Raw genomic sequence first — 115,343 nt, 5'->3', positions numbered from 1 at the left:
CTTCACTTGGCTTGCGATGGTAGCGTCGGTGACGCTCGTGGGCGCGTACATTCTGTCGAGTTGGAAAAGACGCGCTCCTACGCAACCGGGGTTGCGCTTCGAGATGGCGATCCTCTTTTTTTTGGTGCTGGCGTATTGGCTGTACGAAGGCCCGGTCTCGCTGATGTTCAATCGATCGAATTTGGGGTTCGCGGCGAAGGAACTTCTCACCACGATCGCCATTCTCGTGCCGTATGGGATCTTCCTACTTAGCACCCGCACCAATCAGATCTTTTTCCGGCAATTTTGTACCGTCGTTTCGCTGCTCGGGTTCTCGACCCTCGTGACGACTCTCTTGACCCTATTGCTGGGTAGTCGAGATCCGTTGTTTCTCTTCACGTTGAACGTGAAGGGCTATTCGGCGGACACGATCGATCAGACCGCGGCGGTAGGGGCCGTGTACTTCCCGCTTTCCATGCTGTACACCGATTTTGTCGCCGGAGCGGTGACGCTCGACCGCTATTGCGGATTCTTTCGAGAGGCGGGGATCTACCAGGCCATCGCCTGTTTTTGCCTGATATACGAATTCTTCACGAGACGTTCCAAGCTCGTGATGCTCGGCCTTATCGCCGGTTCTATCTTGACGTTTTCCTCCCTGGGGATCGTACTTCTTGCCTCGGCACTAGGGCTGATCTTTATACTCGCATCGCGGCGCTTTCTCGCATTGAGGGTGATGGCGACGGTGATCGCTTTGGGCTCCGTGTACCCCATGGCGATGTACACGCCGTATATCGGCTTGAAGGACAAATCCGCCACGCACGGAAGCTCGCTTTCCGATCGGTCGCAGGCGATTTCGACAGGGCTCGAACGGGCCGGAGAGAACCCGTTCGGATACGGGGTGTACAGCAGTCAATCGTCCAATATCGGTATTTGCCTGCTTTCCAGTATTGGAGGGATCGGGATTTTCGGCTTTGCCTGCCAGGCCATGGCCTTATCGGGTTGGCGGCCGGGGACTCGCTCGAATTGGCGGAAGGTGGTGGCCTGTGCGCCCATTTTAGTGACCGCGCTCGTGTCGGAGCCGATCGCAGGCGAACCGGCCGCTTATATCTTCGTCATGGCGTATTTGCCGATCGTTCGCCGCGAGGCGCGTGCACTCACGCGGTATGACAAGCTCGCTTCCAGCGGCGGCATGAACGACCTCGGCATGGCTGTGCCGGCCGGTCGCGCCCTGGCTCGAACGCATGCCGCAGCCCGCAATTCCTAACGAGAAGATTCGATGACATCCGCCAACACCTTGAAAACCGGCGGCCAGATCGCGTCGTTGACCAGCGCTCGCTTCTTCGCGGCGTTGGCCGTGGCGTTGAGCCACTTCACGGCCTTGGGCTTTCTTCATCTGCCGGCCTTCTTCCTTAAATTCGTCGACGGTGGAAGATCGGCGGTCACGTTCTTCTTCGTACTCTCCGGCTTCGTCCTAGCTTATAACTACTACGAACCGGCGACTCGATTGAATACCTCGCGGTTCTATTTGGCCAGGTTCGCCAGAGTCTACCCCGTCCTGTTGCTATCGCTGTTGCTATCGGCGACCGTTACCGCGTACGTGGTCGCCGGACATCACGATAATTTGATGGCCCAGTGGTATGCGATAAAGGATCACAAGTGGCTGTCGTTGGGGGCAAGTCTCTTGGCGCAGCTCCTGCTGTTGACAGGGTGGTTCCCGCTTGCAGCGATCAATCAACCGTGGAATGGTCCTGCGTGGAGTATTTCTTGCGAGGCGTTCTTCTACGCCGTGTTCCCATCGCTGCTGATGCGCTTCGGTGCGACGTCCAATCGGCGGATGCTCATGACTTGCTTGGCCGCGTGGTGTTTACAGGGAGCGTGGATTTTGGCGGTCATTCGCTTTTTACCGGCCAACAGAGCGGGATTCGTCGTTTATCAGTTTCCCCTGACGCACTTTCCCGAATTCATGATGGGAGTCGGGGCGGCGCTCTACTACCTGAGAGCGAAAGCCATCGGCGAATCGTTGCACCGCCGTGGCATCGCGCTGATCGCCGGCGCGCTCATCGTGCTCGCATGTATCGCCGTGAGCGGCCTACCGATGCCCGCGTTCTTTTTCGAGGCCCCCGTCTTTACCGCGCTGATTCTGGGATTGGCTCAGCTCGAGCGCCCGGTGCTCGGGGTGCTCAATCGAAGGCCGCTCGTGCTCTTGGGTGAAGCGAGCTTTTCGCTTTATCTGATCCACGTTCCGCTCGCGCATTGGGCGCAAATCGCTGGGCTGCCGGGACGAAACGGATGGATCGCCCTGGTGTTTGCCATCGTGATGAGCATCGTCGTCTTCACGCGGTTCGAGCAGCCCATGCGCCGGCGAATCTTGCGAGGGATTCGCACGGTTCGACTCGAGCCGGCTGGCCGGGCCCGAGTCGCGACGGACGCCTAAGCACGCGCCGCCTCCCGGGCATCGATGTGGGAGGCGCGGCGCTTATCGCACTTATCGCGCCTATTACGCTTATTGGCCGGCGTATCCGACCGGGGCGGTGACCTGAGCCGACATGACCGAAGCGTTTTTCGACACGACGTAGATGGGCGATTCGGTCAGCGTGAGTTTCACGGTGCCGTTGACGTAGCCGACGGTGTAGGGGTTGCCCATCATGTCGAGCACGGTCACGGTACCGTTCGTTCCCGCGTTATCCACCTTGAGCGAGTAAGTCATGCTCGAGGTCGGACTATACGAGCCCGCGGGTGTCGGCCAGTTGGCGTTGTTGTGCGTCCACAAGGCGGTGATCACGGCGCCGCCGCCCAACTGCTGGAAGGCGTAGCCGTAGGCCGTTTGGGGCAGTCCGTTCAGGCGTCCGAGCGTTTGCGTGCCGTCGATGATGCGGGTCATCGCGGCGAATGCCATTGCTTCGGGCTTGGGGCTGACGGCCTTCGGGGTGTAGGAGCCTTGCGCATCGACGATATCGAAGAACGTGCCAAAACCGATTTCCTTCGGGAAATCCGCCCCGAAGAAGAAGTAGGTGACTTGAGCACCTTCGCCGAGGACGATCAGGTGAGCGCGGGTCGCCACCGCGGCCTGCGCGTACAGTTGATTGTCCGACGGGTAGTTCGGGCCGTATGCCGCGCCGGGGTCGTAGCCGATACTCAGTTCGGTCGACCATAGCGGCATATTAGGCTTGATCGCCTGCATCTGAGCGCGCAGTGCGCGCATCTGCCGGTCGAGCGCCTTGGCGGCTTTGGCGGGATCGCGATCGGTATCGTACTGCTCCGGCGGTTCGGACGACGATGGGTGGGGGCCGTAATAAGCGTGCGTTGCGACGCCGTCGATGTAATTTCCCAATCCGAGCGACGCGTGCCGTCGCAAGAATCCGCTCGTGCACCACGAACATTCGCCCGGGTCGGGGCTCGTGGTGCCCATCACCACCGCATTGGGGTCCGTCGAGTGCAAGCCCGTGTACACCGCCTTATATAACGCGACGAAGTTGGCCGACGAGTCCTTCCAATTCGGCTCCCACGTCACTTGATAGTAGTTGTTCCGCTGCGTGGGGAAGTAGGCCTGGCGAATCGCCTCTGTCTCGGCTCCCACTCGGGCCATGTACTGCCGGTAGTAGTCCAGATCCTTAGGGGCATAGGCATCGTCTTGGAAGGCGCCGGTCGGGCTGGCCCAGGCGGGAATGCCGTCGAGCCGAACGAGTCGCATGATGGCACCGCTTTTGAAAGACGCGCTGAGCTGAGCGCGCGACGATGTCCAGGTGTTCGGCCCCTTGGGCTCCGTGACCGACAACTGCCGATCGTCGATCACGCGTGACACGCCCAGCTTCGTTAGCATCGCTGTCCAGCCGTTGAATCCCTGCAAGCCGAAGCGATGTTGATCTTGGTGTTTATAGGTAACGGCGGGAATGACTCCGGATAGGTCCGGCAAGATGCCGAAGGTGGCAATGCCCTGCGGGCGCGTACCGGCCGACGGCAGCGCTGCGCCGTCGTGTGTCAGCGAGGCCGAAATGGCGAAATAACCGCTCGCCGTCGAGGTGCATGAAAGCGTGGTCGTTTGTGCGCCCGCGGGGACAGCGAAATCGCCGTGCACGTAAACGTGGCCGAGCTGATCTCGAATCGACCAGGCAACGCGATCGGCGTGAGGGGCGGCCGTCATCAGCACGACGTCGAACGCGCTGTGTCGAGCGAACATGTGCGTACGGTCGGCGCTCGGTGTATCCGCGCTGATCGGGCCGCCCGGTGTGCCACCCGAGGTCGTAGTGGGGGGCGCGCAGGTGACGGCGCCTGTCGGCATGGGCTTCCAAAAGACCGCGTTCTGCGCATAGGCCATCGATGAGACGGAACTCGCGGCGACGCAGAGCACAACGAACCCGTAACCGCGCGGTGGGATGGCGCGAGTTGGCAGGGCGCGATCTAGCGTGACTGCGCCGGACGATTCGGTCGTAGTGAGCATGTTCAGGCAAGAGTCATCGTGCGTTGATCGAACGAGCCGAGCGAGACGTTCGCCCGACCCGCGGTGCGATGCTTACTGTCCGGTGTATCCGACCGGCGCAGTAATCTGTGCTGCCATGACCGAAGCGTTTTGCGATACGACGTAGATGGGCGATTCGGTCAACGTGAGGTTCATGATGCCGTTGACGTAGCCGACTGTGTGGGGGTTGCCCATCATGTCGAGCACGGTGACGGTACCGTTCGTTCCCACGTTATCCACTTTCAGCGAATAGGTCGTGCCCGCGGTGGGGCTGTACGAACCGGCGGGTGTCGGCCAGTTGGCGTTGTTATGTGTCCACAAGGCGGTGATCACCGTGCCGCCGCCCATCTGCTGGAAGGCGTAGCCATAGACCATCTTAGGCAATCCGTTCAGGTGTCCGAGCGTTCGGGTGCCGTCGATGATGCGCGTCATGGCGGCGAATGCCATCGCCTCGGGCTTCGGACTGACGTTGCGCGCGGTGTGCGAGCCTTGCGGATTGACGACGTCGAAGAACGAGCCGTAACCGGCTTCCTCGGGGAAATCGGCACCGTAAAAGAAGTAGGTGACCTGAGCGCCTTCTCCGAGCACGATGAGGTGAGTGCGCGCAGCGACCGCGGCTTGTGCGTACAGTTGATTCGCCGAGGGATAGTTCGGGCCGTATGCGGAGCCCGGATCGTAGCTGATGCCCACCTCGGATGACCACAGTCGCATGTTGGGCCTGATGGCTTGCATCTGAGCGCGTAAAGCACGCATTTGCAAATCGAGCGCCCTCGAAGCTTTGGACGGATCCGGATCGGTGTCGCGCTGCTCCGGCGGTTGAGAGGGGGAAGGTTTGTCGCTGTAATAGCTATGCGTGACTACGCCATCGAGATACTGTCCCAGTCCGAGCGATGCGTACGTGGCCAAAACACCGCCCATGCACCATGCGCACGCCCCGGGATCGGGACTCGTCGTGCCCATGACGACCGCATTCGGATCCGTCGAGTGCAAGCCGGTATAGGCAGCCTTGTAAAGCGCGACGAAGTCGGGCGCGCTGTCCTTCCAGTCGGGTTCCCACGTCACCTGATAGTAGTTGTGACGCTGGTTCGGATAGTACGCCTGGCGAATGGCGGCCGTATCGGCTCCCACGCGCGCCATGAAAGTCCGGTAGTAATTCAGATCGGTGGGGAGCCGGGTGTTGTCCTGGAAGGCGCCCGTCGGACTGGCCCACGCCGGGATGCCATCGACTCGCACGAGCCGCATGATGTCGCCGCTCTTGAAGAACGGATCGACGTTATCGAGCGACGGTGTCCATGTGTTCGGCCCGTTCGGCTCCATGGACGACATTTGGCGGCTGTCGATAATTTGCGAGACGCCCAGGTCCTTGAGTGTCTTCGCCCAGCCGTAGAACCCTTGCATGCCGAAGCGATGCTGATCTTGGCGGGCATAGGTGACGGCGGGAATGATCGAGGAAAGATCAGGTAGGACGCCGAACGTCGCGATGCCTTTGGGACGGGTGCCGGCTTCCGGCAGCGTGCCGCCCGCGCGCAACAGCGTCGCGGTGACGGCGAAATAGCCGCTCGCGGTGGACGTGCAAGAAAGCGTACTCGTCTGCCTACCGCTGGGGACGGGGAAGGTCCCGCTGCCCCTGAGGTTGCCTCGATCATCCTGGATCGACCACGCGACGTGATCGGCCGACGGGGCGGCCGTGACGAAAACGAGCGGGAAAGCGCTGCCTTCGGCGAACAAACGGGCGTGATATTTGGTACTCGCGGGATCGGTACTCGGTGTGTCCGCGCTGATCGGGCCGGTTGGCGTTCCCCCGGGATTCGTCGTCGGTGAGGAGCACGTGATTGCGCCCGTCGGCGTCGCTTTCCAGTACGCGGTGGAACTGTCGTACCAACAGTGCTTCATGTATCCGTACGCAGGATCGGTTGGCGACGCGATGCCGTTGACGCATGCCACACCGTTCTTGAACGGTCCGTGGATGCTCAGCTTTTGGCTAGGCGAAGTGGTCCCGAAGACGACCTTCGCCGAGCCGTCGAACGAGCAGGTTCCATGTTCGGATGCACACGACGTATAGGGTATGCCCCCGATATTGACCGTGGACTGCGCGTCGGCATTGCGAGCCGCCAGACTCGCAACGGCAAATAGGATTCCACATAAACATTTCAAGAATTGGCCGAGGCCGGCAGCAATGGAGGGGCGTGAATAGATCATGTCCGGGCATGACTGCAGTAGAAGGTTCGATCGCGGCATGCATCGAACTGGCGAATTTCGTTGTGCCAGCACGGCATTCGAGGCAGCCCACGCAAACATTCAATGCAATGAAGAGAAACTCTGCGCGGACAAGAGGCGAGCCCTGGCGGCTCAGCGCAAGACTATGCCGATCAATAAAGACCGAGGCAAGGATCAGACGAGAAATGGCGGGAATGTATGAGTCGTTGGCCAAAAAATATGCCGTACGGGAGCGACTCGGCGCCATCCGTACGGCTATTGATCGACTTCGATTCCTATGCGCGGCCGGCTGATTCGCGGTTCGCGATAATCGTCGTGGTGGCCGATGACCGGCGAGTCCGGCGAGCGATACGTTCGCCGAACTCGGGGTCCGATGCTTATTGTCCCGTGTATCCGATCGGGGCGGTGACCTGAGCCGACATGACCGAAGCGTTGTTCGACACGACGTAGATCGGCGATTCGGTCAACGTGAGGTTCACGACGCCGTTGGCGTAGCCGACGGTGTAGGGGTTGCCCATCATGTCGAGCACGGTCACGGTACCGTTCGTTCCCGCGTTATCCACCTTGAGCGAGTAAGTCATGCTCGCGGTGGGGCTGTACGAGCCGGCGGTCGTCGGCCAGTTGGCGTTGTTATGCGTCCACAAGGCGGTGATCACCGAGCCGCCGCCCAACTGTTGGAAAGCGTAGCCATAAGCCATGGTGGGCAATCCGTTCAGGCGTCCGAGCGTTTGGGTGCCGTCGATGATGTTCGTCAAGGCGGCGAATGCCATCGCCTCGGGCTTCGGGCTGACCGTTTGCGCCGACCACGATCCTTGCGGGTTCACCATGTCGAAGAAAGAGCCGAAACCGACTTCGGTCGGATAGTCCGCACCGTAAAAGAAGTAGGTGACCTGAGCGCCTTCTCCGAGCACGATGAGGTGAGTGCGGGCAGCGACCGCGGCCTGCGCGTACAGTTGGTTACCCGACGGAAAGTTCGGACCGTAAGCCGAGCCCGGATCGTAGCTGATGCCCACCTCCGACGACCAGAGCCGCATGTTGGGCTTGAGGGCCTGCATTTGGGAGCGCAACGCGCGCATGCGCTGATCCAGTGCCCTGGCAACGTTGGCCGGGTTGCTATCGGTATCGTATTGCTCGGGCGGCTGAGACGGCGACGGGTCCGAGCTGTAATAGGAGTGCGTGCTGACACCGTCGATGTACTGCCCCAATCCGAGCGCGCCGTAGGTCTGCAGTTGGCCGCCTTCGCACCATGCGCACGCGCCGGGGTTGGGACTCGTCGTGCCCATGACGACTGCATTCGGATCCGTCGCGTGCAAGCCGGTATATACCGCTTTATAGAGTGCGATGAAATTGGCGGACGAATCCTTCCAATTCGGTTCCCACGTCACTTGATAGTAATTGCTCTGTTGATTCGGGAAATACGTTTTACGCATCGCTTCCGTGTCGGTTCCCACTCGGCCCATGTAGCTCTGGTAGTAGGACAGGTCGGTCGGGGCGTTCGTATCGTCCTCGTAAGCGCCGGTCGGGCTGGCCCAGGCGGGGATACCGTCGAGTCGAACGAGTCGCATGATCGAGCCGCCCTTGTACATCGTGCTGACGTAAGAGGTTCCCGGGGTCCACGTGTTCGGCCCATTCGGCTCCATCGACGACATTTGACGATCGTCGATGACGCGGGACACACCGAGCTTCGTGAGCATGGCGGTGAATCCGTTGAGCCCTTGCATACCGAAGCGGTGCTGATCTTGGTGGGCGTAGCTGACCGCGGGGAGGACACCGGACAGATTCGGCAAGACGCCGAACGTGGCAATACCGGTCGGACGCGTGCCGAGGTGCGGCAGCGTGCCTCCCGCGTTGGTCAACGTGGCCGTAATGGCGAAATAGCCGCTCGTGGTGGACGTGCACGAAATCGTGCTCGTTTGCGTGCCGCCCGGGACGGGGAAATGGCCGCTGCCTTTGATGTTGCCCAGATCGTCTTGAACGGTCCAGCTCACTTGGTCGGCTGCGGGTGCGGCCGAGACGAAAGAGATCGCGAACGCGCTGCTTTGAGGGAATAGACGGGTGCGGTCGGCGCTCACCACGTCGGCGGTGATCAGGCCGTTGGGCGTGCCGCCCGTGCTCGTCGTCGGTGCGGAACACGTCACGGCGCCCGTCGGCGCCGGTTTCCAGTATCCCGTCGAACTGTCGTACCAGCAGCTCTTGGCTTTGCCGTACGCCGGATCGGTCGGCGACACGACGCCGTTTTGGCATTGCACGCCGTTCGCGAACGGTCCGTTGACGCTATCGCTCAATGTCGGCGACGTGGAACCGTAGGCAACTTTAGCGTTGCCGCTGAACGAGCAGCCCTGGCCCTCGGAGGCGCACAGCGTATAGGGCACGCCGCCGACGTTCAACGTCGCGGGCGCTTGCGCTTGGGCGTTGAGCGGATTCAGGCTGGCGACGCCGAACAGGGCGGCAGCGAGGGGGGCCGTCAACGATCCGTGCGACGAAACTTTTTGAAGGTGTTTGGGCAGATATTGAACAGCGGTTCTCATGGCAGTCATACTTTTCAAAAGAAAAAATGGTCCCCAGGCGCAATTGAGATCAATCCGCCCAACGTTTCAAAGCGAAAAATAAATTAATGAGATTGAGCTTTTATTTAGTAGTCCTGACTGTGTCTCTCGGACCTGCTCTCTTCTTGTGGTGATATTATTGGTCAGCGCATTTTGTTTAGATATCAGGGTGCGCTGAAGCTAGCGTAGTCTGGGCAGGTTCTTCCGTCGGAAATTTCCTACCCCTTCGGTAGGTAGACGCGACGAGCCGGGGATGAGACGAAGACCCCTCGAGCGAAGGCGCTCAGGAGGCAGTTCAGCGACGGCTTAACCTCAAGATAGTTCGGACTTCTAAGCATTTGTAATGTTAGACAGCCGAAACGATGCAGTGACGCGAAGCGAACGCCAATTGCCCCGCTATTTGCGAGGTCGCGTCGTTTCTAATTGTCGGGGATGGCAAAGCGAGGGGATGGATCTATCGCTAATTCGTGAAAATGGACCACACGCAACGAATGATGAGACGATCCTTCGTCTCATTTATTGATCCAAGTCATGCAGCGCGGGAGGACGGGTTGCAATCACGATAGCGATTCACCTGGCCCCGGCGCCGATGAATGCAAGCGCAAGCGAGGGGGAAGCGTACGTTGCATGATTGCGTTCGGAAGATGCCGTGAAGGTAGTGATGAGGAGTATCGCACGAGCGGGCGCGCCGCGAAATCGGCGCGGGAGGAGATCGATGTAGGGACGATCACGTACGGCGTCGGAATCGTCCGACAAAAAATAGGGGGTCGAACGCGGGTGGCTCGATGCTAACTTTCGGGCGGCGTGTACGTCGCTTCTTTGAGGATGCGCCCCCATTCGTAGTCGCAGCGATCCGGGGTATATGGCATCGTGCCGCCGCCCGGCGTGAACGTCAGCTCGCCGAAATACACTTGGTCGTCCGGCGCATAGAGGTCCACCCGAACGTAACCGAGCCCGTCGGCCAATCGCATGGCGATGTTCGTCAGTTCTTCCCAGTTCGACGGACGCGGCGAAGCGCACTTGCTTCGCGCGTAGCTGCCCCAGGCCAGGTCGAGCCTGTTCCAATGCGCGTCGTATATGTCGGCGCGGGCATCGCCGAAACGATCCGCGATAACGCCGGTGTAGATGACGGGTCCGTCGGGGCCGCGGCCGAAGACGTGCATTTTGAGGTCCGCCGGGACCTTCCCCGCGCTGTCGAGCAACAGCTTCTCGAAGAAAATTCGGGGACGGATACCGCGATAGTGCCGCTCGCGTCCGATGCGGTAATAGTCGATGCCGAGCCATTCGTTGGCACGGCGCTGCAACGCGTCGAACGACGTTCTCGATTTGTCCCAGACCACCTCCACGAATCCGGACCCGTGACTCGCCTTCATGACGAACGAGGACGGGAGAAGGTCGAAGATTGCTCTCGTGAATACGTCGGGCGCCGCGATCAGCGGGATCAGATACTTTTCTCCGATGCGATTGCGGACGTAGGCCCGGACGTTCAGCTTATCGGACAGATCCTTCCATCGCGGGTCCGGACGCAAGCATCGCGCGAGCATCAACTCGTTGAACGTGGCCGGATTTTTGATCCGGGGGAAACGGCCGATCCTCCTGCGATGAGAGAGCGCCAAATAGAACTCGTCCGGAAAGAGCGACATGCCCCAACGGACCATTCGCTTCGCGATGGCCGACGCGGAAGTCCCCTCCATTGCGCGCCCCGGCCCATCGGCGGTCGCGATTCGATTGGTTTTGAGCAGATGCGACACAGTCCTCCTTATCCTCACGTCACCCGTGCGACTTGCCGGGCGATCTGAATGTACCGATCCGCGGTGTCGGCGAGCGTCAGGCCATCGAGGTTGCGCTGTACCCTGCGCTGTCTCAGCGCCGCCGCGAGCGCACTTGCATATGATTGCGTGTCGTTCGTATCGATAAGCTGCACGCCGGGCAGCGTGCGCGCGAATGCGAATGCGGGGATGGTGCTCGCGACGACAGGGATGCCGGAAGCGAGCGCTTCGAGAAACGCGATGCTGTGCGCCTCCGAGCGTGACGGCATCGCGAAGACTTGCGATGCCGCAAGAATCGCCGGTATATCGGAGCGCGGACCTTGCACGTCCACGTGATCCGCGATGCCGAGCTCGCCCGCAAGCGCGGCAACGGCGGCGTGGTATGCAGGATCCTCGATCACCCCGTACAGGACGAGACGGGCATCCGGCGCGTGCTCGAGCACTTCCTTGAACGCCCGGACAGTTTGCATTTGATCCTTGACGGCCGTATAGCGTCCGATCTGCACGATTTGCCGTACCGGGCGCGGGGCAGCCTCGCGTGCGTTGCCGGCAAACCGGGCCATGTCGACGCCGTTCGGAATGACGGTCATCAACGGATGCGAACCGACCGCTGTCCGATAGTCCTCGACGTTCGTCCGCGACACGCCGATCACCGCGCTGGCGCGGCGAGACAACGAGCGTTCGATCCACCGGAACAGCGCGCGGCCGAAATCGTTCGTAGCGGAATGCATGACGTAGACGACCGGGACGCGAATCGGTAGGGCGCGCGCATAGAACGCCGGAATCGTCGCATGTGCGAAAACGACGTCCGGTTTGAAGTCGCGGATCGTACGATGCAGACCCCACAGCTTGCCGACCACGCCGGAACGCCGGACGGGGAAGCTGCAAGACACTCCGTTGCGTTCGAGCTCGCCCCGAAACGCAGCGAAGTCGGCCTGTTCGGGATACAGCGCTGCCACACACACAGCGTGGCCCTGCGCCTTCTGAAGCATGGCCAAATCCTTGACGAGCACCTCTGCTCCGGACAGGCGCGGTACCCAAATGAGGTGAAGCGCGCGCATTACTTACTCCTGGTCAACCGATAGAACATGAACGCCGCCGATACGGACAGGCCGGCGGTCAATGACCACGCGACGCCGGTTGCGCCCCAGTGCCGCGTCGCGAGCGGAACGGTGGCAACCAGCACCAGGACCTGGAGGATCGACGCATGCGTGGTCGTCTTCGGGCTGCCGATCGCGCGAAGGTAGGCGACGAGAAGGGCGATCAGGGCACCGACTGCCATGTTGATGACGAAGATGTCGAACAGCGGAACGGCTCCGAGCCACGATTTACCAAGGACGAGGGAAAATAGCTGTGTCGCCGATGCGCGAAGCACGAGCACGACCATGGCAAGCGCGCAAAGCAGCAGTGCGAGGTAACGCTTGAACAGACGCGCGGCCTTTTTCGGTTCCTGGCGATGTTGAGCGGCGAACGTCGGAAACAGGAACTGCGACATCGCGATGGCAGCGTCCGCGAGCAGCATCTGCGCGAGCCGCGACGACATCTGATACGCGCCGAACTGCGCCGGTCCGAGCAGCGTGGCGACCACGACCTTGTCGAACTGGTTCAGCACCAGCGTGACGACGCTCGAGGCCCAGATCCAGCGGCTGAAGCGAACGTAGTGGCCGATCCCGGACCAGGCGAGCCGCAGGGGAGGGCGCGGCCGCATCGTTATCCAGGTGAGCGAGGTCTTGATCGATTCCCCCGTCATCGTGCCGATCAGCGCCGCATACACGCCGGCCCCGGTCAGCGCGGTGCCGATGGCGACGGAGCAATCGGCGATGGAGGCCGAGATTTCGATCGCCGAGATATGCTGAAAGCGCCGTTCGCGTTGAACGACGAAGTAGGCCGGGGACATCGCGCCGCGAATCAGCGGCACGATAGCGGCGAGCTGCAGCAGGCCCAGTTCGCCGGCGCGCAGATGAAACATGTGGAACATGGCCGGGGCCAGCGACGCAAGCAGCAACGAAATGAAAACTCCGCGAGTCGCCAGCGTCGTGAGGACGGAACCCAACTGGGAACGAGTGGGCGCTTCGCGGCCTTGAATGATCGCCTGCGCGAGACCCGTGTCGGAAAGCGATTCCGCAATCGCCACGGCCAGCAATGCAACGCTAACGCTGCCGATCGCCGCCGGACCAAGAATGCGCCCGAGCGCAAGGAACTTCACGGCGACCAGTCCGCGTACGACCAGTTGCTGCAGCAACACCCACGTTGCGGCGCTCGGGTGAAGGCCCGCGCGCCAAGAAAAGGCCGGGAAACGGATCGACCTCGATCCCCTGATTTGCTCCATCGAGATATCCCCGCTTACGTTCGTTTATCGCAAGGCTCGTGAAGACGTATAGCCGCCGTACTGCGTGCCGTACCCATAGCCGTAGCCGCTTTTGTCGGGCTGGAATGCGTTCAGCAGCGCACCTTTGACCGGCACGCCGGCGCGGCCTAGACGCTTGATCGACTCTTGAATTTCCTCGACGTTGTTCAATTCGTAGCGCGCGACGAGAAAAACCGCACCGGCGTAGGCGCCCATAACTTGCGCATCCGAGACCGCCAGCACGGGAGGCGTATCGATCAGCACGATGTCGTAGCGCTTCGAGAGAGCCTCGAGTTGCGCCTGCATCGCCGCGGAAAGAAGCACTTCGGACGGATCCCCCGGCAACGAGCCGGTCGAAATGAAGTCGAAGCCGGTACCGACGTTGCGCTGCGTCACTTCGTCGAGGGTCTTCGTCCCCGCGATCAGCTCGGTCAGCCCCCCGCTAGCCGCTTGGTTGAAGTACTCGTTCAAGCGCCCTTGATGGAGGTCTCCGTCGATGAGCACGACACGCTTGCCGCCCGCCGCGAGCACGGCCGCGAAATTCGTGGCCACGAACGATTTGCCCACGCCGGGGGTGGGGCCGGTCAGTACGACGATATTGTTCGGCGCGTTGAGCAAGCTGAACTGAAGCACTGTTCGCAAACTACGCAAGCTCTCGATCGCAGGGTCGCGTGGCTGCCGGCTAGCGAGCAGCGCTGCCGACGTGCGCTGCTTTTTGGCCGAATGCGTGAGCATTTGCTGCGACTCGCTATAGGGAATCGCCGCGACCACGTCCAATCCCGTGTATCGCTCGATGTCTTGCGGATGGGATACCCGGTTTCGCAACATCTTGCGCACGAGCGCACCGGCGATCCCCAGTGAGATCCCAAGAACGAACGATAGCGCGATGACCAGCAGCCGCCGCGGCCTGACCGGCTTTTCCGGGAGATTTGCATCGTCCACGAGACGAACGGTGCCCAGATTGCCCGCTTGAACGACCTTCAATTGCTGTGCGGTATTGAGTAGACCGGTATAAAGATCGGTGTCGACCTGCACGTCCCGCTTCAGTTCCAGCGCGCGGCGCTCGAGATCCGGAAAGCGTGTCATCTGCTCGGAGAGCTCGCCCATCGCGCCGTTCAACTCGCGAATCTGGTTGTCGATCGCGACGAGGCTCGGATGCGAGGGCGCGAATCGGGTCAGCAAATCCTCCCTCTGAATCTTCAGCTCCAGGAGCTTGGATTTGGCCGACGTCGATTGCTGCAAAAGCGACGCGCCTTCGCCGCTGAGATCGACGGTGCCGTGCTCATCGCGAAAGCTCGTGTATTTCCGTTCCGCGTCTTCTAGTTGGGCCTTCAACTGCGGCAACTGCGCATTGAGAAACTCGAGCGAGCGCCGGGCCTCCGCCGTCTTGCGATCGACGTTCTGCGAGAGATACTGCTGGCCGATCGTATGCAGCAAGTCCGCGCACAGGACGCGATCGGTGCACTCGAGCGATGCTTGAATGACACCGGATTCCTTGGCGACTTCGACGATCTGGAGCCTGTCTTGCAACTGTTCGATCGTCTTCAACCTGGAATTGCGCGTGAGCGTGAAGCGGATGCCGGGCTTGGCGTCGATCGACGAGATATCGAGCGTGACGGGACCCTCGGGTAGTTGGAACGTCTGCGAAACGCCGACATGGCCGTCGAACGAACGATCGCCGTCGGGCGAAACGAGACGGTAGGCGCCACCGCCGAGAACCTGGAGATCGAAGTCTTTTCCGTACAGGGCTTCCGGTACGTCGAAGGTCGTCGTCTCGATGCGCTCGTTGCCCCAGGCGTATCCGCCGAAACCGAGCAGCCCCGGTTGGGAGAGGTTGTGATTCGTTCTCGAGATGAGCTGACCGATCAACGGAAAATAGCGTGGACGAATGTTGAGGTCCAGATGCAGTGCGTCGACCGCCTTGGAAACGACGAGCCGCGACCGCAGAATCTCCATTTCGGTGGCGGCGCCCGTCTTGATGTCGAACAAGGACGATACTTCCCCGAGCAGACTTTTCGACTGCTCTGCTTCTTCCTCCACCTGAAACAGCATGTCCGAGCGGTAAACCGGCGTGGCCGTCAACGCGTAGACGGTCGCGAGCAATACGACGCCGAACGTGCATTTGAAAATGAACGAGCGCATCTCATACAGAGAAGCGATCTGCTTTCTCAGGTCGATTTCATCTTGCACTGGCAGACTCATCGAGATCGGTTCTAGCGGTTTCATTGCATGTCCTCGGAAATGCTAGGTCCTCTCGGACCGTTGACCGTTCACGCCGCCTTTGCCCGGTGTCACATCCGCAAAGCAAACCGGGCGTGCCGGAGGCAGGCACATCTTTCACTCACTACACAACAGCGTCAGCGAATCGACGAAATTCGCCATGACGCGTTTGCGATCGAAATTCATCAGCGCATACTGCCGCCCTCGCACGCCACACTGGCTCGCCCAAGCAGGCTGGTCGATCAGCGACTCGATCGCCGCGGCGAACGCATGGGTATCGCCGGGCTCGACTGCAATGCCGCACTGGGAGACCACGGCGCTCAGTTCGCTTCCTTGCTGCGCCGTCGTCACGACCGGCCTTGCGCTCGCCAGCATGCCGGCCAGTTTCGACGGCATGACGAGGTCCGTTACGTCGGCTCGCTGCGGCAACAAATGCACATCGGCACAGGCAAGCAGTTCGGCAACTCGCTGCGCCGGTTGCAGCGGCAAAAAAGTGACGTTGCTCAAGCCCGCGCATAGCGCCTCGAACGCGCTGCGCCCGGATCCCTCCCCGCAAAAGACGAAGCGGATGTCGCTGCGTCGCTCGAGTATTCGTGCCGCTTCGGCCAGGATTTCGAGCCCTTGCTTTTGCCCCATGTTTCCCGAGTACAGACAAACCTTGCAGCCCGGCGCCAGCGCCAATTCTTGGCGATACCGGTTCTCGGAAGCGCCGCCGCTCTCTTCGCCGACCGTGACCCAATTCGGAAGGAACACGAGCTTGCCGCTATCCACTCCTTTGGTCCTCGCGAGGTCCAGCATTCGTTTCGAAATCGACGAAACGATGTCGAAGCGACGGATGAGCGCTTGCTCGATTCCGAGCGCGAGACGCCTGAGCCAGGGGGCTCTCACGAGCCCGAGCACGAAAGCGGCATCGACCTCGTAGTCCTGCACATGCAGCCAGCATTTCGCCCCGGTCAGCTTGGCTACCGTGAGCGCGGGCATCGCGCACATGAGACTCGGCTCGACCACCCAGACCACAGCGGGACGCCAAGCGGTGAGCCTTGCCATCACGGGCAATGCCGAAAGCATGAAGCTCGCGTAATGCACCAGGCGCTTCACGCCGCCCGGCTTCGCCGGAACATAGAGCGGACACCGGAAGACACTCACCCCGGGGCGGGGACGTTCGACAGAATATCGATTCGAAAAGCCTTCAAAAATGCGCCAGCCCGGGTAATGAGGTTGAGCCGTGACGACCGCCACCTCGAAGCCGTGGTCGGCAAGCGATTCGACGAGTTCTCCCGAGTACTTGCCGATGCCTGTCAGCTCGGGTGCGTAATTCAAGGTACAGACGACGATGCGCGGTGCTTTCGATGCGCGTCGAGGGGCCGCGCCGTGCGAATGGACGCGCTCGCTCGACCCGCCCTCGGCGCCGGTCGCCATGTTTTCCCGATCGTACATATCGCGCACTTTCTGCTCTCCGATTCAAGCTATCCGCGAGGTCGCTCGACCAATACCCGCAACGGGCGATGAAGGGTCCTCCGCGTTTATGGGGACCCGGAAGTTTTCGAATGGCCCGCAGTCGAAACCGACCCGTCACAACGGCTCGGACGACTGGCGGTACTTTCATTCGAAGCGCAAATCGGCTAGCGAGCGTCGGCCATCGGAGCGGAGCGGCACGGATCGAAGGCACTTGGCTGGTTGCCGGGAAAGGGCTGCGCCGGAAAACGCGAATGCGGCCGTACGTCGTCGCATGCGAGACTCGATTAGCCGGCGGACGGGACCCCCTGTTCGTGCTCACTTTCCGACAGAAAACTCTCATACGCGCGCCGAATCCCATCCTCGAGCGAGGTCGTGGACTGCCAGCCCAGTTCCCGCATCCGATCCACGCACAACAGCTTCTGCGGTGTGCCGTCCGGCTTGCTCGCATCGAAGACGATGTCTCCCTCGAATTCGACGATGCGCATGATCGTTTCCGCCAATCGGCGAATCGTCACGTCCGTCCCTGAACCGATATTGAAAAGACCATCGGCGACGCCGGACTCCATGAGAAAGACGCACGCGTCGGCCATATCGTCGACATATAAAAATTCGCGCCGCGGTGTGCCGGAGCCCCATACTTCAACCTGCGAATCGCCGCGCACCTTGGCGTCGTGCGTTTTGCGCAAGAGCGCCGGCAGCACATGGCTCATTTGAAGGTCGTAGTTGTCGCGAGGCCCGTAAAGATTGGTCGGCATGACGCTGACGTACCGCGTTCCGTACTGCCGGTTGTAGGACTCGCACAGTTTGATGCCGGCTATCTTGGCAATCGCGTACGGTTCGTTCGTCTGTTCGAGCGGTCCCGTCAACAGATACGATTCGCGGATCGGCTGGGGACAGTCGCGCGGGTAAATGCACGACGAGCCGAGAAACAGCAAACGGTCGATGCCCGCCGCGAAGGCTGCGTGAATGACGTTCGCCTCGATCATCAGGTTTTCGTAGATGAATTGGGCGGGATACGTGTTGTTGGCGTGGATGCCCCCCACCTTTGCCGCGGCCAAAAAGACGTAGGCAGGCCGTCGCTCGTCGAAGAAGCGCTGCACGGCGTGCGGATCGCGCAGGTCGAGCGACGCTCGGTCGGCTGTCACGATATTGCGGTAGCCGCGCCGTTGCAGGCATCGCACGATCGCCGAGCCGACCATGCCGCGATGGCCCGCGACATAGATCGGTTCGCTCTTGTCGATGGATGGGAGCATCGATTTCCTCGCTCTCGCTTATTCGTTGAACTCGAAGGCTGTGTAGCCATGCTCTTTGACGAGCTCGTCACGCTCTGCGCTGCGCAGGTCTTCGCGCACCATCTCGGCCACGAGATCGGCAAATGGCGTGCGCGGCGTCCACCCCAGCTTCGTGCGAGCCTTGGTGGCGTCGCCTAGCAGGGTCTCGACCTCCGTCGGCCGGAAATAGCGCGGATCCACTGCCACCACCACGTTGCCGGACGCGTCGCATCCTTTCTCGTCGATGCCTTTGCCGGTCCACCGGATCGTCAGGTTCAGTTCTTCGGCGGCGGCATTGACGAAGTCGCGCACGCTGTATTGCCGGCCCGTCGCGATGACGAAGTCTTCGGGCTGCGCCTGCTGCAGCATCATCCATTGCATTTCGACGTAGTCTCGCGCGTGCCCCCAATCTCGCTTCGCATCGAGATTGCCGAGGAACAAGCAGTCCTGCACACCGAGCTTGATACGCGCGAGAGCCCGAGTGATCTTGCGCGTGACGAACGTCTCGCCGCGAATCGGCGACTCGTGATTGAACAAAATTCCGTTGCACGCATACATGCCGTAGGCTTCGCGGTAGTTCACCGTGATCCAGTAGGCGTATAGCTTGGCGACCGCATACGGCGATCTGGGATAAAACGGCGTCGTTTCGTTTTGAGGAATCTGCTGGACGAGCCCATAGAGTTCCGACGTCGACGCCTGGTAAAAGCGCGTCTTCTTTTCCAACCCTAGGATGCGGATCGCTTCGAGAATACGAAGCGTGCCGATCGCGTCGGAGTTGGCCGTGTACTCGGGCTCCTCGAACGAGACGGCTACATGGCTTTGGGCGGCCAGGTTGTAGATCTCGTCCGGCTGCACATGCTGAATGATCCGCGTGAGGCTCGATGAGTCGGTGAGGTCGCCGTGATGCAACACGAATCGCCGCCAACGTTCGTGGGGACCTTGATAAAGATGGTCGATGCGGCCGGTATTGAAGAGGGACGTGCGGCGCTTGATGCCGTGCACCTCATAGCCCTTGTCGAGCAGTAATTCGGCGAGGTAGGCGCCGTCTTGGCCGGTTACGCCCGTAATCAATGCGACTTTCAATCGTGCCTCCGGATTGGGGAATTCGAGACTCGAGGCAAGGCCGGCCTCACTATGTCGGAGCGGCGGCTTTGCCGGGAATTTTGCTTGCGCAAAATATGCCGCGTTGCTTAATGCGACGCAACAATGCTGGCGAGAATGGCGGAAAACAGCTATCCGGCCATACGAATGACGCCATTGCACCATGACTGAACTGCCACTCATGCCGTTTTTTTAGGGGCTACTTATTTTCACTAGCCACATCGGACAATAAAGATAAAGGTAAAGATAAATGCGCCATGCATGACATGGATGCCGCTTGCGTAACGCGCAGGCGGCGAGGGCGGCAAATCGACGGGAAATCTATGCGGCGATGGAGGCGGCGATAGGGTCGATATCCGCTATTCAGCGCGCGTCGCCCGAGTACGTTTGAAACCGCTAAGCTTGAGTGGTCGCGACGGGCTCGGGACGGGGTTGAGCCGTGAACCTTCTCAAAATGATTTTTCGTCCAGGGTTCTCTACGATTCGGAACGTTGCTTGGGAGGCGATGAACAGAACGATCAAGAAAAGCGCCAGCTCCGCCCCAAACGCCAATCCGGTTGCATCGCTCAACCTGCGCTCGAAGACGAGCAACAGCGGCATGTGCATTAAATACAGCGAGTAGGATAGGCGCCCCAGCGCTTGAGGCGCCGGAGCTCGCAGTAGCGTCGAGAGGGTCCCCCTATCCGTGCTGAGCGAGACGATCAACGAGGCGCTGAGGACGGGTACGCCGAAAGCGACGATTCCATGAGTCGTCGAAAGAGATATCGCGTAGCAGAGCGAAGCCGCGAGCGCGAGCGACACGGCCGGACGGGAAAGGAGCGCGACGATCGAGGGTCGCTTCGACAACTCGAAGGCGAAGCAGCCGGCAAAAAAACCGAAGGTGCACCTCAGCATCGCACCGGGCGATGCGACATTGTCCATGCATGCTTTGCCGTGACCGCAGTGATGAATGAGGTCGATGGCGAGCACACAGCCCCCGGCGACCAAGCTCAATGCCAGGAACGCGTATGCGCGGCGGCGGCGTCCCCCGAGCATCAAGCACAAGAACGCAAAGACGAGATAGTTACAGAACTCGGTGCTGATGCTCCAACTGGCGAAGTTATACACCGTGACATGCGGCAGTCCGAGCCCGAACGTCATGGAGAGCGTAGCGATGACATCCGCTACGGAAGGCAGTAGCCATCGCTCTCCCTCGGTCAACGCGACGGCATTGGCAATCAGAAAATAGATGACGTAAGAGACGACGAGCAGCGGCATCAAGCGCGCCATGCGGGCGATCGAAAAATCGCGTACATCCGCCGTCGATTGCAACCGCCCGAGGTAGTTCATCGACATGACGAAGCCGCTCAGCACGAAAAATAGGTCGACGGCTAGGTACCCGGCCTTGAATAGGCTGAAGGCATGCAGATGAGGGACATGATAGAGGACGACAAGTAGCGCCGCGACACCGCGTAACCCCTCGAACGACTTATTCATGACCTTCGCTTTCATGTCTCTCCCAAGGATTTTGGTTCTTGCGGAGCATGCCAATTCGGACGAAGGGCGGCAACGATCCCTGAAAAATTGACCGATAAATGCTATCGCGGCGTTAGCCCGTTATTGATCGCCTAGGGGCTATAAATGGAATGCCACGCTTGATGCCTCGATTACTTTCGATTTTTGACCGCGCAAGCGAATTTTTTCAGTAGCGCCGTGCTTAGCGAAATGTTAATGACGGTGAATTTCGAGGCGATTGGCAATTGAGTCATGCTTGCGTGCCCGAGGATATGTAGTCCGGTAGGTGTTATCGGCCAGATTTTCAGCAGTCGTTGCATAGCAATATGCGGCACGGCATATTCGCTGCGATAGCGTCTTCGTCCTCGAAACGAGCAAACCCGACGGCTTGCCGCGCAATCTGCCGTGGGCCGCACGGACGCGAAAATTGAGGAAAAGAACAAGATCATCCCCTCTAGCCAGCCCGTGCCGCGTGTCGAGACGCCATTTCCGAAAGATGTTTCAAACGGCCGGCAAACTGGCGATCAAGGTGCCTATGAAATGACGCATTCGAACAGAACGATCGATCTGACGCTCGCCGGAAAGGGAAACTACGTGCATGCGCGCGGGCTACCGGTCCGGGCGGCTTGGTTCATCGTCGAAACGTTTGTGATCAACAATCGGCTCGTGCCGATTTCCGCGGTGAGGGTGGGACTGCTTCGGCTGTTCGGCGCGAAGATCGGCCGCAACTGCCGGTTTGTGCATGCGATTCGCGTGAAGTGGCCTTGGAACCTCGAGGTCGGCGACAACTCGTGGTTCGGTGAAAGCGTTTGGATCTACAACCAGGACCGGATCCGTATCGGATCGAACGTGTGCATCTCGCAAGACACGTTTCTGACCTGCGGCTCGCACGATGCCGCGACCAACATGGACCTGCGCGTCGCTCCGATCACGATCGAAGACGGTGTATGGATCACGTCGAAATGCGTCGTGCAGAAGGGCGTGACGATCGGTCGCTCCGCGTTGGTGACGCCACTGTCGGTCGTTCACCGATCGCTGGAGCCGGAGGGCGTCTACGGCGGCAATCCGTGCCAGTTCATTCGGTGGCGGTTCCGCTGACCCGATAGCACGGCGTGCGCTGCGCGCGTACGAATCGCTCCATCTTATTCAACTGCATGGCATCGGCGCCGCGACGTTGTTCGAGACCGCACGCCGACGTCCCGACACGGATACGAAACCATGGGTGTTTTCCGCCATTTCTCTGAGTATCGACGCTGCGTTGTGCCAGCACTTTGCGCGTTTGCCAGCGCCGTTTCGACGAGTGCCATCGCTCAAACCGTTCCAAGCAACTCGATTACGTGTTCGGCGCCCAAGACCGTCGCTGGCGGCACGCCCAACGGACTGATCGCGGCCGATACGATCATGCCGGACGCGGCAGGTTTGGTTCCTTTGAGCCAATCGTTCACGATTCGATTCGTCACCAACGCTCCCAGCGCCGACAGCGTCGATTGGTCGTTGCAGGACTACGTGGGCAACATTCGAGGAAGTGGATCGTTCTCAGTGCCGGCCGGCGCGCAAACATCGACGATTTCTTGCACTGCCACCGCAGCGGGTTATTTCGCGCTCACGGGAACGTTGAGTGCCAATGGCGGAACGCTGCCGCGTGCCGGCACGCGGCCGGCCGGCATTGCGACGTTCGGCGTGCTGCCGGACGTCTCATCGGTGCTGCCGCCCGCCGTATTCACGAGTCAGGACCAGCATCGCTTCGGCATGCAGGGAGAGAGCGACAAGCCGCAGCTCCTGTCGGATTTGGGCGTGACGCAAGCGATCGACGGGCGGCAATTGTCGTGGATGGAGCCCAAAGCGCCCAACACCTGGACGCCGTCGCTTCAGAGCGTGTTGCCGGTATTCAAGACCGGCAACGTCGCCCGCCTCGTCCGGCTGGACGGCATTCCCGATTGGGATAGTCCTACCGGGAGCACGCAGGACGATACGTACGCACCGAACGACCTGACGTACTACCAGAGTTACATGGCGCGCGTGGGCACCGAAGCGGAGCAGATTCGCCAGGCGTATTTCCCAAACATGAAGAACAACTACTACCAGGTGACCTGGGAGCCGAAGTGGGCGGACTCGACGTCCAACTTCGTGGCGATGTATGAAGCGGTCTACAAGGGCTTGCACTCGGCCGATCCCCATGCGGTCGTGATGGGGGTGACGAATCCCGATCCCGGGATGAATGGCTCATGGTGCACGGGCACGATGTTGCAGACCTATGCCTCGCTCGGCTTGATGAACTACCTCGATGGAATCACGACGCATAGTTATTACGCGAACTTGGTATCGCCGAAGACTCCTCCGGAAGCGAACGACACGGCCACCGACTACCATCAGCATTTGGCGCTCGACCATCAAATTCGCGATCTTCGGGCCGAGATGCAGTCGCTGAGGCCGAATATGCGGCTTTGGTCCACCGAAGTCGGCGTTGCGTACGATCCGGAGATCACCTATGACACCGGTCCATCCACTAACCAGTTATATGCGCAGGCCGCGGTTGCCGCGCGCGCGCACTTGATCGTGCTGGGGGAGGGGGCGCAGGTCAGTTATTTCTTCTATGGCTCCGACTACAAGGATGAAATCGGCTACGGCTCGTTCTTCGACATCGCGGACCAATATGGCGATTACCATGCGACGACCCTGAGCCCGAAACCCGAGGCACTGGCGTTCGCCGCGATGACACGGATCATCGACGGTACCGAAACGCTCGGACGCCTCAATTCGCTGCCGTCACTCGTGTACGGCTATGCATTCCAGCGGCTTGGCGGTGGGCGTGTGGTTACGGCGCTATGGACACACAACAACGCGAATTGGCCTACGCCGACGGGCATCTACAACCCGACCGCCGGCAAGAGCTACGCCCTGACCGTCGATTCGCCGGGGACGAGCGGCAAAGTGACCATCTTCGATCTAATGGGGAACGCGACATCGGTTAGCTACACGAATGGTGTGGTCAATCTGACGCTGTCGGAAGCGCCGATCTATGTCGTTTCGTCGAACGCCAGTGTCATGAAAGCGAACGTGACCGCGCCGGTCGGTTATACGGGGCAGTAACCGCCGGCGGGCAACGGTGTGCGGCGCGAGGCGCATGCGTACTCAATTCTGGGGCGAGCTATAATTGATTGTTTTTCCTCAGAAAGTTGGTGGCAGTATGGCGTTGATGATTACCGACGAGTGCATCAATTGCGACGTTTGCGAGCCCGAGTGCCCGAACGACGCAATTTCAATGGGCGCCGAGATCTATGTAATAGATCCTTCCAAGTGTACGGAATGCGTTGGCCACTTCGACGAACCGCAGTGCCGTCAGGTCTGCCCCGTCGAGTGCATCCCCAATGATCCCGGCCACGCCGAGACGCCCGAGGCGTTGCTCGCCAAATACCACGCGCTCCAGGCGGAGAAGGCCTCGAAAGGCTAGAGGCGGCCGCCTGCAAGCGGCGCCCGGCGCACGCGTGAATTGCTGCGTGCGGCTACCTCAACCGGCGCTGTGGAGTTGCATCATCGCGCGCTCGGGCGCGCCTTTCACGACATGCGGCATGACGGCCAGCGAGCGTTCGATCGCGGCGTCGATGACGTCCTGCTCTTCCTTGCGGGGCGGCTTCAGCACGAAGTTGGCGACATCGGGCTTCGCCCCGGCGCGCGCACTTTCGGGAATCAGATCGCGCGGATGGCCGATGCCGATGCGCAGCCGCCAGTACTGCTGCGACGAGAGATGGGCGGAGATATCCTTCAGCCCGTTATGCCCACCGCTGCCGCCGCCGAGCTTGAGCTTGACGGCACCGGGCGGCAGGTCGAGCTCGTCGTGCGCGACGAGGATCTCGTCGGGCAGGATCTTGAAGAAATGCGCGACGGCGACGACCGATTGCCCGGAGCGGTTCATATAGGTCTGCGGCTCGAGCAAATGGACTTCCTCGCCATGCAAGCGGGCCTTCGCGTAAAACCCATGGAAGCGCCGCTCGTCGCGCAGCGTGGCGCCCGCTTCGCGTGCGAGCTGATCGACGAGCCAAAAGCCGGCGTTGTGCCGAGTGGCTGTGTATTCCGCGCCCGGATTACCGAGCCCGACGATGAGCTTGATCATGCTTGGATACCGGCAAGGCGGCCCGTGAACGAGTGGTGAATGCTTGCGAAAAAAAACCCGCCGGGCAAGCCGCGGCGGGTCACGTCGTCCGTTCCAATGAAACGGATCGAGAGGATAGGCGCGAAAAACGCCTTAAGCGGCGGGCGTTTCGCCTTCCGCAGCCGCTTCAGCCGCGGCGCCGGCCGGCACGGCTGCTGCCGCCACGACCGGGTTTTCGCTTTCGATGTGCGCGACGAGCGAGACGCCCTTCGGCAGCGTGATGTCCTTCGCGTGCAGCGATTGACCGGCTTCGATCTTCGCGAGGTCGAGCTCGACGAATTCCGGCAGATCGCCCGGCAGGCACTCGATTTCGACTTCCGTCACGACGTGCGAGATGATCGCGCCGCCGGTCTTCACGGCCGGGTTCGTTTCTTGGTTCATGAAGTGCACGGGCACCTTCGTGTGCAGCTTCTTGTTCGGGTCGACACGTTGGAAATCGACGTGCAGCACGAGCTGACGGAACGGGTGGTATTGCACGTCACGCAGCAGAACGCGTTGCGACTGACCAGCCACTTCGAGGTCGAGGATCGACGAGTGGAATGCTTCCTTCTTCAGTGCATGCCACAGGGCGTTGTGATCGAGTTCGATCAGTTGCGGTTCTGCCGTTGCGCCATACACGATCCCCGGCGTCTTGCCGGAGTTGCGCAGGCGGCGGCTCGCACCCGTACCTTGCTTGCTACGCTCGAAAGCGACGACTTTCATGTTCTATCTCCATAACTGCCCGCGACCAGGCAGCGAAACGGAGCCTTCGTGCTCGCGGATGACTACCGCGGGACGGGTGGGGCTCCAGACGAAAACGGCGCGCTTCGGTAACCGAATCGCGCCCAAGTGCCGAAGCCGCTCAACGAGCAGCGCCTTCGGCGTGTACTTAAAACGTTGCTTTAGCTCTCGGCGAACAGCGACATCACCGAATCGCCGCGACGGATACGCGAGAACGTTTCGGCCAGCAGACCCGCGCACGAGAGCGAGCGGATCTTCGCGCAAGCGCGCGCTTCGTCGCTCAGCGGGATCGTATCGGTGACGACGAGTTCGTCCAGCGACGAATTCGTGATGCGTTCGCTCGCGCCGCCCGACAGCACCGGGTGCGTCGCGTAGGCGACGACTTGTTTCGCGCCGCGTTCTTTGAGCACTTGCGCGGCCTTGCACAGCGTACCGGCGGTATCGACCATGTCGTCCATGATGACGCAGGTGCGGCCTTCCACTTCGCCGATGATGTTCATCACTTCGGCGACGTTCGCCTTGGGCCGGCGTTTGTCGATGATGGCCAGATCGCAGTTCAGTTGCTTCGCGAGCGCACGGGCGCGGACCACACCGCCGACATCGGGCGACACGACGAGCAGATTCTCGTAGCTCTGCTTGCGCAGATCGCCGAGCAGCACGGGCGTGGCGTAGATGTTGTCGACCGGGATGTCGAAGAAGCCTTGAATCTGATCGGCGTGCAGATCCATCGTGATGATCCGCTCGACGCCGGCGATTTCCAGCATGTTGGCGACGATCTTGGCCGAGATCGCGACGCGCGCCGAACGCGGGCGGCGATCTTGCCGGGCATAGCCGAAGTAGGGGATGGCTGCCGTGATTCGACCTGCCGACGCGCGCTTGAGCGCATCGACCATGATCATCAGCTCCATCAGGTTGTCGTTCGCGGGTGCGCAGGTCGATTGCAGGACGAAGACGTCCTTACCGCGCACGTTTTCCTGGATCTCGACTTGGATTTCGCCGTCGGAGAAACGGCTGACCATTGCTTTGCCGAGGGGAATGCCGAGAATTTTGACGACTTCCTGTGCAAGCGCGGGATTTGCGTTGCCAGTAAAAACCATCAGGCCGTCATGGCTGCTCATCATGCACCTGCTGCTGGAGGCGGGAACTGCGGGAATGTTTGGCAGGGGAGGAAGGACTCGAACCCTCGCATGCCGGAATCAAAATCCGGTGCCTTGACCAACTTGGCGACTCCCCTACACTGACTCTGAGCTTCATCGGGCCTGCGAGACAGCCCCGACGATGCGAAACCTATGACGCGAAAGCGAAGAGTGGATGGGTATCCAAACTCGATGCCACGGCGCTGATCCAATCTGCTGGCAGCTTGGCTTGCGCCGCTTCCGCTTCGGCGATGCTCCGGAACGCGGCAAACACACTCGAGCCCGATCCGGTCATCCGTGCTGGCGCAATGGTTTCAAACCATTCAAGCACCTGCGCGACTTCCGCGTATTTTCCCACGACAACTGGCTGCATGTCATTCCGGCCGTAACTTTCGGGCCATCTTGCGCTGCAGCTTTGCTGTGCAAGAAAGTCCGTAATTGTGACGGCTTCCGAATCTCTTGTCAACGACTTATCGGAAAAAATCGCTGCGGTCGGAACATGCGCTTTCGGGGTCACCACCAGAAAGTAGCGCGGCGGCAATTGTACAGCCTCGAGCGCCTCTCCGACACCCTGCGCGAACGCATTTTTCCCGAAAACGAAGAACGGGACGTCGGCGCCGAGTCGCAGCGCCAGAGATTGCAGCACGTCGCGGGCCAGGTCGAGCTTCCAGAGCCGGTTCAGCGCCAAGAGCGTGGTGGCGGCGTCCGAGCTGCCGCCGCCGAGGCCCGCGCCCATCGGCAAGCGCTTCTCGATCTCGATGTCCACGCCGAGCGCCGAGCCCGTATGCGCCTTGAGCAGCATCGCCGCGCGCACGACCAAATCGCTTTCTTCCGGCACGCCCGGCACGTCGGTCTTGCGATGCACGCGCCCATCCTCGCGCAGCGTGAAATGGAGCACATCGCCCCAGTCGATCAACTGGAACACGGTCTGCAACGCGTGATACCCGTCGGGCCGGCGGCCCGTGATGTGCAGAAACAGATTGAGCTTGGCGGGCGCCGCGCAGTCGCGCAGCGAGTGGGACGTTTCGATCATTTTGGGTGCGGCGTGAGGCAAAGGCGAAGCATGAGCGGGGCGAGCGGCGGCGGACGCGGCCGCCTGCTCAGCGGTCCAGTACGAGCTTGATGTCGAGCGGCGGATCGCGGCGCGTCAGATCGAGGCGCTTGACGCCCGTCGCGGGGGCGTCGGCGTAGGCGACGTAGTCGATCGTCCAGCCTTCCTGGTCGATCTCCTTCATGCGCGAGCTCTGATCGGGATCGACGATGGTTTTCGCGTGCGAAGTGGGCGCGGGCGACGACTCGAGCCAATAGCGCAGCCCCTCGATCGGCAAGGAGAATCCGAGCGTGCGCTGCATGAGCTCGCCGACGTTGTCGGCCGTGACCGGCTGACGATTCGGTACCTCGAGCGTCGCCGACGCCGACGACGAGGTCACGATCGCCAGCGTCTGCCCGAACGGATTGAGCAGTTGCAGCGTGACGGTATCGCCTTGCTGCTCCCAGTCGAAATTGCCGTAGGCGTTGCGCGACCGACCGTTCTGGTCGAGATAGCGCACCGAGAACCGGCCGCGATACGCGTGCATCGTCTGCGTGGAGAGCGCGGGCGTCGCGTTCGAGGTCGAGGGGCCGTGCGTCGGGGTCACCGCGCAGCCGGCGAGGGCGACGGCGCAAGCGGCGGCCGCCGATAGCGTGGCGCGGCGCACGGCCGCGCTCGTGAGTTCGAGAAAAGACAAAACCGGCATCACAGATCGTTGGCGTTCACTTGAAAGCGTTCGAGCGTCTTCACGAGCGTTTGGTTGTCCGGCTCGAGCTTGCGCGCACGGCGCCATGCATCGAGCGCTTGTTTCTGATCGCCGCTCTTCCAAAGCACTTCGCCGAGATGCGCGCCGATTTCGGCATTCGGCTGAATCTCGAAAGCGCGTTTGAGCAACTTGGCGGCATCCGCCGTATCGCCCTTGCGGTATTTGACCCAACCGAGGCTGTCCATGATGAACGCATCGTTCGGCGCGAGCGCCGATGCCTTCTCGATCAGTTTGTCCGCCTCGTCCAAACGCTGATTGCGATCGGCCAGCGAATAGCCGAGCGCGTTGTACGCCTGAGGACTATCGGGCTGCTCTTGCATCACCTTGCGCAACACGCTTTCCATCAACTCGTAATGGCCGTTCTTCTCCGCGGCCATCGCATAGTCGTACTGAATTTCCGGGTCGTTCGGGGAGGCGTCGTTCGCCTCTTTCAAGCGCGCCTCGGCTTCGCGATAGCGTTTCGCATCGAAGAGGATCGCCGCGTCCGTGCGCGCGACGACCCCTAGCTCGCGCGGATCGTCCGTTTGTATGTCGGCGAGCATCTTGCGCGCATCGTCGATCTTGCCTTTTTGCGCCAGCATCTGCGCACGCGTGACGCGGGCCGTGACGTATTGCTGGCTCGACGGCGACACCTTGTCGAGCCACTTCGCGGCATCGTCGTCGTGCTTCTGTTCGAGCGCCAGTTGCGCCAAGTACAGGTACGCCTGGCCCGGATCGGCCCCGGGCGATTTTTCGGCCAGATCGGCGTATTGCGTCAGGTATTTCTGGGCCGCGTCGTATTGCTTTTGCTGAACCTTGATGAGCCCGAGCGCAAGCAGCGGCATCGGGTCCTTCGCGTCCATCGCGCGCAGGGCCTCGAATTGCTTTTGCGCGTCGTCGAGCCGGTCGCCCGACAGATACAGCTGCGCCAGGGCCACGTGCGCCGCGCGCTCCTTCGGATGCTGCTTCAAATACGATTCCAACGATGCGATCGCTTCGTTGCGCTCCTCGGTGCCCATCTGACCGAGCGCGAGCGCGGCCGGCAAGAAATCTGGCTTGAGCTTCAGGGCCTGCTCGAACGAGGCGCGCGCAGCGGGCCGATCGTCGGCCAGCAGTTGCTGCTTGCCGATGGCGAGCTGCGCCTCGGGGCGGTCCATGTCCTTTTTCAGCAAGTCCTTCAGCACTTGCAAGCCGCCGACGCGGTTCGGGCCGCGCGCGATCAAGGTTTGCAGGGCCTGCAGCGCGCCGCCTCGGTTTTCGTCGGACACTTTCGCGAGTTCTCCCGCGAGGATCGGCTCGGCCTGATCCGGCTTGCCCGACAAAACGAGCAGCGAGGCGTCGATCTGCATGGCGCGCTCGGACGTGGGCGCGTACTCGTGCCACAACTGCGCGGCGGCCAGCGCGTCGGACGGGCTTTGCGCCCCTAGTGCGATTTCGGTCGCGCGTTCCGCCATGCGCGGATCGTGCGTATCGCGCGCAAGGGCGAGATAGGTTTGGTAAGCGGGCGCGGGCTGCTCGCGCTGCAGCGCGATTTCCGCCGCCAGCACCTGGAACACGATTTGGCTCGTGAGCGGGACGTCCGGCAAGTCCTTCGTTTCTTCCGGCAGCGAGGGTGTGGCCGCGCCCGCCGAGGCCCCGCCGCCTTCCGATGCGGACGGGTCCTGAGCGTGCGCGGGCAACGCGGCAAAAGTCCAAGCGCAGAGCGCGGCAAGGACGATACGGCCCGCCGGCGCTCTGCGCCATGCGGGGCGTGCGCCGACCGGGCGCGAGAAGAGCTGCTTGAGGGACAAAATCATGGAGTTCCGTTCGAGGTTTCGGTCGATTGTAACGCGCTCGCTACAATACACGCAGAATTGGACCATGCAAGTTACACACCTGTTTCAGCCCTTAAGACATGCCCGAGTTACCAGAAGTCGAAGTTACCCGGCGCGGCATCGAGCCGTACGTCACCGGACGCCGCGTCGAGCGGGTCGACGTACGCACGCCCGCGCTGCGTTGGCCGGTGCCCGCCGGCCTTGCGAGCACGCTCGAGCGTCAAGCGGTCCGAAAGGTCGAGCGGCGCGGCAAATATCTGCTGTTCGAAGTCGACGCCGGCTGGTTCATCGTGCATTTGGGCATGACCGGCACACTGCGCGTGCTGCGCCACGAGCAGGCGGGCGAACCGGCCAAGCACGATCATATCGATTGGATCTTCGACGAGTTCGTGCTGCGCTATCGCGATCCGCGCCGTTTCGGCGCCGTGTTGTGGCATGCGCGCGCGGACGGCGACGTCAATACGCATCCTTTGCTCGCCAGCCTCGGCGTGGAGCCGTTCAGCGACGAGTTTAGCGGCGCGCTGATTTTCCGTCGCACGCGCGGGCGCACGGCCTCGATCAAGCAACTGCTGCTCGGCGGGGAGATCGTCGTCGGCGTCGGCAACATCTATGCGTCCGAAAGTCTGTTCCGGGCCGGGATTCGGCCGACGACCGCCGCGGGCCGCGTTTCCCTCGCGCGTTGCGAGCGGCTGGCCGACGCCGTGCGCGTGACGCTGGCTGCGGCGATCGAGCGCGGCGGCAGCACCTTGCGAGACTTCGTGGGCAGCGACGGCTCGAGCGGCTACTTTCAGCTCGAATGCAACGTCTACGACCGCGCGGGCGAGCCGTGCCGCGTGTGCGCGACGCCGATTCGGCAGATCGTGCAAGGGCAACGTTCCACCTATTACTGCGCGCACTGTCAGCGCTGAGCTATCCCCGCACATGTCCGCCTCCCCGATCCTCGCGACCGAACGCGAATCCGAATCCGAATCCGCTATGCCGCTGCAAGCGACTTTCGCCACAAGGCTGATCGCGTGGCAGCGCCGCCACGGCCGTCATGACCTGCCGTGGCAAAACACACGCGATCCGTATCGGATCTGGCTGTCCGAAATCATGCTCCAGCAAACGCAGGTTTCGACCGTCATCCCTTATTACGAAAAATTTCTCGCCCGATTTCCCGACGTCGCATCGCTTGCCGCCGCGCCGCTCGACGAGGTGATGGCGCTGTGGGCCGGGCTCGGCTATTACTCGCGCGCCCGCAACTTGCATCGATGCGCGCAGGCGGTCCTCGAGCGGCACGGGGGTGCCTTCCCGAGCATTCCCGAGCACTTGGCCGAGTTGCCGGGCATCGGGCGCTCGACCGCGGCCGCGATTGCCTCTTTCGCGTTCGGCGCGCGGGCCACGATCTTGGACGGCAACGTCAAGCGCGTGCTCGCTCGTGTGTTCGGTGTCGAGGGGTTTCCGGGGGAAAAGCGCGTCGAAAACGCGATGTGGTCGCTCGCGGAGCGCTTGATGCCCGATTCCCGCGCGTCGGACGACGAGCTCAGCGCCTACACGCAGGGGCTGATGGATCTCGGCGCGACGTTGTGCGTGCGCGGCAAGCCCGATTGCGCGCGCTGTCCGTTCGCCGATGATTGCGTCGCGCGCGTCAGCGGCCGGCAACGCGAATTGCCGGCCGCGAGGCCAAAGAAGACCGTCCCGACGCGGCGCACTTGGATGCTCGTGCTACGCGACGGCGAGCGTGTGTTGCTCGAGCGCCGGCCGCCGTCAGGCATTTGGGGCGGTCTATGGAGTCTGCCGGAAGCGGCCGGCGAGGCTGCGCTCGCCGACCGAGCCCAAATACTGGGAGCGGGGCCGGACATCACGCGCTTAGCGCCGATCGCCCATACGTTCACGCATTTCAAGCTCGATATCGAACCGCGCTGCGCCGAACTGAGCGCGGTGCAACGCGCCCGTCGCTGCGACGCGCGTGACGACGAGACGGCGTGGGTGCCGCTCGCGCAAATCGACGATTACGGTGTGCCGGCGCCGGTGCGCAAGCTGCTCGATGCGCTGAAAGGCCCGCTGCTTTGACGCCGGGCGGGCGTCGAAGCTTCAGAGCAGTTGGTGCTGCCGCATGTAGTGATGCACGGCATCGATGCGCTCGCCGGCATCGGTGAGCTCCATCAGCTTTTGCCGCGCGCGCAGCGGGATTTGCAACACTTCCGACAAGCGATTGGAGACCCAGCTCGGATCGTCGAAGCGAAACGGCTCGGCGAACGGCACGCTCTCGGCGTCGCGTTCGCGGATCGCGTCGATGATGCGTTCGAGCACCTCCGCGCAGGCGCCGAATTTCGCGAGTACGTCGGGGCCGTCCAAGGGGGAGTCCTCGGGCAGAGGCTCGGCCATGCCGACGAGCAGCCCGCTCGGCTCCTTGCGATGCGAGAGCAGGCGGAAGCGCTGCGTGCCGCGCGCGCGAACGAGCAGCATGCCGTGTTCGTCGACGTCGCACTGTTCGATACGGGCGAGCGTGCCGACCATCTCGGGCACGCACGTCACGTCCTCTTGAGCGACTTCGCCGCCGCTTTTCAGCAGACAAACGCCGAAGGGGGCGTCGTCGCGCAGGCAGGCGCGCGCCATGTCGAGGTAGCGCGCCTCGAAAATCTTCAACGGCAGCAGGCCATCGGGAAACAGCACCGTGTGCAGGGGAAACAGCGGCAGCTCAGCGTAGACGGCAGGAATGGAGGACATGGCGCACGCTTCGGATTGCCGCGTAGGCCGCGGCGGGTTGAGCCGCTAGTAGCCTGAGTCGGGAGCGTTCATCGACCGGCACGCTCCGCGCTCATGCTACCAACCGTGACGATTCGTCGATGGAGACCGGCGCATCGCGATGCCGAACGATCACGGTCGCCTCGCGTGCCAGGCGCGCGGCGAGTGTCTCGGCGATGAACACGGAGCGGTGTTGCCCGCCCGTGCAGCCGACGGCGACGGTCAGATAGCTGCGGTTGTCTTCGCGAAACCGCGGCAGCCATTTCAAAACGAATGCGTGAATATCGTCGATCATTTCATGAACGATCGGCAACGCGTCGAGATAGTCGATCACGGGCTGATCGCGGCCCGTGAGGGGACGCAGACGATGATCGTAATACGGGTTCGGCAGGGCGCGCACGTCGAAAACGAAATCGGCGTCGAGCGGCAAGCCGCGTTTGAATCCGAACGATTCGAACATCAGCATCAGGCCTTCGCGCTGCTCCTCGATGAATCGCGTGACCCACGCGCGCAGCACGTTCGCGCGCAGATTGCTCGTATCGATCTGATGACCGAACTCCGCGAGCGGCGCGACGAGTTCGCGCTCGCGTTCGATCGCTTCCTCGAGCGAGGCCAGCAGCCCGACGTCGGCATCGTGCGCGGGCGAGCCCGAAAGCGGATGGCGCCGGCGTGTTTCGGAGAAACGTTGAATCAGCGACTGGGTGCTGGCATTGAGAAACAGCACGCGCACGTCGTGCTCGCTTGCCAAATCGCGGATGATGCCGGGCATGTCGTCGAGCGAGGCGCTCGAGCGCGCGTCGATCGCCACCGCCAGCCGCTCGTGCCCTTCGTCGTCGCTCGCCAAGTATTGAGCGAGCGCGGGCAGAAAACGGGGCGGCAAATTATCGACGCAGTAATAGCCCGCGTCGGCCAGCGCGTTCAGCGCGACCGATTTGCCGGAGCCGGAGATGCCGGTGATTAGAACGATGCGCATGGGAAAGAACCAGTTCGTTTCATCATAGCACTTGCATCCGGCGGTGGCCGAGCGTGCCTACGGGGGCGTGGCCCCGGACGGCCCGCCGGTCTCACATGAGCTTGCCGGGCAACTGACTGTCGGGATCTTGCATCGCGATCCGTTGCCGGTCCATGAAATCGCGCAACGTATCGATCCCGCGCAGTTGCAGGATCGTGTTGCGCACCGCGGCTTCCACGAGCACGGCCAGGTTGCGGCCCGCCGCCACTTGAATGGTGACTTTGCTGATGGGCAGCCCGAGGACGTCCACGGTCTGGCTTTCGAGCGGCAGACGCTGAAACTCGCCGTCGGGCCGGCGCACGAGCTGAACGATCAGCTTCAGCTTCATTTTGCGGCGCACGGCCGTTTCACCGAAGATCGTCTTGATGTCCAGCAGGCCCAGCCCGCGCACTTCGAGCAGGTTTTGCAACAGCGGCGGGCAGCGGCCCTCGACGAAATCCGGCCCGAGGCGGACGAAGTCGACCGCATCGTCGGCCACGAGCCCGTGTCCGCGGCTGATCAATTCGAGCCCGAGCTCGCTCTTGCCGAGACCCGAGTCGCCCGTGAGCAGCACGCCCATGCCCAAAATGTCGAGAAACACGCCGTGCAGCGTGGCGCGCGGCGCCAAGATTCGCGACATGTACAGGCGCAGGTTGTCGATGACGGCGGCCGGCGATATCGTCGTGGTGAACAGCGGCGTGGACGAGCGCGTACAGCGCAGCACGAGCTCCGGCGGCGCGGCGACGCCGCCCGCGACGACGAGAAACGGCGGCTCCAGGGCGATCAGCTCGGCCATGTGCCGCGAACGATCCTCATCCGACTGCCGTTGGTAGTAATTGACTTCCGCCTCGCCGAGCACTTGAATCCGGTTCGGGTGGATCAAATTCAAGTGGCCGACGAGGTCGGCGCTCGACGTCGCGTTCGCGACGGTCTCCGCGGAGAAGCCGCGCTCCCAGCCTTCGTGCCCCGTCAGCCAGCTCAATTTGAGCATGGAGGCGTTGTCGTCGAAAATGCTTTGGGCGTTAATGCTGGACGTATCCATGAATCCCTTGCTCCTGGTTGACCGCGACGCGCGCGGCGACGACGTGCGCCGCCCCGCCCGCCAAGGCCGATGAACGGCGCGTGTGGCGCGCCGTGCTTGCGAGCCGAACCCGAAAGGTTAGGGCGCCGTAAGCAAGCTCAAGGGTGCCATTGGGTGAGCAGGCGATGCAACTCTTCGCGATTCGGTTCCGTGTGCAGGCGTTCGCGCGCTTCCCGGTCGGACAGCAATTGCGCGATTTCCGAGAGAATTTCCAAGTGCTGCTGCGTGGCCTGTTCCGGCACGAGCAGGAAAATCAACAGCGAGACGGGTTGCCCGTCCGGCGCTTCGAACGGGATCGGCTGCTCGAGCCGCACGAATGCGGCCAGCGGCTGCTTGAGGCCTTTGATCCGCCCATGAGGGATCGCGACGCCTTCGCCGAGGGCCGTGGAGCCGAGCCGTTCGCGGGCGAAGAGGTTGTCGGTGACTGCGCTGCGGCCGATTCCGTTCTGGTTTTCGAAAATCAAGCCCGCTTGCTCGAATACACGCTTCTTGCTGGTAACGGAAAGGCCGAGGACGACGTTTTCGAGCGGTAGAAATTTGGCTAAACGATTCATGTTGGCAGGCTAACGCGTCGCCTCAAGCGCTCCTCGCGGCAACTGGCTGATTGTCGATTTTCGGCCGCGCGTCGGCTCGGTGGACCGACTTCGTCGGGCACTGCTACGGCCGGCTGCCCCTTCAATAACCGGGACATTATAGATCAGGGCCGGGGCATATGGTGCGCCGCGCCAGGCGAGGAAAGATTCCGTTCGCTCATGAAAAAGCCGCCCGGACAAGGGCGGCTCTTCACGCGGGGTGGGCGGCCTCGGCGTCGGCCGCTCTGTGCGCTATTGCGCTTGCTCGCCTATGGGCGGCACGTCTTGATGCTTGATCGCGTCATGCTGATGTTCTTGAATGCGCCCCTTATGGCGTACGACCTGGCGGTCGAGCCGGTCGACCATGAGGTCGATGGCGGCATACAGATCGCCGTTGGCGCTTTCGATGAAGATGTCTTTGCCCTTTAAGTGAAGGTTGATTTCAACCTTCTGCCGCTTATCCTTTTCCTTATGGTTGTCGACCGAGAGGACCACATTGCCATCGATCACCTGATCGAAATGTCTTAGCACCTTGTCGAGCTTGGTGATCACGTATTCTCGCAACGCCGGCGTAACTTCGAGATGGTGTCCACTGATCTTCAGATTCATAGTGCTCTCCAAACGAATGGCTGCCTGGCACCATAGGTGCGGCTATGCCGGTCGGGAGCGGCCCGCTCGAGTCATCACCCCGCGTGACTGACGAGCGGCGGGTCGTATCGGCCGGCCGGTTCCGCCGATGGCGTCAGGGCCGGTAAACGCTCCTCGCAAAACGCGAAGAGCCTAAAGAGACTTACGCAAATTGACTGCGGGGATCTTGAGAGCTTCGCGGTACTTGGCCACCGTGCGGCGCGCCACCACGAATCCTTGTTCCGCCAGCAGTTCGGCTATGCGGCTGTCCGAAAGAGGCGATTTTGAGTCTTCGGCTCCTATCAGTTGCTTGATGAGCGCGCGAATGGCTGTCGATGACGCCGCGCCCCCCGTATCGGTAGACACATGCGAGCCGAAGAAGTACTTGAACTCGAGCGTCCCAAATGGGGTGAGCATGTACTTGCCCGTCGTCACACGCGATACCGTCGATTCGTGTAGGCCCAGCGTATCAGCTATTTCCCGCAAAACCAAGGGGCGCATAGCGATTTCGCCGTGCGCGAAGTAGTTGCGTTGCCGCTCGACGATCGCCTGCGCCACGCGCAGGATCGTCTCGAAGCGCTGCTGGATGTTCTTGATCAGCCAGCGCGCCTCCTGTAGCTGTTGGCGCAGCGAACCGCTGCCCGGATCGCCGCGGTTATTGCGCAAGATGTTCGCGTACAGGTGGTTGATGCGCAAGCGCGGGACCACCTCGGGGTTCAGTTCCGCTTGCCAGCCGCTCGAGGTTTTTCTGACGATGATGTCGGGCACGACGTAATCGGCTTCCGCCTTACCGTAGGCCGCGCCGGGGAACGGCTCGAGCGAACGGATCATCGAGTGCGCCTCGCGCAGCTCGTCGTCGTTCGCTTTCAACTGCTTGCGCAAGCGCGTGAAATCGCGCGCGGCAAGCAGTTCCAGATGATTGGCCGCGATCTCGAGCGAGAGCTTGCGTGTGGGCGACTCGGGCAGCCGCAACAATTGCAGCCTGAGACATTCCGACGCGGAGCGCGCGCCGACGCCGGCCGGATCGAAACTTTGGAGCAGCGCGAGCGCCGCGCCGAGTTCATCGAGATCGACCTCGAGTTCCTCGGGCAAATCGGCCAACACTTCATCGAGCGAAGCGGTGAGGTAGCCGTCGTCGTCCAGCGATTCGATCAGGAACGTGACGAGTGCGCGATCGCGCGGGCTGGCCTGCGTCACCCGTAGCTGCGCCATTAGATGGTCGCGCAGCGTGGTGGTCGATTCGTGAATCTGCAGGGGCGGCAGGTCGTCGTCGTCGGATGCGCCCGGCGAACGGCCGTAGTCGTCCAGATTCCACTGCGACGACTCGCCGCCATCGGCGCTGCTCATCGTGCCGAACTCCTCCGGCGCGGCGCCGTCGGCCCCTTCGCGCCGTTCGGCGTTTTCGGCCGGCGCGTTGCCGCTCATCGGCTCGGGGGCCGACGAGTTCGGGGCTTGAGCGATCACGGTGCCGTCCGAGGCCACCCGCAGCGGGCTCGCGATCCATTCGTCTTCGGATTCGAGCAGCGGGTTTTGCGCGACGGCCGTCGCGACTTCCTGTTGCAACTCGAGCGTCGATAGCTGCAGCAGTCGGATCGACTGTTGCAGTTGCGGGGTCAACGCAAGATGCTGCGATAGGCGGAGTTGGAGGCTGGCTTTCATGGCAATGTGTCTTTCATTGTAGAGACTTTGCCACGCGCCGGGAACCTCGCTGCGGCCATCGGTGGACGATCGCGGCGACGGTGCGCCGCGATCGCTTACGCCGGAGCGCGTAAAAATTGCCCGGTCAGGAAAATCCCGGCCTTACATGCGGAAGTGCTCGCCCAGGTAGACGCGCCGCACGTTCTCGTTCTCGACGATTTCGTGGGGCGCGCCCGCCGCAAGCACCGAGCCGTCGCTGATGATGTAGGCGTGATCGCAAATACCGAGCGTTTCGCGCACGTTGTGATCGGTGATCAACACACCGATATTGCGCTGCTTGAGGAATTTGACGATTTTCTGAATTTCGAGCACGGCGATCGGATCGACGCCCGCGAACGGCTCGTCCAGCAGGATGAAGCTCGGATTCGTCGCGAGTGCGCGTGCGATTTCCACGCGCCGGCGCTCGCCGCCCGAGAGCGAGAGGGCCGGGTTTTCCCGAAGATGAGAAACCTGAAGCTCCTCGAGCAGCGCGTCGGTTCGGGTTGCGATCTGCGCTTTGTCGAGCCGCTTGCCGTTTTCGTCGCGCTGCAACTCGAGCACGGCGCGAACGTTTTCCTCGACCGTCAGCTTGCGAAACACCGACGCTTCTTGGGGCAAATACGAAAGGCCGAGCCCGGCGCGCTTGTGAATCGGCAGCAGGCTGATCGACTTGCCGTCGAGGACGATCTCGCCGGCGTCGAGCGGCACGAGGCCGACGATCATGTAGAACGACGTCGTCTTACCCGCGCCGTTCGGACCGAGCAGGCCGACCACCTCGCCGCTCTTGACGTTGAGCGAGACATCCTTGACGACGGTGCGGGAGCCGTAGCGCTTCTTCAGATTGCGTACGACGAGCGAACTGGACGGCAGGCCAGAGGCGCTCGCGCTCGCTTCGTTCGCCGTCGCCGTGGTGGATAGCGTATTCACTGCGTTCCGGTTCCTTGAATCGCCGGCGCGGGCGTGAGCTTGGCCGGAGCGCCGGTCAACGGCGCGGGCGCGCCGTTACGCGGCGACAGCATGGCGCGCACGCGGCCCGTCGGGTTGCCGGGGCCGGCCACGTCCTTGCCCGCGCGTGCGGTATAGAAGTCGTTTTGGCCGTCGTAGGTGACGACGCTGCCGTGTACTTGATCCATCACGGTCGTGAGCCCTTGCAGGCGGCGTACCGTGGCGTTCGTGGTGAGGGTCGTCAAATCCTTCTTGCCATCGTAGTCGATTCGCTCGGCCGTGCCCTCGACGTATTCGTCGACGCCTTCGCGTTTCTGATGGAAATAGGCGAGATCCTTGCTGCCGGGCGCCATCGTGCCGGTGGCGTACTGATAGCCCTGCGGATCTTGCCGCACGTCCACGCGATCGGCCTTGATGAGGATGGTGCCCTTGGTGGCGACGACGTGACCGGTGAAAATCGTGACCTGCTTCAAATCGTCGTAGGTCATGTTGTCGGCGTCGATGTTCATCGGCTTGTCTTTGTCGGCCTGCTCGGCATGGGCGGTAGGCCCGAACGCCAGGCAGGTCACGAGGGCGAGCGCTGCCGCGAGGCCTAGGGTTGCCGGCCTGCGCGCGCGTAGCGAGGGCAATTCGGAGAACAATTCGGAGAGCAATTCGTTCATGCGGTCACGCTACGAAAGGATGGGACCCGATTACTTCGCGCCGGCGCCGGATTTGCCGGTGCCCGATGCGTCCGAAGCCGCGATGTTGCCCCGGACATTGCCGAAAAGCTGCATCACGCGGGTGACATTGTTGTAGTTCATGGCGCTTGCCGTCGTGATGGACAGGCCGCGCCGAAGTTTAACCGGGTTTTTCGACTCGATCACATCGTCGTTCACGAACACGCGAAAGTGAGACGAATCGGCCTGCATCTCCGGATCGCTGGGCCCGGCTGCGCGCAGGATGCGGGCGTTATCGTACAAATCGACGATCGAGGCGTCGCCGTTGACCGTACCGCGCTGGCCCGTCGCCGTGACGATCGGCTTGCCCGGCTGGAACGCTCGGATCGCCGGAAGCGTCAGATCGGCGTTTTCGTCGTCCTCGTAATGCACCATCTTGGTTGCCATCAACCGGTATTGCGTCGCGCCCGATTGGTCGAGCTCGGAGATGGAGAAGTCATCGACGAAATAATCGGGCGTATGCGTCTTCGCCGCCGCGGCGCTTTCGGCCGCCGGCGGCCGGGTGGCTTGCAGCAGCCAGTAGGTGCCGCCCGCGAGCGCCGCCAAGGCGATCAAGGAAAAGAGCGACGTCAGGCGGGCGCTATTCATGCGCCACTCGCCGCGCAGGCGGCCGCGAGCAGCGCTTCGTAGCGGTGCTGGGCTCTGAGGATCGCGTCGCACACTTCACGGGCGGCGCCTTGGCCGCCGCGCGCTTCCGATACCCAATGGGCGCGAGCGATCACTTCGGGATGCGCATTGGCCGGCGCGGCCGCGAACCCGCAGCGCGTCAGCACGCACAGATCGGGCCAGTCGTCGCCCATGTAGCCGCATTGCTCCGCGCTCAGTTGCGTCTCGCGCATCAATTGAGCGAACGCGTCGAGCTTGTTGGCCGCGCCTTGATAGATATGCGAAATGCCCAACTCTTGCGCGCGTGCCAACACGATGTCCGAGCGGCGGCCCGTGATGATCGCCGTTTGAATGCCGGCCTTGCCGAGCAGCTTCAAGCCATGGCCGTCCATCGAGTTGAACGACTTCATGTGGTCGCCCTGCGCCGTGAACATCAGGCCGCCGTCCGTCAACACGCCGTCGACGTCGAAAATCATCAGCTTGACGCGACTCGCGCGCTCGCTTGCCGTGAGAGCCGCGGCCATCAGATCACCTTTTTGGAGAACAGGTCGTGCATGTTCAGCGCGCCGATCAGTTGGCCATCGGCATCGACGACGAGGATTTGGTTGATGCGATGGCGCTCCATCGACTCGACGGCTTCCACGGCGAGATGATCCGGGCCGATCGTACGCGGCGCGCGCGTCATGACGTCGGCGATCGGCAAATCGCGGAAGTCGCCCGTGCGTTCGAGCACGCGGCGCAGGTCGCCGTCGGTGAAGATGCCTTGCACTTGTCCCGCGTCGTCCACGATCGCCGTCATACCCATGCGCTTGGCCGTCAGTTGGAACAAGGCGTCGCGCACCGTCGCGCGCGCGTCGACCTTCGGCAGTTGATCGCCCGTGCGCATCACGTCGCGCACGTAGGTGAGCAGTCTGCGCCCCAGCGCGCCGCCCGGATGCGAGCGCGCGAAATCGTCGGCGCCGAACCCGCGGGCGTCCAGCACGGCCATCGCGAGCGCGTCGCCGAGCGCGAGCGCGGCCGTCGTGCTCGCCGTGGGGGCGAGATCGAGCGGGCACGCTTCCTTGGCTACCGAGGCGTTCAAGTGAACGTCGGCGAGCTTGGCGAGCGTCGATTGCGGGCGGCCCGATATCGCGATCAGCTTCGCACCCAAACGCTTGACGAGCGGCAAGATGGCAACGAGCTCTTCCGATTCGCCGGAATTCGAGAGGCCGATGAAGACGTCCTCTTGCGTCACCATGCCGAGATCGCCGTGGCTTGCCTCCGCCGGATGGACGAAGAACGCGGGCGTGCCCGTGCTAGCCAGCGTGGCGGCGAGCTTGCGGGCGATGTGGCCGGATTTGCCGATGCCGGATACGACGACGCGGCCGCGGCAACTCAAAAGAAAGCCGACGGCTGCGACGAAGCGCTCGTCGACTTGATCGCGAAGCCCGCGAATCGCGTCGGCTTCGATGTCGAGGACTTCCCGGGCGAGCGCCAATGCCCGGTCGCCATTGATTTTCGCTATCATTCGCCGGAGTATAGCAAAGGCGTTGTTCGCCGCGCCGGGCCGCCCCTGGCCCGAGCCGCTTTCAGGCTCCCAAAATCGAATGCGCGGCGCGCGTTGCGCGCGTGGCGTGCGTTCCGCTGACGAACGAGGACGCTGAACCCGTGATTTCTCCGCTCGAGATGACGCTTTTCCTACTGCTTGCGTCGGTAGTGGGCGTCGTATTGTTCCGCTCGTTGAACTTGCCGCCGATGCTCGGGTACCTAACCGTGGGCATCGTCGTCGGGCCGCATGCGCTCGGGCTTGCGCCCGATTCGGAGCGCGCGCAGAACCTCGCCGAGTTCGGCGTCGTCTTCCTGATGTTTTCGATCGGACTCGAGTTCTCGCTTGCCAAATTGCGCGCCATGCGCACGCTCGTGTTCGGGCTCGGCCTGCTGCAAGTGATCGGCACCGTCGGCGTGGCGGTGCTCGTCGGTTTGCTGCTCGAGCGCTGGATGCACGTGACCTGGCAAGGCAGCATCGCGCTCGGCGGCGCGCTCGCGATGTCCTCGACGGCGATCGTCAGCAAGATGCTCGCCGAGCGGCTCGAGATCGAGACCGAGCATGGACGCAACATCTTCGGCGTACTGCTGTTTCAGGATCTGGCCGTCGTGCCGCTGCTCATCGTGATCGCCGCGCTCGGGGGCGAAACGCACGATCTGCCCATGACGCTCGGTATCGCTGCGCTGAAGATCGTCGTCGCGCTCTCGCTGCTCCTGTTCATGGGACAGCGCTTCATGACGCGCTGGTTCAACGTCGTCGCGCGGCGGCGCTCGCAAGAGCTCTTCGTGCTGAACCTGCTGCTCGTCACGCTCGGCGCCGCGTTCATCACCGACAAATTCGGGCTCTCGCTCGCGCTCGGTGCGTTCATCGCCGGCATGCTGATCGCCGAGACGCCGTATCGCCACCAAGTGGAAGAGGACATCAAGCCGTTTCGCGACGTGCTGCTGGGTCTGTTTTTCGTGACCACGGGCATGCTGCTCGATCCGCGCGTGCTCATCGCCCATCCGCTGCTCGTGCTCGCGTTCCTCGTCGCGCCGGTGCTGCTCAAGATCGTCATGATCACGGGGCTCGCTCGATTGTTCGGCGCAACGCCCGGCGTGGCCATGCGTACCGGCATCGGGCTGGCGCAGGCGGGCGAGTTCGGTTTCGTGCTGCTCAATCTGATCCTCGACAAGCACCTCGTGAGCGCCGCGATGCTGCAGGCGATTCTCGCGGCCATGCTGCTGTCGATGCTCGCCGCGCCGTTCATGATCCAGAACGCCGATCGTATCGTCCTGCGGCTTTCGTCGACGGAATGGATGCAGCAGTCGTTGCAGATGACGCGCATTGCCACGCAAAGCCTGCGGCAAAACGCCCACGTCATCATCTGCGGCTATGGACGCGCGGGACAGAACCTGGCGCGGATGCTCGAGCACGAAGGGCTGCCCTACGTCGCGCTCGATCTGGACCCCGATCGCGTGAATGCCGCCGCCGCGGCGGGCGAATCGGTCGTCTTCGGCGATGCGGCGCGCCGCGAATCGCTGGTTTCGGCCGGCATTCACCGCGCGGCGGCGGTGGCCGTGACCTATGCGAATACGCCGTCGGCGCTGCGTGTGCTGCACCACGTGCACGAGCTCGAGCCGGCGCTGCCCGTGATCGTGCGTACCGTCGACGACGCCGATCTGGAAAAGCTGCTCGCGGCCGGCGCGACGGAGGTGATTCCCGAGATCGTCGAGGGCAGCTTGATGCTCGCCTCGCATACGCTCGTTTTGATGGGCGTGCCCATGCGACGCGTCGTGCGGCGCGTCGAGGAGCTGCGCGATGCGCGCTACAGCCTGCTGCGCGGCTACTTCCATGGCGCCGACGATCCGGGCGACGACGACGGCCACGACCAGGTGCGGCTACAATCTGTGGCTGTCGACGGCAATGCCGATGCCGTTGGCCGCAGCCTCGACGAACTCGGGCTCGCCTCGATGGGCGTCCAGGTCACGGCGATTCGCCGGCACGGGATTCGCGGCGTCGAACCTGGCCCGGAGACGAAGCTGCGCGAAGCCGACATCCTCGTTCTGCGCGGGCTGCCCGAAGCGTTGGCGTTGGCCGAGGAGCGGTTGTTGCGCAACCGTCGCGCCGGCGCTTCGGCCGCCTGAGACGGCGCGCCGTCCATTCGATATCCATGTAACACGACTTGCTCGCCCCCGCGCGGGCGATCCCGGAGAATTTTATGTCCCATGCGCCCGCGGATGCGCCGTTCGACGCCCCCGCGTTCATCAAGAGCCAAATTCGCACGGTTCCCGATTGGCCGCTGCCCGGCGTGCAGTTTCGCGACATTACCCCGCTCTTGCAGCGGCCCAAGACGTTTCGCGTGTTGATCGATCTTTTCATCGAGCGCTATGTCGAAGCCAAGCTCGACTACGTGGCGGGGCTCGATGCCCGCGGCTTCATCATTGCGCCGATCGTCGCTTACGAGTTGAACATCGGTTTCATCCCGATCCGCAAGATCGGCAAGCTGCCGTACAAGACCGTATCCGAGTCGTATTCGCTCGAATACGGCACGGCCACGGTGGAAATCCATGAAGACGCGTGCGGCCCCGGCGAGCGCGTCGTCATCGTCGACGATTTGATCGCCACGGGCGGCACGATGATGGCGGGCAAGAAGCTGCTCGAGCGGCTCGGCGCCGTCGTGGTCGAAGGCGCGGCGATCGTCGACTTGCCCGACCTGGGCGGATCGAAGCTGCTGCGCGAAAGCGGCTTGCCGCTCTACACGGTCACGCAGTTCGGCGGTCATTGAATGGCGCGTGCGTCGATGCGCTCGAATTCGAGTGCCCGGCATCGTGCGCACGCGTCGCCGCAGCCCGCCGTCCCCCCGGTCGTGCTCGTAGCTTTATTGTGCTGTCCTGTCCTATCCTGAGTAAAAAAACGATGCCGAACCTTCCGCTTTTTCTCGCCGCGTCCATTGCCGTCACGACCGCACCCGGTCCCGACAATTTGCAGGTGCTGGCGCGCGGTATTTCGCAGGGCCGCGCCGCGGGCCTCGTGGCGGCGCTCGGTTTTGCCGCCGGCTTGACGTTTCACACGACGCTAGCGGCGCTAGGCGTCGCCGCGCTGCTCCGCTCGTCGCCGCTCGCGTTCCAAATCGTCAAGATCGCGGGCGGGCTGTACTTGATCTGGATCGGCATCAAGGCGTTGACGAGCCGCGGCTTGGCGAGCGCGCACGAGCGGCCGCCGCAACCGCTTTTGTCCGTCTTCCGTCAGAGCGTGATCGGCAACATGATGAATCCGAAGGTGACGCTGTTTTTCGTCGTCTTCCTGCCGCAGTTCGTCGATCCGAGCGGCTCGCAGCGCGTTGCCGTGCAGATGGTCGAATTGGGCCTGATCTTCATGCTGCAAACGCTCGCGATTTTTTCGTTGTTCGGCGTTTTCGCCGGCACGCTCGGCGCCTGGCTCAAGCGGCGTCCGCGTGCGGGCGTGTGGCTGGATCGCCTGGCGGGCGCGACTTTCATCGCCCTGGGCTTGCGCGTGGCGCTGCGCGATTGAGCGGCCACCGCGATAACGATCGTTCGAGGAGCTTCATGAGTTTGCCGTGCATTGCCACCGCGCGCCGCTTCGAGCCAAGCGCGCATCGGCCCTTGTTCATGTCGGCCGAGCAAGTCGGCTGGATTCGCGAAACCGACGTGCCGTCGCTTGCGCTGTGGCCCGACGTGTTCGAGATCGACGCGGCCGGTATCGCGCTTGCCGCGCGCTTCGACCGCGACGTGAACAGCCGCTCGGCCGCGCTGGCGACGGTGATCGGCGCGTTGGCGGGGCAGGGGCGCATTCGGGGCTGGCGCGACGAAACTTACGCGATCCGCAATGCGTTCGACGGTGAGCCGCTCGCCTTCATCGAGCGCGCAGCCGCTCGCTTTTTCGGCACGATGACGTACGCGGTGCATTTGAACGGCATCGTAAAATACGCGGATCGCGCGCCGCAGCTTTGGATCGCTCGACGCAGCGAGACCAAGGCGACCGACCCGGGCATGCTCGATAACGTCGTTGCCGGCGGCATCGGCTGGGGTTTTTCGATCGAAGAGACGATCGTCAAGGAATGCTGGGAAGAAGCCGGCATCGAGGCCGCGCTTGCCGCGCGCGCGCAACCCGGGCGCGTCGTGCACGTGCTGCAATCGTTGCCCGAGGGTACGCAGGCCGAACAGGTGTTCGTCTACGATCTGCCGCTGCCCGGCGATTTCGCGCCGCGCAATCAAGACGGCGAGGTGGGCGAGCACCGGCTTGCGCGTATCGAGGAAGTCGCGCGCTGGATCGAAGACGGCGAGATGACGGTCGATGCGAGCTTGGCGACGCTCGATTGCATGCTGCGCCATCGCTGGATCGACGAAGAGGCCTGCGCGGGCATCGAATCGCTGTTCGTCGCGCCGCTTTGAATGCGCTCGAGCGGGCGCGGCGTGAATCAATTACAGGAGTCCAGAGGTCATATGTCGACCCAACACAGCTTCATTTTGAAATTGTCGTGCCCGGACCGGCCCGGCATCGTTCACTCCGTCTCGGGGTTTCTCTTCGAGCGCGGCGCCAACATCCTCGATTCGGCCCAGTTCGGCGATAGTCACACGGGCGAATTCTTCATGCGCGTGCACTTCCAGCAAGTGGGCGGCGACCCGGGCCTCGACGCGCTGCGTGACGCCTTCGCATTGCTCGCCGACGAATTCTCGATGCGCTGGGAGATTCACGATGCGTCGCTCAAGCCGAAGGTCGTCATCATGGTCTCGAAGATCGGCCACTGCCTGAACGATCTGCTGTTCCGCTACCGCACCGGCCAATTGCCGATCGAGATTCCCGCCATCATCTCGAATCACAAGGATTTCTATCAGTTGGCGGCGAGCTACGACATCCCGTTCCATCACTTTCCGTTGACGGAATCGACGGGGGCGGCCAAGGCCGCGCAAGAAGCGCGCGTGCTCGAGGTGATCGATCAGCACGGGGCCGATCTCGTCGTGCTAGCTCGCTATATGCAGATCCTCTCGCCGAACCTATGCGAGCACCTGGCTGGGCGGGCGATCAATATTCACCATTCGTTCTTGCCGAGCTTCAAAGGCGCCAAGCCTTACTACCAGGCGTTCGACCGCGGCGTGAAGCTGATCGGCGCGACGGCGCATTACGTGACGACCGACCTCGACGAAGGTCCGATCATCGAGCAGGAAGTGGAACGCGTCGATCACAGCATGACGCCCGAGCAGTTGACGGCGATCGGCCGCGATGTGGAGTGCGTGACGCTCGCGCGCGCGGTGAAGTGGCACGTCGAGCACCGGATCGTGCTGAACGGAACGAAGACGGTCGTCTTCCGCTGAACTCGCGCCGGCTTGGCGGCCGGCGCGGCGGCTAGATCAAGCGCAGGTAAATCAGCTCGCGCTTGATGTAGGCGTAGAAGATCGGCGCGGCGATGAGCCCCGGCACACCGGCCGCCGCTTCCATCACGAGCATGGCGAGCAACAGCTCCCATGCGCGCGCCTCGATCTGCCCTCCGACGATTCTCGCGTTCAGGAAATATTCGAACTTGTGAATCAAGATCAGAAAGACGAGCGAGGAGACAGCCGTGGGTAGGCTGACCGCGAGCGAAACGGCGACGATCAGCGTATTCGAAATCAGATTGCCGATCACCGGCAGCAACCCGGCGATGAAGGTGACGAGCACGAGGGTTTTCGACAGCGGCAGCCGCTGATGAAAGAGCGGCAGGGCAAGCAGCAGATAGAGCGCCGTGAAGACCGCGTTGATCGTCGAGATTTTCACTTGGGCGAAGACGATCCGCCGGAACGCATCGGCGAACCGGCTGGCGCGCGAGGCAAGCGCCGTGGATAGCGGCAGCCGCTGTATGTGGCGCTCGCTCGTGATGGCGATCATCGCACCGATGATCATGCCGAACAGGACGTGCCCGAAGCCGCGCGCGACGTTCTTGCCGCCTTGCTGCAGTTGACTCATGTGCGTTTGCACGAGCATGCCGGCCTTTTGTTTCATCTGCGAGACATCGCCGGGCAGCATCGCCGAAAGCCACTCGGGCGAGCGCAGCCGCGCTTGGTCGACGATCTGCATGACCTGCGACAGCAGGTTCTGGATGTTGGGCACCGTATGCTCGAAGTGCTCGACGATGCCGATGGCGAGGCCCGCTAGGCCGCCCACCACGACGGCCGCGATCACGACGACGGCAACCCAGCGCGCGCGCTGTCCCGACATGTGGCGCTCGATACTGGGCGCGAGCGTGTGAACGAGCTGATAGACGAGCATGCCGCCCAGCAGCGCGCCGAGCAGCTTGAAATGCAGCACCACCCACATGCCGAACACGGCGAGGGCGTAGCTGCCGATTTCGACCGCGGACAGCTTCGGCAAGCTCATATCGCTCGTCAGCCGTACCGGACGTCCACCGACCTCGCGGATGCGGGCGTCTTCGGGGGCCTCGTTGCGCTTAGCCATGATCTTATAAGTCTCCCACTTCTCCAACCTGTACCGTGCGGCGCGATCAGCGGCGTTCGAGCAGCGGTGCGAGATAGCGCCCGGTGAAGCTCGCCTTCGATTTCGCAATCTGCTCGGGCGTGCCCTGCGCGATGATCTGCCCGCCCCCCGCGCCGCCTTCCGGACCGAGATCGATCACCCAGTCCGCAGTTTTGATCACATCGAGATTATGCTCGATGATCACGACGGTATTGCCATGATCTCGCAACCGGTGAATGACTTCCAGCAGCAGGGCGATATCGTGGAAGTGTAGGCCGGTGGTGGGCTCGTCGAGAATATAGAGCGTGCGGCCCGTATCGCGTTTGGACAGCTCGAGCGACAGTTTCACGCGCTGCGCTTCGCCCCCCGAGAGCGTCGTGGCCGACTGGCCGAGCCGAATGTAGCCGAGCCCGACGTCGAGGAGCGTCTTCAGTTTGCGCGCGATGACGGGTACCGCGCTGAAGAACTCGTAAGCATGCTCCACCGTCATGTCGAGCACTTCGCTGATGTTCTTGCCTTTGTACTGCACGTCCAGCGTTTCGCGGTTGTAGCGCTTGCCGTGGCAGACGTCGCAGGGGACGTAGACATCGGGCAAAAAGTGCATTTCCACTTTGAGCACGCCGTCGCCCTGACACGCTTCGCAGCGCCCGCCCTTCACGTTGAACGAGAAACGGCCAGGATCGTAGCCGCGCTCCTTCGAGGACGGCACGCCCGCGAACAGCTCGCGGATCGGCGTGAACAGGCCCGTGTAGGTGGCCGGATTCGAGCGCGGTGTGCGCCCGATCGGCGATTGATCGACATTGATGACCTTGTCGAAGTGCTCGAGCCCCTCGATCTGCTCGTACGGCGCGGGCTCGGCCGACGCGCCGTACAAATGCTGCGCGACGGCGTGGTAAAGCGTGTCGTTGATCAGCGTGGACTTGCCGGAGCCCGAGACGCCCGTCACGCAGGTGAGCAGGCCCACCGGCAGGTCGAGCGTCACCCGCTTCAGATTGTTGCCGTGCGCTTCGACGATGCGCAGATGGCGCTCGTCGGGTTCCTTGCGCTCGTCGGGAAACTCGATGCGCCGTGCGCCTCCGAGGTACTGGCCCGTGAGCGAGGCCGGATCGGCCTCGACCTGCCGGGGCGTTCCCTCGGCGATGACCATGCCGCCGTGCTCGCCGGCGCCGGGGCCCATATCCACGACGTAATCGGCCATGCGGATCATGTCCTCGTCGTGTTCGACGACGATCACCGAATTGCCCAAGTCGCGCAGATGCTTGAGCGTGGCGATCAGGCGGTCGTTGTCGCGCTGATGCAAACCGATCGAGGGCTCATCCAGCACGTACATGACGCCCGTGAGCCCCGAGCCGATCTGCGACGCGAGCCGGATACGCTGCGCTTCGCCGCCGGACAGGGTATCGGCGCTGCGCTCGAGCGATAGATAGTCGAGCCCGACGTTGTTCAGGAACATGAGGCGCGCGACGATTTCCTTGACGACCTTCTCGCCGATTTCGCGTTTGGCGCCTTCGAGTTTCAGCGTTTGGAAATAACCGAGCGCATCGCGCAGCGGCCAGCCGCTCACTTCGTAAATTGCGCGCGCGTCGCCGTCGGCGCCCAGGCGCACGAAGCGCGCTTCTTGCCGCAGCCGCGTACCGTCGCACGACGGGCAAGCCTGGTTGTTCTGATACTTCGCCAATTCCTCGCGTACCGCCGCGGAGTCGGTCTCGCGATAACGGCGTTCCAGATTCGGGATGATGCCTTCGAACACGTGTTCCCGCACCGTCGCGCGGCCGCGCTCGTTGATATACGAGAACGGGATCTGTTCCTTACCCGAGCCGAACAGGATCAGCTTGCGGATTTTCTCGGGCAGATCCTCGAACGGCGTATCGATATCGAACTCGTAATACGCCGCCAGGCTTTGCAGCATCTGGAAGTAAAACTGATTGCGGCGGTCCCAGCCCTTGACGGCCCCTGCGGCGAGCGAAAGCGTGGGGTGCGCCACCACGCGTTTCGGATCGAAGAACGTGATCTGGCCAAGCCCGTCGCAATCGGGGCAGGCTCCCATGGGGTTATTGAACGAGAACAGCCGCGGCTCGAGCTCCGGCAGCGAGTACGAGCAGATCGGGCACGCGAATTTCGAACTGAACAGATGCGCTTCGCCGGTATCCATCTCGAGCGCGATCGCGCGGCCGTCGGCTAGGCGCAGCGCCGTTTCGAACGATTCGGCCAGGCGCTGCTTCATGTCCGGGCGCACCTTGAGGCGATCGACGACGACGTCGATCGAATGCTTGTCGTTTTTCTTGAGCTTCGGGAGCGAATCGATGTCGTAGATTTGCGCCGTGCCCTCGTTGGCCGCGCCGCCGCCCGAGCGAATGCGGAACCGGATGAAACCTTGCGCCTGCATCTGCTCGAAGAGTTCCGCGTGCTCGCCTTTGCGGTTCGCGACAACCGGTGCGAGGATCATCAGCTTCGTCTCCTCGGGCAAGGCCAACGCTGCGTCGACCATTTGCGAGACGCTTTGCGCTTCGAGCGCGATCTCGTGTTCCGGACAGTACGGGGTGCCGACGCGTGCGTAGAGCAAACGCAGGTAATCGTGGATTTCGGTGACCGTGCCGACCGTCGAGCGCGGATTGTGAGAAGTCGCCTTTTGCTCGATCGAGATGGCGGGCGAAAGGCCTTCGATCAAGTCGACGTCGGGCTTCTCCATCAATTGCAGGAACTGGCGCGCGTAGGCCGAGAGGCTTTCCACATACCGACGCTGACCCTCGGCATAGAGGGTGTCGAACGCGAGCGACGACTTGCCGGAGCCGGACAGGCCGGTGATCACGATCAATTGATGCCGTGGCAGGTCGAGATTGACGTTCTTCAGGTTGTGGGTGCGCGCCCCACGGATGCGAATCTGTTCCATGAACCTGGCAAGGAGGAGGGGCCAAACCTGCTACTATAACGACTTTTCCAGACCGCCGTTACGGCGTCCTTACAGCGACGGGGAAACGAAAGCTGAAACGCTCCCCGCGCTCGTTACGTTCGCTAGACCTGCCCGAGCGAACCGGCTTGGGAAAGGGAAACAGCAACGACGCCCGCTTCGGTTCCCCTAGCTCGCTCCGATGTCCAATCCATCCGTTACTTCTTCGCGTATGAGTGCGCCCGAGATGCGCGCAACCGTCTCGCTCGCCGGGATCTTCGCGCTGCGCATGCTTGGCCTGTTCATGATCATGCCGGTCTTCTCGGTCTACGCGAAGACCATCCCGGGCGGCGAAAACGTCCTGCTCGTCGGCATTGCGCTCGGGGCCTACGGCGTCACGCAGTCGTTGCTTTACATTTTTTACGGATGGGCCTCCGACAAGCTCGGGCGCAAGCCCGTGATCGCGACGGGGCTCGTCATTTTCGCGCTGGGCAGCTTCGTCGCGGCGATGGCGCACGACATGACTTGGATCATCGTCGGGCGCGTCATTCAAGGGATGGGCGCCGTGTCGTCGGCGGTCATCGCCTTTATTGCCGATCTCACCTCCGAGGCGCATCGCACTAAAGCGATGGCCATGGTGGGCGGCAGCATCGGCATGTCGTTCGCGATCGCCATCGTCGGCGCGCCTATCGTCTATCAGTGGGTGGGGATGAACGGCTTGTTCGCGCTGGTGGGCGTGCTATCGCTGCTCGCCGTCGGCGTCGTGTTGTGGATCGTGCCCGATGCGCCCAAGCCCGTTCACGTGCGCGCGCCGTTCGCCGAGGTGCTGCACAACGTCGAGTTGCTCCGCTTGAACTTCGGTGTGCTCGTGCTGCATGCCACTCAGACGGCGCTGTTTTTGGTGGTGCCCCGTATCCTCGTGGCCGGCGGTTTGCCGGTTGCTTCTCACTGGGAAGTGTATTTGCCCGTGATGGGCTTGTCGTTCGTGATGATGGTTCCGGCAATCATCGCGGCAGAGAAGCGGGGCAAGATGAAGCCGGTTTTGTGCGGTGCGATCGCGCTTATCCTGATCGGCCAATTGCTCCTCGGCACGGCGCCGCATACGATCTTGTCGGTGGCGGGGATTTTGTTCGTCTACTTTCTGGGCTTCAACATTCTCGAGGCCTCGCAACCATCGCTCGTTTCGAAGTTGGCGCCGGGTACGCGCAAGGGCGCGGCGGCCGGCGTCTATAACACGACTCAGTCGATAGGTCTGGCCCTGGGCGGGGTCGCGGGAGGTTGGCTGATGAAATCGGCGGGGCAAAACGCGGTGTTTTTCGCGTGCTCCGGGCTCGTATTGGCGTGGCTTATAATCGCCGCCAACATGAAGGCGCCGCGTAAGGCTTGAGGGCCGCGCGGCGTCGCGCACCGGGCGCTCGAGTAGCGGGCGCGGCTGCGCAAATGGATTAACTGGAGAAATACATGGCATCCGTAAACAAGGTCATCCTCGTCGGCAATCTCGGCGCCGATCCCGAAATTCGTTACCTGCCGAGCGGGGACGCCATCGCCAACATCCGGCTTGCGACGACGGATCGCTACAAGGACAAGGCATCGGGTGAGTTCAAGGAAGCGACGGAATGGCACCGCGTCGCATTCTTCGGACGTTTGGCCGAGATCGTCGGCGAATACTTGAAGAAGGGCTCCTCGGTCTACATCGAAGGCCGGTTGCGTACGCGCAAGTGGCAAGGCCAGGACGGCCAGGATCGTTATTCGACGGAAATCGTCGCCGATCAGATGCAGATGCTCGGCGGCCGCGGCGGCGCGGGCGGCGGCGGTGGTATGGGCGGAGGCGACGACATGGGCTATAGCCGCGAGCCGTCGGAGTCGCGCGGCGGCGGCGGCCGCGCGATAGGCGGCGGCGGTGGGCGTAGCGGCGGTGGTGGTGGCGGCGGTGCTAGCCGCCCGAGCCAGCCGGCCAGCGGTGGCGGGCTCGATGATATGGACGACGATATTCCGTTTTGAAGGTTACCTTTTATAACGTGTAAACAAGAAGCCTGTAGCCCTCGTGGTTACAGGCTTTTTGCTTTGTGCTGCGGGGAAAACTTGCAGCACTCGATCGGTTGCATCAGTGCACGATGCTGACCAAGGACCTATCAAAGACACCCACTTGGGCCATCATGCTCTCATCGAGACCATTGATTGCATGCGGCAAATCGGCTTCGATCAAATCCGTCGAGTAATAACTGTACGGATCGTTGATCGACACCGAATAAATGCGTTGTCTGAGAACCGCATCATGCGTATCACTAGCGAACATCACGATTTCACCAGTAATAAAGCGCGAATAGTAGCTCATTGGACCCGGCGGGGAGTAGGCGGGCGACACGCGAATCAGTAGCACCGCGTCGCTGTCGCGATAGATGGGGCCACTGGCATGCCAATGAGCATGGTCGTCGGGCGCAAACGTAGGGAGCGTGGGTGCGGACGCATCGACTTCTTTGACGACGTAGCCGTGGCTACGCAGGGACGCCTCGATGCCGTCCGTGAATCGCCGGTTCAATTGCGTGTCGCCTAGTTTTTTCGTTACGACATCGTCGAACTTGGGCGCGTCTTGCTTAGCGTGGTGAGCGTCGACGATGCCGGCTACGGTAGCCGTGGCTATCGCACCCACCGCCCCGCCCACCACGGGGACAAACTGAAATTGTGGCCGCGCGGCGGTGTACACGACCTTGCCCGGATAGACGACCGTCACCGTGTGGACGGTACGTATCTTCGCTGCATCGATCTCGGCGCGCGGGGCCGAGGCGCAACCCACGAGAACAACCGAGAGCACGGCGGCACCGCTCACGCGGAAAAATTTCAGGATCGAACGCATCGGTCGTTTCCGTCCGGAAGTCGTGGTCAGTGCTGACAATGCGCGATATATCGGAATGTTGGCCGGAAACTTGAATGCCGAAAGCCTGGAAATGAGATCGGCTAACGACTCACGAGCCGACGGCGGGGAGACCGGCAGATAGCGCCCCGATCGCTCAATCGTCCTTGTCTACGCTATCCGTCGCCGTTGTGGCGGAAGACGCTGCGGCGGCCGCGGAGGCCCCCTCCGGCGCAGAGCCTTGGCCGGGTGCATCCTCGTCCTTGATTTCGTACCGCGGATTGTGCGCCCAGCGACGCAAATCTTTGCTGATGATCACCGCGGTGCGATCGAGAATCGAGCACGTGCCTTTGAACGCGCCCCACACGCCGCCGACAGACCAGCGCTTGAACTTCGTGTGACGTACGACCTTGCCGTTGTCGATCAGATCGGCTGAAACCGAGATGGCTTTGGGTCCCGTCCACGCGCCCCCGCCCACGCCCATGACGTAGGTGATTTCCAGGCGCAGTATTTCGGCGTCCCCCGGAGGCGTGTTTGCGGGGATCGTGCCTTCGTCTGTCCGATTCAGCCGGCGCAGGGCTTCGCCGACGCGTCGCGTCAAGATATCGTCGACGCGACACTCGTCTTTGACGTGCTCGACCACTTCGGCCCCGGAGGCGTAGGTGATCGGTGTTTCTAGTAGAACTTGCCTGCGCTCGCGCGCAAAGATGGACGTTGAAGCCAGGCACAAGGCGATCAAGAGAAGGCGTTTCATTGAGTTATGGACCCCGTAATTCGTCGTTATTGTCCCATGGGAGGTCATCTGAATCGCATTTCCGTGTGCGCTTTCGGACGAGATGAGGCTGGCTTAATCGTGTCGCGGGGATTCGCGATCGCCGACGCGGTGGTGCACGTCGACCGGGTTATCATCGCCCGGCACTCGGCGCCGCTTCGCCTCCCTCGCGAACCGCGACTCACATCACCGCCTCGTCGCGCCTCGTTTGTTTTTTGCGCTGAGCGCGGCCCCATACCAAGGCGGCCAAGCCCATGAGCGGCAGCACCCGCAGACCCAACCCGCGCCAATCGAATCCAATGGCGTGAGCCACCTTGTCGTCGAACGCTTTCTCATCGTCGGTTTCGGGCCCGGTGATGTAGTCGGTCAGCTTCAGTTTTGCGGTAGGCTCGCCCGATTGATAAGCGCCATAACGCTCCATGTCGCGGAACCGTACACCGCTGACCAGCTTATCGAACGTCGTTTGCAGCGCTGCCGCGCGTTCGCTGCTGCCCGCGCCGTCGAGTTCGGTTTGGATCGCAACGGTATAGCGCCGCCCCAATACGGCGGCGTTGAGAAACGACGTGTCATCCACGCCTCGGGCACCGGTCGTCTTGTTCTCGTACAACCAGTCGAGTTTGTGTCGCGCACCGTCCCATCGAGGTGCGCGTATCCATTTGATTTCGACCAGGTCGGGCAGGGATTGCGCGGACGCCGGCGACAACGGATTGAACGGGCTGCTGCGAACTTGCATCGTCCGCGCCAAGTCATCGGGATCCAGATAGAGGTCGCTCGTATCGATATGTGCCGTGTATGCAACGGCGATGCGCGTCGTCCAACTCCCGTCTTCGGGGGCAATCACGGCGCTCAGCGAGTCGCTCGATTGATCGCTCGCGGCATAGTCGGTCTCGCCGGCATCCGATGCGCTCTCGTCGGCGCCCGCTTGAAGCGGAGGCAGGTAGCGATATCCCGGCGGTACGACGAGCGTAGCCACTTTCCCGAGTCGGGCTGTCATCGGACCCTGCTGCCACCGAGGATCATTCCAAACGTCGCTCGGGATGGATGTGTCCGCCGGCACGAGCAACGAGGCAGAGGAAGCGGATGGCGCGGCAGCGCGGGCGTGAGGCGCCGGGTGCGTCGCCGAATGCGCGGCGGAGCCAAATAGCAGGCAGCACAGAAACAGCAAGGAGCAACCCGCACTCCTTACGGATACGTCGTTCGTTATCATTGTCGCTCTCAGGTAATTTCTTATACGCGGGCCGCAACGGCATTTGCCCCGTCTTTTTATCGGAATGTCTATGGCCTAGACGGTGGCTGGACCCGCGGCCCGCATTATAAGTGGCCTTGCGTTTCACCATCGCCCAACCCATCAAGGGGGGGGTAGCAACGGTGCCGTCGCCACGGCGGGGCGGTAAATACCTGGAGCGTGCTCGAGAGACTGGATGCGCCTAAGTGAGAGAAGGCCGGAGCCGGCCGCGAGCGTGCCATCACTGCGCACGTCGGGGAAGCGAGGCGCGGACGGCCTCGCTGGATTCAATCGCGATCGTAACTAACGGCTCATCCTATCTCGCTACCAGCGCACAGTGATCGATCGCGCGCGCATCGTATTTGTTCACGGTATTGAAACCCGCTTCGTTCAACCAGCGGATGTGATCGCGCACGGGATAGGCCATGCCTTCGCCGCTAGCCACCGTGACGAAGTAAAGCGAGGATTTGACCGATTGCAGGCCCCCGGCTTCGTCGTCGTCGCACATCAACGACCACACGAAAAGCTGTCCGTCGCGTTCGAGGTAATCCCGCGCCTTCTTGTACAGGAATTGAATCTTCTCGGGCGAAAAGATTTCGAGCACGTGCGAGAAGATGACCCCGTCGCAGCCGCCGGGCCAGGGATCGGAGAACATATCGACAGCGACGCACGTCACGCGATCGGATAGTCCGTTCGCCTCGATATTGGCGCGTGCCTTCTCGATCACGGACGGTAGATCGACCAGCGTCACCATGAGCGACGGATAGCGCTCGCACAGCCGAATGGCGTTCGTGCCGTCGCCACCGCCTAGATCGAGAAGCATCGAAACGTCGCCGAATTCGCTGACCTTCATCATGCGTGGCGAGAGTCGCGTATAGGCGCCCATGCCCTCGTGAAACAACCGCTCCAGCGCGGGATCGGTGGCCATGCGGCCATATAGCGTCGGCGCATCGCCGGGAAATTCATCGAGACCCGCGTTACGGCCCTCGCGCAATGCACGCGTGAAATGCAAGCACGCGCGGTGTTGAATCTTGTCGTTCAGGTGGACGAACGGCACCATCGACTGCTCGGCAGTACGCAGCAGACATCGGCGCGTGAGCGGTGCATTCGTGATGGCGCCGGTTTCGCTGACGCTCACGAGTTTGAGTTGCTTCAGGCCCAATAGCAGCACGCGGCAGCCGTGCTCATCGATCTCGAGCCGTTTGGCGAGCGACTCGATCGTCGCGCCGCGTTCGATGACGTCGAATACGCCGAGATCGCAGGCCGTGGAGAGCACTTGCGTCTTGATGTACCCGTTCATCATTTCACAAAGCGCTTGCCATTCGTCCCACGCAAGTTCGTCCGTCGCAGTCATTGCCCACTCCCTCCTCGATTGTCCTACGAATTCTTTGGCCGCTGTCCGCGGCCGACCCGATGCATCGGCCGTCGATGGCCCGATGCGTTGTTCGACTCGCTCGCCTCAAGCGCCAGCCGTCTGTGCCGCCGTGTCCGTTCCCGCCTGTGCGACGGCATCGACGGCTGCGAGCTGTGCCTTGCGTTGCGCGAGACGATCGGCGACACGTTCCTTTTCCGCGGCGGACAAGCGTGGCGCGTTCCAGCGCATGTAGCATTCGAGCTCATGCACGCGCATGCCGATAGGCGTGGATGCGCCGTCGATGAACAGTGCGTCGTGCAGCGCCATGGCGCGCAGAACCAACACCGGCATGTCCGAGCGCATCGGTCGAAACGTTTCGGAATGCGCGCCCCGCACGTTGCTCGCCGGGTGGAACTCTCCGAGCATCAAGCCGCACTCCATGTAAAACGGCTTCAAGATCATGTGAGCGCAGTCGATGAACTTGTAGTGATCCTCGCCGTTCAAGCCGAGTGGATACACCGCGAGCGAGAGCAACTCGGACGGCTCGGGCCGCTCCTTTGCCACGCGCTTGAACAAATACGGCAGACGCATCAGCGTGCCGATGTACGTGTCGAACGGCATGCCGGCGGCGTCGAACGCGCTGAACAGCAACGCGTGTTCTTCATGCGATGGTTTTGCGAATGGGCATACCGCGCCTTTGCGCCCGAGGTCCGGGTGAGGCTGCATGATGAAGCGCTGCATCCATGCGAGGCCGGCGGCGTAGGTGTCGCGCACGCGCGCATCGGTCACGGCGTCGATATCGGTCGAGGGCGTCAGCATTCGCTCGATCTCGGCAAGCGCACGAGAAAGATCGGCTGAGGTGCCGAGGGCGATACCTTGGTTCGTGGTCGTTTCGGTCGTCTGCATCGTCATACTCGCGCGCTTTGTTTGAATGCCTCGTCATCGGTCGGCCTGTCTTCTTCGATCATGTTCTTGAACAACTGCCCCCATTCGTAGTCGTAGCGGTCCGGGTGAAAAGGAAACACGCCCGCGCCCGGCGTAAACGTCAGTTCTCCGAAATAAATCTCGCCGTCGGGTACATAGAGATCGAGACGCACGTAGCCGAGGCCGTCGACGAGGCGCGTCGCGAGCCGGACGATCTCGTCCCAATGAGGCGGTTTGGGCGGCGGAGTTTTGCTGCGCGCGTAGTGGCCTACGGCAAGGTCGAGGTGGTTCCAATGCACGTCGAAGACATCGCCATGCGGCGTGCCGAAGCGATCGGAGACGATGCCCGAATAAATGAGCGGCCCCGAATGGTCGCGGCCGAACATATTCATTTTTAGATCGGCGGGGATGTTGCCGGCTCGATCCACCAACAACTGCTCGAAGTACAGCCTCGGTTTGATCGCACGATAGTGTCGCTCACGCGCGGAACGATAGTAGTCTTGAGCGAGCCACCGTCGCGCGAGTCGATCCAATTCCTTGAACGACGTGCGACGCTTGTCTTCGACGATCTTCACGAACGCGCAGCCATGGTTCGTCTTCATGACGAAAGCGTTCGGCAGCGAATCGAAGACTTCTTCCGTAAACACCTCGGGCACGGCGATAAGCGGGATCAAATGCTCTTCGCCGATGCGCTGTTTGACGAACTCGCGCACGGCGAGCTTGTCGGCCAGTACGCTCCATAGCGGATCGGGGTGCAGGCAGCGATGTAGGATGAATTCATTGAACGTTTTCGGCTCGGCAAGATTGGGATAGCGTCCCACGTGACGTCGATGCGATAGCCGCAAGAACATCTCGTCGGGGACCCACCGCTTGAGCACACGCCACACGCCGCGCATGCCTTTGTTGATCCACGCGGCGGCCTGCCGCGCGGCATCGTCTCGCTTGTTCATGATTGCCGCGCTAGATGCTTCGATACAGACCTCTCGCCCGGCTAAAACGGGTGTGTGCAGCAACAGCGCCGCTCCATCGCAGCCGGCTTGGTCGAGCGGCTGATCGGTTTTCACTACGTTAGACATGGTCTATCCCCGCGTCTTCGATGCGCGTCTTTAGGTCGGTGATCCGTAGACGTGATGGAACCATTGCCCATGAGGGGGAGCAATGCGGGGAGCCGGAAGTCGGGAAGGTTTGGCGTTTTATGCCGTGGTTATTCGACGGGCTGTTGTATAGAAAACTCTGCTTACAGAAAAGGGCATTTGCTTAGGCTTTTTACTCATTAACACTGGCGGAATAGGCCGGGTTTAAAAGGCCATTAAACGAGGGAAAAAGCCCCATGGACAAGCTTGCATCGAGAGCAAGCTCGCGTCGTTCGTCGCATGCGTTGGATGCATCGGATGATTGTTGCGCTCACGACCAGAGCGCGGCGCGGCGGCTCGGGATAGGGCCCGCATGGACGCGCCCGGGGAAAGGTGCCGAGACGGCTTGTTCGAGCAGCGCGGTTCGCGCGAAGCGCACCCCGGTGCGCGCATTTGCACGAATCGTGCCTCGGGCGATGACTCACTCAGGGGCGTAGCCAGCCGCGCCGAATCGGCGTCGCGAGTACCCGCCGATGAGCGGCGACGGCCCACTGCGTGAGCGACGGCCCGACGCGTGTCCATACGGGGGAGAGGAGGGCGTGAACGGCCAGCGCGACGCAGACGGCGCCGATCATATCGAGCGGGAAGTGCACGCCGAGAAAGACCCGAGCCCAGGCCACCGCCAAGCCGCCTACGAGGGTTACGGTGCCGAGGCGTTTCATACGCCGGGCGAACAGGACGATGGTGATCGCGGCGAATACCGTCGCATGGTCGCTCGGAAACGACGAATCGGGCGCGTGCGCTAAGAACGTGTGGCCGAGGCCGATCATGAAGGGCCTGGGGTGCTGCCACATCAAGCCGATCGCCTGGTTCACGCCGAGGGCGGCCAGCGCGAGTCCACACGCTTGCAGTGCGGCTTCGCGCCGTTCCGGATCGGCCGATAACCAAAGGGCGATCAATATCAGCGGGACCGACCAGATCAAACCATTGGCGACGAACGAGGCGACGGCGATGCACCAGGCCGGCGTGGCCGGCGTCGCGTCGATGGCGAGAAACAGCGCGCGGTTCAAGAGTTCCAGTTCGTTCGGTGACATGAGGACGCCATCGTAAAGACAAGGCGCCGATTGTCGAACCTGGTTCCTTAACACTGCCTTAAATTGCGTCGGCCGCCGCGCGGGGCCTTCCGGAACCCAGGGCACGCCCCGCTTTTAATCGACTGACGAATTTAATCGGGCCCCTGAAAGGGCGCAAATGTACCGCTATAATTCGGCGCACCCCTTTTCGCCTAAGTGCCTGATGACTCGACTCTTTTGTGCGTTGCTGATCTCGTTCGGTCTTGCCGCGTCCGCCAATGCGCAGGAGTCCGAACCATCACGCGCGCTCACGGGAACGGCCATCGCGGCCGCGAGCGCGCCGAGCGAAGCGTCGGCTTTGCAAAACGCCACAGCGCCAGGGCAATCGGTAGTGCCGGTGGCCGCGGCCGCATCGGACGCATCCGATGCCTCGGCCAGCGCAGCGGGAGCGGGGCAGGTCCATCGCATCCGAGAGATGCTCACGCGCAAGTTCGGACTTGCGCGCGCGAAGGCGGAGCAGATTTCCGCTGCCGTCATGACGTCCGCATCGAAATACTCGCTGCCGCCGGCGCTCGTGCTCGCGATCATCTCCATCGAATCACGCTTCCAAGACCATGCGCGCGGCAGAAACGGCGCGACGGGACTGATGCAAGTCGTGCCCGCGGCCCATAGGCGGCTCGTCAAAAACCTCGACTTGACCGAACCGGTCACGAACATCGAGGCCGGCTCCGCGATCTTGCACGGCTACTTGGAATCCGCTCGCGGCGATGTCGGCGCCGCGCTGAAGAGCTACGGCGGTTCCACCGCCTATGCACGCAAGGTCAGCCTGCGCGCCAAGGACTTCGAAATGGTCGATACGGCGAGCGCCGCGACCGGTGCTTCGGCCGCTCAATGACAGGCGTATGTCCTGTAATCGGCAAGGCAGCCGGCGCGTACCGTCTCCGTTCGTTTAGCTCTGTCCTGCAATTTGCGCCACGACGGCCGGATTGACGAGATTTTCGGCGGTGCGCGAGCGGTATGCTCTGCTAGAATCTCAGTCGTCGTGCGGAAAAATATGCAGGACACCAAAATAATTAGCGCTTTCGCAAAGCTGGGCCATTCCGAACGTTAGGAAACAAAACATGAATTGGCTCCGCCCTTTGATCGTCTTTACCGTTGCGCTTGGTTCCGTCGTCTACGCCGACGCCACGCAATGGACACCCCTGAAAAGCGCCAGCGATTTGGCCTATGCCGTCGATACCGACAGCATTGCAACCGATTCCGACGGGTACATCGAATACACCGCGAAGACCACGTGGAAGGCATCGTCGTTAATGCCCGGCGCAAGCGCCCCGGTGTCCGTATCGGTCACCCGTTATCAGATCGACTGCGCCGGCAAGCAATGGCGCGCGCTCGACACGCACTATCTCGCCGCGGACGGCTCGCCGGCCGGCGTACTGCGCTCGGTCGATTCGGCCTGGGTGGCGGTGAGCCCCGGAACGGTCGTCGACATCATGTTTCGCAAGGTCTGCTGAGGCTGACGCGTTTTCCCCGGTGCGCCGCTGCCGCACGACGATGTCGAACTTGCTCTAGTATGTGAAACCGCCGCAAGTAGGGTGCGGAACTTGTTCGCACAGGCGGCCTAAACAAACAGGAGAGCAAGATGCATGTTATGCGGAAGCTGAATGTGGCCGTTCTGTTGTGGGCAGTGGCGGCCGGTGCCGCGTTCGCGGACACGGTGACGCTGAAGGCCGATCTCGAGCCTTCGAGCGAGGTTCCGCCCAAGACGTCCAAAGGTCATGGCGCGTTGCGGGCAACGTTCGATACGGCATCGAAAGATCTCAAGTGGCAGGTGACGTACGAGGGCCTATCGGGGCCCGCGACGATGGCTCACTTCCATGGCCCCGCGCCCGTTGGACAAAACGCCGGCGTCCAGGTCGGCATCCCGAAGGATAAGCTCGCGAGCCCGATCGAAGGCGAGAAGACGCTCACGGATGCGCAGGCCGACGAGTTGATGAACGGCAAGTGGTACTTCAACGTCCATACCGCGGCCAATCCGAGCGGCGAAATTCGCGGGCAGGTCGTTCCGGCCAACTGATCGATTCGACGGCGTGCGGGCGGTGCGCCTCGTGTGCCTCGTGTGTTATCGCGCACAGTCCGCTCCGGCTTTGCCCCATGCACTCCGGCAGGGACGTACCATGGCGATTACGTCTGGGCCTAGATATCCATGGAGTGTGTCGCGATGAGCTGGCAAAGCGCCGTCGCCTGTTGGTTGCTCAAGAAACAATTTCGGCCTGAAACGCTCAAGCCGCATGTGAGCGTCGAGCGCGCGCGCGTTCATGCAACGGCCCGTATCCGGCGGCCGAAAGTACCCCGGGGCTGGCGGTTGACCGAGCGCTCGTCACCCTCCGATGCGCCGCTGCGCGGGGAATGGTTGGAGCGAGCCGACGATTTGGCCAATCGATCGCCCGCGCGCACGATCCTGTACTGCCACGGCGGCGGCTATTACTTTTGCTCGCTGGCCTCGCATCGTGCGCTCGTCTTCGAACTCGCGTCGCGCTCCGGGGCCCGCACGTTCTCGCTCGATTACCGGCTCGCGCCCGAGCACCCGTTTCCCGCGGCGCTCGACGACGCACTGGCCGCCTATCGCCGCTTGCTGGCGCATGACATTCCCGCCGATTCGATCGTCGTCGCGGGCGATTCCGCCGGGGGCGGGCTCGCCTTGGCGACGCTGGTCGCGCTGCGCGATGCCGGCGATCCGTTGCCGGCCGCGGGCGTACTGTTCTCGCCGTGGACGGATCTGGCGGCCACGGGCGGCACGCTCGAGTCCAACGACGGCATCGATCCAATGTTTTGCGGGGCCGCGATCGGGCGCGCGGCGAAGTTTTATATCGGCGGCGCCGATCCGACGCATCCCTATCTTTCCCCGCTGTACGCCGATTTGGCCGGCTTGCCGCCGCTGTTGATCCAGGTGAGCAGTACCGAGGTACTGCTCGACGATACACGGCGCGTGGCCGAGCGCGCCCGCGAGGCAGGTGTCGCCGTTCAGTGCGAGATCTGGCCGGAACTGCCGCACGTATGGCATCTGTGGACGCCCTTCGTGCCCGAGGCGAAGCAGGCGCTCGAGCGGGCGACGCAATTCATGCGAACTCACGCGCGTGAGCGTGCCCCCGGCGCGGTCGGCGCCGAGTCCATGGCGCGATAAGCGGCTTGCACGGCCGGCGTGCCGTAGCGCCGCTCGAGACGCCGAACGGCGAAATGCCCGTGCGCCGTCTGCTGGAAGTGGTCGATGAACACCGTATTGACGGCGGCACCGAGCACGGCGCCGATCGCGGGAATCGATTTCGCGGCGATCTGCTCGCTCACCTGAGCGGAAAAACGGGCCGCGATCACGTTCATCAAGCGCATGAGCGCGGGCGCGCCGTGCGCCGCGACGCCCTTGCTCGCCAATTCCGACGATGCTTTGGAGATCGCCTGCGCCAGCGCGCCGCGGGCGATGAAGTAGCCGAAGTCCGCTTCTTCGTCTTGCGTGCTCCTTCCCATTCCGAATACGGCCAGGCATTGCAGCCGCGCATGGGCATCGCTCAGATCCTCGCCTTCGCTACGCGCGATATCGCAGATGGAGCGGAACATGAGCGTCGTCGTGACCGGCAGTTCAGCCGGTAGCGCGATGAGGCCGAAGGCCCCGCCGGCGGCACCCGTCGTCGCAACGGCCACTTTATGGAGCCAGTCGCGCGCCTTGGTCCTGCGCATGGGATGCGGGGCGGCCGTGTCGCTTTCGATCGCCGCCGCCTGCGGTGTGCCGAGCGTCGCGAGCGCGGTACGCAAACTGGCATCCAACGCGCGGCGCGTGGCGTCCGCGATCGTGTCGTGCGCGTAAGCCGGCAGCCGGGCCAGCAATCGCTCGATCGGCATACCGACGGCGCTCGCCAGCTTCATCGCCAGCGGCTCTCTTTCGAGCGCCTGCTTAGCCGCCGCCAAGGCGGCCCGATCGGCCTCGGTGATCGATGACGTTGCGATAGGGATCGGTTCCATTTTGCTAGTTGGCTGACGAAGAGAAAAGAAGCGTTGAAATGCGCACCGATGGAGCGGAGCATCATTCAGCAAGTTCTATGCGCCCATGCTATCATTTGCCGATTCTTTGACGTATCAACGATTGCATCCTCAAAAAATGGCCGTCCATACCGCCGCTCATCACTCGCGTGGGCAGCTTCTGCCGTTCCGAGAGTCGCTGCTCGCCATGCTCGGGATCTCCTTCGTCACCATGCTGGTCGCGTTCGACCAGACCGTCGTCGGCACGGCTTTGCCGACGATAGTCGCCGAGTTGCGAGGCTTCGAGCTCTACGCCTGGGTGGCGACGTCCTACCTGCTGACTTCCGTCATCACCGTGCCGATCTTCGGGCGCCTTGGCGATTATTTCGGGCGCAAGCCGTTCGTCATTGCGTCGATCGTGGTCTTTACCGGCGCGTCGGTACTGTGCGGCGCGGCCAATAGCATGCTCTTCCTCGTGATTGCGCGCGCTCTGCAAGGCATCGGCGGCGGCATGCTCGTCGGCACCGCCTTCGCGTGTATTCCCGATTTGTTTCCCGACTCGGTCGTGCGTTTGCGTTGGCAGGTGCTCATGAGTTCGGCGTTCGGCATCGCCAATGCGATAGGGCCCTCGCTCGGCGGGTTTCTCACGCAGTACTACGGCTGGCGGTCGGCCTTCTATGTGAACCTGCCGGTCGGGCTGCTCTCGCTCGTCTTCGTATGGCGTTATTTGCCGCATGTCCGTCACATCGCGGCGCGCGGCAAGATGCGGCTCGACTGGCCCGGTTCGCTGTTGATCGCGGTGGCGCTCGGTTCGCTGCAATTGCTCGTCGAATCGCTGTCGCAGCACGGGCTCTCGCGTGGGGTCGCCGCGTTGGGCGTTGCGGCGGCCGTCTCGGCCGTGGCGCTCTGGAAGTGGGAACAGCGCGCCGCGCAGCCAATCTTGCCGCTCGACATGTTCGCCAATCGGAGCCTCGCCGCGCTCTTCACGTTGTCGGTGCTCGGCGGATACTCGATGTTCTCGCTGATTTTTTACGCGCCGCTGCTGTTGCAAGGCGGCTTCGGGCTCTCGCCGAAAGACGCGGGCGTGCTCATCACCCCGCTCGTCGTTTTCATTACGATCGGCAGCATTTTGAACGGCCGCATCGTGACGCGCATCCGCCGTCCGAACGCCATGCTCTATGTCGGCTGCGCGCTGTTGGCATGCGCTTGCATCGGTACGGCGCTGGCTACGCGTTCGATGCCCCACCCGCTGTTGATGGGGCTCATGGTGCTGGCCGGCGTGGGGCTCGGCTTCCTGCTGCCCAACTTGACCGTGTTCGCCCAGGAAACGGCGGGCCGCGAGCACCTGGGCATCGCCACGGCGCTGCTCCAATCGCTGCGAATGATCGGCGGCATGTTCGGGGCGGCCGTGACGGGTACGCTCATCACCCACTTGTACGCGCGCGGCGTGCGCGACGCCCTCACGAGTTCGAATGCCATCCAGTGGTGGACGACCATGCGCGATCCGCAAATCCTCGTGAACCAAGACGCCCAACATGAGCTGCTCGCGTCGCTCGCCCATGCGGGCCATAACGGCGCCGCGCTGCTGGAGCAAGCGCGCGTGTCGCTCGTCACGGCGATTCACGCGAGCCTCGCCGTGGCGGCCGTCGTTGCGCTTCTCGCGCTCTGGCGGTGCGCTAGCGTCCCGCACGTGAGCATCACCCGCCGGGGCGAGCCCGTGCCTGCGGCAGAATAGGGCAGGTAAAGAACAAAGGTTGCATCATGGAAGACTACATCGCGATCGTTCAGCAATTCGGCCGAACTTATCGCTCGTTCATGTCGGCGTTCGAAGCGCAAGTGGGTCATGCGATGCCGCGCTGGCGCATCTTGCTGGCGTTGACGGAGGCCGATGGCGAGTGGTCGCAAAAACGGCTCGTCGAACGGTTGCGTATCGATCCGGGCGCGCTAACGCGCCAGTTGAAATCGCTCGAGGCGCTCGGATGGATCGCGCGCAGCATCGACGCGCGCGATAACCGCATCACGAACGTCCGGCTGACGAACGAAGGGCGGCATGAGGTCGATGCGAGCTTGCCGCAACGCAACGCATTCTTGCTCGAAACGATGGGGGCGCTGCCCGACGATGCGTTGTCGGCGTTATCGGATGCCTTGGCCAAGCTCGAGGCGCGTATTGGTGAAGTGGCGGGCTCCGCGCCGCCCGGACCCGGCGCCGCGAACCCAAGCGGCGAGGGCGGCGAGGGCGGTGGTCCCGCCCCGGCCCCGGCGGTTCACCGGCGATGAAATACCCGGCTCTATCCGCGCCGCAAGCCTCCGCGGCTCGAGCCGTGCGCCCGTTGCGCGAGAAGGCGCATTAAAAAAACGTCTCGACCACTTCCGTGACGCGGTAGCGGTCGTCGACGATCAGCAACTGGCGCCATTTGTCGAACGTGAGGCACGGGTGCGAGATGTCGAAGGCCAACATGTCGCCCACTTTCAGATCGGCGCCCGGCACGATCCGCAGATAGGCGTGCTGGTCCATCATCCCCGTCACTTCCCACCCCTCGCTCGGGGCGACTTCGCGCGGCGCGTCGCTGCCGGGCCGGTAATGGCGTGCCGGAACGGGCATGCCCGCATCGAAGGCCGCGTCGCGTTTGCCGAAACCGACGATCGCGCGGTCCGGTTCGGGAATCGACTGCACGTACGCCCACAGTTGCAGCGCGGGCAATAGGGCCTCGCCCATCTTTCTCGCGATCGGGTTGCGCGCGAGGATCTCGCTTTGCGCCCTCTTGTAGATGCCGACGTCGTGCGTCAGATAGCAGCCGGGACGCAACACCACTTCGATCGCGCCCGCCTTCGATTCGGCGGCGAATTCCTCGGCGACGACGTCGTACCAGGCTGAACCCGCGCCCGACAAGATCGCCGGAGTGCGCCCGAATCGCCCATCGCGTGCGAGCGTTTGCGTCGCGGCTACGGCTCGGCGCAAAAACGCGCGCACGGCTTGCTCGTCGGCCAGCACGCCTTCGTAGAGTTCGATGCCCGCCAACACGAGCGTGCCCTCATGGCGAGCGATCGCCGCCAGTACCGCGTCGAGTTGCGCGTCGTCGCGCACGCCCGTTCGTCCACCCGGCACGCCCAACTCGATCAGCACTTGCAGCCGGCGGCCGGCAGCCTTGAAGAACGTACCGAGCTGCTCGACCCCGTCGGTCGAATCGACGAGGCAGAAAAATTCGAAGTCGGGATCGGACAAGAGCTCGGCGATCATCGCCATGTTTTGCCGGCCGACGAGCTGGTTCGCCATCAGTACGCGCTCGATGCCGCCATGGTAGGCCGCGCGCGTTTGATGCGCCGTGGCGAGGGTGATGCCCCAGGCGCCCGTTTCGATCTGTCTGCGAAACAGTTGCGGCGCCATCGTCGTCTTACCGTGCGGCGCGAACTTCAACCCGTATTCGGTGACGAAGTCTTGCATCCATCGCAAATTGTGCTCGATCCGGTCCGCGTACAGGACGGCGGCCGGCAAGCTGACGTCCTCGGCGAGCAGATTCCATTCGAGGTTTCTGGCCGCCTCGAGCGGTACGCTCGTGCTCGGCACCATGCCCAAGCCCTTGCCGAGCGGGTCGATGCAGGCCGCCGTGTAGCTCGTCATCGTCAATGTCATCGGTGTCGTCCCCTGGTTTCGTCATGCGACGGCGTTCGTGCCGACGTTCGAACTCCCATAGTACAGAAACTGCGAGTACGATTCTCGGCAAGCCGGTGCCGCCGCATCCTCGCGCGGCCGACCGCCCCTTCTGCGCCTCGCCCTCGGAGACGAACGATGCATTCTCATCCGGAAGCCGCCGATACATTGATCTACGGTGCCACGCTTTACGACGGGTCGGACAAGCCACCCGTCGTGCGCGACGTCGCGATTCGCGGCGAGAAGATCGCGGCCGTCGGCAATCTTTCCAATTGGATCGCCGAAGAGATCGTGGAGGCCGACGGCCGCGCGCTCGCACCGGGCTTCATCGACGTTCATACCCACGACGACACCCACGTCATTCGAGATCCGCAGATGTTGCCCAAGCTCTCGCAGGGCGTCACGACCGTCATCGTCGGCAACTGCGGGATCAGCGCTTCGCCCGTGACGCTGCGCGGCGATCCGCCCGATCCGATGAACCTGCTCGGCGAGCGCGAATCGTTCCGGTATCCGACGTTCGGCGCGTATGTCGATGCGGTCAATGCCGCGCGCCCCGCCGTGAACGTGGCGGCGCTCGTCGGCCACACGGCATTGCGCGGCAACCACATGGACCGGCTCGACCGGGCCGCAACCCCGGCGGAAATCGACGCGATGCGCGCGCAGCTCGCCGAAGCGCTCGAGCATGGGGCGCTCGGGCTGAGTTCGGGGCTGGCGTATGCGTCGGCGTTTTGCGCGCCGACCGAAGAGGTGATGGCGCTGGCCGAGCCGCTCGCGCAAGCGGGGGCGCTTTACGCGACACACATGCGCAGCGAGTTCGACGCGATCCTCGATGCGCTCGACGAAGCCTGTCGCATCGGTCGGCATGCGCGCGTGCCGGTTGTCGTCTCGCACCTGAAATGCGCCGGGCCGCGCAACTGGGGGCGCAGCATCGAAGTGCTCGCCTCGCTCGAACGCGCGCGCGAGGCACAGCGCATCGGCTGCGATTGCTATCCGTACGACCGCAGTTCCACGACGCTCGACCTCAAGCAGGTGACGGGCGACATCGAGATTACGGTGACGTGGTCCACACCGCATCCGCAAGCCTCGGGCAAGCGCCTGTCGGCGATCGCGAGCGAGTGGGGCGTCACGCAGCAAGAGGCGGCGGCGCGCTTGCAGCCGGCGGGCGCGGTGTACCACAACATGTCGGAAGACGATGTGCGCAGGATCTTGGCGCATCCGGCGTCGATGGTGGGTTCGGACGGTTTGCCGAACGATCCGCTGCCGCACCCGCGGCTGTGGGGCACGTTTCCGCGCGTGCTCGGGCATTACGCGCGCGACGTGCGGTTGATGCCGCTCGAGCAAGCGGTGCACAAGATGACGGGGCTCTCGGCGCGCCGCTTCGGGCTCGAACGGCGCGGCGAGATTCACGTCGGCTATCACGCCGATCTGGTGCTGTTCGACCCGGCGACGGTGCGCGATGCCGCAACGTTCGACAATCCCCGGCAAGTCGCCGATGGCATCGACGCCGTCTGGGTCAACGGCGTGCTGTCGTATCGCGATCGCGCGCCCTCGGGCCAGCGTGCGGGACGCTTCGTGCCCCGCGGCGCGAAAGCAGGCGGCGATTCCGGCCATCCCGGCGAGGCGTTTTAACGCGAGCGAAGCCTAATCGGGCGAGCGGTGGCGGTGCGGCAGTAGCCGGCGGCGATCATTGCCGTGCCGTGCGCGCGTTATCGGGCATCGGCAGGTTGTAGTTGGTGCGGAACGGATTGATGTCGAGCCCGCCGCGGCGCGTATAGCGTGCGTAGACGGCGAGCTTGACCGGCCGGCATTGGCGCAGGATGTCGATGAAGATGCGCTCGACGCATTGCTCGTGAAAGCCCGTGTGCGACCGATAGGAAATGATGTAGCGCAGCAGTCCCGCGTGATCGATCTGCGGGCCCACGTAGTGGATCTGCACGCTGCCCCAATCGGGTTGGCCCGTCACCGGACAGTTCGACTTCAGTAAATTCGAATACAGCGTCTCTTCCACGGGCGCTTCACCGTGCGCGGCGGTGAGCAGCGTGGGGTCCGGCTCGTAGACGTCGGCGTCCAGGTCTAGACGATCGAGCGAGAGCCCATCGAACTCCTCGAACTCGAGCTTGGCGAACTCGGCCGGCGTCGCGAGCCGCACCGACACGCTCGCGCCGCAGGCCGCGGAGACGTCGCGCTTGAGCGTTTCGCGCAGTGCCTCGACCGATTCGATGCGGGTTTGCGCGAACGAGCCCAAGTAGAGTTTGAACGACTTCGATTCCACGATGTTCGGCGATTCGGCCGGCACGAAGAACGTCGCGATGGCGATCTGGGGCTTGCCGCGTGCATTGAGCCAAGACAGCTCGTAAGCGTTCCAGATGTCCGTGCCGAAAAACGGCAGCGTCTGCGTGATGCCGATGGCTTCGCGCGCTTGGCTGCGCGCGATCGGAAAGAGCAGTGCCGGATCGTACTGCTCGCGATAGGTCGTGCTCTTGCCGAGTGGCGAATGGTCGGGGGTCATGGTGTTCGGTCGATGTTGGGCGCGCGCTCACGCAAGAAAGAGCCGATAAACGGGGTTGCCGCTTTCGTCCCAATGCGGATAACCGAGCGTCGACAAGAAGCGCGCGAACGCCTCGTTGTCCGTTTGCGGTACCTGGATGCCGACGAGGATCGAGCTGTAGTCCGCGCCCTGATTGCGATAATGAAAAAGACTGATGTTCCAGTCGGGCGCCATCGACGAAAGAAACTTCATCAACGCGCCCGGGCGTTCGGGAAACTCGAACCGGAACAGGCGTTCGTCGCGCGCAAGCGGGGAGCGGCCGCCGACCATATAGCGAATGTGCTGCTTCGACAATTCGTCGCCGGTCAGATCGACGGTGGGAAAGCCGTGCTGCTCGAACGCGGATGCGATCGCGGCCGATTCGTCGCGGCTCTTGATTTGCACGCCGACGAAAATGTGCGCGGCGCTCGAATCGGCGATCCGGTAGTTGAACTCGGTGACGCTGCGCTCGCCCACCAGTTCGCAAAAGCGCTTGAAGCTGCCGCGCTCCTCGGGAATCGTCACCGCGAATACGGCTTCGCGTGCCTCGCCCACCTCCGCCCGTTCGGCGACGAAGCGCATCCGGTCGAAATTCATGTTGGCGCCGGAGGTGATCGCAACGAGCGCTTCGCCGGTCACGCCGGTGCGTTCCGCGTACTGTTTCGCGCCCGCCACGGAGAGCGCGCCCGCGGGTTCCAGCAAGCTGCGCGTGTCTTGGAAAACATCCTTGATCGCGGCGCACAGCGCGTCCGTGTTGACGGTGAGGACATCGTCCAAGTATTGGCGGCACAGGCGGAAGGTTTCCTCGCCCACGAGCTTGACGGCCGTGCCGTCGGAAAACAGACCCACCTCGGGCAGCGTCACACGCTCGCCCGCGCCGATCGAGCGGGCCATCGCGCACGAGTCCTCGGTCTGCACGCCGATCACTTTGATATCGGGGCGCACCGCCTTCACGTAGGCGCCGACGCCGGCGGCGAGCCCGCCCCCGCCGATCGGAACGAAGATCGCATGAATGGGCGCCTGATGCTGGCTCAGAATCTCCATCGCGACGGTACCTTGGCCGGCGATCACATAGGGATCGTCGAACGGATGCACGAACGTCATGCCCCGCGCTTTTTGCAGCTCGATCGCGTGCGCGTAGGCATCGCTATACGATTCGCCGAATTGGACGACTTCGACGGTGGGGCCCCCATGCGAGCGCACGGCGTCGACTTTTACTTGCGGCGTGGTGACCGGCACGACGATGACCGCCTTGACGCCGAGCCGCGCGGCCGAGTAGGCGACGCCTTGCGCATGGTTGCCGGCGGAGGCCGTGATGATGCCCCTTGCGCGCGCATCGGCATCGATGTGCACCATCTTGTTGTACGCGCCGCGCAGCTTGAACGAGAAGACCGGTTGATTGTCCTCGCGCTTCAGGAAAACACGATTGGATAGCCGGGCGGAAAGATTGCGCGCCGGTTCGAGTTCCGTCTCGCGAGCGACGTCGTAGACGCGAGCGGTCAGGATTTTTTTCAGATAATCGTGGGAAGACGAGGACATGGGCATGAGGCGCCGGCGAGGCGCGTGTGGCGTGCGGGATGCGAAAACGTCAATGATAGCGCCAACGGACGGCGGTTTTCTCCTGCCGAACGGATAACGAATAGCCGCCGCCGCCCCGCTGAAAATTGACCGGACGGTCGGTTGGCAAGGCGCGCGGCGCCGGCTGCGCGGCGTTTTCGCGGGCCGCGGCGAGTCGAATCGAGCGTCAACGCGTATTCGGATCATGCGGTAGAATTCCGTTTTAAAACCAGGACCGGATAATGCGCTGGCAGCCACGGACGGCCCCTCTCACCCCAGCCCCGCGGGAAGCGCGTCCCGCGGCGCAGCGGCACGCCCGTCACGCACGATCGTGCGGCTAGCGCCCTTCTGATGCGAGCAGGCTGCGCTGCCGCCTACCCGCGCGGCGAGCCCTCGCTGCCGACGCCCAGTTTCCAGAAATCATTGCGCGTGACGCGCATTGCCGGCTTAGAGCGTCAACGGACGCCTTGGCCGGCCTATCGATCCGTCCGACCATGAACGCACCTCAAGTCTTCGATCCGCACGGCGCCGCGGCTGCCGTCGCCGCAGAACCCGAACCGCGCTTGCGCGAGATTCCGTACAACTACACGTCGTTTTCCGACCGCGAGATCGTCATCCGCCTGCTGGGCGACGAGGCATGGAACGCGCTCGACGAGTTGCGCGCCGAGCGGCGCACGGGGCGATCGGCCCGCATGCTGTACGAGGTGCTCGGCGACATCTGGGTCGTGCGCCGCAATCCCTATCTGCAAGACGACCTGCTCGACAATCCGAAGCGCCGCGCATTGCTGATCGAGGCACTGAACCACCGGTTGAACGAGATCGAGAAGCGGCGCCGGGCCGACATGGTCGAGCACGGCGACGAGGCGGGTCGCGAGCGCGCGTCGCGCGTCGAGATGCTCGTAGCCAGCGCGCGCGGTGCCGTCGAGGCATTCGCGGCCGAATTCGGGACGATGGCGGATCTGCGCCGGCGCGCAACCAAGGTGCTCGGCCGCTGCACGCAGAAAGACAACATTCGTTTCGACGGCCTCTCGCGCGTCTCGCACGTCACCGATGCGACCGATTGGCGCGTCGAATACCCGTTCGTCGTGCTGACCCCCGATACCGAAGCCGAAATCGCGAGCATCGTGAAGGCGTGCTTCGAGCTCGGCTTGACGGTGATCCCGCGCGGGGGCGGCACGGGCTATACCGGCGGCGCCGTTCCGCTCACGCCGTTCTCGGCCGTCATCAACACCGAAAAGCTCGAGCAGCTTGGTGCCGTGGAACTGACCGAGCTGCCCGGCGTGGCGGCGAAAGTGCCGACGATCTTCTCCGGCGCCGGCGTCGTTACGCGCCGCGTGACGGAGGCGGCCGAGGCCGCCGGCTATGTGTTCGCGGTCGACCCCACCTCGCTCGACGCCTCGTGCATCGGCGGCAACGTCGCGATGAACGCGGGCGGCAAGAAGGCCGTGCTGTGGGGCACCGCACTCGATAACCTCGCCTGGTGGCGCATGGTCGATCCGCAGGGCAATTGGCTCGAGGTGACGCGGCTCGAGCACAACCGCGGAAAGATCCACGATGTCGACGTGGCCCGATTCGAGCTGAAATGGTTCGACGGCGATGCCGCCCCGGGCGAGCGGTTGCTGCGCACGGAGACGCTCTCGATCGAGGGCCGGCGTTTCCGCAAGGAAGGGCTCGGCAAGGACGTAACGGACAAATTCCTCGCCGGTCTGCCCGGCGTGCAGAAAGAAGGCTGCGACGGGCTCATCACGTCCGCGCGCTGGGTGCTGCACAAGATGCCGGCGCACACGCGAACCGTCTGCCTCGAATTTTTCGGCCAGGCGCGCGATGCGATTCCGAGCATCGTCGAAATCAAGGACTATCTGTTCGAGACGTCCAAGCAGGGCGGCGCGATCCTCGCGGGGCTCGAGCACCTGGACGAGCGCTATCTGCGCGCCGTCGGGTACGCGACGAAATCGAAGCGCAACGCGTTTCCGAAGATGGTGCTGATCGGCGACATCGTCGGCGACGATGCGGACGCGGTGGCGGCGGCGACCTCCGAGGTCGTGCGTATGGCGAACGGCAAGAGCGGCGAGGGTTTCGTCGCCGTCAGCGCAGAGGCGCGCAAGCGTTTCTGGCTCGACCGTAGCCGGACGGCGGCGATCGCGAAGCACACGAACGCGTTCAAGATCAACGAAGACGTCGTCATTCCGCTGGGTCGGATGGGCGAGTACACGGACGGCATCGAGCGGATCAACATCGAGCTGTCGCTGAAAAACAAGCTGCAGCTCGTCGATGCGCTGGAAGCGTTTTTCAAGGCCGGCAATCTGCCGCTCGGCAAGACCGACGACGCCAACGAAATCCCGAGCGCGGAGTTGCTGGAAGACCGCGTCCAGCAAGCGTTGACCTTGCTCACCCGCGTGCGCGCGCGCTGGTCGTTCGTGCTCGAGAAGCTCGACCTGTCGTTGCGCGAGGCGCAGCACTACCTCGTGCAGCTCGGCTATGAAGCGCTCGCCGAGAAATTCGCCGATCGTGTGGACGTTCAACCGGGCGTGAACGTGTTCCACGTCATGCAAGACCGGACGATCCGCGCCTCGTGGAAGCAAGAGATCCGGGCCGAGCTGCGCCAGATCTTCAACGGCGGCGAGTTCAAACCGATCCTGGACGAAGCGCAGTCCATCCATAAGAAGGTGTTGCGCGGTCGTGTGTTCGTCGCGTTGCACATGCACGCCGGCGACGGCAACGTGCATACGAACATCCCCGTCAACTCCGACAACTACGAGATGCTGCAAGACGCGCACAAGGCCGTCGAGCGCATCATGAAGCTGGCGCGTTCGCTCGACGGCGTGATCTCGGGCGAGCACGGCATCGGTATCACGAAGCTCGAATTCCTGACGGAAGCCGAGATCGCCGATTTCCGCGCGTACAAGGAGCGGATCGATCCGAACGGCCGCTTCAACAAGGGCAAGCTGCTGCCGGGCGCCGATCTGCGCAACGCCTACACGCCCAGCTTCGGCCTGATGGGCTACGAGTCGCTGATCATGCAGCAATCCGATATCGGTGCGATCGCCGATTCGGTGAAAGACTGCTTGCGCTGCGGCAAGTGCAAGCCGGTTTGCGCCACGCACGTGCCGCGCGCGAACTTGCTTTACAGCCCGCGCAACAAGATCTTGGCGACCTCGCTTCTCGTCGAGGCGTTCCTGTACGAGGAGCAGACGCGCCGCGGCGTGTCGATCAAGCACTGGGACGAATTCAACGACGTGGCCGATCACTGCACCGTCTGCCACAAGTGCGCGACGCCGTGTCCCGTGAAGATCGACTTCGGCGACGTGTCGATGAACATGCGCAACTTGCTGCGCAAGATGGGCAAGAAGAAATTCAACGCGGGCGCGGCGGCGGGGATGTTCTTCCTGAACGCGACGAATCCGCAGACGATCAACGTCGCCCGCACGGCGATGATGGGGATCGGCTACAAGGCACAGCGTCTCGGTAACGACCTGCTGAAGAATTTCGCGAAGAAGCAAACCGCGCATCCGCCGGCGACGACGGGTAGAGCGCCGGTCGTGGAGCAGGTGATCCACTTCGTGAACAAGAAGATGCCGGGCAATTTGCCGAAGAAGACGGCGCGCGCGCTGCTCGACATCGAAGACAACAAGATCGTGCCGATCATCCGCAACCCGAAGACGACGACCGTCGATACCGAAGCGGTGTTCTACTTCCCGGGCTGCGGCTCCGAACGGCTCTTCTCGCAAGTGGGTCTGGCGACGCAGGCGATGCTGTGGGAGGCGGGCGTGCAGACGGTGCTCCCGCCGGGCTATTTGTGCTGCGGCTATCCGCAGCGCGGGGCCGGCCAGTACGACAAGGCCGAGAAGATCGTCACGGACAACCGCGTGCTGTTCCACCGGGTGGCCAATACGCTCAATTACCTCGACATCAAGACGGTGGTCGTCTCGTGCGGTACCTGTTACGACCAGTTGGCCGGTTACGAATTCGACAAGATTTTCCCTGGCTGCCGCATCATCGATATCCACGAGTTCCTGCTCGAAAAGGGCATCAAGCTCGACGGCGTGACGGGCACCCGCTACATGTACCACGACCCGTGCCATACGCCGATCAAGACGATGGATCCGGTCAAGCTCGTGAACGAGTTGATGGGATCGGCCAACGACGGCTACAAGATCGCGAAGAACGAGCGCTGCTGCGGCGAATCGGGTACGTTCGCGGTCGCTCGTCCGGACATTTCGACGCAGGTGCGCTTCCGCAAGGAAGAAGAGATCCGCAAGGGGGCCGCCAAGCTGCGCGAGATTCCGGTCACGGCGGCGGGCGCGCCCGGTGACGAGGCCACCCCGGGCAACGGCGCGGCCGACGTCAAGGTGCTCACGAGCTGCCCGTCTTGCCTGCAGGGGCTCTCGCGTTACAACGAGGATGCCGGCGTCGAAGCCGATTACATCGTCGTGGAAATGGCGCGCCACGTTTTGGGCGAGAACTGGATGGCCGAGTACGTCGAACGTGCGAACAATGGCGGAATCGAGCGCGTACTGGTGTAATAGCGCCCACGCGCGGGGTGCACGAGTGTAAAACGGGCTCGTGCGCCGTAGCGCTTGTCGATGCCGGCTGATGCCAAGGGACGATGATGGAATGCGTATTTTGCCGTGAGGAAGGCGGGGTCGTGCTTTGGCAGGACGATGCATTGCGCGTCGTGTTGGCCGACGAGCACGACTACCCGGGTTTTTGTCGCGTGATCTGGAACGCGCACGTGGCGGAATTTTCGGATTTGCAGGTGGGCGAGCGCGACCGTGTGATGCTGGCCGTCTACGCGACGGAACGCGCGGTACGACGCGTGCTGGCGCCGAACAAGGTGAATCTGGCGAGTCTCGGCAATCAGGTGCCGCACGTGCACTGGCATGTGATTCCGCGTTTCACCAACGACGCGCATTTCCCGCTGCCGATCTGGGCGCCCCGCCAACGCTCCGTCTCGGAGGCGCTGCTCTCGCAGCGGCGGGCGCAAGCCACGCTGATCGCCGAGGCGCTGCGTCAGGAAATGGCCCAGGCGCAAGGGTGACGGCGCGAGCGCGACCGAAACGGCGCGCCGCCGCGGATTTGGAATGAGAGGCGAAAGATGAGCGGACTGACTTCCGAGACGCCGGTGCCCACGAGCATCGTCGTCCATGCAAAATCGCGCGCGTTGGAGTTGCGCTACCCGAACGGCCTCAGCTATCGGATTCCTTTCGAATTGATGCGCGTGTATTCGCCTTCGGCGGAAGTGCGCGGGCACGGGCCGGGGCAAGAGACACTACAGACCGGCAAACGCGAGGTGACGATCGTCTCCATCGACGGCGTCGGCAATTACGCGCTGCAGCCGACTTTTTCGGACGGCCATGCAACCGGCATCTATTCGTGGGATTTGCTGTATGAACTGGCGACGCGCCAGGACGCGCTGTGGCAAACCTACTTCGACAGGCTTGCGGCGGCGGGGCTCGACCGCGATGCGCCGATGGCGGCCGCATCCGCCCCGCGGGGCCACTGTCACTGATACGAAACGCGGAGGATAAACGCGATGAGCAAGACCCACTTCGGCTTCGAGACCGTAGACGAACAAGAAAAGGCGAAGAAGGTGGCCGGCGTCTTCCACTCGGTGGCCACCAATTACGACCTGATGAACGATTTGATGTCGGGCGGATTGCACCGCGTGTGGAAGCAATTCACGATTGCGCAAGCCAACGTGCGGCCCGGCTACAAGGTGCTCGATATCGCCGGCGGCACGGGCGATCTGTCGAAAGCCTTCGCGAAACGGGCGGGCCCGAGCGGGGAGGTTTGGCTCACCGACATCAACGAATCGATGCTGCGCGTCGGCCGCGACCGTTTGCTCGATCGTGGCGTCGTCACGCCTTCGCTGCTGTGCGATGCCGAGAAAATTCCGTTTCCCGACAACTACTTCGACGTGGTGACCGTGGCCTTCGGGCTGCGCAACATGACTCGCAAGGAAGTGGCCATTTCCGAGATGCGCCGGGTGCTGAAGCCGGGCGGACGGTTGCTCGTGCTCGAGTTCTCGAAGGTTTGGGAGCCGCTGAAGAAGGCCTACGACGTCTATTCGTTCAAGGTCTTGCCGTGGCTTGGGTCCAAGTTCGCGCAAGATGCGGACAGTTACCGATATCTTGCCGAGTCGATCCGGATGCATCCGGACCAGGACACGTTGAAAACGATGATGGAGCAGGCGGGGCTCGACGGTGTGAAATATTACAATTTGTCAGCTGGCGTGGTAGCCTTGCACGTGGGGGTGAAATATTAGATCCCCTAACTCATTGTTTTTATAAGGAATACCAACATGGCCGATTCGCTTCCCAATCCTTCCAAAAAGCTTTCGTGGCGTTTTTCGAAGCGAATCCGGCTCTTCGCGGTGGCAACCATGATCGCCACGGGCGCGATGGCCACGCTCGATGCCGAGGCCAAGCGCATGAGCGGCGGGCGCAGCATGGGGCGCCAGTCCCAAACGATGCAGCGCGAAAGCGCACCGCCCGCTCAGCAGACGGGGCGTCAAGCGGCGGCCGGCACACAACCGAGCAACGCGGCGCAAGCCCAACGTACCCCCGTGGCAACGCCCGCGGCGCCGGCGCGTTCGCGTTGGCTGGGGCCTATCGCCGGCATCGCGGCCGGTTTGGGCATCGCGGCGTTGCTTTCGCATTTCGGGCTGGGCGGCGCGTTTGCGAGCGCCATGGCGAACGTCATCGTCGTCGCGCTGCTGGCGATGGCCGGTATCTGGCTCGTTCGTAAGGTGATGTCCTTGCGGCGCAAACCCGCGGCACCGGCACTCGCCTCGGCGGGCGGCGCGATGCCGATGGAGCGCGGCGGTTTCGGCGGCACCGGCGCCTACCAGATGCCCTCGTCGAGTGCGGGCCGCCCGGCGACCTCCCCAGCGCAGAGCGCCTCCACCTCGTTCGAGCGCCCATCCGATTTCGACGAAACGGCCTTCCTGCACCACGCGAAGGTGAACTTCGTGCGACTCCAAGCCGCATGGGACGCCGGTAATCTTGCCGACATCCGCGCGTTCTCCACACCCGAAATGTTCGCCGAATTGAAGGTCGACTTCGAAGCGCGCGCCGGAGAGCGCGAGGCAACCGACGTCGTGCAAATCGATGCAGAGCTGCTCGATCTGGATGAGGACGCGAACGAATACCGTGCGAGCGTGCGCTACGCGGGGCTGATCCGCGAAGGCGCGGGCTCGCCGGCGGAACCGTTTGCCGAGACGTGGCAATTGACGAAGCCCAAGCGCGGCGGCGATGGCTGGTTGCTGGCCGGGATCGAGCAAACGGCGCACTAGGCTCTGAAGGCGAAATCGCGGGCCGGCCGCACGAGGCCGGCGCAACTTACCCCGGCCGATCGTCATGACGCATTTGCCTAGCGTCAGTTGCCCAGCCATCGGGCGCTACAATAGAGACCCGCGTCGGCTACCGCCCGCGCGGCTTTTTATTGCTCCCCGATGACACTTGCCGCCAAGCCCTTTGCCGCCGCCGTCAATCACTTGCTCGCTCGCGAAGCGTGGGCACGTGAACGCCTCGCCCCGTACGCGGGAAAAACGGCTCGTCTCACGTTCTCGTCGATCGCTCTGACGCTTGCCGTCGAGCCCGGCGGCTACTTGAGTGCCGTCGACGAAATCGACGCCCGCGCCGTCGATGTGTCCCTGGCCGTTGCCGCCGATGCGCTGCCGGCCTTCGTGCAAGGCGGCCAAGCGGCTGTCATGAAGCACGTCAAGATCGAGGGCGATGCGGAGTTCGCGACTCAACTCGCGAAGCTAGCCGAGCATTTGCGCTGGGAACCCGAGGAAGATTTGGCCAAATTGATCGGCGATGCGCCGGCGCATCGCGCGGCCGAACTCGTGCGCACGGCCGGAGCGCAGGCGCTACGCGCCGGGCGAGGGCTGCGCGATTCGATCGCGGAATATTTGCTCGACGAGAGCCCGCAGCTCGTGCGCCGCGGTGCGCTCGACACATTCAACAGCGAGCTCGCGCGCGCCCGCGACGCACTGGCTCGTGTCGAGAAACGAATCGACCGGCTCGATCAGCAAACGCTCGCGAGCCGGGCAGGCGCCTTGCGCCGCGTGCGATAGCGAGCGGGCCCACTATGCGTTTATTGCGTTTCATCAAGATCGTCTACACCGTCTGGCGCTTCGGGCTGGACGAAATGATGTTGAGCCGGATCAGCGATCGCCGCGTGCGGTTCCTCGTGCGCATCGGCACGATCGGCCGCCGTTATACGTCGCCGCCTGCTGTTCGCTTGCGGCTTGCGCTCGAAAGCCTCGGGCCGATTTTCGTCAAATTCGGGCAAGTGCTTTCCACGCGCCGCGATTTGCTGTCGGCCGACGTCGCCATCGAACTGGCCAAGCTGCAAGATCAAGTGCCGCCGTTCGATTCGGCCGTGGCGATCGACATCATCGAGAAGTCGCTCGGCGCGCGTGTCGATGTCCTGTTCGACGATTTCGAGCGCGTGCCGGTTGCGAGCGCGTCGATCGCGCAGGTGCATTTCGCCAAGGTGAAGTCCGGTCAGCACGCCGGCAAGGACGTCGCGATCAAGGTTTTGCGGCCCAACATGCTGCCCGTGATCGATTCCGACTTGGCGCTGCTGCGCGATTTGGCGACCTGGGCCGAACGTCTATGGGCCGACGGCAAGCGGCTCAAGCCGCGCGAGGTCGTCGGCGAGTTCGACAAGTACCTGCACGACGAGCTCGATCTGATGCGAGAGGCCGCGAACGGCAGCCAGCTCAGGCGTAATTTCGCGGGCCTCGATTTGCTGCTCGTGCCGGAGATGTACTGGGAGTTCTGTACGCCGAACGTGCTCGTCATGGAGCGCATGGTGGGCGTGCCGATCAGCCAGGTCGAAACGCTGCGCGCGGCCGGCGTCGATATTCCGAAATTGGCCCGCGAGGGTGTCGAGATTTTCTTCACGCAGGTGTTCCGCGATGGCTTTTTCCATGCGGACATGCATCCGGGGAACATTCAGGTCAGTCTCGATCCGGCCCACTTCGGGCGCTATATCGCGCTGGATTTCGGCATCATCGGCGCGTTGTCCGACTTCGATAAGAATTACCTCGCGCAAAACTTCCTCGCCTTTTTCAAGCGCGATTACCATCGCGTCGCCACGCTGCACTTGGAGTCGGGATGGGTGCCGCCCAACACGCGCGTGGAAGAACTCGAAAGTGCGATTCGCGCCGTGTGCGAACCGTACTTCGACCGCGCGCTGAAGGACATTTCCCTCGGTCAAGTGCTGCTTCGCTTGTTTTCCACATCGCGGCGTTTCAACGTCGAGATCCAGCCCCAGCTCGTTTTACTGCAAAAGACGATGCTCAACGTCGAAGGGCTCGGACGCTCGCTCGATCCCGAACTCGATCTTTGGAAGACGGCCAAGCCCTACCTCGAGCGCTGGATGACCGAGCAAATTGGTTGGCGGGGCTGGTATGAACGGCTAAAAGTGGAAATGCCGCAGTGGAGCAAGACGCTGCCGCAACTGCCGCGTCTGATTCACCATGTGCTCGCCGAGCGGCACGACGGTACCCGTGCCACGCACGATTCGGCCATCAGGCTACTGCTGCTCGAACAAAAGCGGACGAACCGCATGCTGCAAGCTTTACTGCTGTTCGGCGTGGCGGTGGGGGTCGGGGCGGTGCTCGCCCGGGCATGGCTTGCGATTGCTTACGGAGCGTGACGTCATGACCAAGCCTTCGTCATCGGACCGCCCAGCACCGGCACCGGCACCGGATTCTGCGGTGGCTCCTACGTTCGCAACACGCGACCCCAATACGGCCGCGTTTTGGGACGAGCGTTTTCGTCAAGGCTTCACCCCGTGGGATCAGGCCGGCGTACCCGCGGCATTTGCGTCGTTTGCCGCTCGCACGGCCCCTCGGCCCGTTTTCATCCCGGGGTGCGGCAATGCCCACGAGGTCGGTTGGCTCGCGCAAGCGGGCTGGACCGTTCGCGCGATCGATTTTTCCGCCGACGCCGTCGCGGCCGCGCGCTCGCAACTGGGGCCGCACGGGGCGCTCGTCGAACAAGCCGATTTCTTCGCTTACCGGCCGCCGTTCGTGACCGGTTGGATTTACGAGCGGGCATTTCTTTGCGCCTTGCCGCCCGCGCGCCGGGCGGACTATGCGGCAAGGATGGCGCAGTTGCTCGAATCCGGCGGTCTGCTGGCCGGCTTTTTCTTCTTCGACGATGCGCCGAAGGGGCCTCCGTTCGGCATCACGCGGGCCGACCTCGACGCGCTGCTGAGTCCGTCGTTCGAACTCGTCGAAGAGCAAGACGTGGACGACTCGATTCCCGTTTTCGCGGGGCGCGAGCGTTGGATGACCTGGCGCAGGCGGTAAGCGCCGGCCGCGCCGCCGGTGGGCGCCAGGCATGCTCGCGCACCGCGCGTGCCGGGGTTGATTTTGGACGGCGGCGCCCCCAACTTGCGAACTGCATGGCGCCGCGCATCGAGCGGGGCGCCCCTCGAGCCGGGCCGCGCCCAATTGCGGCTATAATTCAACGCTTTGCAAGCGCCTAACCGTTTTTTGTCGGAAATAGTCGGGAAGAGAATCATGCCGATCTACGCCTACCGTTGCGAATCGTGCGGCTTTGAAAAAGACGTGCTCCAAAAGATGAGCGACGCGCCGCTGACACAGTGCCCGCAATGCGAGAAGGACTCGTTTCGTAAGCAAGTGACGGCCGCTGGCTTTCAACTGAAGGGATCGGGTTGGTATGTCACCGATTTCCGCGGCGGCTCGGGCGGTGCGAACGGCACCGCCGCCGCCAAGTCCGACGCTAAACCGGAAGCGAAACCGGAGACGAAGTCCGATGGCGCCGCCGCGCCGGCCAGCGCAAGCGCGCCCGCCGCGCCAGCCCCGTCCACTGCGTCCGACGCCTGAACGAGCGTTGCCACGGAAGGCGCTCGACGCGGGCGCCGGCGGAACGTCGTCGCGCGGCCCGAGGCTTAAGCGCAATGTGGTGAGAACAAGCGCGCTGATTGATCCCTAGCGGTTCCCTGGCGGTATACATGAAAAAGACGACGCTCAAATCCGTGTTCCTGACCGGCTTGCTGGTCCTCGTACCCTTGGCGATCACGCTATGGGTGCTGGGGCTCATCATCGGCACGATGGACCAAACGCTGCTGTTGCTGCCCGAGTCGTGGCAGCCCGAGAAGCTATTCGGGTTCCATCTGCCCGGTGTCGGCGCGCTGCTCACGCTCGCGTTCATCTTTATCGTCGGCTTGTTCACGCAAAACTTCGTCGGGCAAAAGCTGGTGACGTGGTGGGACGCGATCGTGCGGCACATCCCGATCGTCGGGCCGCTTTATACGAGCGTGAAACAAGTGTCGGACACGCTGCTCTCGAGCAGCGGTAATGCGTTCCGAAAAGCGCTGCTGATCGAATACCCGCGGCGCGGCTCGTATACCATCGCGTTCCTAACGGGCACCCCGGGCGGCGACGTGGTGAACCATTTGCAGCAAGAGCACGTGAGCGTGTACGTGCCGACGACACCGAACCCGACGTCGGGCTTTTTCTTGATGGTCCCCAAGGCGGAGGTCATCGAGCTCGATATGACGGTCGACGCCGCGCTCAAGTACATCGTCTCGATGGGCGTGGTCGCCCCGCAGGTGCCCGTGAGCGCGCCGGCGCGCCGCCCGGTCGAGCCGCCCCTTTAATGCCGCGGCGCGGCGATCCGAACGGAACCCGCGCGCGCTGCCCTCAATGCCAAACGAAAGACGAATACCATGTCGATGAGATCTGAATACTGCGGTCTGGTGACCGAACATCTGTTGGGCCAAACCGTGTCGCTGTGCGGCTGGGTGCATCGCCGGCGCGACCACGGCGGCGTCATCTTCATCGACCTGCGCGATCGCGAAGGGCTCGTCCAAGTCGTGTGCGACCCGGATCGCGCCGAGATGTTCAAGATTGCCGAGGGCGTGCGTAACGAGTTTTGCGTGCGCGTTCAAGGCGTCGTGCGCAACCGTCCGGAAGGCACCGTCAACGCCGGCTTGAAGAGCGGCAAGATCGAAGTGCTGTGCCACGAATTGACCGTGCTGAACGCTTCGGTCACGCCGCCGTTCCAGCTCGACGACGACAACCTGTCCGAGACGACGCGCCTTACGCACCGTGTGCTCGATCTGCGTCGTCCGCAGATGCAAAACAACCTGCGTTTGCGTTATCGCGTCGCGATGGAAGTGCGTAAGTATCTCGACGCGCAAGGGTTCATCGATATCGAAACGCCGATGCTGACGAAGAGCACGCCGGAAGGCGCGCGCGACTATCTCGTTCCCTCGCGTGTCAACGCGGGTCAATTCTTCGCGCTGCCGCAGTCGCCGCAACTCTTCAAGCAGCTCTTGATGGTGGCGAACTTCGATCGCTACTATCAGATCGTCAAGTGCTTCCGCGACGAAGACTTGCGTGCCGATCGTCAGCCCGAATTCACGCAGATCGACTGCGAAACGTCGTTCTTGAGCGAGCAGGAAATCCGCGATCTGTTCGAGCAGATGATCCGCCATGTCTTCAAGGAGACGATCGGCGTGACGCTCGACGCCGCGTTCCCGGTCATGCAGTACTCGGAAGCGATGGCGCGTTTCGGCTCGGACAAGCCCGATTTGCGCGTGAAGCTCGAGTTCACCGAATTGACCGACGCAATGAAGGACGTCGATTTCAAGGTGTTCAGCGCGCCGGCGAACACGAAGGACGGCCGGGTTGCGGCGTTGCGCGTGCCGAAGGGCGGCGAGCTTTCGCGCGGTGACATCGACGGCTACACGGAATTCGTGCGTATTTATGGCGCGAAGGGCTTGGCTTGGATCAAGGTCAACGAAGCGGCGAAGGGGCGTGATGGCCTGCAAAGCCCGATCGTGAAGAACCTGCACGATGCGGCGATCGCGGCGATCCTCGAGCGTACCGGCGCGCAAGACGGCGACATCATTTTCTTCGCGGCCGATCGTGCGAAGGTGGTCAACGACAGCTTGGGCGCGTTGCGCTTGAAGATCGGTCATTCCGATTTCGGCAAGGCCAGCGGTCTCGTGGAAGCGGGCTGGAAGCCGTTGTGGGTGATCGACTTCCCGATGTTCGAGTACGACGAGGAAGAAGCGCGCTACGTGGCCGCGCACCACCCGTTCACGAGCCCGAAGGACGAGCATCTCGAATACCTCGAGACCGATCCGGGGCGTTGCCTGGCCAAGGCCTACGACATGGTGCTGAACGGCTGGGAAATCGGCGGCGGTTCGGTGCGGATCTATCGCGAAGACGTGCAGAGCAAGGTGTTCCGTGCGCTGAAGATCAACGACGAGGAAGCGCGTGCGAAGTTCGGCTTCTTGCTCGACGCGCTGCAGTACGGCGCGCCGCCGCATGGCGGGATCGCGTTCGGCCTCGATCGCATCGTGACGATGATGGCCGGTGCGGATTCGATTCGTGACGTGATCGCGTTCCCGAAGACGCAGCGCGCGCAGTGTCTGTTGACGCAGGCACCGAGCGCCGTGGACGAGCGGCAACTGCGCGAGCTGCATATTCGTCTGCGGCAGCCGGAGCAGCCGAAGGCGTAAGGGCCGGCGGCCGTCGCAGGAGGAGGGCGTTTGCCGCCCTCTGTGCGGCGAGTGCGTTTTGCTTCCCAAATGCGTAGACCCCAAGGATTGGATGCATTCCGATCCTTGGGGTTTTTTAATGTCGCGATCCCAACGTATCCACGCCGGCCGCACAACCGCGGCGGCCAGCGCGCACCTGGGTTACTGTTGCTGCTGCAAATACTGCTGCACTTGCTTGAGCGTAACCTTTCCGCTCCGCGCGGCGTCGATTTCTTGGAAGTGCTCGGCGACATATCCGAGGCCGTTCGCCTTGGCCTGCGCTTGCGTGATCGCCGCGTTGTTGCTGAATGCGCGGTTTTCACCGAGGCTGGCCGCTAAACGGTTTTGCGCTTCGAGCTTGAGCGCGGCCCCGGTGGTTGCCGTATCGGACGAGGCGCGGGCGCCGCGTTGGAGGAACGGACCGTCCACGCCACCATCGTGTAATGGCACGGGAGGCGAGACCGATTGGAGCGTCGAAGCGAGCGCACCGCCGGCGCATAGAACGAGCGCCACGGCCAACGAGGCGCGCGGCAACAGGCGGAGCAATGAGATCTGGGACATAACGTAACTCACGAAAAGAGGTGTCACGAGAGAGAGCCCGGCTAGCGAGCTCTCGCTACGCATAGGAATCAGGGAGCCTTCGAAACGGCCGTCGCCACGGTCGGTTTATTCGCCGGGCTTTCATCGGCCCACGGCGCCGCGAGTTGCGTCAGCGTCATCGAATTCGAAATCGGCTGATTTTTGTAATACGACACCAAATCGGCCTGCATTTGCGGTCGCGCCACGTTATCCAGATAAATCATATGGCCGCCCTGGTAGAACGTAAGTGCGATATTAGGCTTGATTCCCGTTACGGTTTGCAGCCGCGCCAATTCCTTTTCCGTTTCGAAGAACGGGGTCGCGAGATCGTGATAACCGTTAGAGGCCAACACTTTCAGTTGCGGATTGAGCATCAACGCGGCGAGCAGATCGGGGATCGTGTCCGGTGAAGGCTTGCCGGCGTGACTGAAATTCCACACGCCGATGATCTTGTCGTTCAACGTTTGGTAGGTCGCATGCGGCGCTTGATAGCCGAGGTAGGACGGCATCTGCGTTGCGAGCGCGTTCGTGAACGGCTGCGAGATCAGGATGTCGGACGGATCGTTGTCCGCGGCGAGGCGCGAATCGCTGCTCGGCAACGACACGCGTCCGTCATAGCGGCCGATCGTCGTGCCCGGCACCAGCGTCGTTTGGCCGAACGATGCTTCCGTGTCGTAGAAGTACTGGAAGTAGGCGCTCAGCGTGGCGGGCGTCAGATTCGTCTGCGACGACCACGCGCTGAGCGTGGCGCCGGGGATCGTCACCTGTTGCGCGGCGGTCGAATACTGCACGATGGGCGCGTACTGTGCCGCGACGAAATTGCGAATCTGCTGCGCGTAGGTGCCGAGGTTCGTCGGCGACGGCGACACGAGGTTGTAGTAGGCCGCAACCGCAGCGTAGGACGGGAACGATCCGGCGGACGTATCGCCGGTCGACGCCGCGTAGTTTAGGATGGACGATTGCAGCACGATGCCGGTCAGCGGCACACCGGCCGATTCGAGCGACAGCGAAAGCATGTCCGTACGCGGCGTGCCGTACGATTCGCCATACAGATAGAGCGGCGAGTTCGTGAGATTGTTCACCGCGATGTAGCGGCGAATGAAGTCGCGCATCACCTGCACGTCGGCATCGCAACCCCAGAACGTCTTGTTCGTGTTCGGGGCAATCGCTTCGGACAAACCGGTGCCCGGCGGATCGATGAACACCATGTCGGTGGTGGCGATCAGGCTTTCGGCGTTGTCGACGAGCGGGTAGTTCGGCCAGTTGGTCATCAGCGGGTCGGGCGTCGCGACTCGAGTCGGGGCGAACGAGCCAAGGCGCAACCAGACCGACGACGACCCCGGGCCACCGTTGTAGAAGAACGTCACGGGGCGCGGCGTGCCACTCGTATTTTGCGCGACGTACGCGACGTACGACATCGTCGCCTCCGGTTTGCCGCTCAAATCGGACGCGGTCAGGTGGCCGGTGGTGGTCGTATAAGGAACGGTCGTGGTGCCGTTCGTCCACTGGTGATGCATGACGGCTGCCTGCTCGGTAACCTGCGTAGCGGCTAGCGAATCGCCGGCGTTCGGTGAGTACGCAACGTTATCGGTGTACGTTTGATCCGCTGCCACGGCGGTGCCGCTCGTCGGGCTGCTGCTACCGCCGCATCCCGCCAGCGCGAGCATGCTCAGCGCGAGCGTCGTTCCTCCTACGCGGCGGGCGAGTGGGCCGATCGCGGCGCCGTTCTTCATGCTTTTTTCTCTCATTTTTATCCTTATTCGACTTTTTTGATATTTAACGAACGAGTACTGCAAGGGAAAAGCCGGCGTGCGATGTGAACTCGATTTTTATTGTCTTTATGTCTCTTAATAAATCGTAAGAATAAAAAATAAGCGGGTCAACCGGGAGAGCGGTTGATTTATGTCGAGTTCTGTCGAGTTTTGTATCGAACGCCATTTCGCCGGCGGCGCGAGCGCATTGAGCAATGCAACTGCCTGTCCCTCGATGAGCCCCGTCGTTCGGCGCGCGGCGGCATCGGCTGCGTTATGCTGTTGGGCGTACCGCCAATCGATCGAATGTCATGCAAAAGCCGCCGAAAATTCCCGAATCGGTCCTCGTCGTCATCTACACGCCCGAACTCGACGTGCTCATCATCGAGCGCGCGGACCGTCCCGCGTTCTGGCAGTCGGTCACGGGCTCGAAGGATCGGATCGACGAACCGCTTTTGGAAACCGCTGTCCGCGAAGTCGCCGAGGAGACGGGGATCGTCGTGGGCGGCCCGATCGTGCCGCCCGAGGCCCTCATCGATTGGGGCGAGCAAATCGAATACGAGATCTACCCCGTCTGGCGCCATCGCTACGCCGAAGGCGTCACGCGCAACGTCGAGCACTGGTTCGGCCTCGAAGTGCCGTACCCGCTCGAGGTCACCCTCGCGCCGCGCGAGCATACGGCCTACCTGTGGCTGCCGTACGAGCAGGCCGCGGCGCGCTGTTTCTCCTCGTCGAACCGCGACGCGATCCTGCAGTTGCCGCGCCGGCTCGGCGTCGCGCGCACCGGCGCCGCCGCGGTTACGCGGCAGCCGCCCGAGCAAGCATGAGCGCCCGAGGCGCGCGCCGGCTCGCGCGCCTCGGGGCCGCGCTCGTTTCGAAGCGCCGCGCGTGGCGGCTCGCGTTCACGGCCGGCAACGAGGTGCGGCTCTTCAGCAGCGGGGCCGATTATTTCGCCACGTTGATCCGGCACATCGACGATGCGCAACTGAGCGTGACGCTCGAGACCTATATCTTTTGCGACGACGAGGCCGGACGGCCCGTCTCCGACGCCCTCGTGCGCGCGGCGCGCCGCGGGGTGCAGGTGCGCGTCATCACCGACGGCCTCGGGACGGGGCGGCTCGCCTTATTCGACGAATGGGTCGCGGCCGGTGTCGAGCATCGGATCTACAACGCCGGATGGCTCGGCGTATTCGGTCGATTCGGGCTGTCGCGCACGCATCGCAAGCTTGCCCTCGTCGACGCTCGCGTCGCGTTTTGCGGCGGGATCAATATCGTCGACGACTTCGCCGCCACGAACGGCCCGCTGGCCCATCCACGCTGGGACTTCGCGGTCGGGTTGACGGGGCCGGTCGTCGAGCGTATCGGCGCGGCGTTGGATACACAGTGGCGGCGCTTGGCGTTAGGTCATCGGCCCTACACGCAGGCGGTGTCGCGCGCCCTCACGCTGCGTGAGCGAGCAAGCTCGACCGGCGCCGCGGCCCCGTCCCGCCACTCGGGCCATGCCTCCGAGCAAGCGTTGAAGGCGCCCAGCGTGGCCTTCATCGCGCGCGACAACTTCGTCAACCGGCGCGCGATCGAAAAGGCGTACCTCGTGGCCATCGGCCGGGCACGGCACGAAATCTTGCTCGCGAACCCGTACTTCGTACCGGGGCGCAAGCTGCGGCGCGCGTTGGTGGCCGCCGCCCGGCGCGGGGTCGAGGTTCGGCTGCTGATCGGGCGCAACGAATTCGCGGCGCTCGATCACGCCGTGCCGCATCTCTACCGGCTCTTCCTGACCGCCGGTGCGAAGATCGCCGAATATGAAAAGACGATGTTGCACGGTAAAGTAGCGGTCGTCGATTCGAACTGGGCGACGGTGGGCTCCTCCAATCTCGACGCATTGAGCCTCGTGCTGAACAACGAGGCCAACGTGGTGCTGATCGAGCATCCGGAGATCGACCCGTTGCGCGAAGCGATCTTGGACGCGTTCGCACAGGCCCGCGCCATCGACCCCGCGATCTACGCGGCGCGCCCTTGGGGTAAGCGCTTGACCAACTGGCTCGCCTACGCGGCGTACCGCGCCGTGATGAAGGTGCTGACCGTCGGCGCATACGATTAGGGCCGCATCGCCGAGCGCGGCAGGTTCGCGCAAAACGGCGCCGGCCGGCGCGCCAGCGGGTAGGCGGGCATCGCCAAGCCGGTTAGATTCCGGTTTCTAATAAAGTCCTTGTTTCGAGAGCGGCCGCGCTCAATAATAGTACGGCCGTTCTATTTTTTAGATTGCACCGCCAAAAGAACGGTACGAAAGAGGCTATGCGAAAAGGTGAACAAACGCGCGCAGCGATTCTCGATGCAGCGCTCGATCTGGCGAGCCGTAACGGGCTCGAGGGTTTGACGATCGGCTTGCTTGCCGAGCGCATGCAGATGAGCAAAAGCGGAGTTTTTGCGCATTTCGGATCGCGCGAGGACTTGCAAGTCGAAGTCGTCCGCGAATACCACCGCCGGTTCGAGGAGGAGGTGTTTTTCCCGAGTCTGCGCGAGCCGCGAGGCTTGCCGAGGTTGCGTGCGATGCTGGGCCGTTGGATGGAGCGGCGCATCCAGGAAGTGATGACGGGATGCATCTACATCAGCGGCGCCGTCGAGTACGACGACCGTGGCGACAACCCGGTGCGCGAGCAACTCGTGTCGAGCGTTTCGACTTGGCGTGCGGCGCTGCTTAGGGCTATTTCGCAAGCCGTTGAAGAAGGGCATTTGCGCGCGGACACGGATCCGAACCTGATGCTGTTCGAACTGTATAGCTTCACGCTCGGCCTGCATCACGACGCGCGTTTTCTGCATCTGCCCGATGCCGAGCGTCTTACGTGGGCCGCGCTGGAAAAAACGATTGTTTCGTATCAGAGCCAAAGCCGTTAGTCAGCCACGCTCCTACCCGGCGCACTGACTGTCCCTGACGGTTTTATCTGTACAGCTGCAACCTTTGGAGGAAGTCATGGGTCAGTACGCCGCGCCGCTGCGCGACATGCAATTCGTGCTGCACGAACTGCTGAACGTCGAAACCGAAGTCAAAGGCATGCCCAAGCATGCGGATCTCGATGCCGACACGATCAATCAAGTGCTCGAAGAAGCCGGCAAGTTCTGCGCCGAAGTCCTGTTCCCGCTGAATCAAAGCGGCGACGAGGAAGGCTGCACGTATGCGGGCGACGGCGTGGTGACGACTCCGAAGGGTTTCAAGGAGGCGTATCGCCAATACGTCGAGGCCGGCTGGCCGGCGCTCGGCTGCGATCCCGAATACGGCGGCCAAGGGCTGCCCGCGTTCGTGAACAACGCGCTCTACGAAATGCTGAACTCGGCCAATCAGGCGTGGACGATGTATCCGGGCCTCTCGCACGGCGCCTACGAGTGTCTGCATGCGCACGGCACGCCCGAGCTGCAAAAGGTTTATCTGCCCAAGCTCGTCGAAGGCAAGTGGACGGGCACGATGTGTCTGACCGAACCGCACTGCGGCACCGATCTGGGCATCTTGCGCACGAAGGCCGAATCGAACGGCGACGGCTCGTTCCTCATCACCGGCACGAAGATCTTCATCTCGAGCGGCGAACACGATCTGTCGGAGAACATCGTTCACCTCGTTCTCGCGCGTCTGCCCGATGCACCTCCCGGAACGAAGGGCATTTCGCTGTTCGTGGTGCCCAAGTTCATCCCGAACGAGGCGGGCGAGCCCGGTGAGCGCAACGGCATCAAGTGCGGCTCGATCGAACACAAGATGGGCATCCACGCGAATGCTACGTGCGTGATGAACTTGGACAACGCCAAAGGCTGGCTCGTCGGCGAACCGAATCGCGGCTTGCAAGCGATGTTCGTGATGATGAACGCGGCGCGCCTGGGCGTCGGCATGCAAAGCCTCGGTCTCACGGAAGTCGCCTATCAAAACTCGCTCGTCTATGCGAAGGAACGCCTGCAGATGCGTTCGCTGACGGGCCCGAAGGCACCGGAGAAGGCAGCCGACCCGATCATCGTCCACCCCGACGTGCGCCGCATGCTGCTCACGCAAAAGGCCTATGCGGAAGGCGCGCGCGCGTTCTCGTATTGGTCGGCGCTGCAGATCGACAAGGAACTGTCGCACGAAGACGAAGCCGCCCGTAAAGAAGCGGCCGATCTGGTGGCGTTGCTCACGCCGATTCTGAAGGCGTTCCTCTCGGACAACGCGTTCGAGTGCACGAACCATGCGATGCAGATTTTCGGCGGCCATGGCTTCATCAAGGAATGGGGCATGGAGCAATACGTGCGCGATGCCCGCATCAACATGATCTACGAAGGCACGAACGCCGTGCAGTCGCTCGACCTGCTGGGCCGCAAGGTGCTCGGCGACATGGGCGCGAAGCTGCGTAAGTTCGGCAAGCTCGTGACGGATTTCGTCGAAGCCGAAGGCGTGAAGCCCGAAATGCAAGAGTTCGTGAATCCGCTCGCCGACATCGGCGACAAGGTTCAAAAGCTCACGATGGAAATCGGCATGAAGGCGATGGCGAACCAGGACGAGGTGGGCGCGGCGGCGGTGCCGTATCTGCGCACGGTCGGCCACCTGGTGTTCTCGTACTTCTGGGCGCGCATGGCCCGTCTCGCCCTCGATAACGAAGCCTCGGGCGATCCGTTCTACAAGTCCAAGCTCGCCACGGCGCGCTTTTACTTCGCGAAGCTCTTGCCCGAAACGGCCAAGACGATCCGCGAAGCGCGCGCGGGTTCGAAGACGTTGATGGAAGTCGACGAGGCGCTGTTCTAAACCGGCGTCCCCGCCATGCGGCGCATACGAGACGATGCGCCGCGACTCAACTGCTTTACCGTGGCTCGACCCGCGCCGCCGCCTGCGGCGCGCGCATCGGGGTCGAGCCGCCGAAAACGCATGACTCCCAGGGAGGAAAGACGTGAGCAATCTGATCATTCGCAAGGTCGCCGTGCTCGGCGCCGGCGTGATGGGCGCGCAGATCGCCGCGCACCTGATCAACGCCAAGGTGCCGGTACTGCTGTTCGATCTTCCGGCCAAGGAAGGCCCGAAGAATGCGATCGCATTGAAGGCGATCGAAAACCTGAAGAAGCTGTCGCCCGCGCCGTTCGGCGCGAAGGACGACGCCCGCTACATCGAACCGGCGAACTACGAAGACGACATCGCCAAACTCGAGCAGTGCGATCTCGTCATCGAGGCAATCGCCGAGCGGATGGACTGGAAGCACGATTTGTACAAGAAGGTCGCGCCGCATATCGCGCCGAATGCGATCTTCGCGACGAATACGTCGGGTCTATCGATTACTAAGCTGTCCGAAGGTTTTTCCGATGAATTGAAGTCGCGCTTTTGCGGTGTGCACTTCTTCAATCCTCCGCGTTACATGCACCTCGTCGAGCTGATCCCGACGACGCACACGCAGCCCCACATTCTCGACGATCTCGAATCGTTCTTGACGAGCGTGGTGGGCAAGGGCGTCGTGCGCGCGAAGGACACGCCGAACTTCATCGCGAACCGCGTCGGCATCTTCTCGATTCTCGCCGTCATCACCGAAGCGGCGAAGTTCGGTCTGCGCTTCGACGAAGTCGACGATCTGACGGGCTCGCGTCTGGGCCGCGCCAAGTCGGCCACGTTCCGCACGGCGGACGTCGTGGGTCTAGATACGATGGCGCACGTCATCAAGACGATGCAAGACAACCTCGCGGACGATCCGTTCTTCCCGGTCTACGAAACGCCGGCCGTGTTGGCCGCGCTCGTGGCCAAGGGCGCGCTCGGCCAAAAGACGGGCGGCGGCTTCTATAAGAAAGAGGGCAAGGCGATCAAGGTGCTCGACGCGAAGAGCGGCGAATACGTCGAGAGCGGTGCCAAGGCCGACGAACTCGTGGGCCGTATCTTGAAGCGTCCGGCCGGCGAGCGTCTGAAGCTGCTGCGCGAATCGGAGCACGCGCAAGCGCAATTCCTGTGGTCGATCTTCCGCGATGTGTTCCATTACATCGCCGTGCACTTGGAATCGATCGCCGACAACGCCCGCGACGTCGATCTGGCGATCCGCTGGGGCTTCGGCTGGAACGAAGGTCCGTTCGAAGGCTGGCAAGCCGCCGGCTGGAAGCAAGTGGCCGAGTGGGTCCAAGAAGATATCGCCGCGGGCAAGGCGCTCTCGAAGGCACCGTTGCCTTCGTGGGTGTTCGAGGGCGCGGTGGCGGAGCAGGGCGGCGTGCACACGTCCGAAGGCTCGTGGTCGCCCGCGGCCGCCAAGTTCGAGCCGCGCTCGACGCTGCCGGTCTACGGTAAGCAAGTGTTCCGCGCGCCGCTCGTCGGCGAAACGGGCGCGGATCCGAAGAGCTACGGCAAGACCCTGTTCGAAACCGATTCTGTGCGCGCATGGGTGGACGATCGCGCGGGCGAGGACGATGTCGTCATCGTCTCGTTCAAGACGAAGATGAACACGATCGGCCCGGGTGTGCTCGACGGCCTCGCGCAAGCGATCGAATTGGCCGAGAAGTCGTACAAGGGCGTGGTCGTATGGCAGCCCACGTCGCTCAAGCTCGGCGCGCCCGGCGGTCCGTTCTCGGCCGGCGCCAATCTCGAGGAAGCCATGCCCGCGTTCATGATGGGCGGCGCCAAGGGGATCGAGCCGTTCGTCAAGAAGTTCCAGCAGGGCATGCTGCGCGTGAAGTACGCGAACGTACCGGTGGTCGCGGCCGTGTCCGGCATAGCGCTCGGCGGCGGGTGCGAGCTGATGCTCCATAGCGCCAAGCGCGTCGCGCATATCGAGAGCTACGTCGGTCTCGTCGAAGTGGGCGTCGGCCTGGTGCCCGCGGGCGGCGGCCTGAAGGAAGCGGCGCTGCGTGCCGCGGAGGCGGCCGGTGCGGTCGGCGCATCGAACGGCGAACTCTTGAAGTTCGTGTCGAAGTCGTTCGAGAACGCCGCGATGGCGAAGGTGTCGGCGTCGGCGATCGAGGCACGGGCGATGGGCTATCTCAAGCCGTCCGACACGATCGTCTTCAACGTGTTCGAGTTGCTCGACACCGCGAAGAAGGAGGCGCGCGCGCTGGCTGCCGCCGGGTATCGGCCGCCGCTGCCGGTGAAGCAAGTGCCGGTGGCGGGCCGCTCGGCCATCTCGACGATCAAGGCGCAACTCGTGAACATGCGCGACGGCAACTTCATCAGCGCCCACGACTTCCTGATCGCCTCGCGTATTGCCGAAGCGGTGTGCGGCGGCGACGTCGAAGCGGGCAGTCTCGTCGACGAGGAATGGTTGCTGGCGCTCGAGCGCCGCGCGTTCGTCGATCTGCTCGGCACGCAAAAGACGCAAGAGCGAATCATGGGCATGCTGCAGACCGGCAAGCCGGTGCGCAACTAACGGCAGGAGCGCCAAAAAATGAGCAAACAATTGCAAGACGCATACATCGTCGCCGCCAGCCGCACCCCGATCGGCAAGGCGCCGCGCGGCGTATTCAAGAACACGCGGCCCGACGAGTTGCTGGTGCATGCGATCAAGTCGGCCGTGGCGCAAGTGCCGGGACTCGACACGAAGGTCATCGAAGACGCGATCGTGGGCTGCGCGATTCCCGAGGCGGAGCAAGGCTTGAACGTGGCGCGCATCGGCGCGCTGCTGGCCGGGCTGCCGCAATCGGTGGGCGGCGTGACCGTCAACCGCTTTTGCGCCTCGGGCGTGACGGCGCTGGCGATGGCCGCGGACCGCATTCGCGTGGGCGAAGCCGATGCGATGATCGCCGGCGGTTGCGAATCGATGAGCATGGTGCCGATGATGGGCAACACGCCTTCGATGTCGCCGCACATCTTCGATAACGACGAAAACTTCGGGATCGCCTACGGCATGGGGCTCACGGCGGAGCGCGTGGCCGAGCGTTGGAAGGTGAGCCGCGAAGACCAAGACCGCTTCTCGCTCGAATCGCACCAAAAGGCGATCGCCGCGCAGCAAGCGGGTGAGTTCAAGGACGAGATCGCGCCGTACACGTTGATGGAACGCACGCCCGACCTCGCGACGGGCGAGGTGAAGACGAAGTCGCGCGAAATCGCGCTCGACGAAGGTCCGCGCCCCGATACGACGATCGAAGGTCTGGCGAAACTACGTGCGGTGTTCGCGAACAAGGGCTCGGTGACGGCCGGCAACAGCTCGCAAACGTCGGATGGCGCCGGCGCGTTGATCGTCGTCTCCGAGAAGATCTTGAAGCAGTTCAACCTGACGCCGCTCGCGCGTTTCGTCAGCTTCGCCGTACGCGGCGTGCCGCCCGAAGTGATGGGTATCGGCCCGAAGGAAGCGATTCCGGCCGCGCTCAAGGCCGCGGGCCTCACGCAGGACGATCTCGATTGGATCGAGTTGAACGAAGCGTTTGCCGCGCAATCGCTGGCGGTCATTCGCGAGCTCGGCCTCGATCCGTCCAAGGTCAACCCGCTCGGCGGCGCGATCGCACTGGGCCACCCGCTCGGAGCGACGGGTGCGATCCGCGCATCGACCGTGGTGCACGGGCTGCGTCGCCGCAATCTGAAGTACGGCATGGTGACGATGTGCGTCGGTACCGGCATGGGCGCGGCGGGCATCATCGAGCGCCTGTAAAAGCGCCGTGACCCGGCAATGACGGTTCGTGCGCGCCGGAGCGATCCTCCGGCGGCTCGAACCGTTTTCCTTTGGAGAGAGACGATGGAAATTGGGATTGAGCGCAGTGCCGACGGCGTCATGACGATCGCCCTGAATCGGCCCGAGAAGAAAAACGCGATTACGTCGGCGATGTATCAAACGATGGCCGACGCGCTGGCCGACGCAAACGAGGATGCGGCCGTGCGCGCGGTCCTGATTCGCGGCGGCGAGCAGGTCTTTAGCGCCGGCAACGATCTCGAAGACTTCATGAAGTCGCCGCCGACGAGCGAAGACGCGCCCGTGCTGCAATTCCTGCGGCGCATCAGCAGCTTCGAGAAGCCGATCGTCGCCGCGGTATCGGGCGTGGCGGTCGGTATCGGCACGACGCTGCTCCTGCATTGCGATCTCGTGTACGCGGCCGAATCGGCTACGTTCTCGTTGCCGTTTTCGCAATTGGGTCTCTGCCCCGAAGCCGCATCGAGTCTGCTCTTGCCGCGTCTCGCGGGTTATACGCTCGCGGCGGAAAAGCTGATGCTCGGCGAAGCGTTCGATGCGCAGGAAGCGCATCGGATGGGGATCGTCAATCGCTTGCTGCCGCTCGGCGAGGTGGACGCGTTCGCCTATGCGCAGGCCGCCAAGCTCGCCGCGCTGCCCGCTTCGTCGCTGCGGGTGACGAAGATGCTGATGAAGGGCACGCACGGGCAGGAGATTGCCGATCGCATGAAGGAGGAAGTCGTGCACTTCGGCAAGATGCTGCTCGCTCCCGAAGCGCGCGAAGCGATGATGGCCTTCTTCCAGAAGCGCAAGCCCGATTTCCGGCAGTTCGGTTGAGGACGGGGCGTGCCGCCGAGACCTCGGCGCCTCGCGCGGCACGCGCCAGAGAATGAACGATGCGAACGATGCGAACGTTCAGTTGTGCCGATCAATCCTCGCCATACTCGACATAGCTCGCCTCCCGGCAAAAGCTGAGGAGCCGAATGCCTGCTTGCCGCGCGATGGCGATAGCGAGCGAGGAGGGCGCGGAGATCGTGGCCACCATCGGAATGCCGACGCGCGCCGCTTTGCGCACGAGTTCATAACTCGCACGGCTCGATAGAAACACGAAGCCGTTCGTCGCATCGATGCGCTCGAGCACGAGCCGTCCGATCAATTTGTCGAGCGCATTATGGCGGCCGACATCCTCGAAGGCCAACAAGATCGCCCCTCGCTCGTCGCACCACGCGGCCGCATGAAGGCCGCCCGTCACGCGGGTCAGCGCTTGATGCGACGGCAGCTCGCGCGCCGCGCGCGCAATGGCATCGGGCGCGAGCCGCGCCAAGAAGCCGCTGTCCGTGACCGTTTCCGGCGACAGATCGAGCAAATCGATGCTCTCGATGCCACAGACGCCGCAGCCCGTGCGGCCCGCAAGCGCGCGCCGGCGCTCCTTGAGCGCCGCGAACGCCTGCTGCACGATCGTCAGTTCGACCTGCGCATAGGGCAGCGCGGAGCCGTTTCGATGGAACGTCACCTCGATGTCCCGGATATCGCTGCCTCGTTCGACGATACCTTCCGAAATCGCGAACCCGACGGCGAAAGCCTCCAGTTCGCGCGGCGTGCACATCATGACGGCATGCGAAATGCCGTTGAAGACCAGCGCCACGGGCCACTCCTGGCCGACTTGGTCCAGTGCCGGTTCGATCCGGCCATCGCGATGGCGGCGTACCTTTTGTTCAATGACGCCGCGCTCGTCGGCGCCGTCCAACGGGTCGTTCAAGATCGTTCCTTCGTCCATGTCGTGCTCGGCCGATTGCCATGTGCGGGGCCGGCGTTTCGTGCATAAGGTTCTAAAATACCCGAAGCGGGCGCCGTTTGCCCGTCTAGACCCGGCGCTCGCACGCCAAAGGACACCGCCATGGGATTGCATGAAACGCCGCTGCTGTTCGATTTCGAACTCGTGTCGTCGGAGGACCTCACCTATATGCCGATGTCGGTCCGCTTCAATCTCGACCGGTTCGGCCTTCGCATCTCGCTCGCGCAGTGGCAACTGCTGCCCCACGCCGATCGCACCCTCTTAGCGCGGTTTCCCGTCGACGAAGACGCGCAAATCGAGCCCAACTTCGATCACGCGCTCTTCGAGATGATGCGCACGCACGCGAACATCGAACCGGAGTGGTTTACACCTGAGCCGGACCCAGTCTGGCGCAGCACGGCCGCGGTGCCCGAGCGCTTGCTCGCCCACAGCCGCGCGGTAGGCGCTATCGCGCCGAGTACCGAGCGCTGGGCCGAACTCGATCCGTTCAAGCGCTATGTCCTGACGAAACTGACGCGAAAACCGGAGCCGAGCCACGATTTCGTGCCTGCCATGCGCGAGTTCGGCCTTATGGGCTAGGGCGCCCGCCCGAGTCGAAAATTTTTCGACGCGCGACCCTCAACCCGGGCTAAACGCTGCCGTTATCCATGGGATGGCACGGAAAGGCTCGCATCGATTCCAGCAAGAAAGGTCGAACGGGCGCGTAGCACTCCCTCGCCGCGCCGCCCCATTCTGAGTACCCATGAACCTGGGGATGCTCAACCCTGGGCACTAGACTCGACCGGCTTTCGACATCCAATGCGTTCCTTTTTATCGAAACGGCTGCTGATCAACGTCGCCGTCGCCGCGGCTGTGATCGCGGCCAACGCGTTCGTCGCCTACGGGCAGATCCGCGGCGAGCGGGCGACCGATTCTCGCACGGCGCGCTCCATGAGCGTCAAGCGCGATCTCGACGCGTACCGCGCCACGCTCGGCTCCGGACTTGCCGCGCTCGGACGTTTCTCGCACTTGGGCGAGCCGGTCGGCGATGCGTTCATCCGCGAGCGGGAATTGGCGCTCGCGAGCGGCAAAGCGGACCTGCGTCAAGCGCTCGCGGACGACCCGGCGATGCGCGGCGACCTCGAGGCGCTGCTGGCGCTGGCGGACCGCGTGGAGGCGCAAACGCACGCCGCCTTGGTGCGTGCGGCGAAGCAGACGAGCCCAACACCCCAAGCAGGCTTGGCCGCCGCGGCAACCGGCGCCGCCGAGCCGGCCGCCGAGCGCGCGTGGGTCACGCCGGTCTATATGCAGGCGCGCTCCGCGCTCGATGTCGTGGATGCCTCGATAGCCAAGCTACGGGAGCGGGAGGACGAAGCGTTGGAGTCCTCGCTGTCGGCCTCGGAGCATTCGACGCGGCTTGCCACGCTGCTGCTCATCGTCACGATGGTGGCGGGCTGCGGCATGTTGATTTACACGTTTGGGGTTCGCGAGAGCGCCGCTCGCGCCAAAATCCGCGTGGCGCGCGCCATGCGGCGCAGCGACGAGCGCTTTCGCGAGTTGTTCGACGCCCACCCGGTGCCGATGTGGATATACGACCGCGAGACGCTCGGTTTTCTCGCCGTCAATGCCGCTGCCGTCGAGCAGTACGGCTATGGCGAGGGCGAATTTTTCGGCATGACGATTCGCGATCTGTACTGGCCGGACGAGATCGCGCGGCTCGAGTCGTACCTCGTACGCGGCTATGCGGCGCCGCGCCGTGGCCGGGTATCGGCGGGCGTGTGGCGTCAGCGGCGCCGCGACGGCACCCAATTGAGCGCCGACATCACCAACCACGCGCTGAGCTTCATGGGGCGCCCCGCGGTGTTCGTGCTGGCCGACGACGTGACCGAGCAAATCAAGGTCGAGGCCGAGGCGCAGCGGTCCAATCAAATGCTCGAGACCGTGATCGACAACATCCCCCAACGCATCTTTTGGAAGGATCGCGATTCGCGCTATCTCGGCTGCAACATGGCGTTCGCGCGCGATGCGGGTCTGGCCTACACCGAGCAGGTCATCGGCAAGACCGATGACGATATGCCGTGGGGCGCAATGGCTGAATCGTTGCGCCGCGCCGATCTGGAAGTGATCCGCAGCGGCGTGCCGAAGATGAATTACGAGTTCGAGACACTGATCGACGGCGTGCATCGCGCCGGCATCACGAGCAAGATTCCGCTGACGAACGGCGACGGCACCGTCATCGGCGTGCTCGGCTCCTATACGGACGTGACCGACCGCAAGCGTTCCGACCTCGCGCTGCGTCTGCAAAGCCGCGCGCTCGATGCGAGCGTCAACGCGATCTTGATTACGGCCGCCTCCGGCGGCGGGCACGTGATCGAATACGCGAATCCCGCGTTCAAACGCATCACGGGCTACGATCCGGCGGAGATCGTCGGTCAGGACTGCCGTTTCCTGCAGCGCGACGACCGCGATCAGGAAGGACTCGTCGCCATTCGCGAAGGGCTCGCCGCGAACCGCGAGGTCAGTGCCGTCTTGCGCAATTACCGCAAGGATGGGGCGCTGTTCTGGAATCAGCTGTTCATTGCACCGGTGCCCGATCCGGACGGCAACACCACGCACCATATCGGCGTCATCAACGACGTAACGGACCTGATCCGCTACCAGGAGCAGCTCGAATACCAGGCGAACTACGACGGGCTGACGCGGCTGCCCAATCGCAATTTGCTGCGCGAGCGGCTCAACCAGGCGATCGCGCGCGGTAAGCCGCTCGCCGTCGTCTTCATCGACCTGGACGGTTTCAAGAACGTCAACGACAGTCTCGGCCACAGTGTCGGCGACCGTTTGCTCGGCGTCGTGGCCGAGCGGCTAGCCCGCAGTGCGAGGCCGAGCGATACGGTCGCGCGGCACGGCGGCGACGAATTCGTGATCGTGCTGACCGACGCGGTCGACGAAAAGACGCTGATCGGCTGGATGGAGCGCGTGCGCGCGACGATCTCGGAACCGGTCTGGCTCGACGGCACCGAGCTCTACGTGGGCTGCAGCATGGGCGCGAGCTTGTATCCGCAAGACGGCGAGGACGTCGAAACCCTGCTCAAGAAAGCCGACCTGGCGATGTATCGCGCGAAGGACATGGGCCGCAATACGTTCCAGTTCTACCAGCCCGAGATGAATACGAGCGTCGGCGCCCGGCTCAATCTCGAGCGCCGCTTACGCCGCGCGCTGCGCGACGGCGAGTTCTTGCTGCACTACCAGCCGCAGGTGGACATCAAGACGGGACAGATCGTCGGAATGGAAGCGCTCGTGCGCTGGCTCGATCCCGAAGTGGGGCTCGTGCCGCCGTCGGCGTTTATCCCTGTCGCGGAGGAAAGCGGGCTCATCGGTCCGCTTTCCGAGTGGGTGCTGCGCGAGGCGTGCCGGCAAAACAAGGCGTGGCAAGACGAGGGATTGCCGCCCGCGCGCGTGTCGGTGAACTTGTCCGCGCGGCAGTTTCAGCAGCGCGACATCGCCAAACTCGTCATGTCGATTCTCGAGGAAACGGGCCTCGAGCCGCAGTACTTGGAGCTCGAGCTGACCGAAAGCACGATCATGCGCAACGCCGAAGAGGCCGTCACCATGCTGGCAGAGCTACACGCGCTGGGGATCGGGCTCGCGATCGACGATTTCGGCACCGGCTATTCGAGTTTGAGCTATTTGAAACGCTTCCCCGTCGATCGTCTGAAGATCGACCGTTCATTCGTATCGGACATCGGGGCCTCGAGCGACGACGAAACGATCACGTCGGCCATTATCGCGCTTGCCCATTCGCTGCAATTGCAGGTCATCGCAGAGGGCGTCGAGACGGCGGCCCAACTCGACTTCCTCAAAGAGCGGGCCTGCACGGAGATGCAGGGCTACTTCTTCGCACGACCGATGCCGCACGATGCCATTCCCGCGCTGTTGCAACGAGCGGGCACCGACGGCACGAGGGCGGCCGACACGGTTGCCCACTGAACGCGCCGCTCGTTAGGCTAGATCGGGCAGCTTGCGCGGACGGCGTTCTTTATCGGTGGCCACGTAAGTGAGCGTGGCTTCCGTGACCTTGACCAGCTCCTCCGTGAGGCTCATGCGCTGAGCGAACACTTCGACCGATACGGTGATCGACGTCGTGCCCGTTTTCACGATGTCGGCGTAGAAACTGAGCAGGTCGCCCACGAATACCGGCTGTTTGAAGACGAACGAATTGACTGCGATCGTCGCGACGCGGCCGTTGGCGCGCCGGCTTGCCGGAATCGAACCGGCGATATCGACTTGAGCCATGATCCAGCCGCCGAACACGTCGCCGTGAACGTTGGCGTCGGACGGCTGCGGCACGACGCGCAGGGCACAGTTTTTCTGCGGGAGCAGCGGGGGGGAGATAGTCATCGAGGGTACCTGTTCTGCGACAATGAGCCGAGCCTGCGACAATACAGGTCATCGATAGGCTGGCCCTCGAAATTGTACGGGCAAATGCAGGTGAGGCGCACGCGCCGCAGCCCGATCGGTCGCCCAGCCCGCCCCGCCGCCGCCGCGGCTTCGCTCAAGTTTGGACCCATGCGCCGCTATAGCTCATCGACAGAACCCGCGCCCGCCCCCACCTCCGGCGGGGCGCGCCGCGACTGGCAGACGATTCGCTCGCTGCTGCCTTACCTCGCCGATTACAAGGGGCGGGTCGCGCTCGCGCTGTCGTGTCTGATCAGCGCCAAGCTCGCCAATCTCGGCGTGCCGATCGTGATGAAGCATATCGTCGACGGCTTGTCGTCGATGCGCCAGTTGACCGATCTAGGGCGTGCCGCGCACCAACCCGCGATCGTGCTCGCGGGCGGGATGGGCTTGCTCGTGATCGCCTATGCGCTCGTACGGCTTTCGACGTCGCTCTTCACCGAGCTGCGCGAAATCTTGTTCTCGAAAGTGACGGAAAGCGCGGTGCGTCAAATCGCGCTGAAAGTGTTCCGCCATCTGCACGCGCTTTCGTTGCGCTTTCATCTGGACCGGCAAACGGGCGGCATGTCGCGCGATATCGAGCGCGGCACACGCGGCATCTCTCAGCTGATCTCATACTCGCTGTACAGCATCTTGCCGACGCTTGTCGAAGTGGGGCTCGTGCTCGGCTTTTTCGTCGTCAAATACGAGGCCTATTACGCGCTCGTCGCGTTCGCCGCCTTGGTGACGTACATCGTTTTCACCGTCAAGGTCACCGAATGGCGGACGCATTTTCGCCGAACCATGAACGAGCTCGATTCGCGCGCGAACTCGCGTGCAATCGATTCGTTGCTCAACTACGAGACGGTCAAGTACTTCGGCAACGAAGAGTGGGAAGCGCGGCGCTACGACGAGAACTTGAAACGCTATCGCGCCGCCGCGATCAGATCGCAAAACTCTTTGTCGCTGCTCAATTTCGGTCAGCAAGCCATCATCGGCACAGCGCTCGTGTTCATCTTGTGGCGCGCGACGCAAGGCGTCATGGCCGGACGGCTTACGCTCGGCGATCTCGTGCTGATCAACACGTTCATGCTGCAGCTCTACATCCCGCTCAATTTTCTCGGCGTCGTCTACCGCGAACTGAAGCAGAGCCTGACGGACATGGACCGCATGTTCACGCTGCTCGGCGCCGCGCGCGAAGTGCCCGATGCCCCCGGCGCGGCGCCGCTCGCCGTTAGCGGCGGCGAAGTGCGTTTCGAGCATGTGCGCTTCGGCTATGAAAGCACGCGCGTCATCTTGCAAGACGTCACGTTCTCGATCGCCGCCGGCACGACGACGGCCGTGGTGGGCCCGAGCGGGTCGGGCAAATCGACGTTGGCACGGCTGCTATTTCGCTTCTACGACCTCGATCGGGCAGCGGGCGGCGCGATCACCATCGATGGACAGGACATTCGGGACGTAACGCAAGATTCGCTGCGCGCGTCGATCGGAATCGTGCCGCAAGACACGGTGCTCTTCAACGATACGATTTACTACAACATTGCTTACGGGCGCCCGGATGCGACGCGCGAAGAGGTGATCGCCGCCGCGCGCGCGGCGCATATCCACGACTTTATCGAGGGCCTGCCCAAGGGTTACGACACGCCCGTGGGCGAGCGCGGCCTCAAACTCTCGGGCGGCGAAAAGCAACGGGTCGCGATCGCCCGCACGCTGCTCAAGAACCCGCCGATTCTGATTTTCGACGAGGCCACATCGGCCCTCGATTCGCATTCGGAGCGGGCGATCCAACAAGAGCTCGATCAGATCGCGCGCGGACGTACGACGCTCGTCATCGCCCATCGGCTTTCGACCGTCGTGCATGCCGAACAAATCATCGTCATGGACCACGGCCGCATCGTCGAGCGGGGCACGCATGCGCAATTGCTGGAAGCGGGCGGCGCCTTCGCGCAAATGTGGGCGCTACAGCAGCGTGCCGCCTCGCGCGAGCAGGTGCGCGGCCTCGTGCAAGGCGAAGGGGTGTGAGCGTCGCGCGGTCAGCGGCCCGCGCGGCCCTCGCGTAGCGCGGCGTCGAGCGCATGCAATTGGGCCGGTGTGCCGACGTTTTCCCAGAGCCCTTCGTAAAGCTCGCCGCTCGCGAGTCCCGCGCGGATCGTATCGCGATAGTACGGCGTCAGCGCGCGGCGCTCGCCTGGCGCGAGTGCATGGAACATACGCGTGTCGTATACGCCGATGTTGCCGAAGGTGTAGCGTTGGGCGCCTTCGAGTGAGAGGCTTCCCGCCGTATCGAGCGCGAAATCGCCTAGCGGATGAAACGGCGGATTCGGCACCATGACGAGGTGCATGCGCGGCTGCGCCGACGCGGCCATGCGCGCGGCCGCCTCGTGCAGGCGCGAGTAATCGAACTCGCAGAAGACATCTCCACTCACCGCCGCGAATACGCAAGGCGCCCCCCCGGATTCGAGCAGCGCTCGTGCTTGCGCGATGCCGCCTGCCGTTTCGAGCGCTTCGGGTTCAGCGGAATACACGAGCCGCACGCCGTAGCGCGCGCCATCGCCGAGCGTGCGCTCGATTTGCTCGCCGAGCCAAGCGTGGTTGATCACGATCGTGGTGATGCCCGCTTGCGCCAGGCGCTCTATCTGCCAAACGATCAGCGGTTTGCCGCCCACTTCCAATAGCGGCTTGGGCCGCGTGTCCGTGAGCGGACGCATCCGCTTGCCGCGGCCCGCGGCGAAGATCATGGCCGTCGTGAGCGTAAAGGTCATGGCCCTTTCAAAACGTGTAGCCGACTTGCGGCGAACGGCTGTCGAGCTCGTCGAGCAATCGCGCGAACGGCGCCAGCGGCCTGTAGCGCTCGGCGACCTTGCGCGCGTAGCCGATGATGCGCGGCAAGTCGCTCAAATAGCGCGCCTTACCGTCGCGGTAATGAAGCCGCGCGAACAGACCTAGGATCTTGATGTGCCGCTGAAGCCCCATCCATTCGATTTGCCGATAGAACTCGCCGAAATCGGGATCGACCGGCAGACCCGCCTTCTTCGCGCGCTCCCAATAGTGGACAAAACAGTCGAGCTCGAACTCCTCGTCCCAACTAATGAACGCGTCGCGCAGCAGCGACGCGATATCGTAGGTGATCGGTCCGTACACCGCATCTTGAAAATCGAGTACGCCGGGATTGGGCTCGCAGACCATCAGGTTGCGCGGCATGAAATCGCGCAGCATGAACACTTGCGGCTGCGCGCGCGCACTGGCGATCAGCAGGGCGTAGGTGCGGTCGAGGATGCCGCGCATGTTTTCGTCGACTTCCCTGCCCAGATGCCGCGTGACGAACCACTCGGGCATCAGCTCCATCTCGCGGCGCAGGAACGCTTCGTCGAACGGGGGCAGCACGCCTTCGCGCGAGCTCGACTGCCAGCGGATCAGCGCGCCGATCGCGTCGCGCATCAGCGGCTTCGCACGCGCGGTATCGCTCGGGTCCATTTCGGCGATGTACGTGCGCGTGCCTAGATCGGTGACGAGCATGAAGCCGGCGTCGAAATCGCACTCGAGCACCTGCGGCGCATGCACGCCGGCATCGGCCAGCATTTGGGCGATTTGCACGAACTCGCGGCATTTTTCGGGCGGCGGGGCATCGACGGCGATCAGCGAAGCGCCGTGCGCAGGCGCCGCGAGCCGGAAATAGCGGCGAAAACTGGCGTCGGCGGAGGCCGGGGCGAGCGTTGGCAGGTCGAGGCCGTAGCGGTGCGCGAACGTGCCGAGCCAGGCGGCGAGGGCATCGCGCCGGGTGTCGGCGGGGGAATTGGTCATTGTCTGAACTGAGGGCAAAACGTCTTGCCATATAATACCCGACGACTTTTTACGTTGCGCCCTGTTCCCGTGTCGGCTTTCGCACGGCTGCGTTCGACCGCTTCGCCGCGCGCATGTGCGCGCGTGTCGCAGGCCCGCGCCGCGATACGCCGCCTGTTCGCGCCCGGGACGGATAACGTGCGACGGGCGTAAAGCCCGCCGCCGAGCCGATTCGCCAAACCATAGATGCCGCCTAGACAGCCCTTTTTCACGAATTTCCCCGGCGATAGACTGCCGCGCATGAGGCGGCTCGCCGCGGCACTGATCGCCGTGCCGGGCCTCATGCCCGCCATTTCGCATGCGCAACTGTCCGGCGCGGCTGCCCAGCCGCAGCCGATCGATGCGCCGTGGGGTTTGCGGCTCGATCCGCAACTGCAAGAACATCCGTTGAGGCCGGGAAGCGCGCCCGCCACCTTCGTGACGGGCGACGCAGCCGACGGCACGGCCGATCAAGGCATCGCGATCAAAGGGGCGGCCGAACTGCGCCGCAACGTCGCCGTGGTGAAGGCCGATGCCTTTCACTACGATCAAGACACCGATATGGCCGATGCGTACGGCAACGTGCGCGTGATCGAGAACGGCGTGCTGTTCGCGGGGCCCGAAGCGCATTTGAAGGTGGAAGCGAGCCAAGGCTACATGCCGATGCCGAAGTACCACTTCAACTCGAACGGCGGCTCGGGCAGCGCCGAGCGGGTCGATATGCTCGACAGCGAGCGCTCGGAGTTCACGAGCGCGACCTATACGGCCTGCCAATGCGCCGATCCTTCCTGGTACATCCGCGGCAGCCGGTTCGATTTCGATACGGGCGAGGAGCAAGGCGTCGCGCATAACGGCGTGCTGTTTTTCCAGGGCGTGCCGATCTTCGCGAGCCCTTGGCTATCGTTTCCGCTGAACAGCGACCGGCATAGCGGTTTGCTGCCGCCGCAGTTTTCGATGGGCTCGACGAACGGCTTCGAAGTCTCGATACCGTATTACTTCAACATCGCGCCCAACCGCGACTTGACGCTGACTCCGCGCATCATCTCGAAGCGCGGTGTCCAAACGCAGGCGATGTTCCGGTATTTGTCGCCGACCTACGCGGGCACGCTGACCGCGGAGTTTCTGCCGAACGATGCGCTCAAGCATGAGAACCGGTACGCGGTTTATTGGCAGCACAGCCAGAATCTCGGTCATGGGTTCGGCGCGTACGTGTCGTACAACCGGGTCTCGGACAACAGCTACGCGCAAGATCTGGCGACGGCGACCAATCAGTTCCTGATCGGCACGCAGTTGCTGTTCCAGCAGGAAGCCGGACTGACTTACTCGAACGGCCCGTGGTCCGTGCTCGCGCGCGCGCAGCACTGGCAGACGTTGCAGGGTTCGGCTCCGCCGTACGGCCGCGAGCCGGAACTGAACGTCAAATACACGCAGTACGACATCGGCGGGTTCGACTTCGGCGCCGAGGCCGACTACACGCGGTTCCGCATCACGTCGTCGGATGCGACCGAAGGTGACCGCGTGGTGTTCAACCCGTACGTCTCGTACGGGCTCATCGGGCCGGGCTACTTCGTCGTGCCGAAAGTGCAGTGGCACTTCGCGTCATACGATCTGAGCAACATCGCGAGCTCGGCGCCGGCGGGGCAGCCGAAGTCGTTCACCGAATCGATCCCGACGTTCAGCTTCGATACGGGGCTCGTGTTCGACCGCTCCATGCGATTGTTCGGCGACGATTACATCCAGACGCTCGAGCCGCGGCTGTACTACGTCTACACGCCGTACCGCGATCAGTCGTTCGCGCCGCTGTTCGATACGGCCGAATCGGACTTCGGCCTGGCCGAGATATTTACGCCGAATACGTTCGTCGGCAACGACCGTATCGCGGATGCGAACCGCCTCACGGCCGCGTTGACGACCCGGTTCATCAATCCCGCGACGGGCGACGAACGCGCGCGTTTCGTGATCGCGCAGCAGTATTACTTCACCGACCAGCGCGTCTCGCTCGACACGTCCACGCCCACGCCGCCGACCGGCCATTCCGACTTGCTCGCGGGCGCTTCGCTGAAGCTCGGGGCCGGTTTTTCGTCGGAAACGGCGTTCCAATATAATGCGGACGACGATCAGCTCGTGCGCGCCAGCGTCGGTTTCGGGTTCAGTCCGGACGACCGCAAGGTCGTCAACGTGGCCTATCGATATACGCGCGCCAACAAGCTGCTCAGCAATCAGCCAATCAATCAGATTCTGGTTTCGGCCGAGTGGCCCCTTACGCATCGACTGTATGCCGTCGGCCGGTTCAACTACGATCTGTCGGGGCATCGCCTCGTCGACGGGCTCGTCGGCTTCCAGTACGATGCCGATTGCTGGGTCCTGGGCATCGGTGCGCAGCGCTTCGCGAACGGTTTCAATTCGACGGGGCAGTACACTTCGTCCACCCGCGTGCTGGCGCAATTGACGCTCAAGGGCTTTTCGAACGTCGACAACGGGCTGGTGGGGGCGTTCCGCGCCGGGGTGGCGGGTTACCAGCCGCCGCCGCCCGCGCCGCCGCCGTTGGCTCGGTTCACCAATTACGAGTGAGCCGACGAGCAACGCGTAGGGCTTTCCGGCTCAAGCGCGAAAAAAAGGGGCGCGAAAAGCGGCCCAAGATATTTGGAGCATCTGTGGCAATCGTGAATAAGCTTCGCTTGGCAACGCTTGCGGCCGTCCTGGCCGCCGCCGCTCTTGCGCCGGCAACGCCGGCCATGGCACAGGCGTTGAGTGCAAAAACGGCCGGTCAGACGGTCGACTCCGTCGCGGCCATCGTGAACGACGACGTGATCACCGTCCGTGAGCTCGACGAGCGTGTCGGCCTGATCGCCCGGCGGCTCCAGCAGCAGCACGCCCCCGTTCCCCCGCAGGATCAACTGCGCTCGCAAGTGCTCGATCAAATGGTGCTCGAGCGCATCCAGCTCGAAAAGGCCAAGGAAGACGGCATCGTCGTGAGCGATGCGGACATCCAAAAGACACTGCAACGGCTGGCCGCCGCCAACAACTTGCCGCTCGACGTCTATCGCTCGCGCATCGAGGCGGAAGGGGTGCCCTGGTCGGTCTTTACGCGCGACGCCCGCAACGAGCTGACGCTGTCGAAGCTGCGCGAAAAAGAAGTCGACAGCAAGGTGACGGTGTCCGACGCCGAGGTCGCGAACTACATCGCTAGCCAGCGCGGGCCGGGCGCCCGGGCGCAGCAGGATCTGCGTATCGAACACATTCTCGTGAAGGTGCCGGCCGGCGCGGCGCCCGACGTGGTGGCGGCCGCGCAAAAGAAGGCCGAGGCGATCTTGCAGCAGGCCAAGAGCGGCAGCAAGTTCGAGTCGCTCGCCAAGGACGATTCGCAGGCGGCCGACGCCAAGCAAGGCGGCGATTTGGGCTTCAAGGCGCCGGGCAATTTGCCCGACGCGTTCGTGAAAGCCGTGTCGCAGTTGCGTCCCGGCGAGCTCGCGGCCGATCTCGTGCGTACCGACGACGGTTTCGAGGTGCTGCGCCTCGTCGATCGGCGGATCGGCGTCGGCGGATCGGCGGCCGATGCGCCCAAGCTCGTGCAAACGCACGTGCGCCATATCCTGATTCGCGTGGGCGAAGGGCAGTCGGAAGCGGCCGCGCGGCAAAAGCTGCTCGACATCCGGCAGCAGATCGAGGCGGGCGGCGATTTCGCGCAATTCGCGCGTACGTACTCGCAAGACGGTTCGGCGTCGCAAGGCGGCGATCTCGGCTGGATCAGCCCCGGCGAAACGGTGCCGGAGTTCGAACGGGCCATGAACGATCTGAAGGACGGCGAAATCAGCGAACCCGTTCGCAGCGAATACGGCTATCACTTGATTCAAGTGGAAGGCCGTCGCGAGGCCGAGGGCTCGGTTCAGCACCAAATGGATTTGGCGCGTCAGGCGATCGGTCAGCGCAAGGCCGAGCAGGCGTATTCGGACTGGCTGCGTCAGTTGCGCGACACGGCCTACGTGCAATACAAGATCGGCGGCCCGATCGCGCAGCAGTGAGCCGATAGACGATGACGCGCGCCGCGGCGGTTGCCCCTCTGAACATCGCGATCACGACGGGTGAACCGGCCGGCGTCGGGCCCGAACTGACGGTGGCCGCACTGGCCGGCGCGCAAGCCCATTGGCCGGGGGTGAACTTCACCGTGCTGGGCGATGCCGCGTTGCTCGAGGCTCGAGCGGGTGCCGTCGGCGTGGAATGGGCGGCGTTGCTCGCGGCGGGCCACGTTAGTCTCGGACACCGCGCGCTTTCCGTTCCCGCGCACGCGGGCCGGCTCGATGCGGCGAACGGCCGCTACGTGCTCGGCCTGCTCGACGATGCCATCGATGGCGCGCTGAGCGGCGCGTTCGATGCGATCGTGACGGCACCGCTGCAAAAGAGCACGATCAACGATGCCGGGGTGCCGTTCACCGGACACACGGAGTATCTGGCCGAACGCACGCATACGGCTCGCGTGGTGATGATGCTGGCCGGCACCGGGCCTCGTCCGTTGCGCGTGGCGTTGGCGACAACGCATTTGCCGCTCAAGGACGTGCCCGGCGCGCTCGGCATCGACAGCCTCGTCGAAACGATCGCCATCATCCATCACGATTTGCAGCGCGATTTCGGCTTGCCCGTGCCGCGTATCCTGGTTACGGGATTGAATCCGCACGCGGGCGAGAACGGCTATCTGGGGCGAGAAGAGATCGACATCATCACACCCGCGCTTGCGCGGGCGGCCGAGCGCGGCATCGACGCGCGCGGCCCCTATCCGGCCGACACGCTTTTTCAGCCGCGTTATCTCGACGAGGCCGATTGCGTGCTCGCGATGTTCCACGATCAAGGGTTGCCGGTGCTGAAGTACGCCACCTTCGGCGAAGGCGTCAATATCACGCTCGGCCTGCCGATCGTCCGCACGTCCGTCGATCACGGAACCGCGCTCGATCTCGCGGGCACGGGGCGGGCCGACGCGGGCAGTATGATCGCCGCCATCGATACGGCGGTGACGATGGCGCGCCATCGCCGCGCCGGCTGATTGATCACCGCGAGCGTGCTCTCGCGGCGTTTTTCGTTCCTTTCGGTTTTTTCACGATCTCGATGTCCACCAGCAGACAGCATCAAGGCCATTTCGCGCGTAAGCGGTTCGGTCAAAATTTTCTCGTCGACCACGGCATCATCGATTCGATCGTCGATCTGATCCGGCCCGAGCGCGGGCAACGGATGGTCGAGATCGGGCCCGGTCTCGGCGCGTTGACCGAGCCCCTCGTCGAACGCCTGGCGACGCCCGACTCGCCGTTGCACGCGGTGGAACTCGATCGCGATCTTATCGCCCGGTTGCGCGAGAAGTTCGGCGAGCGCCTCGCGCTGCACGAGGGCGACGCGTTGGCATTCGATTTCGCCTCGCTCGTCGATACGCGCGAGCGGCCCACGCTGCGCATCGTCGGCAATTTGCCGTACAACATTTCGAGTCCGCTGCTGTTTCACCTGATGTCGTTCGCGCCCATCGTCGTCGATCAGCACTTCATGCTGCAAAACGAAGTGGTGGAGCGGATGGTGGCCGAGCCGGGCACCAAGGCGTTCAGCCGGTTGTCGGTGATGCTTCAGTACCGATACTCGATCGATAAGCAGCTCGATGTGCCGCCCGAATCGTTTCAGCCGCCGCCGAAGGTCGATTCGGCGATCGTGCGGATGATTCCGTACACGCCGCAAGAGCTCGCGCCCGTCGATATGGCGGTGTTCGGCGAACTCGTGACGGCTGCATTCTCGCAGCGGCGCAAAATGCTGCGCAACACACTGGCCGCCTACCGCGATCGCGTGGATTTCGAGGGAATGGGCTTCGACCTGGCCCGGCGCGCCGAGGATGTGCCCGTCGACGAATACGTGCGCGTGGCACAGACGCTCGGCCCGCGTCCCGCGTAACGCGTAGCGCCTACTTGGCTGCGGCGGGACGTGACGGCGCGTTCACGAGCACGATACCGCCGAGCACCAGCGCGGCCGCGAGCACGAAGCGGCTGCTGAACGATTCGCCGAGCAGCAGGACGCCGAACGCCACGCCGAACAGCGGCGTGAGAAACGAGAAGACGGAAAGGCGCGAGGCGGTATAGCGCGTGAGCAACCAGAACCAGGTCAAATAGCTCACGAAGGCCACCGCCACCGCTTGATAGCCGAGGCTCGCCAAGGCGAGCGGCGTGACATGGACATGGCGCTCTTCGCCGAGCGCGAAGGCCAGTGCGAGCAAGATCACGGCCGAGACCGCAAGTTGGTAAAACAGCGTCTTGCTCGCGCTCGTGTGCGAAAGCGAGGTGGCGCGCACGACGACCGTGGTGGACGCCCACATGATGCCCCCCAGTACGCCCAGGGCGTCGCCGAGCACCCCCGCGGCGCTCGACGTACCGGGTGCCGATCGTGCGAAGCCGTCGGCGAACGCCAGCGCGATGCCGGCGAAGGCGAGCGCCACGCCGTACCACTGCAGGCGGCGCATGCGCTCACCAGCGACGAACGCGTGCAAGCCGAGCGCCGTGAAGCAGGGCGCCGTATAGAGAAACACGGCCATGCGCGACGCGCTCGTCAACGTGAGCCCCGCGAAGATGCAGATGAATTCGCCGGCAAAGAGGACACCGGCCAGCAAACCCGGACCAAACGTTGCGTCCCGCTTGAACAGCGGCGTGCCGCGCAGCCTAGCCCAACCGCATACGAGCACCGCGGCGATGGTGGAACGCAAGCCCGCTTGCAGCATCGGACCGAGCGCGCCGTTCGTCGATTTGATCGCGACTTGCTGCAGGCCCCAGATGGCGCAAAGCAGGACCATCAGCGCGATGGCGAAGGTGTCGGGGGCACGGCGCACCGGTGCCGGTGCGGCGATTGCTGCTGCGGTGTTCATCTGAGCTCGATCGATAGGACGGGACACGCTCGCGCTCCATGTTCGGACTGCGCGCTGGCGTACCTTATCAAAAGACCGGCTCGCGCGCTGCGGTCGTGCGCAGTAACCCCACCGGCGACAGGGCGAGCGGCATGACCGCTTTCTTGGTAGATTCGCACTTTTCGACGAAACCGGAGTTCACCATGCGATTGCTGCACACGATGCTGCGAGTCGGCGATCTAGACCGCTCATTGAAGTTCTACACCGAGTTGCTCGGTATGAAGCTCCTACGCCGAGACGATTATCCCGGGGGGCGTTTCACGCTCGCTTTCGTCGGCTACACCGACGAAAGCGAAGGCGCGGTGCTCGAACTCACGCACAACTGGGATACGCAGGCCTACGATTTGGGCGCGGGCTACGGTCATATCGCCATCGAGGTCGACGATGCCTACGCCGCTTGCGAAAAGATCAAGGCGCAAGGCGGGACGGTGACGCGCGAAGCCGGTCCGATGAAGCACGGCACGACGGTGATCGCGTTCGTTGAAGATCCGGACGGTTACAAGATCGAGTTCATCCAGAAGAAGACGCGGTAGGCGCCGCAAGCCGCAGCCGCGCGGCGGGTGCACGCTCAAAGCGCCGGCAGCAATTCGGGCGGATGGTGCTTCAGCGTGTGCCGCGCCTCGCGGAACTCGGGGAAGATCGACTCCACCGTTTGCCAAAAGCGCGGGCTGTGATTCATCTCGCGCAAATGCGCGAGTTCGTGCGCGACGACGTAATCGACGATCGACAGCGGGAAGTGAATCAGCCGCCAATTCAAACGGATGCGCCCGTCGCTCGAGCAACTGCCCCAGCGTGTGGCCGCGGACGAGAGCGCATAGCCCTTGTACGCGACGCCGAGTTTGTCGGCATAGTAGGCGAGCCGTTCGCCGAATACGCGTTTGGCTTCCGTCTGGAGCCAGCCTTGCACGCGGTCTTTGATCTGCTGGGCGTCGGCGTGCGCGGGCAGGGCGAGCGCCAGCGCGCCAGCCTGCGCATCGAACGCGAGCGCCGCCTGTGCGGAGCCCAGCGCGATGCGCACGGGCTTGCCGAGGTAGGGAATCTGCGCGCCGTCGCGCCATTCGATGCGTGGCAAGGCGCGTTGCTCGGCGCGGGTTTGCCACTCCGCGAGCTTGGTGAAAATCCAGCGCTCTTTGGCGGCGATCGCCGTCTCGATGTCGGCCAACGTGACCCAGCGCGGGGCCGTGATCGCCAAGCCGCTGCCGTCGATCGAAAACCCTATCGTGCGTCGCGCCGAACGCTTCAACGCGTACTCGAGCGTGCGCCCACCTAACGTCAACCGTCGCAGCTTCGCGCCGTTCGGCATGGGGTCCTGCCGAGGCGGGACCGGTGGCGGCGGGGCCACGCCTATGCCGTCATCGCCCGTGCCCGCGAAGAGCGGCAGGTCGAGCTGCGGGCTGATCGCTTGCGGGGGCTTGGCGGATTTGGGCATCGGTGCTCAGCCGCGAGCGGCATCCGTGCGGTCGGATGCGCCGCGCTCTTGTGTGCGACGGCCGGCGTTCGGTGCGGCACCGTCGGCATCTTGATACGCGCCCGGATCGATTCGGCGCATCTCCGCTTCGATCCACGCCTCGACCCGCGCATTGAGCGCGTCGGGCGTGAGACCTGTCGAGTCGATCGGCTTGCCGATCGAAACGGTCACCGTTCCGGCGTACTTGAGGAACGAATTGCGCGGCCATACGTGGCCG

The 115,343-nt window shown here is 63.2% G+C and carries 97 protein-coding genes and 1 tRNA gene (2 of these 98 running past the window's edge); 47 read left to right on the top strand and 51 right to left on the bottom strand.

Annotated features, from left to right (window positions below):
* On the top strand, positions 1–1,243 hold the 3' portion of the coding sequence (locus tag C0Z18_RS08795; protein ID WP_146013974.1) for a hypothetical protein. 164 nt of this gene lie to the left of the window's left edge; the window shows 1,243 of its 1,407 coding nt (coding positions 165–1,407); its start codon lies beyond the left edge, outside the window; its stop codon occupies positions 1,241–1,243.
* 12 nt (positions 1,244–1,255) lie between these two features.
* Positions 1,256–2,413, top strand: coding sequence for an acyltransferase family protein (locus tag C0Z18_RS08790; protein ID WP_102644993.1), 1,158 nt, complete (start codon positions 1,256–1,258; stop codon positions 2,411–2,413).
* A 69-nt stretch (positions 2,414–2,482) separates the two neighbouring features.
* On the opposite strand, the gene C0Z18_RS08785 is transcribed toward C0Z18_RS08790, so the two are convergent.
* From C0Z18_RS08785 to C0Z18_RS08730, 11 genes are all read right to left on the bottom strand, one after another.
* On the bottom strand, positions 2,483–4,258 hold the full coding sequence (locus C0Z18_RS08785) for a hypothetical protein (RefSeq protein WP_233217245.1): 1,776 nt from the start codon (positions 4,256–4,258) through the stop codon (positions 2,483–2,485).
* A 231-nt stretch (positions 4,259–4,489) separates the two neighbouring features.
* Positions 4,490–6,634, bottom strand: a complete 2,145-nt coding sequence (locus tag C0Z18_RS08780; protein WP_233217244.1) for a hypothetical protein — start codon at positions 6,632–6,634, stop codon at positions 4,490–4,492.
* Positions 6,635–7,029: 395 nt separating this feature from the next.
* A complete protein-coding gene (locus C0Z18_RS08770; protein WP_233217243.1) occupies positions 7,030–9,180 on the bottom strand; it encodes a hypothetical protein in 2,151 nt (716 codons plus the stop codon).
* 806 nt (positions 9,181–9,986) lie between these two features.
* Positions 9,987–10,949, bottom strand: coding sequence for an ATP-grasp fold amidoligase family protein (locus tag C0Z18_RS08765; RefSeq protein ID WP_233217242.1), 963 nt, complete (start codon positions 10,947–10,949; stop codon positions 9,987–9,989).
* A 14-nt stretch (positions 10,950–10,963) separates the two neighbouring features.
* A complete protein-coding gene (locus C0Z18_RS08760; protein WP_102644990.1) occupies positions 10,964–12,028 on the bottom strand; it encodes a glycosyltransferase family 4 protein in 1,065 nt (354 codons plus the stop codon).
* Positions 12,028–13,296, bottom strand: coding sequence for an oligosaccharide flippase family protein (locus tag C0Z18_RS08755; RefSeq protein ID WP_102644989.1), 1,269 nt, complete (start codon positions 13,294–13,296; stop codon positions 12,028–12,030). The genes C0Z18_RS08760 and C0Z18_RS08755 overlap by 1 nt, the downstream gene beginning before the upstream one ends.
* A 24-nt stretch (positions 13,297–13,320) precedes the next feature.
* On the bottom strand, positions 13,321–15,540 hold the full coding sequence (locus tag C0Z18_RS08750) for a polysaccharide biosynthesis tyrosine autokinase (RefSeq protein WP_102644988.1): 2,220 nt from the start codon (positions 15,538–15,540) through the stop codon (positions 13,321–13,323).
* Positions 15,541–15,651: 111 nt separating this feature from the next.
* The gene (locus C0Z18_RS08745) at positions 15,652–16,953 is read right to left on the bottom strand and encodes a glycosyltransferase WbuB (RefSeq protein ID WP_102645082.1); all 1,302 of its coding nucleotides are present in this window, start codon (positions 16,951–16,953) and stop codon (positions 15,652–15,654) included.
* Between the two features lie 323 nt (positions 16,954–17,276).
* Entirely contained in the window at positions 17,277–18,245 is a 969-nt protein-coding gene (locus C0Z18_RS08740; protein WP_146013973.1) for a GDP-L-fucose synthase family protein, read from the bottom strand.
* Positions 18,246–18,263: 18 nt separating this feature from the next.
* The gene (gene gmd / locus C0Z18_RS08735; protein WP_102644987.1) at positions 18,264–19,346 is read right to left on the bottom strand and encodes a GDP-mannose 4,6-dehydratase; all 1,083 of its coding nucleotides are present in this window, start codon (positions 19,344–19,346) and stop codon (positions 18,264–18,266) included.
* Positions 19,347–19,760: 414 nt separating this feature from the next.
* Positions 19,761–20,855 (bottom strand): acyltransferase family protein, encoded by a 1,095-nt coding sequence (locus tag C0Z18_RS08730; RefSeq protein WP_102644986.1) that lies wholly within the window; start codon positions 20,853–20,855, stop codon positions 19,761–19,763.
* Positions 20,856–21,398: 543 nt separating this feature from the next.
* Between C0Z18_RS08730 and C0Z18_RS08725 the strand changes: the two genes are divergently transcribed.
* From C0Z18_RS08725 to C0Z18_RS08715, 3 genes are all read left to right on the top strand, one after another.
* Entirely contained in the window at positions 21,399–21,956 is a 558-nt protein-coding gene (locus C0Z18_RS08725; RefSeq protein ID WP_233217241.1) for an LbetaH domain-containing protein, read from the top strand.
* A gap of 162 nt (positions 21,957–22,118) precedes the next feature.
* Entirely contained in the window at positions 22,119–23,948 is a 1,830-nt protein-coding gene (locus C0Z18_RS08720) for a hypothetical protein (RefSeq protein WP_233217240.1), read from the top strand.
* Between the two features lie 97 nt (positions 23,949–24,045).
* Positions 24,046–24,309: a YfhL family 4Fe-4S dicluster ferredoxin gene (locus C0Z18_RS08715; protein ID WP_102644985.1), complete on the top strand. Its 264-nt coding sequence runs from the start codon at positions 24,046–24,048 to the stop codon at positions 24,307–24,309.
* A gap of 57 nt (positions 24,310–24,366) precedes the next feature.
* Here C0Z18_RS08715 and pth read toward each other — a convergent pair whose 3' ends face one another.
* The 7 genes from pth to C0Z18_RS08680 form a co-directional block, all read right to left on the bottom strand.
* A complete protein-coding gene (pth, locus tag C0Z18_RS08710; protein ID WP_102644984.1) occupies positions 24,367–24,969 on the bottom strand; it encodes an aminoacyl-tRNA hydrolase in 603 nt (200 codons plus the stop codon).
* A 132-nt stretch (positions 24,970–25,101) separates the two neighbouring features.
* Positions 25,102–25,710 carry a 50S ribosomal protein L25/general stress protein Ctc gene (locus C0Z18_RS08705; protein ID WP_102644983.1) on the bottom strand — a complete coding sequence of 203 codons (609 nt, stop codon included), beginning with the start codon at positions 25,708–25,710 and terminating at the stop codon, positions 25,102–25,104.
* A gap of 179 nt (positions 25,711–25,889) precedes the next feature.
* Entirely contained in the window at positions 25,890–26,846 is a 957-nt protein-coding gene (locus C0Z18_RS08700; protein WP_102645078.1) for a ribose-phosphate pyrophosphokinase, read from the bottom strand.
* A gap of 39 nt (positions 26,847–26,885) precedes the next feature.
* Positions 26,886–26,962, bottom strand: a tRNA-Gln gene (locus tag C0Z18_RS08695).
* Positions 26,963–27,015: 53 nt separating this feature from the next.
* Positions 27,016–27,897 (bottom strand): 4-(cytidine 5'-diphospho)-2-C-methyl-D-erythritol kinase, encoded by an 882-nt coding sequence (gene ispE / locus C0Z18_RS08690; RefSeq protein WP_102644982.1) that lies wholly within the window; start codon positions 27,895–27,897, stop codon positions 27,016–27,018.
* 67 nt (positions 27,898–27,964) lie between these two features.
* Positions 27,965–28,600: a lipoprotein insertase outer membrane protein LolB gene (gene lolB, locus C0Z18_RS08685; protein ID WP_102644981.1), complete on the bottom strand. Its 636-nt coding sequence runs from the start codon at positions 28,598–28,600 to the stop codon at positions 27,965–27,967.
* Positions 28,600–30,435 carry a tetratricopeptide repeat protein gene (locus tag C0Z18_RS08680; RefSeq protein ID WP_102644980.1) on the bottom strand — a complete coding sequence of 612 codons (1,836 nt, stop codon included), beginning with the start codon at positions 30,433–30,435 and terminating at the stop codon, positions 28,600–28,602. The genes lolB and C0Z18_RS08680 overlap by 1 nt, the downstream gene beginning before the upstream one ends.
* A 98-nt stretch (positions 30,436–30,533) precedes the next feature.
* On the opposite strand from C0Z18_RS08680, the gene mutM reads away from it, so the two are divergent.
* Both mutM and mutY read left to right on the top strand, forming a co-directional pair.
* On the top strand, positions 30,534–31,361 hold the full coding sequence (mutM, locus tag C0Z18_RS08675; protein WP_102644979.1) for a bifunctional DNA-formamidopyrimidine glycosylase/DNA-(apurinic or apyrimidinic site) lyase: 828 nt from the start codon (positions 30,534–30,536) through the stop codon (positions 31,359–31,361).
* Between the two features lie 13 nt (positions 31,362–31,374).
* On the top strand, positions 31,375–32,505 hold the full coding sequence (mutY, locus tag C0Z18_RS08670) for an A/G-specific adenine glycosylase (RefSeq protein WP_199189414.1): 1,131 nt from the start codon (positions 31,375–31,377) through the stop codon (positions 32,503–32,505).
* A 21-nt stretch (positions 32,506–32,526) separates the two neighbouring features.
* Here mutY and C0Z18_RS08665 read toward each other — a convergent pair whose 3' ends face one another.
* The 11 genes from C0Z18_RS08665 to kdsD all read right to left on the bottom strand — a co-directional run bounded on the left by C0Z18_RS08665 (position 32,527) and on the right by kdsD (position 41,905).
* A complete protein-coding gene (locus tag C0Z18_RS08665) occupies positions 32,527–33,162 on the bottom strand; it encodes an LON peptidase substrate-binding domain-containing protein (RefSeq protein WP_102644978.1) in 636 nt (211 codons plus the stop codon).
* 91 nt (positions 33,163–33,253) lie between these two features.
* Positions 33,254–34,153 (bottom strand): RNase adapter RapZ, encoded by a 900-nt coding sequence (gene rapZ / locus C0Z18_RS08660; protein WP_102644977.1) that lies wholly within the window; start codon positions 34,151–34,153, stop codon positions 33,254–33,256.
* A 91-nt stretch (positions 34,154–34,244) separates the two neighbouring features.
* Positions 34,245–35,213 carry an HPr(Ser) kinase/phosphatase gene (gene hprK / locus C0Z18_RS08655; protein WP_102644976.1) on the bottom strand — a complete coding sequence of 323 codons (969 nt, stop codon included), beginning with the start codon at positions 35,211–35,213 and terminating at the stop codon, positions 34,245–34,247.
* Positions 35,214–35,350: 137 nt separating this feature from the next.
* Complete coding sequence (locus C0Z18_RS08650) at positions 35,351–35,806, bottom strand: PTS sugar transporter subunit IIA (protein WP_102644975.1); 456 nt, start codon at positions 35,804–35,806, stop codon at positions 35,351–35,353.
* Between the two features lie 270 nt (positions 35,807–36,076).
* Positions 36,077–36,433 carry a ribosome hibernation-promoting factor, HPF/YfiA family gene (gene hpf, locus C0Z18_RS08645; RefSeq protein WP_102644974.1) on the bottom strand — a complete coding sequence of 119 codons (357 nt, stop codon included), beginning with the start codon at positions 36,431–36,433 and terminating at the stop codon, positions 36,077–36,079.
* A 171-nt stretch (positions 36,434–36,604) separates the two neighbouring features.
* Positions 36,605–38,110, bottom strand: coding sequence for an RNA polymerase factor sigma-54 (locus C0Z18_RS08640; protein ID WP_102644973.1), 1,506 nt, complete (start codon positions 38,108–38,110; stop codon positions 36,605–36,607).
* A gap of 141 nt (positions 38,111–38,251) precedes the next feature.
* The gene (lptB, locus tag C0Z18_RS08635) at positions 38,252–38,998 is read right to left on the bottom strand and encodes an LPS export ABC transporter ATP-binding protein (RefSeq protein ID WP_102645076.1); all 747 of its coding nucleotides are present in this window, start codon (positions 38,996–38,998) and stop codon (positions 38,252–38,254) included.
* Between the two features lie 53 nt (positions 38,999–39,051).
* Entirely contained in the window at positions 39,052–39,735 is a 684-nt protein-coding gene (lptA, locus tag C0Z18_RS08630; protein WP_102644972.1) for a lipopolysaccharide transport periplasmic protein LptA, read from the bottom strand.
* Between the two features lie 30 nt (positions 39,736–39,765).
* Positions 39,766–40,380 carry an LPS export ABC transporter periplasmic protein LptC gene (gene lptC, locus C0Z18_RS08625; protein WP_102644971.1) on the bottom strand — a complete coding sequence of 205 codons (615 nt, stop codon included), beginning with the start codon at positions 40,378–40,380 and terminating at the stop codon, positions 39,766–39,768.
* A complete protein-coding gene (locus C0Z18_RS08620; RefSeq protein WP_102644970.1) occupies positions 40,377–40,922 on the bottom strand; it encodes a KdsC family phosphatase in 546 nt (181 codons plus the stop codon). Before C0Z18_RS08620 ends, lptC begins: the two co-directional genes overlap by 4 nt.
* Positions 40,922–41,905: an arabinose 5-phosphate isomerase KdsD gene (gene kdsD / locus C0Z18_RS08615; protein WP_102644969.1), complete on the bottom strand. Its 984-nt coding sequence runs from the start codon at positions 41,903–41,905 to the stop codon at positions 40,922–40,924. The genes C0Z18_RS08620 and kdsD overlap by 1 nt, the downstream gene beginning before the upstream one ends.
* 140 nt (positions 41,906–42,045) lie before the next feature.
* On the opposite strand from kdsD, the gene C0Z18_RS08610 reads away from it, so the two are divergent.
* The 5 genes from C0Z18_RS08610 to purU all read left to right on the top strand — a co-directional run bounded on the left by C0Z18_RS08610 (position 42,046) and on the right by purU (position 47,238).
* On the top strand, positions 42,046–44,049 hold the full coding sequence (locus C0Z18_RS08610) for a cation:proton antiporter domain-containing protein (protein WP_102645075.1): 2,004 nt from the start codon (positions 42,046–42,048) through the stop codon (positions 44,047–44,049).
* A gap of 74 nt (positions 44,050–44,123) precedes the next feature.
* On the top strand, positions 44,124–44,690 hold the full coding sequence (locus C0Z18_RS08605) for an adenine phosphoribosyltransferase (RefSeq protein ID WP_102645074.1): 567 nt from the start codon (positions 44,124–44,126) through the stop codon (positions 44,688–44,690).
* Positions 44,691–44,821: 131 nt separating this feature from the next.
* Positions 44,822–45,436: a LysE family translocator gene (locus C0Z18_RS08600; protein WP_102644968.1), complete on the top strand. Its 615-nt coding sequence runs from the start codon at positions 44,822–44,824 to the stop codon at positions 45,434–45,436.
* Positions 45,437–45,471: 35 nt separating this feature from the next.
* Positions 45,472–46,317: an NUDIX hydrolase gene (locus C0Z18_RS08595; protein ID WP_102644967.1), complete on the top strand. Its 846-nt coding sequence runs from the start codon at positions 45,472–45,474 to the stop codon at positions 46,315–46,317.
* Positions 46,318–46,368: 51 nt separating this feature from the next.
* Positions 46,369–47,238 carry a formyltetrahydrofolate deformylase gene (gene purU, locus C0Z18_RS08590; RefSeq protein ID WP_102644966.1) on the top strand — a complete coding sequence of 290 codons (870 nt, stop codon included), beginning with the start codon at positions 46,369–46,371 and terminating at the stop codon, positions 47,236–47,238.
* 31 nt (positions 47,239–47,269) lie between these two features.
* Here the strand turns inward: purU and C0Z18_RS08585 are convergent, their stop codons facing one another.
* Positions 47,270–48,355: an AI-2E family transporter gene (locus tag C0Z18_RS08585; RefSeq protein WP_102645073.1), complete on the bottom strand. Its 1,086-nt coding sequence runs from the start codon at positions 48,353–48,355 to the stop codon at positions 47,270–47,272.
* 46 nt (positions 48,356–48,401) lie between these two features.
* The gene (gene uvrA / locus C0Z18_RS08580; protein ID WP_102644965.1) at positions 48,402–51,263 is read right to left on the bottom strand and encodes an excinuclease ABC subunit UvrA; all 2,862 of its coding nucleotides are present in this window, start codon (positions 51,261–51,263) and stop codon (positions 48,402–48,404) included.
* Between the two features lie 229 nt (positions 51,264–51,492).
* Between uvrA and C0Z18_RS08575 the strand changes: the two genes are divergently transcribed.
* Positions 51,493–52,647 (top strand): MFS transporter, encoded by a 1,155-nt coding sequence (locus tag C0Z18_RS08575; RefSeq protein WP_199189413.1) that lies wholly within the window; start codon positions 51,493–51,495, stop codon positions 52,645–52,647.
* Between the two features lie 74 nt (positions 52,648–52,721).
* Positions 52,722–53,261 carry a single-stranded DNA-binding protein gene (locus C0Z18_RS08570; protein WP_102644963.1) on the top strand — a complete coding sequence of 180 codons (540 nt, stop codon included), beginning with the start codon at positions 52,722–52,724 and terminating at the stop codon, positions 53,259–53,261.
* A 103-nt stretch (positions 53,262–53,364) separates the two neighbouring features.
* On the opposite strand, the gene C0Z18_RS08565 is transcribed toward C0Z18_RS08570, so the two are convergent.
* The 7 genes from C0Z18_RS08565 to C0Z18_RS08535 all read right to left on the bottom strand — a co-directional run bounded on the left by C0Z18_RS08565 (position 53,365) and on the right by C0Z18_RS08535 (position 60,553).
* Positions 53,365–54,114 (bottom strand): hypothetical protein, encoded by a 750-nt coding sequence (locus tag C0Z18_RS08565; RefSeq protein WP_102644962.1) that lies wholly within the window; start codon positions 54,112–54,114, stop codon positions 53,365–53,367.
* 154 nt (positions 54,115–54,268) lie between these two features.
* The gene (locus C0Z18_RS08560) at positions 54,269–54,913 is read right to left on the bottom strand and encodes a hypothetical protein (protein WP_233217239.1); all 645 of its coding nucleotides are present in this window, start codon (positions 54,911–54,913) and stop codon (positions 54,269–54,271) included.
* Between the two features lie 151 nt (positions 54,914–55,064).
* Positions 55,065–55,877 carry a DUF2167 domain-containing protein gene (locus C0Z18_RS08555; RefSeq protein WP_158244213.1) on the bottom strand — a complete coding sequence of 271 codons (813 nt, stop codon included), beginning with the start codon at positions 55,875–55,877 and terminating at the stop codon, positions 55,065–55,067.
* A gap of 547 nt (positions 55,878–56,424) precedes the next feature.
* Positions 56,425–57,462 (bottom strand): methyltransferase, encoded by a 1,038-nt coding sequence (locus tag C0Z18_RS08550; protein ID WP_102644959.1) that lies wholly within the window; start codon positions 57,460–57,462, stop codon positions 56,425–56,427.
* Positions 57,463–57,567: 105 nt separating this feature from the next.
* A complete protein-coding gene (locus C0Z18_RS08545; protein ID WP_146013972.1) occupies positions 57,568–58,368 on the bottom strand; it encodes a DUF6875 domain-containing protein in 801 nt (266 codons plus the stop codon).
* 2 nt (positions 58,369–58,370) lie between these two features.
* Positions 58,371–59,462 carry an ATP-grasp fold amidoligase family protein gene (locus tag C0Z18_RS08540; RefSeq protein ID WP_233217238.1) on the bottom strand — a complete coding sequence of 364 codons (1,092 nt, stop codon included), beginning with the start codon at positions 59,460–59,462 and terminating at the stop codon, positions 58,371–58,373.
* 482 nt (positions 59,463–59,944) lie between these two features.
* A complete protein-coding gene (locus C0Z18_RS08535) occupies positions 59,945–60,553 on the bottom strand; it encodes a phosphatase PAP2 family protein (RefSeq protein WP_102644957.1) in 609 nt (202 codons plus the stop codon).
* Between the two features lie 202 nt (positions 60,554–60,755).
* On the opposite strand from C0Z18_RS08535, the gene C0Z18_RS08530 reads away from it, so the two are divergent.
* The 4 genes from C0Z18_RS08530 (at position 60,756) to C0Z18_RS08515 (ending at position 63,716) form a co-directional block, all read left to right on the top strand.
* Entirely contained in the window at positions 60,756–61,427 is a 672-nt protein-coding gene (locus C0Z18_RS08530; RefSeq protein ID WP_102645071.1) for a lytic transglycosylase domain-containing protein, read from the top strand.
* 226 nt (positions 61,428–61,653) lie between these two features.
* A complete protein-coding gene (locus C0Z18_RS08525; protein WP_102644956.1) occupies positions 61,654–62,046 on the top strand; it encodes a surface-adhesin E family protein in 393 nt (130 codons plus the stop codon).
* Between the two features lie 128 nt (positions 62,047–62,174).
* On the top strand, positions 62,175–62,609 hold the full coding sequence (locus C0Z18_RS08520) for a CHRD domain-containing protein (protein ID WP_102644955.1): 435 nt from the start codon (positions 62,175–62,177) through the stop codon (positions 62,607–62,609).
* 144 nt (positions 62,610–62,753) lie between these two features.
* A complete protein-coding gene (locus C0Z18_RS08515; protein ID WP_102644954.1) occupies positions 62,754–63,716 on the top strand; it encodes an alpha/beta hydrolase in 963 nt (320 codons plus the stop codon).
* Here the strand turns inward: C0Z18_RS08515 and C0Z18_RS08510 are convergent.
* Positions 63,662–64,546: an EcsC family protein gene (locus tag C0Z18_RS08510; RefSeq protein WP_102644953.1), complete on the bottom strand. Its 885-nt coding sequence runs from the start codon at positions 64,544–64,546 to the stop codon at positions 63,662–63,664. The two genes, C0Z18_RS08515 and C0Z18_RS08510, sit on opposite strands and share 55 nt — an antisense overlap.
* 136 nt (positions 64,547–64,682) lie before the next feature.
* On the opposite strand from C0Z18_RS08510, the gene C0Z18_RS08505 reads away from it, so the two are divergent.
* Both C0Z18_RS08505 and C0Z18_RS08500 read left to right on the top strand, forming a co-directional pair.
* The gene (locus tag C0Z18_RS08505) at positions 64,683–66,278 is read left to right on the top strand and encodes an MDR family MFS transporter (RefSeq protein WP_102645070.1); all 1,596 of its coding nucleotides are present in this window, start codon (positions 64,683–64,685) and stop codon (positions 66,276–66,278) included.
* 26 nt (positions 66,279–66,304) lie between these two features.
* Positions 66,305–66,820, top strand: coding sequence for a MarR family winged helix-turn-helix transcriptional regulator (locus tag C0Z18_RS08500; RefSeq protein ID WP_102644952.1), 516 nt, complete (start codon positions 66,305–66,307; stop codon positions 66,818–66,820).
* A 70-nt stretch (positions 66,821–66,890) separates the two neighbouring features.
* Here the strand turns inward: C0Z18_RS08500 and C0Z18_RS08495 are convergent, their stop codons facing one another.
* Positions 66,891–68,174: an amino acid deaminase gene (locus C0Z18_RS08495; protein WP_408646978.1), complete on the bottom strand. Its 1,284-nt coding sequence runs from the start codon at positions 68,172–68,174 to the stop codon at positions 66,891–66,893.
* A 156-nt stretch (positions 68,175–68,330) separates the two neighbouring features.
* On the opposite strand from C0Z18_RS08495, the gene C0Z18_RS08490 reads away from it, so the two are divergent.
* Positions 68,331–69,821, top strand: coding sequence for an N-acyl-D-amino-acid deacylase family protein (locus tag C0Z18_RS08490; RefSeq protein WP_102644951.1), 1,491 nt, complete (start codon positions 68,331–68,333; stop codon positions 69,819–69,821).
* A 55-nt stretch (positions 69,822–69,876) separates the two neighbouring features.
* Here C0Z18_RS08490 and queF read toward each other — a convergent pair whose 3' ends face one another.
* Positions 69,877–70,701, bottom strand: coding sequence for an NADPH-dependent 7-cyano-7-deazaguanine reductase QueF (queF, locus tag C0Z18_RS08485; protein ID WP_102644950.1), 825 nt, complete (start codon positions 70,699–70,701; stop codon positions 69,877–69,879).
* A gap of 27 nt (positions 70,702–70,728) precedes the next feature.
* On the bottom strand, positions 70,729–72,258 hold the full coding sequence (gene ilvA, locus C0Z18_RS08480) for a threonine ammonia-lyase, biosynthetic (protein WP_102645068.1): 1,530 nt from the start codon (positions 72,256–72,258) through the stop codon (positions 70,729–70,731).
* Positions 72,259–72,770: 512 nt separating this feature from the next.
* Between ilvA and C0Z18_RS08470 the strand changes: the two genes are divergently transcribed.
* From C0Z18_RS08470 to aspS, 11 genes are all read left to right on the top strand, one after another.
* Positions 72,771–76,799 (top strand): DUF3683 domain-containing protein, encoded by a 4,029-nt coding sequence (locus C0Z18_RS08470; protein ID WP_102644949.1) that lies wholly within the window; start codon positions 72,771–72,773, stop codon positions 76,797–76,799.
* Positions 76,800–76,885: 86 nt separating this feature from the next.
* Complete coding sequence (locus C0Z18_RS08465) at positions 76,886–77,314, top strand: HIT family protein (protein ID WP_102645067.1); 429 nt, start codon at positions 76,886–76,888, stop codon at positions 77,312–77,314.
* Between the two features lie 57 nt (positions 77,315–77,371).
* On the top strand, positions 77,372–77,785 hold the full coding sequence (locus tag C0Z18_RS08460; RefSeq protein WP_102644948.1) for a gamma-butyrobetaine hydroxylase-like domain-containing protein: 414 nt from the start codon (positions 77,372–77,374) through the stop codon (positions 77,783–77,785).
* Positions 77,786–77,809: 24 nt separating this feature from the next.
* The gene (gene ubiE / locus C0Z18_RS08455; RefSeq protein WP_102644947.1) at positions 77,810–78,541 is read left to right on the top strand and encodes a bifunctional demethylmenaquinone methyltransferase/2-methoxy-6-polyprenyl-1,4-benzoquinol methylase UbiE; all 732 of its coding nucleotides are present in this window, start codon (positions 77,810–77,812) and stop codon (positions 78,539–78,541) included.
* A 36-nt stretch (positions 78,542–78,577) separates the two neighbouring features.
* Positions 78,578–79,570, top strand: a complete 993-nt coding sequence (locus C0Z18_RS08450; protein ID WP_102644946.1) for a Tim44 domain-containing protein — start codon at positions 78,578–78,580, stop codon at positions 79,568–79,570.
* A gap of 159 nt (positions 79,571–79,729) precedes the next feature.
* On the top strand, positions 79,730–80,356 hold the full coding sequence (locus tag C0Z18_RS08445; protein ID WP_102644945.1) for a ubiquinone biosynthesis accessory factor UbiJ: 627 nt from the start codon (positions 79,730–79,732) through the stop codon (positions 80,354–80,356).
* A 14-nt stretch (positions 80,357–80,370) separates the two neighbouring features.
* Positions 80,371–81,948 (top strand): ubiquinone biosynthesis regulatory protein kinase UbiB, encoded by a 1,578-nt coding sequence (gene ubiB / locus C0Z18_RS08440; RefSeq protein ID WP_102644944.1) that lies wholly within the window; start codon positions 80,371–80,373, stop codon positions 81,946–81,948.
* Between the two features lie 4 nt (positions 81,949–81,952).
* The gene (locus tag C0Z18_RS08435) at positions 81,953–82,606 is read left to right on the top strand and encodes a methyltransferase domain-containing protein (protein WP_102644943.1); all 654 of its coding nucleotides are present in this window, start codon (positions 81,953–81,955) and stop codon (positions 82,604–82,606) included.
* 213 nt (positions 82,607–82,819) lie between these two features.
* Entirely contained in the window at positions 82,820–83,146 is a 327-nt protein-coding gene (locus C0Z18_RS08430) for an FmdB family zinc ribbon protein (RefSeq protein WP_102644942.1), read from the top strand.
* A gap of 128 nt (positions 83,147–83,274) precedes the next feature.
* Positions 83,275–83,922, top strand: coding sequence for a DUF502 domain-containing protein (locus C0Z18_RS08425; protein WP_102644941.1), 648 nt, complete (start codon positions 83,275–83,277; stop codon positions 83,920–83,922).
* A gap of 69 nt (positions 83,923–83,991) precedes the next feature.
* Positions 83,992–85,794 carry an aspartate--tRNA ligase gene (gene aspS / locus C0Z18_RS08420; protein WP_102644940.1) on the top strand — a complete coding sequence of 601 codons (1,803 nt, stop codon included), beginning with the start codon at positions 83,992–83,994 and terminating at the stop codon, positions 85,792–85,794.
* A 180-nt stretch (positions 85,795–85,974) separates the two neighbouring features.
* On the opposite strand, the gene C0Z18_RS08415 is transcribed toward aspS, so the two are convergent.
* Together C0Z18_RS08415 and C0Z18_RS08410 are read right to left on the bottom strand one after the other, a co-directional pair.
* Positions 85,975–86,373 carry a hypothetical protein gene (locus C0Z18_RS08415; RefSeq protein ID WP_102645066.1) on the bottom strand — a complete coding sequence of 133 codons (399 nt, stop codon included), beginning with the start codon at positions 86,371–86,373 and terminating at the stop codon, positions 85,975–85,977.
* Between the two features lie 68 nt (positions 86,374–86,441).
* The gene (locus C0Z18_RS08410; protein ID WP_233217237.1) at positions 86,442–88,139 is read right to left on the bottom strand and encodes a S10 family serine carboxypeptidase-like protein; all 1,698 of its coding nucleotides are present in this window, start codon (positions 88,137–88,139) and stop codon (positions 86,442–86,444) included.
* 314 nt (positions 88,140–88,453) lie between these two features.
* Between C0Z18_RS08410 and nudB the strand changes: the two genes are divergently transcribed.
* From nudB to C0Z18_RS08375, 7 genes are all read left to right on the top strand, one after another.
* On the top strand, positions 88,454–88,969 hold the full coding sequence (gene nudB, locus C0Z18_RS08405; protein ID WP_102644939.1) for a dihydroneopterin triphosphate diphosphatase: 516 nt from the start codon (positions 88,454–88,456) through the stop codon (positions 88,967–88,969).
* Positions 88,966–90,240, top strand: a complete 1,275-nt coding sequence (locus tag C0Z18_RS08400; protein WP_102644938.1) for a phospholipase D-like domain-containing protein — start codon at positions 88,966–88,968, stop codon at positions 90,238–90,240. The genes nudB and C0Z18_RS08400 overlap by 4 nt, the downstream gene beginning before the upstream one ends.
* Positions 90,241–90,434: 194 nt before the next feature.
* The gene (locus tag C0Z18_RS08395) at positions 90,435–91,034 is read left to right on the top strand and encodes a TetR/AcrR family transcriptional regulator (RefSeq protein WP_102644937.1); all 600 of its coding nucleotides are present in this window, start codon (positions 90,435–90,437) and stop codon (positions 91,032–91,034) included.
* Between the two features lie 76 nt (positions 91,035–91,110).
* Positions 91,111–92,898: an acyl-CoA dehydrogenase C-terminal domain-containing protein gene (locus tag C0Z18_RS08390; RefSeq protein ID WP_102644936.1), complete on the top strand. Its 1,788-nt coding sequence runs from the start codon at positions 91,111–91,113 to the stop codon at positions 92,896–92,898.
* A 142-nt stretch (positions 92,899–93,040) separates the two neighbouring features.
* Positions 93,041–95,479 (top strand): 3-hydroxyacyl-CoA dehydrogenase/enoyl-CoA hydratase family protein, encoded by a 2,439-nt coding sequence (locus C0Z18_RS08385; RefSeq protein ID WP_102644935.1) that lies wholly within the window; start codon positions 93,041–93,043, stop codon positions 95,477–95,479.
* A gap of 18 nt (positions 95,480–95,497) precedes the next feature.
* Positions 95,498–96,697: an acetyl-CoA C-acyltransferase gene (locus C0Z18_RS08380; RefSeq protein ID WP_102644934.1), complete on the top strand. Its 1,200-nt coding sequence runs from the start codon at positions 95,498–95,500 to the stop codon at positions 96,695–96,697.
* An 84-nt stretch (positions 96,698–96,781) separates the two neighbouring features.
* Positions 96,782–97,549, top strand: a complete 768-nt coding sequence (locus C0Z18_RS08375) for an enoyl-CoA hydratase (RefSeq protein WP_102644933.1) — start codon at positions 96,782–96,784, stop codon at positions 97,547–97,549.
* A 91-nt stretch (positions 97,550–97,640) separates the two neighbouring features.
* On the opposite strand, the gene fdhD is transcribed toward C0Z18_RS08375, so the two are convergent.
* Positions 97,641–98,489: a formate dehydrogenase accessory sulfurtransferase FdhD gene (gene fdhD, locus C0Z18_RS08370; RefSeq protein WP_102644932.1), complete on the bottom strand. Its 849-nt coding sequence runs from the start codon at positions 98,487–98,489 to the stop codon at positions 97,641–97,643.
* Positions 98,490–98,609: 120 nt separating this feature from the next.
* Here fdhD and C0Z18_RS08365 point away from each other — a divergent pair, with 120 nt between their 5' ends.
* Both C0Z18_RS08365 and C0Z18_RS08360 read left to right on the top strand, forming a co-directional pair.
* A complete protein-coding gene (locus C0Z18_RS08365; protein ID WP_102644931.1) occupies positions 98,610–99,086 on the top strand; it encodes a nitrate reductase associated protein in 477 nt (158 codons plus the stop codon).
* 219 nt (positions 99,087–99,305) lie between these two features.
* Positions 99,306–102,473, top strand: a complete 3,168-nt coding sequence (locus tag C0Z18_RS08360; protein WP_102644930.1) for a sensor domain-containing protein — start codon at positions 99,306–99,308, stop codon at positions 102,471–102,473.
* Positions 102,474–102,485: 12 nt separating this feature from the next.
* Here C0Z18_RS08360 and C0Z18_RS08355 read toward each other — a convergent pair whose 3' ends face one another.
* A complete protein-coding gene (locus tag C0Z18_RS08355; protein WP_102645064.1) occupies positions 102,486–102,884 on the bottom strand; it encodes an acyl-CoA thioesterase in 399 nt (132 codons plus the stop codon).
* A gap of 168 nt (positions 102,885–103,052) precedes the next feature.
* Between C0Z18_RS08355 and C0Z18_RS08350 the strand changes: the two genes are divergently transcribed.
* Positions 103,053–104,942 carry an ABCB family ABC transporter ATP-binding protein/permease gene (locus C0Z18_RS08350; RefSeq protein ID WP_102645063.1) on the top strand — a complete coding sequence of 630 codons (1,890 nt, stop codon included), beginning with the start codon at positions 103,053–103,055 and terminating at the stop codon, positions 104,940–104,942.
* Between the two features lie 11 nt (positions 104,943–104,953).
* Here the strand turns inward: C0Z18_RS08350 and murU are convergent, their stop codons facing one another.
* Both murU and C0Z18_RS08340 read right to left on the bottom strand, forming a co-directional pair.
* Positions 104,954–105,682: an N-acetylmuramate alpha-1-phosphate uridylyltransferase MurU gene (gene murU, locus C0Z18_RS08345; RefSeq protein ID WP_102644929.1), complete on the bottom strand. Its 729-nt coding sequence runs from the start codon at positions 105,680–105,682 to the stop codon at positions 104,954–104,956.
* Between the two features lie 7 nt (positions 105,683–105,689).
* Entirely contained in the window at positions 105,690–106,721 is a 1,032-nt protein-coding gene (locus C0Z18_RS08340) for an aminoglycoside phosphotransferase family protein (RefSeq protein WP_102644928.1), read from the bottom strand.
* Between the two features lie 225 nt (positions 106,722–106,946).
* Between C0Z18_RS08340 and C0Z18_RS08335 the strand changes: the two genes are divergently transcribed.
* The 4 genes from C0Z18_RS08335 (at position 106,947) to rsmA (ending at position 112,658) form a co-directional block, all read left to right on the top strand.
* Complete coding sequence (locus C0Z18_RS08335) at positions 106,947–109,310, top strand: LPS-assembly protein LptD (RefSeq protein WP_102644927.1); 2,364 nt, start codon at positions 106,947–106,949, stop codon at positions 109,308–109,310.
* A gap of 83 nt (positions 109,311–109,393) precedes the next feature.
* Positions 109,394–110,761: a peptidylprolyl isomerase gene (locus C0Z18_RS08330; protein WP_102644926.1), complete on the top strand. Its 1,368-nt coding sequence runs from the start codon at positions 109,394–109,396 to the stop codon at positions 110,759–110,761.
* A gap of 11 nt (positions 110,762–110,772) precedes the next feature.
* On the top strand, positions 110,773–111,774 hold the full coding sequence (gene pdxA / locus C0Z18_RS08325) for a 4-hydroxythreonine-4-phosphate dehydrogenase PdxA (protein ID WP_102644925.1): 1,002 nt from the start codon (positions 110,773–110,775) through the stop codon (positions 111,772–111,774).
* A gap of 62 nt (positions 111,775–111,836) precedes the next feature.
* Positions 111,837–112,658, top strand: a complete 822-nt coding sequence (rsmA, locus tag C0Z18_RS08320; protein ID WP_199189412.1) for a 16S rRNA (adenine(1518)-N(6)/adenine(1519)-N(6))-dimethyltransferase RsmA — start codon at positions 111,837–111,839, stop codon at positions 112,656–112,658.
* A 10-nt stretch (positions 112,659–112,668) separates the two neighbouring features.
* Here the strand turns inward: rsmA and C0Z18_RS08315 are convergent, their stop codons facing one another.
* Positions 112,669–113,619 carry a DMT family transporter gene (locus C0Z18_RS08315; protein ID WP_102644924.1) on the bottom strand — a complete coding sequence of 317 codons (951 nt, stop codon included), beginning with the start codon at positions 113,617–113,619 and terminating at the stop codon, positions 112,669–112,671.
* A gap of 182 nt (positions 113,620–113,801) precedes the next feature.
* Here C0Z18_RS08315 and gloA point away from each other — a divergent pair, with 182 nt between their 5' ends.
* Positions 113,802–114,191 carry a lactoylglutathione lyase gene (gene gloA / locus C0Z18_RS08310; RefSeq protein WP_102645061.1) on the top strand — a complete coding sequence of 130 codons (390 nt, stop codon included), beginning with the start codon at positions 113,802–113,804 and terminating at the stop codon, positions 114,189–114,191.
* 35 nt (positions 114,192–114,226) lie between these two features.
* Here the strand turns inward: gloA and C0Z18_RS08305 are convergent, their stop codons facing one another.
* The gene (locus C0Z18_RS08305) at positions 114,227–115,087 is read right to left on the bottom strand and encodes a M48 family metallopeptidase (RefSeq protein WP_102644923.1); all 861 of its coding nucleotides are present in this window, start codon (positions 115,085–115,087) and stop codon (positions 114,227–114,229) included.
* 6 nt (positions 115,088–115,093) lie between these two features.
* Positions 115,094–115,343, bottom strand: the end of a protein-coding gene (locus tag C0Z18_RS08300) for a lysophospholipid acyltransferase family protein (RefSeq protein WP_102645060.1). The gene runs 557 nt beyond the window's last position; only the last 250 of its 807 coding nucleotides appear in the window; its start codon lies beyond the right edge, outside the window; its stop codon occupies positions 115,094–115,096.

This window comes from Trinickia dabaoshanensis (genome assembly GCF_002879885.1).
Taxonomy (GTDB): domain Bacteria; phylum Pseudomonadota; class Gammaproteobacteria; order Burkholderiales; family Burkholderiaceae; genus Trinickia; species Trinickia dabaoshanensis.
This window is presented reverse-complemented; position numbering and strand designations above follow the sequence as displayed.

Coding starts and splice junctions, on each gene's coding strand:
- C0Z18_RS08790 (WP_102644993.1), top strand. CDS start 1,256: ATGACATCCGCCAACACCTTGAAAACCGGCGGCCAGATCGCGTCGTTG.
- C0Z18_RS08785 (WP_233217245.1), bottom strand. CDS start 4,258: ATGCCGACAGGCGCCGTCACCTGCGCGCCCCCCACTACGACCTCGGGT.
- C0Z18_RS08780 (WP_233217244.1), bottom strand. CDS start 6,634: ATGATCTATTCACGCCCCTCCATTGCTGCCGGCCTCGGCCAATTCTTG.
- C0Z18_RS08770 (WP_233217243.1), bottom strand. CDS start 9,180: ATGAGAACCGCTGTTCAATATCTGCCCAAACACCTTCAAAAAGTTTCG.
- C0Z18_RS08760 (WP_102644990.1), bottom strand. CDS start 12,028: ATGCGCGCGCTTCACCTCATTTGGGTACCGCGCCTGTCCGGAGCAGAG.
- C0Z18_RS08755 (WP_102644989.1), bottom strand. CDS start 13,296: ATGGAGCAAATCAGGGGATCGAGGTCGATCCGTTTCCCGGCCTTTTCT.
- C0Z18_RS08750 (WP_102644988.1), bottom strand. CDS start 15,540: ATGAAACCGCTAGAACCGATCTCGATGAGTCTGCCAGTGCAAGATGAA.
- C0Z18_RS08745 (WP_102645082.1), bottom strand. CDS start 16,953: ATGGCGACCGGCGCCGAGGGCGGGTCGAGCGAGCGCGTCCATTCGCAC.
- C0Z18_RS08740 (WP_146013973.1), bottom strand. CDS start 18,245: ATGCTCCCATCCATCGACAAGAGCGAACCGATCTATGTCGCGGGCCAT.
- C0Z18_RS08730 (WP_102644986.1), bottom strand. CDS start 20,855: ATGAAAGCGAAGGTCATGAATAAGTCGTTCGAGGGGTTACGCGGTGTC.
- C0Z18_RS08725 (WP_233217241.1), top strand. CDS start 21,399: ATGACGCATTCGAACAGAACGATCGATCTGACGCTCGCCGGAAAGGGA.
- C0Z18_RS08715 (WP_102644985.1), top strand. CDS start 24,046: ATGGCGTTGATGATTACCGACGAGTGCATCAATTGCGACGTTTGCGAG.
- pth (WP_102644984.1), bottom strand. CDS start 24,969: ATGATCAAGCTCATCGTCGGGCTCGGTAATCCGGGCGCGGAATACACA.
- C0Z18_RS08705 (WP_102644983.1), bottom strand. CDS start 25,710: ATGAAAGTCGTCGCTTTCGAGCGTAGCAAGCAAGGTACGGGTGCGAGC.
- C0Z18_RS08700 (WP_102645078.1), bottom strand. CDS start 26,846: ATGAGCAGCCATGACGGCCTGATGGTTTTTACTGGCAACGCAAATCCC.
- ispE (WP_102644982.1), bottom strand. CDS start 27,897: ATGATCGAAACGTCCCACTCGCTGCGCGACTGCGCGGCGCCCGCCAAG.
- lolB (WP_102644981.1), bottom strand. CDS start 28,600: ATGCCGGTTTTGTCTTTTCTCGAACTCACGAGCGCGGCCGTGCGCCGC.
- C0Z18_RS08680 (WP_102644980.1), bottom strand. CDS start 30,435: ATGATTTTGTCCCTCAAGCAGCTCTTCTCGCGCCCGGTCGGCGCACGC.
- mutM (WP_102644979.1), top strand. CDS start 30,534: ATGCCCGAGTTACCAGAAGTCGAAGTTACCCGGCGCGGCATCGAGCCG.
- mutY (WP_199189414.1), top strand. CDS start 31,375: ATGTCCGCCTCCCCGATCCTCGCGACCGAACGCGAATCCGAATCCGAA.
- C0Z18_RS08665 (WP_102644978.1), bottom strand. CDS start 33,162: ATGTCCTCCATTCCTGCCGTCTACGCTGAGCTGCCGCTGTTTCCCCTG.
- rapZ (WP_102644977.1), bottom strand. CDS start 34,153: ATGCGCATCGTTCTAATCACCGGCATCTCCGGCTCCGGCAAATCGGTC.
- hprK (WP_102644976.1), bottom strand. CDS start 35,213: ATGGATACGTCCAGCATTAACGCCCAAAGCATTTTCGACGACAACGCC.
- C0Z18_RS08650 (WP_102644975.1), bottom strand. CDS start 35,806: ATGAATCGTTTAGCCAAATTTCTACCGCTCGAAAACGTCGTCCTCGGC.
- hpf (WP_102644974.1), bottom strand. CDS start 36,433: ATGAATCTGAAGATCAGTGGACACCATCTCGAAGTTACGCCGGCGTTG.
- C0Z18_RS08640 (WP_102644973.1), bottom strand. CDS start 38,110: ATGAAAGCCAGCCTCCAACTCCGCCTATCGCAGCATCTTGCGTTGACC.
- lptA (WP_102644972.1), bottom strand. CDS start 39,735: ATGAACGAATTGCTCTCCGAATTGTTCTCCGAATTGCCCTCGCTACGC.
- lptC (WP_102644971.1), bottom strand. CDS start 40,380: ATGAATAGCGCCCGCCTGACGTCGCTCTTTTCCTTGATCGCCTTGGCG.
- C0Z18_RS08620 (WP_102644970.1), bottom strand. CDS start 40,922: ATGGCCGCGGCTCTCACGGCAAGCGAGCGCGCGAGTCGCGTCAAGCTG.
- kdsD (WP_102644969.1), bottom strand. CDS start 41,905: ATGATAGCGAAAATCAATGGCGACCGGGCATTGGCGCTCGCCCGGGAA.
- C0Z18_RS08605 (WP_102645074.1), top strand. CDS start 44,124: ATGTCCCATGCGCCCGCGGATGCGCCGTTCGACGCCCCCGCGTTCATC.
- C0Z18_RS08600 (WP_102644968.1), top strand. CDS start 44,822: ATGCCGAACCTTCCGCTTTTTCTCGCCGCGTCCATTGCCGTCACGACC.
- C0Z18_RS08595 (WP_102644967.1), top strand. CDS start 45,472: ATGAGTTTGCCGTGCATTGCCACCGCGCGCCGCTTCGAGCCAAGCGCG.
- purU (WP_102644966.1), top strand. CDS start 46,369: ATGTCGACCCAACACAGCTTCATTTTGAAATTGTCGTGCCCGGACCGG.
- C0Z18_RS08585 (WP_102645073.1), bottom strand. CDS start 48,355: ATGGCTAAGCGCAACGAGGCCCCCGAAGACGCCCGCATCCGCGAGGTC.
- uvrA (WP_102644965.1), bottom strand. CDS start 51,263: ATGGAACAGATTCGCATCCGTGGGGCGCGCACCCACAACCTGAAGAAC.
- C0Z18_RS08575 (WP_199189413.1), top strand. CDS start 51,493: ATGAGTGCGCCCGAGATGCGCGCAACCGTCTCGCTCGCCGGGATCTTC.
- C0Z18_RS08570 (WP_102644963.1), top strand. CDS start 52,722: ATGGCATCCGTAAACAAGGTCATCCTCGTCGGCAATCTCGGCGCCGAT.
- C0Z18_RS08565 (WP_102644962.1), bottom strand. CDS start 54,114: ATGCGTTCGATCCTGAAATTTTTCCGCGTGAGCGGTGCCGCCGTGCTC.
- C0Z18_RS08560 (WP_233217239.1), bottom strand. CDS start 54,913: ATGACCTCCCATGGGACAATAACGACGAATTACGGGGTCCATAACTCA.
- C0Z18_RS08555 (WP_158244213.1), bottom strand. CDS start 55,877: ATGACAGCCCGACTCGGGAAAGTGGCTACGCTCGTCGTACCGCCGGGA.
- C0Z18_RS08550 (WP_102644959.1), bottom strand. CDS start 57,462: ATGACTGCGACGGACGAACTTGCGTGGGACGAATGGCAAGCGCTTTGT.
- C0Z18_RS08545 (WP_146013972.1), bottom strand. CDS start 58,368: ATGCAGACGACCGAAACGACCACGAACCAAGGTATCGCCCTCGGCACC.
- C0Z18_RS08540 (WP_233217238.1), bottom strand. CDS start 59,462: ATGTCTAACGTAGTGAAAACCGATCAGCCGCTCGACCAAGCCGGCTGC.
- C0Z18_RS08535 (WP_102644957.1), bottom strand. CDS start 60,553: ATGTCACCGAACGAACTGGAACTCTTGAACCGCGCGCTGTTTCTCGCC.
- C0Z18_RS08530 (WP_102645071.1), top strand. CDS start 60,756: ATGACTCGACTCTTTTGTGCGTTGCTGATCTCGTTCGGTCTTGCCGCG.
- C0Z18_RS08525 (WP_102644956.1), top strand. CDS start 61,654: ATGAATTGGCTCCGCCCTTTGATCGTCTTTACCGTTGCGCTTGGTTCC.
- C0Z18_RS08520 (WP_102644955.1), top strand. CDS start 62,175: ATGCATGTTATGCGGAAGCTGAATGTGGCCGTTCTGTTGTGGGCAGTG.
- C0Z18_RS08515 (WP_102644954.1), top strand. CDS start 62,754: ATGAGCTGGCAAAGCGCCGTCGCCTGTTGGTTGCTCAAGAAACAATTT.
- C0Z18_RS08510 (WP_102644953.1), bottom strand. CDS start 64,546: ATGGAACCGATCCCTATCGCAACGTCATCGATCACCGAGGCCGATCGG.
- C0Z18_RS08505 (WP_102645070.1), top strand. CDS start 64,683: ATGGCCGTCCATACCGCCGCTCATCACTCGCGTGGGCAGCTTCTGCCG.
- C0Z18_RS08500 (WP_102644952.1), top strand. CDS start 66,305: ATGGAAGACTACATCGCGATCGTTCAGCAATTCGGCCGAACTTATCGC.
- C0Z18_RS08495 (WP_408646978.1), bottom strand. CDS start 68,174: ATGACATTGACGATGACGAGCTACACGGCGGCCTGCATCGACCCGCTC.
- C0Z18_RS08490 (WP_102644951.1), top strand. CDS start 68,331: ATGCATTCTCATCCGGAAGCCGCCGATACATTGATCTACGGTGCCACG.
- queF (WP_102644950.1), bottom strand. CDS start 70,701: ATGACCCCCGACCATTCGCCACTCGGCAAGAGCACGACCTATCGCGAG.
- ilvA (WP_102645068.1), bottom strand. CDS start 72,258: ATGTCCTCGTCTTCCCACGATTATCTGAAAAAAATCCTGACCGCTCGC.
- C0Z18_RS08470 (WP_102644949.1), top strand. CDS start 72,771: ATGAACGCACCTCAAGTCTTCGATCCGCACGGCGCCGCGGCTGCCGTC.
- C0Z18_RS08465 (WP_102645067.1), top strand. CDS start 76,886: ATGGAATGCGTATTTTGCCGTGAGGAAGGCGGGGTCGTGCTTTGGCAG.
- C0Z18_RS08460 (WP_102644948.1), top strand. CDS start 77,372: ATGAGCGGACTGACTTCCGAGACGCCGGTGCCCACGAGCATCGTCGTC.
- ubiE (WP_102644947.1), top strand. CDS start 77,810: ATGAGCAAGACCCACTTCGGCTTCGAGACCGTAGACGAACAAGAAAAG.
- C0Z18_RS08450 (WP_102644946.1), top strand. CDS start 78,578: ATGGCCGATTCGCTTCCCAATCCTTCCAAAAAGCTTTCGTGGCGTTTT.
- C0Z18_RS08445 (WP_102644945.1), top strand. CDS start 79,730: ATGACACTTGCCGCCAAGCCCTTTGCCGCCGCCGTCAATCACTTGCTC.
- ubiB (WP_102644944.1), top strand. CDS start 80,371: ATGCGTTTATTGCGTTTCATCAAGATCGTCTACACCGTCTGGCGCTTC.
- C0Z18_RS08435 (WP_102644943.1), top strand. CDS start 81,953: ATGACCAAGCCTTCGTCATCGGACCGCCCAGCACCGGCACCGGCACCG.
- C0Z18_RS08430 (WP_102644942.1), top strand. CDS start 82,820: ATGCCGATCTACGCCTACCGTTGCGAATCGTGCGGCTTTGAAAAAGAC.
- C0Z18_RS08425 (WP_102644941.1), top strand. CDS start 83,275: ATGAAAAAGACGACGCTCAAATCCGTGTTCCTGACCGGCTTGCTGGTC.
- aspS (WP_102644940.1), top strand. CDS start 83,992: ATGTCGATGAGATCTGAATACTGCGGTCTGGTGACCGAACATCTGTTG.
- C0Z18_RS08415 (WP_102645066.1), bottom strand. CDS start 86,373: ATGTCCCAGATCTCATTGCTCCGCCTGTTGCCGCGCGCCTCGTTGGCC.
- C0Z18_RS08410 (WP_233217237.1), bottom strand. CDS start 88,139: ATGAGAGAAAAAAGCATGAAGAACGGCGCCGCGATCGGCCCACTCGCC.
- nudB (WP_102644939.1), top strand. CDS start 88,454: ATGCAAAAGCCGCCGAAAATTCCCGAATCGGTCCTCGTCGTCATCTAC.
- C0Z18_RS08400 (WP_102644938.1), top strand. CDS start 88,966: ATGAGCGCCCGAGGCGCGCGCCGGCTCGCGCGCCTCGGGGCCGCGCTC.
- C0Z18_RS08395 (WP_102644937.1), top strand. CDS start 90,435: ATGCGAAAAGGTGAACAAACGCGCGCAGCGATTCTCGATGCAGCGCTC.
- C0Z18_RS08390 (WP_102644936.1), top strand. CDS start 91,111: ATGGGTCAGTACGCCGCGCCGCTGCGCGACATGCAATTCGTGCTGCAC.
- C0Z18_RS08380 (WP_102644934.1), top strand. CDS start 95,498: ATGAGCAAACAATTGCAAGACGCATACATCGTCGCCGCCAGCCGCACC.
- C0Z18_RS08375 (WP_102644933.1), top strand. CDS start 96,782: ATGGAAATTGGGATTGAGCGCAGTGCCGACGGCGTCATGACGATCGCC.
- fdhD (WP_102644932.1), bottom strand. CDS start 98,489: ATGGACGAAGGAACGATCTTGAACGACCCGTTGGACGGCGCCGACGAG.
- C0Z18_RS08365 (WP_102644931.1), top strand. CDS start 98,610: ATGGGATTGCATGAAACGCCGCTGCTGTTCGATTTCGAACTCGTGTCG.
- C0Z18_RS08360 (WP_102644930.1), top strand. CDS start 99,306: ATGCGTTCCTTTTTATCGAAACGGCTGCTGATCAACGTCGCCGTCGCC.
- C0Z18_RS08355 (WP_102645064.1), bottom strand. CDS start 102,884: ATGACTATCTCCCCCCCGCTGCTCCCGCAGAAAAACTGTGCCCTGCGC.
- C0Z18_RS08350 (WP_102645063.1), top strand. CDS start 103,053: ATGCGCCGCTATAGCTCATCGACAGAACCCGCGCCCGCCCCCACCTCC.
- murU (WP_102644929.1), bottom strand. CDS start 105,682: ATGACCTTTACGCTCACGACGGCCATGATCTTCGCCGCGGGCCGCGGC.
- C0Z18_RS08340 (WP_102644928.1), bottom strand. CDS start 106,721: ATGACCAATTCCCCCGCCGACACCCGGCGCGATGCCCTCGCCGCCTGG.
- C0Z18_RS08335 (WP_102644927.1), top strand. CDS start 106,947: ATGCCGCCTAGACAGCCCTTTTTCACGAATTTCCCCGGCGATAGACTG.
- pdxA (WP_102644925.1), top strand. CDS start 110,773: ATGACGCGCGCCGCGGCGGTTGCCCCTCTGAACATCGCGATCACGACG.
- rsmA (WP_199189412.1), top strand. CDS start 111,837: ATGTCCACCAGCAGACAGCATCAAGGCCATTTCGCGCGTAAGCGGTTC.
- C0Z18_RS08315 (WP_102644924.1), bottom strand. CDS start 113,619: ATGAACACCGCAGCAGCAATCGCCGCACCGGCACCGGTGCGCCGTGCC.
- gloA (WP_102645061.1), top strand. CDS start 113,802: ATGCGATTGCTGCACACGATGCTGCGAGTCGGCGATCTAGACCGCTCA.
- C0Z18_RS08305 (WP_102644923.1), bottom strand. CDS start 115,087: ATGCCCAAATCCGCCAAGCCCCCGCAAGCGATCAGCCCGCAGCTCGAC.